79 protein-coding genes and 1 riboswitch (1 of these 80 only partly in view) are annotated in these 83,976 nt (G+C 73.8%); of the genes, 31 read left to right on the plus strand and 48 right to left on the minus strand.

What is annotated here, in order from left to right; translation table 11 throughout:
* The 3 genes in view from deoC to ABZ261_RS15760 are tightly spaced (at most 5 nt apart) and all read left to right on the plus strand, a layout consistent with a single transcriptional unit that may run on beyond the window.
* Positions 1-201, plus strand: partial view of a deoxyribose-phosphate aldolase gene (gene deoC, locus ABZ261_RS15750; protein WP_356859384.1) — the 3' portion only. The gene continues 756 nt to the left of window position 1, outside the view; the window shows 201 of its 957 coding nt (coding positions 757-957); its start codon lies beyond the left edge, outside the window; the stop codon is at positions 199-201.
* 5 nt (positions 202-206) lie between these two features.
* A complete protein-coding gene (locus ABZ261_RS15755; protein ID WP_356859387.1) occupies positions 207-1,658 on the plus strand; it encodes an aldehyde dehydrogenase family protein in 1,452 nt (483 codons plus the stop codon).
* A complete protein-coding gene (locus ABZ261_RS15760; RefSeq protein WP_356859389.1) occupies positions 1,651-2,538 on the plus strand; it encodes an aldehyde dehydrogenase family protein in 888 nt (295 codons plus the stop codon). Before ABZ261_RS15755 ends, ABZ261_RS15760 begins: the two co-directional genes overlap by 8 nt.
* Positions 2,539-2,637: 99 nt before the next feature.
* On the opposite strand, the gene ABZ261_RS15765 is transcribed toward ABZ261_RS15760, so the two are convergent.
* A complete protein-coding gene (locus ABZ261_RS15765; protein WP_356859391.1) occupies positions 2,638-3,042 on the minus strand; it encodes a hypothetical protein in 405 nt (134 codons plus the stop codon).
* Positions 3,043-3,169: 127 nt separating this feature from the next.
* Between ABZ261_RS15765 and ABZ261_RS15770 the strand changes: the two genes are divergently transcribed.
* Positions 3,170-3,799 (plus strand): uridine kinase, encoded by a 630-nt coding sequence (locus tag ABZ261_RS15770; protein ID WP_356859392.1) that lies wholly within the window; start codon positions 3,170-3,172, stop codon positions 3,797-3,799.
* A gap of 143 nt (positions 3,800-3,942) precedes the next feature.
* Here the strand turns inward: ABZ261_RS15770 and ABZ261_RS15775 are convergent, their stop codons facing one another.
* Positions 3,943-4,752, minus strand: a complete 810-nt coding sequence (locus ABZ261_RS15775) for a SigE family RNA polymerase sigma factor (RefSeq protein ID WP_356859394.1) — start codon at positions 4,750-4,752, stop codon at positions 3,943-3,945.
* Positions 4,753-4,994: 242 nt separating this feature from the next.
* Here ABZ261_RS15775 and afsQ1 point away from each other — a divergent pair, with 242 nt between their 5' ends.
* The 5 genes from afsQ1 (at position 4,995) to ABZ261_RS15800 (ending at position 8,938) form a co-directional block, all read left to right on the plus strand.
* The gene (afsQ1, locus tag ABZ261_RS15780; RefSeq protein ID WP_106980762.1) at positions 4,995-5,672 is read left to right on the plus strand and encodes a two-component system response regulator AfsQ1; all 678 of its coding nucleotides are present in this window, start codon (positions 4,995-4,997) and stop codon (positions 5,670-5,672) included.
* Positions 5,669-7,288, plus strand: a complete 1,620-nt coding sequence (locus tag ABZ261_RS15785) for a HAMP domain-containing sensor histidine kinase (protein WP_356859396.1) — start codon at positions 5,669-5,671, stop codon at positions 7,286-7,288. Before afsQ1 ends, ABZ261_RS15785 begins: the two co-directional genes overlap by 4 nt.
* A complete protein-coding gene (locus ABZ261_RS15790; RefSeq protein WP_356859398.1) occupies positions 7,285-7,890 on the plus strand; it encodes a hypothetical protein in 606 nt (201 codons plus the stop codon). Before ABZ261_RS15785 ends, ABZ261_RS15790 begins: the two co-directional genes overlap by 4 nt.
* Positions 7,891-8,055: 165 nt before the next feature.
* On the plus strand, positions 8,056-8,619 hold the full coding sequence (locus tag ABZ261_RS15795) for a VanZ family protein (RefSeq protein WP_356859400.1): 564 nt from the start codon (positions 8,056-8,058) through the stop codon (positions 8,617-8,619).
* A 118-nt stretch (positions 8,620-8,737) separates the two neighbouring features.
* The gene (locus ABZ261_RS15800) at positions 8,738-8,938 is read left to right on the plus strand and encodes a PspC domain-containing protein (RefSeq protein ID WP_356859402.1); all 201 of its coding nucleotides are present in this window, start codon (positions 8,738-8,740) and stop codon (positions 8,936-8,938) included.
* 76 nt (positions 8,939-9,014) lie between these two features.
* Here the strand turns inward: ABZ261_RS15800 and ABZ261_RS15805 are convergent, their stop codons facing one another.
* On the minus strand, positions 9,015-9,395 hold the full coding sequence (locus ABZ261_RS15805; RefSeq protein ID WP_356859404.1) for an ATP-binding protein: 381 nt from the start codon (positions 9,393-9,395) through the stop codon (positions 9,015-9,017).
* Positions 9,396-9,546: 151 nt separating this feature from the next.
* Positions 9,547-10,734 carry an adenosine deaminase gene (locus ABZ261_RS15810; protein ID WP_356859406.1) on the minus strand — a complete coding sequence of 396 codons (1,188 nt, stop codon included), beginning with the start codon at positions 10,732-10,734 and terminating at the stop codon, positions 9,547-9,549.
* Between the two features lie 134 nt (positions 10,735-10,868).
* On the opposite strand from ABZ261_RS15810, the gene ABZ261_RS15815 reads away from it, so the two are divergent.
* Complete coding sequence (locus ABZ261_RS15815; protein WP_356859408.1) at positions 10,869-11,630, plus strand: alpha/beta hydrolase; 762 nt, start codon at positions 10,869-10,871, stop codon at positions 11,628-11,630.
* A 17-nt stretch (positions 11,631-11,647) separates the two neighbouring features.
* Here the strand turns inward: ABZ261_RS15815 and ABZ261_RS15820 are convergent, their stop codons facing one another.
* Positions 11,648-12,610 carry a LysR substrate-binding domain-containing protein gene (locus ABZ261_RS15820; protein ID WP_356859410.1) on the minus strand — a complete coding sequence of 321 codons (963 nt, stop codon included), beginning with the start codon at positions 12,608-12,610 and terminating at the stop codon, positions 11,648-11,650.
* A gap of 63 nt (positions 12,611-12,673) precedes the next feature.
* Here ABZ261_RS15820 and ABZ261_RS15825 point away from each other — a divergent pair, with 63 nt between their 5' ends.
* Positions 12,674-13,957 carry an MFS transporter gene (locus tag ABZ261_RS15825; RefSeq protein WP_356859412.1) on the plus strand — a complete coding sequence of 428 codons (1,284 nt, stop codon included), beginning with the start codon at positions 12,674-12,676 and terminating at the stop codon, positions 13,955-13,957.
* A gap of 142 nt (positions 13,958-14,099) precedes the next feature.
* Entirely contained in the window at positions 14,100-15,113 is a 1,014-nt protein-coding gene (locus ABZ261_RS15830; protein ID WP_356859414.1) for a sigma-70 family RNA polymerase sigma factor, read from the plus strand.
* Here ABZ261_RS15830 and ABZ261_RS15835 read toward each other — a convergent pair.
* The 12 genes from ABZ261_RS15835 to ABZ261_RS15890 form a co-directional block, all read right to left on the minus strand.
* The gene (locus ABZ261_RS15835; RefSeq protein ID WP_356859416.1) at positions 14,997-15,383 is read right to left on the minus strand and encodes an STAS domain-containing protein; all 387 of its coding nucleotides are present in this window, start codon (positions 15,381-15,383) and stop codon (positions 14,997-14,999) included. The two genes, ABZ261_RS15830 and ABZ261_RS15835, sit on opposite strands and share 117 nt — an antisense overlap.
* Before the next feature lie 181 nt (positions 15,384-15,564).
* Complete coding sequence (locus ABZ261_RS15840; protein ID WP_356859418.1) at positions 15,565-16,848, minus strand: thymidine phosphorylase; 1,284 nt, start codon at positions 16,846-16,848, stop codon at positions 15,565-15,567.
* Positions 16,849-16,920: 72 nt separating this feature from the next.
* Positions 16,921-17,325 carry a cytidine deaminase gene (locus tag ABZ261_RS15845; protein ID WP_356859420.1) on the minus strand — a complete coding sequence of 135 codons (405 nt, stop codon included), beginning with the start codon at positions 17,323-17,325 and terminating at the stop codon, positions 16,921-16,923.
* Positions 17,322-18,608, minus strand: a complete 1,287-nt coding sequence (locus ABZ261_RS15850) for an ABC transporter permease (protein ID WP_356859421.1) — start codon at positions 18,606-18,608, stop codon at positions 17,322-17,324. Before ABZ261_RS15850 ends, ABZ261_RS15845 begins: the two co-directional genes overlap by 4 nt.
* Positions 18,608-19,735, minus strand: a complete 1,128-nt coding sequence (locus tag ABZ261_RS15855; protein ID WP_356859423.1) for an ABC transporter permease — start codon at positions 19,733-19,735, stop codon at positions 18,608-18,610. The genes ABZ261_RS15850 and ABZ261_RS15855 overlap by 1 nt, the downstream gene beginning before the upstream one ends.
* Positions 19,732-21,291 carry an ABC transporter ATP-binding protein gene (locus ABZ261_RS15860; protein WP_356859532.1) on the minus strand — a complete coding sequence of 520 codons (1,560 nt, stop codon included), beginning with the start codon at positions 21,289-21,291 and terminating at the stop codon, positions 19,732-19,734. The genes ABZ261_RS15855 and ABZ261_RS15860 overlap by 4 nt, the downstream gene beginning before the upstream one ends.
* 167 nt (positions 21,292-21,458) lie before the next feature.
* Positions 21,459-22,514, minus strand: a complete 1,056-nt coding sequence (locus tag ABZ261_RS15865; RefSeq protein WP_356859425.1) for a BMP family ABC transporter substrate-binding protein — start codon at positions 22,512-22,514, stop codon at positions 21,459-21,461.
* 279 nt (positions 22,515-22,793) lie between these two features.
* Complete coding sequence (locus tag ABZ261_RS15870; RefSeq protein WP_356859427.1) at positions 22,794-24,029, minus strand: amidohydrolase; 1,236 nt, start codon at positions 24,027-24,029, stop codon at positions 22,794-22,796.
* Between the two features lie 305 nt (positions 24,030-24,334).
* Positions 24,335-25,546 (minus strand): hypothetical protein, encoded by a 1,212-nt coding sequence (locus ABZ261_RS15875; RefSeq protein ID WP_356859429.1) that lies wholly within the window; start codon positions 25,544-25,546, stop codon positions 24,335-24,337.
* A gap of 36 nt (positions 25,547-25,582) precedes the next feature.
* Entirely contained in the window at positions 25,583-26,521 is a 939-nt protein-coding gene (locus ABZ261_RS15880) for an N-acetylneuraminate synthase family protein (protein WP_356859431.1), read from the minus strand.
* Between the two features lie 11 nt (positions 26,522-26,532).
* Complete coding sequence (locus tag ABZ261_RS15885; protein WP_356859433.1) at positions 26,533-27,765, minus strand: N-acylneuraminate cytidylyltransferase; 1,233 nt, start codon at positions 27,763-27,765, stop codon at positions 26,533-26,535.
* Between the two features lie 35 nt (positions 27,766-27,800).
* Positions 27,801-29,144, minus strand: a complete 1,344-nt coding sequence (locus tag ABZ261_RS15890; protein WP_356859435.1) for a DUF6716 putative glycosyltransferase — start codon at positions 29,142-29,144, stop codon at positions 27,801-27,803.
* Between the two features lie 199 nt (positions 29,145-29,343).
* Between ABZ261_RS15890 and ABZ261_RS15895 the strand changes: the two genes are divergently transcribed.
* Positions 29,344-30,321 (plus strand): glycosyltransferase family 2 protein, encoded by a 978-nt coding sequence (locus tag ABZ261_RS15895; RefSeq protein ID WP_356859437.1) that lies wholly within the window; start codon positions 29,344-29,346, stop codon positions 30,319-30,321.
* The gene (locus ABZ261_RS15900) at positions 30,318-31,652 is read left to right on the plus strand and encodes a polysialyltransferase family glycosyltransferase (protein ID WP_356859439.1); all 1,335 of its coding nucleotides are present in this window, start codon (positions 30,318-30,320) and stop codon (positions 31,650-31,652) included. The genes ABZ261_RS15895 and ABZ261_RS15900 overlap by 4 nt, the downstream gene beginning before the upstream one ends.
* A 34-nt stretch (positions 31,653-31,686) precedes the next feature.
* Here ABZ261_RS15900 and ABZ261_RS15905 read toward each other — a convergent pair whose 3' ends face one another.
* The gene (locus ABZ261_RS15905) at positions 31,687-32,337 is read right to left on the minus strand and encodes a TetR/AcrR family transcriptional regulator C-terminal domain-containing protein (protein WP_356859441.1); all 651 of its coding nucleotides are present in this window, start codon (positions 32,335-32,337) and stop codon (positions 31,687-31,689) included.
* Positions 32,338-32,416: 79 nt separating this feature from the next.
* Here ABZ261_RS15905 and ABZ261_RS15910 point away from each other — a divergent pair, with 79 nt between their 5' ends.
* Entirely contained in the window at positions 32,417-33,793 is a 1,377-nt protein-coding gene (locus ABZ261_RS15910; protein ID WP_356859443.1) for an FAD-dependent monooxygenase, read from the plus strand.
* 91 nt (positions 33,794-33,884) lie between these two features.
* Here the strand turns inward: ABZ261_RS15910 and leuE are convergent, their stop codons facing one another.
* Together leuE and ABZ261_RS15920 are read right to left on the minus strand one after the other, a co-directional pair.
* Positions 33,885-34,544 (minus strand): leucine efflux protein LeuE, encoded by a 660-nt coding sequence (gene leuE / locus ABZ261_RS15915; protein WP_356859445.1) that lies wholly within the window; start codon positions 34,542-34,544, stop codon positions 33,885-33,887.
* A 93-nt stretch (positions 34,545-34,637) separates the two neighbouring features.
* A complete protein-coding gene (locus ABZ261_RS15920; protein WP_356859447.1) occupies positions 34,638-36,218 on the minus strand; it encodes a methylmalonyl-CoA mutase family protein in 1,581 nt (526 codons plus the stop codon).
* A 78-nt stretch (positions 36,219-36,296) separates the two neighbouring features.
* Here ABZ261_RS15920 and ABZ261_RS15925 point away from each other — a divergent pair, with 78 nt between their 5' ends.
* A complete protein-coding gene (locus tag ABZ261_RS15925; RefSeq protein WP_356859449.1) occupies positions 36,297-37,151 on the plus strand; it encodes a L,D-transpeptidase family protein in 855 nt (284 codons plus the stop codon).
* A 210-nt stretch (positions 37,152-37,361) separates the two neighbouring features.
* Here ABZ261_RS15925 and ABZ261_RS15930 read toward each other — a convergent pair whose 3' ends face one another.
* From ABZ261_RS15930 to ABZ261_RS15960, 7 genes are all read right to left on the minus strand, one after another.
* The gene (locus tag ABZ261_RS15930; RefSeq protein WP_356859451.1) at positions 37,362-38,588 is read right to left on the minus strand and encodes a hypothetical protein; all 1,227 of its coding nucleotides are present in this window, start codon (positions 38,586-38,588) and stop codon (positions 37,362-37,364) included.
* Complete coding sequence (locus tag ABZ261_RS15935) at positions 38,588-39,250, minus strand: RNA polymerase sigma factor (protein WP_356859452.1); 663 nt, start codon at positions 39,248-39,250, stop codon at positions 38,588-38,590. Before ABZ261_RS15935 ends, ABZ261_RS15930 begins: the two co-directional genes overlap by 1 nt.
* Before the next feature lie 490 nt (positions 39,251-39,740).
* Positions 39,741-39,983 carry a hypothetical protein gene (locus tag ABZ261_RS15940; protein ID WP_356859454.1) on the minus strand — a complete coding sequence of 81 codons (243 nt, stop codon included), beginning with the start codon at positions 39,981-39,983 and terminating at the stop codon, positions 39,741-39,743.
* 101 nt (positions 39,984-40,084) lie between these two features.
* A complete protein-coding gene (locus ABZ261_RS15945) occupies positions 40,085-40,690 on the minus strand; it encodes an RNA polymerase sigma factor (protein ID WP_356859456.1) in 606 nt (201 codons plus the stop codon).
* 806 nt (positions 40,691-41,496) lie between these two features.
* The gene (locus tag ABZ261_RS15950; RefSeq protein WP_356859458.1) at positions 41,497-41,925 is read right to left on the minus strand and encodes a hypothetical protein; all 429 of its coding nucleotides are present in this window, start codon (positions 41,923-41,925) and stop codon (positions 41,497-41,499) included.
* A 103-nt stretch (positions 41,926-42,028) separates the two neighbouring features.
* Positions 42,029-42,604 (minus strand): hypothetical protein, encoded by a 576-nt coding sequence (locus ABZ261_RS15955; RefSeq protein WP_356859460.1) that lies wholly within the window; start codon positions 42,602-42,604, stop codon positions 42,029-42,031.
* Between the two features lie 179 nt (positions 42,605-42,783).
* The gene (locus ABZ261_RS15960; protein WP_356859462.1) at positions 42,784-44,442 is read right to left on the minus strand and encodes a glycoside hydrolase family 20 protein; all 1,659 of its coding nucleotides are present in this window, start codon (positions 44,440-44,442) and stop codon (positions 42,784-42,786) included.
* Between the two features lie 154 nt (positions 44,443-44,596).
* Between ABZ261_RS15960 and ABZ261_RS15965 the strand changes: the two genes are divergently transcribed.
* The 10 genes from ABZ261_RS15965 (at position 44,597) to ABZ261_RS16010 (ending at position 52,550) form a co-directional block, all read left to right on the plus strand.
* Positions 44,597-45,145: a 2-oxo-4-hydroxy-4-carboxy-5-ureidoimidazoline decarboxylase gene (locus ABZ261_RS15965; RefSeq protein WP_356859464.1), complete on the plus strand. Its 549-nt coding sequence runs from the start codon at positions 44,597-44,599 to the stop codon at positions 45,143-45,145.
* A gap of 191 nt (positions 45,146-45,336) precedes the next feature.
* Entirely contained in the window at positions 45,337-45,717 is a 381-nt protein-coding gene (gene sdhC / locus ABZ261_RS15970) for a succinate dehydrogenase, cytochrome b556 subunit (RefSeq protein ID WP_225825127.1), read from the plus strand.
* A 5-nt stretch (positions 45,718-45,722) separates the two neighbouring features.
* On the plus strand, positions 45,723-46,205 hold the full coding sequence (locus tag ABZ261_RS15975) for a succinate dehydrogenase hydrophobic membrane anchor subunit (RefSeq protein ID WP_356859466.1): 483 nt from the start codon (positions 45,723-45,725) through the stop codon (positions 46,203-46,205).
* Between the two features lie 19 nt (positions 46,206-46,224).
* A complete protein-coding gene (gene sdhA, locus ABZ261_RS15980) occupies positions 46,225-47,979 on the plus strand; it encodes a succinate dehydrogenase flavoprotein subunit (RefSeq protein ID WP_356859468.1) in 1,755 nt (584 codons plus the stop codon).
* Positions 47,979-48,758, plus strand: a complete 780-nt coding sequence (locus ABZ261_RS15985; protein ID WP_356859470.1) for a succinate dehydrogenase iron-sulfur subunit — start codon at positions 47,979-47,981, stop codon at positions 48,756-48,758. The genes sdhA and ABZ261_RS15985 overlap by 1 nt, the downstream gene beginning before the upstream one ends.
* A 133-nt stretch (positions 48,759-48,891) precedes the next feature.
* Positions 48,892-50,256, plus strand: coding sequence for an FG-GAP and VCBS repeat-containing protein (locus ABZ261_RS15990; protein WP_356859472.1), 1,365 nt, complete (start codon positions 48,892-48,894; stop codon positions 50,254-50,256).
* A gap of 100 nt (positions 50,257-50,356) precedes the next feature.
* Complete coding sequence (locus ABZ261_RS15995) at positions 50,357-50,767, plus strand: VOC family protein (protein ID WP_356859474.1); 411 nt, start codon at positions 50,357-50,359, stop codon at positions 50,765-50,767.
* A gap of 117 nt (positions 50,768-50,884) precedes the next feature.
* On the plus strand, positions 50,885-51,292 hold the full coding sequence (locus ABZ261_RS16000; protein WP_356859476.1) for a hypothetical protein: 408 nt from the start codon (positions 50,885-50,887) through the stop codon (positions 51,290-51,292).
* 5 nt (positions 51,293-51,297) lie between these two features.
* The gene (locus ABZ261_RS16005) at positions 51,298-51,798 is read left to right on the plus strand and encodes a DCC1-like thiol-disulfide oxidoreductase family protein (protein WP_356859478.1); all 501 of its coding nucleotides are present in this window, start codon (positions 51,298-51,300) and stop codon (positions 51,796-51,798) included.
* An 11-nt stretch (positions 51,799-51,809) separates the two neighbouring features.
* Positions 51,810-52,550: a TetR family transcriptional regulator gene (locus ABZ261_RS16010; protein ID WP_356859480.1), complete on the plus strand. Its 741-nt coding sequence runs from the start codon at positions 51,810-51,812 to the stop codon at positions 52,548-52,550.
* Positions 52,551-52,586: 36 nt separating this feature from the next.
* On the opposite strand, the gene ABZ261_RS16015 is transcribed toward ABZ261_RS16010, so the two are convergent.
* Both ABZ261_RS16015 and ABZ261_RS16020 read right to left on the minus strand, forming a co-directional pair.
* The gene (locus ABZ261_RS16015) at positions 52,587-53,942 is read right to left on the minus strand and encodes a metallophosphoesterase (RefSeq protein ID WP_356859482.1); all 1,356 of its coding nucleotides are present in this window, start codon (positions 53,940-53,942) and stop codon (positions 52,587-52,589) included.
* 18 nt (positions 53,943-53,960) lie between these two features.
* Positions 53,961-54,200, minus strand: a complete 240-nt coding sequence (locus ABZ261_RS16020) for a hypothetical protein (protein WP_356859484.1) — start codon at positions 54,198-54,200, stop codon at positions 53,961-53,963.
* Between the two features lie 91 nt (positions 54,201-54,291).
* Between ABZ261_RS16020 and ABZ261_RS16025 the strand changes: the two genes are divergently transcribed.
* Positions 54,292-55,533 carry a D-alanyl-D-alanine carboxypeptidase gene (locus ABZ261_RS16025; protein ID WP_356859486.1) on the plus strand — a complete coding sequence of 414 codons (1,242 nt, stop codon included), beginning with the start codon at positions 54,292-54,294 and terminating at the stop codon, positions 55,531-55,533.
* On the opposite strand, the gene ABZ261_RS16030 is transcribed toward ABZ261_RS16025, so the two are convergent.
* From ABZ261_RS16030 to ABZ261_RS16055, 6 genes are all read right to left on the minus strand, one after another.
* Complete coding sequence (locus ABZ261_RS16030) at positions 55,481-56,389, minus strand: YihY/virulence factor BrkB family protein (RefSeq protein WP_356859488.1); 909 nt, start codon at positions 56,387-56,389, stop codon at positions 55,481-55,483. The genes ABZ261_RS16025 and ABZ261_RS16030 overlap by 53 nt on opposite strands.
* A 174-nt stretch (positions 56,390-56,563) precedes the next feature.
* Positions 56,564-57,148 carry a 2'-5' RNA ligase family protein gene (locus tag ABZ261_RS16035; RefSeq protein ID WP_356859490.1) on the minus strand — a complete coding sequence of 195 codons (585 nt, stop codon included), beginning with the start codon at positions 57,146-57,148 and terminating at the stop codon, positions 56,564-56,566.
* Between the two features lie 149 nt (positions 57,149-57,297).
* On the minus strand, positions 57,298-58,311 hold the full coding sequence (trpS, locus tag ABZ261_RS16040; protein ID WP_356859492.1) for a tryptophan--tRNA ligase: 1,014 nt from the start codon (positions 58,309-58,311) through the stop codon (positions 57,298-57,300).
* A gap of 100 nt (positions 58,312-58,411) precedes the next feature.
* A complete protein-coding gene (locus ABZ261_RS16045; protein WP_356859493.1) occupies positions 58,412-59,866 on the minus strand; it encodes a glycine hydroxymethyltransferase in 1,455 nt (484 codons plus the stop codon).
* Between the two features lie 32 nt (positions 59,867-59,898).
* Positions 59,899-59,987, minus strand: a riboswitch (ZMP/ZTP riboswitch).
* A 116-nt stretch (positions 59,988-60,103) separates the two neighbouring features.
* Positions 60,104-61,288 (minus strand): glutathionylspermidine synthase family protein, encoded by a 1,185-nt coding sequence (locus ABZ261_RS16050; protein ID WP_356859494.1) that lies wholly within the window; start codon positions 61,286-61,288, stop codon positions 60,104-60,106.
* 13 nt (positions 61,289-61,301) lie between these two features.
* The gene (locus ABZ261_RS16055) at positions 61,302-61,694 is read right to left on the minus strand and encodes a hypothetical protein (protein WP_356859496.1); all 393 of its coding nucleotides are present in this window, start codon (positions 61,692-61,694) and stop codon (positions 61,302-61,304) included.
* Positions 61,695-61,812: 118 nt separating this feature from the next.
* Between ABZ261_RS16055 and ABZ261_RS16060 the strand changes: the two genes are divergently transcribed.
* On the plus strand, positions 61,813-62,673 hold the full coding sequence (locus ABZ261_RS16060; protein ID WP_356859534.1) for a hypothetical protein: 861 nt from the start codon (positions 61,813-61,815) through the stop codon (positions 62,671-62,673).
* Between the two features lie 143 nt (positions 62,674-62,816).
* Here ABZ261_RS16060 and ABZ261_RS16065 read toward each other — a convergent pair whose 3' ends face one another.
* Positions 62,817-64,211: a PLP-dependent aminotransferase family protein gene (locus ABZ261_RS16065; protein ID WP_356859498.1), complete on the minus strand. Its 1,395-nt coding sequence runs from the start codon at positions 64,209-64,211 to the stop codon at positions 62,817-62,819.
* Positions 64,212-64,257: 46 nt separating this feature from the next.
* Between ABZ261_RS16065 and ABZ261_RS16070 the strand changes: the two genes are divergently transcribed.
* Positions 64,258-64,797 (plus strand): carboxymuconolactone decarboxylase family protein, encoded by a 540-nt coding sequence (locus ABZ261_RS16070; protein WP_356859500.1) that lies wholly within the window; start codon positions 64,258-64,260, stop codon positions 64,795-64,797.
* 259 nt (positions 64,798-65,056) lie between these two features.
* Here ABZ261_RS16070 and ABZ261_RS16075 read toward each other — a convergent pair whose 3' ends face one another.
* The 6 genes from ABZ261_RS16075 to ABZ261_RS16100 form a co-directional block, all read right to left on the minus strand.
* The gene (locus ABZ261_RS16075) at positions 65,057-66,010 is read right to left on the minus strand and encodes an ABC transporter substrate-binding protein (protein ID WP_356859501.1); all 954 of its coding nucleotides are present in this window, start codon (positions 66,008-66,010) and stop codon (positions 65,057-65,059) included.
* A 1-nt stretch (position 66,011) separates the two neighbouring features.
* Positions 66,012-67,949: an ABC transporter permease subunit gene (locus tag ABZ261_RS16080; RefSeq protein ID WP_356859503.1), complete on the minus strand. Its 1,938-nt coding sequence runs from the start codon at positions 67,947-67,949 to the stop codon at positions 66,012-66,014.
* Positions 67,949-69,064 (minus strand): glycine betaine/L-proline ABC transporter ATP-binding protein, encoded by a 1,116-nt coding sequence (locus ABZ261_RS16085; RefSeq protein ID WP_356859505.1) that lies wholly within the window; start codon positions 69,062-69,064, stop codon positions 67,949-67,951. Before ABZ261_RS16085 ends, ABZ261_RS16080 begins: the two co-directional genes overlap by 1 nt.
* Entirely contained in the window at positions 69,061-70,599 is a 1,539-nt protein-coding gene (locus tag ABZ261_RS16090; protein ID WP_356859507.1) for a GMC oxidoreductase, read from the minus strand. Before ABZ261_RS16090 ends, ABZ261_RS16085 begins: the two co-directional genes overlap by 4 nt.
* 37 nt (positions 70,600-70,636) lie before the next feature.
* Positions 70,637-72,157 (minus strand): aldehyde dehydrogenase family protein, encoded by a 1,521-nt coding sequence (locus ABZ261_RS16095; RefSeq protein WP_356859509.1) that lies wholly within the window; start codon positions 72,155-72,157, stop codon positions 70,637-70,639.
* An 809-nt stretch (positions 72,158-72,966) separates the two neighbouring features.
* Complete coding sequence (locus ABZ261_RS16100; RefSeq protein WP_356859511.1) at positions 72,967-73,944, minus strand: LysR family transcriptional regulator; 978 nt, start codon at positions 73,942-73,944, stop codon at positions 72,967-72,969.
* Between the two features lie 103 nt (positions 73,945-74,047).
* Here ABZ261_RS16100 and ABZ261_RS16105 point away from each other — a divergent pair, with 103 nt between their 5' ends.
* The gene (locus tag ABZ261_RS16105; protein ID WP_356859513.1) at positions 74,048-75,487 is read left to right on the plus strand and encodes an MFS transporter; all 1,440 of its coding nucleotides are present in this window, start codon (positions 74,048-74,050) and stop codon (positions 75,485-75,487) included.
* A 213-nt stretch (positions 75,488-75,700) separates the two neighbouring features.
* Here ABZ261_RS16105 and ABZ261_RS16110 read toward each other — a convergent pair whose 3' ends face one another.
* The 4 genes from ABZ261_RS16110 to ABZ261_RS16125 form a co-directional block, all read right to left on the minus strand.
* Positions 75,701-76,690, minus strand: a complete 990-nt coding sequence (locus ABZ261_RS16110; protein ID WP_356859515.1) for a malate dehydrogenase — start codon at positions 76,688-76,690, stop codon at positions 75,701-75,703.
* Between the two features lie 334 nt (positions 76,691-77,024).
* A complete protein-coding gene (locus ABZ261_RS16115; protein WP_356859517.1) occupies positions 77,025-78,536 on the minus strand; it encodes a DUF2690 domain-containing protein in 1,512 nt (503 codons plus the stop codon).
* Between the two features lie 194 nt (positions 78,537-78,730).
* Positions 78,731-79,204 (minus strand): DUF3017 domain-containing protein, encoded by a 474-nt coding sequence (locus tag ABZ261_RS16120; protein WP_356859519.1) that lies wholly within the window; start codon positions 79,202-79,204, stop codon positions 78,731-78,733.
* The gene (locus ABZ261_RS16125) at positions 79,194-80,048 is read right to left on the minus strand and encodes a bifunctional methylenetetrahydrofolate dehydrogenase/methenyltetrahydrofolate cyclohydrolase (RefSeq protein WP_356859521.1); all 855 of its coding nucleotides are present in this window, start codon (positions 80,046-80,048) and stop codon (positions 79,194-79,196) included. The genes ABZ261_RS16120 and ABZ261_RS16125 overlap by 11 nt, the downstream gene beginning before the upstream one ends.
* A 240-nt stretch (positions 80,049-80,288) precedes the next feature.
* On the opposite strand from ABZ261_RS16125, the gene ABZ261_RS16130 reads away from it, so the two are divergent.
* Positions 80,289-80,897: a hypothetical protein gene (locus tag ABZ261_RS16130; RefSeq protein WP_356859523.1), complete on the plus strand. Its 609-nt coding sequence runs from the start codon at positions 80,289-80,291 to the stop codon at positions 80,895-80,897.
* A 687-nt stretch (positions 80,898-81,584) separates the two neighbouring features.
* Here ABZ261_RS16130 and purH read toward each other — a convergent pair.
* Positions 81,585-83,147 carry a bifunctional phosphoribosylaminoimidazolecarboxamide formyltransferase/IMP cyclohydrolase gene (gene purH, locus ABZ261_RS16135; RefSeq protein WP_356859525.1) on the minus strand — a complete coding sequence of 521 codons (1,563 nt, stop codon included), beginning with the start codon at positions 83,145-83,147 and terminating at the stop codon, positions 81,585-81,587.
* The gene (gene purN / locus ABZ261_RS16140) at positions 83,144-83,782 is read right to left on the minus strand and encodes a phosphoribosylglycinamide formyltransferase (protein WP_356859527.1); all 639 of its coding nucleotides are present in this window, start codon (positions 83,780-83,782) and stop codon (positions 83,144-83,146) included. Before purN ends, purH begins: the two co-directional genes overlap by 4 nt.
* Positions 83,783-83,976: the final 194 nt, after the last annotated feature.

Below are 83,976 nucleotides of genomic sequence, written 5' to 3' on the forward strand. Positions count from 1 at the left end.
GTGAAGCCGGCGGGCGGCATCCGCACCAGCAAGGACGCGATCAAGTTCCTGGTCCTGGTCAACGAGACGGTGGGCGAGGACTGGCTGGACAGCCACTGGTTCCGCTTCGGCGCCTCCTCGCTCCTGAACGACCTGCTGATGCAGCGCCAGAAGCTGGCCACCGGCCGCTACTCCGGCCCCGACTACGTGACGGTGGACTGATCACCATGACCATCGAGAAGCGGTCTTCCGCATTCGAGTACGCACCGGCGCCCGAGTCGCGCTCCGTCGTCGACATCGCCCCCTCCTACGGCCTGTTCATCGACGGCGAGTTCACCGAGGCGGCCGACGGCAGGGTGTTCAAGAGCGTCTCGCCGTCCACGGAGGAGGTGCTGTCCGAGGTCGCCCGGGCCGGCACCGAGGACGTCGACCGCGCGGTCGGAGCCGCCCGCAGGGCCTTCGAGGGGTGGTCGGCGCTGCCCGGCGCCGAGCGGGCCAAGTACCTGTTCCGCATCGCCCGGATCATCCAGGAGCGCAGCCGTGAGCTGGCGGTCCTGGAGACGCTGGACAACGGCAAGCCGATCCGGGAGACCCGCGACACGGACCTGCCCCTGGTCGCCGCGCACTTCTTCTACTACGCGGGCTGGGCCGACAAGCTCGACCACGCCGGGTTCGGCGCGAACCCGCGCCCGCTGGGCGTGGCCGGCCAGGTCATCCCGTGGAACTTCCCGCTGCTGATGCTCGCGTGGAAGATCGCCCCGGCGCTCGCGACCGGCAACACGGTCGTGCTGAAGCCGGCGGAGACCACCCCGCTGTCCGCGCTGTTCTTCGCGGACGTCTGCCGCCAGGCGGGGCTGCCCAGGGGCGTCGTCAACATCCTTCCGGGCTACGGCGACGCGGGCGCCGCGCTCGTCGCGCACCCGGACGTGAACAAGGTCGCCTTCACCGGGTCCACCGCGGTCGGCAAGGAGATCGCGCGGACGGTCGCGGGCACGCGCAAGAAGCTGACCCTCGAACTGGGCGGCAAGGGCGCCAACATCGTCTTCGACGACGCCCCGGTCGACCAGGCCGTCGAGGGCATCGTGAACGGCATCTTCTTCAACCAGGGCCAGGTCTGCTGCGCGGGCTCCCGCCTCCTGGTGCAGGAGTCCGTCCACGACGAGCTGCTGGACTCCCTCAAGCGCCGCCTGTCCACGCTCCGCCTCGGCGACCCGCTGGACAAGAACACCGACATCGGCGCGATCAACTCCGCGGAGCAGCTGGCCCGGATCACCGCGCTGGCCGACCAGGGCGAGGCGGAGGGCGCCGAGCGCTGGTCCCCGGCCTGCGAACTGCCCTCGGCGGGCTACTGGTTCGCGCCGACGCTGTTCACGAACGTCACCCAGGCGCACACCATCGCCCGCGACGAGATCTTCGGCCCGGTGCTGTCGGTGCTGACCTTCCGCACCCCGGACGAGGCGGTCGCCAAGGCGAACAACACGCCGTACGGCCTGAGCGCGGGCGTCTGGACCGAGAAGGGCTCCCGGATCCTGGCCGTCGCGAACAAGCTCCGGGCCGGCGTCGTCTGGTCCAACACGTTCAACAAGTTCGACCCGGCCTCGCCGTTCGGCGGCTACAAGGAGTCGGGCTTCGGCCGCGAGGGCGGCCGCCACGGCCTGGAGGCGTACCTCGATGTCTGACGCGCGACTGAGTGTCTTCAAGACCTACAAGCTGTACGTGGGCGGCAAGTTCCCGCGTTCCGAGAGCGGCCGGGTGTACGAGGTGACCGACTCCAAGGGCAACTGGCTGGCCAACGCGCCGCAGTCCTCGCGCAAGGACGCCCGGGACGCGGTCGTGGCCGCGCGCAAGGCGTTCGGCGGCTGGTCCGGCGCGACCGCCTACAACCGCGGTCAGGTGCTGTACCGGGTCGCGGAGATGCTGGAGGGCCGCCGCGAGCAGTTCGTGCGCGAGGTGGCCGACGCCGAGGGCCTGTCGAAGGCGAAGGCGGCGGCGGTCGTGGACGCGGCCGTCGACCGCTGGGTCTGGTACGCGGGCTGGACCGACAAGATCGCCCAGGTGATCGGCGGCGCCAACCCGGTCGCGGGCCCGTACTTCAACCTCTCCTCCCCGGAGCCGGCGGGCGTGGTCGCCGTCCTGGCCCCGCAGGAGTCGTCGTTCCTCGGCCTGGTCTCGGTCCTGGCCCCCGTGATCGCCACCGGCAACACGGCGGTCGTGGTCGCCTCCGAGAAGGCCCCGCTGCCCGCCCTGTCCCTCGCCGAGGTGCTCGCCACCTCCGACGTCCCGGGCGGTGTGGTGAACATCCTGTCCGGCCGTACGGCGGAGATCGCGGCGCCGCTGGCCGCGCACCAGGACGTCAACGCGATCGACCTCGCGGGCGCGGACGAGGAGCTGGCGAAGGAGCTGGAGATCGCGGCGGCCGACAACCTGAAGCGGGTGGTGCGTCCACAGGCCGTGGACTACTTCGCCACGCCGGGGACCGACCGGATGACGGCGTTCCTGGAGACGAAGACCGTCTGGCACCCGACCGGGTCGCTGGGGGCGTCCGGGTCGTCCTACTGACGCGGTCGGTACGCGGCGCGCGACCGGGGCGCGGCCGGGACGGGGTGTGCCCCGGCCCGGCCGCGTCACCGCGGCCGGGCCGCACGCCCTCGGGGGCTGTCAGCCTCCCACGGACGTCAGGACCTGCCCCGCCACCGGCACGCTGCCGATCGACGGGGCCTGCGCCACCGGGCCCGTCAGCGCCCTGGACGACACCGGCTTGAAGTCGGCCACCTGGGTGCCCACCCCGTTGTCCAGCGGGTCCACCCCCGTGCCCGCGAGGGGGTTGGGCTTGAGGCCCGCGACCGGGCCGGTCACATAGCCCACGGCGCCGGTGAGGGCGCGCGCGCCCGCCTGCGGGTCGGCGTCGCCGAGGTCCACCGGCGCGTGGGCGAGGCCGGCGACGGGGACGGAGTCGTCGGCGGACGCCGTCGCCGCCCCCGCACCCAGGGCCGCCCCGGCGGTCACCAGGGCGATCAGGGCGCGCTGCGCGGTGGAGTGCTGGGGGGAGCTGTGTCGGGCCATCGCTGGTGCCACCTTCTGGTGCGCAGGGTGAGACTGTCGACACGTAGGGTAGTTGAGGTGCGCCTCACGCTCAAAAGCCGACCCACGGGGTCGGCAGGGCGCCCGCCATGCGTCAAACTGGTGTTCCGTGAGCCCTCATCCCCCGTCTCCCGCCCGTGTGGTGCTGCTGTGCGGCCCCTCCGGTTCGGGAAAGTCACTCGTCGCCGCCCGTTCCGGGCTCCCCGTCCTGCGCCTGGACGACTTCTACAAGGAGGGTGACGACCCGACTCTGCCCCTGGTCGCGGGGAGTTCGGACATCGACTGGGACCATCCGGCGTCCTGGGACGCGGACGTCGCGGTCGAGGCCATCGCCCGGCTGTGCGCCACGGGATCGACGCCGGTGCCGGTGTACGACCTCGCGCTGAGCGCCCGCACCGGCGAGGAGACCCTGCACATCGGCGCCGCCCCGCTGTTCATCGCCGAGGGCGTCTTCGCCGCGGAGATCGTCGGCCGCTGCCGCGAGCTGGGGGTGCTGGCGGACGCGCTGTGCCTGACCCGCGGCCCGGTCACCACCTTCCGCCGGCGCTTCCTGCGCGACCTGCGGGAGGGCCGCAAGTCGGTGCCGTTCCTGCTGCGCCGCGGCTGGCGGCTGATGCGCACGGAACGCTCGATCGTCGCCCGCCAGGTGTCGCTGGGCGCGCGTCCCTGCGACCGGGACGAGGCGCTCGGCCGGCTGGCGGCGGCCGCCCGCCAGGTCCCGCAGCGGACGCCGGCCTAGGCCCTCCCGCCCGGCAGCCCCGCACGCACGCGGAGCGGGACCGGTCGGACCCCCGGCCGACCGGTCCCGCTCCCGTGCATCCCCCGTTTCCCCCGTTCCCCCCCCGTGGGCCACCCCCCAGTGGCCCGGTTCCCCCCGTACCTTCAGGCGACCAGTTCGCCGAAGGCGTCCTCCAGGTCACGGCCGAAGCTGAGGACCTCGTCCTCGCGCAGCCGGCGCAGCGACCGCCAGATGCTCGACTTCACCGTGCCGACGCTGATGCCGAGGATGTCCGCGATCTCCGGGTCCGTGCGGCCCTCGTAGTAGCGCAGGACCAGCATGGTGCGCTGGAGTTCGGGCAGCCGGGCCAGCGCCTGCCACAGGACCGCGCGCAGCTCCGTGCCGCGCATCGCGTCCGTCTCGCCGGGCGCCTCCGGCAGTTCCTCGGTCGGGTACTCGTTGAGCTTGCGGCGCCGCCAGGCGCTGATGTGCAGGTTGGTCATCGTGCGGCGCAGGTATCCGCCGACCGCCGCCTTGTCGCTGATCCGGTCCCAGGCGCGGTACGTCGAGAACAGCGCGCTCTGCAGCAGGTCCTCGGCCTCGAAGCGGTCGCCGGTCAGGTGGTAGGCGGTGGCGTACAGGGAGGCGCGGCGCTCCTGGACGTAGGCGGTGAACTCCGCCTCGGTCAGCGAACGACGCTCCCCCGTGTCCTCCCGGTACGCGGCTCCCCCGTGAGCCTCTCCCCGGGCGGCTTCGCCCCGGGCGTCGACCACCGTCATGTAGGGCTGAAGCCCCTGCGCATGGGCGGTGTGCTGGCGTCCGGCGCCGCGGGCGCACCCCCGCCCTCCCCCGTGCTCCCGGTTGCGCTCGGACAGCGAGGCGCCCTGCGCGGCACCGGACTTCTCGGAACCCCGGTGCACGTCGTGCAGACGCGTGACCACTGCGCTGGTGCTGATGCCGTGCAGCGTGTTCATCTCGCGCTCCCCGTCGTGGACTTCCGGTGCTTCTGTCTCGCTCCGGGCTGTCGCCGGCTCCCCGCCGTGCCCGTGCCGAAAAGACTGCCGGGGGCACTTCATCGCCGTGTCCGCCGACTGTCACAGACCTGTCACAGGGGCGGGGCGCACCCGTGTCACGGACGGCACACGGGTGGTGGCGGTGCGCGGGGATCGGTCCCGCAGGTCGTCCCGCGGCCCCTCCATGGGCCAGAATGAGCCCCGTGCCTTCCCTGTTGCTGATCGAGGACGACGACGCCATCCGCACGGCCCTGGAGCTCTCCCTGACGCGCCAGGGACACCGGGTGGCCACCGCTGCCAGCGGTGAGGACGGTCTGAAGCTGCTGCGCGAGCAGCGGCCTGATCTGATCGTGCTGGACGTGATGCTGCCCGGCATCGACGGGTTCGAGGTGTGCCGGCGCATCCGGCGCACCGACCAGCTGCCGATCATTCTGCTGACCGCGCGCAGCGACGACATCGACGTGGTGGTCGGCCTGGAGTCGGGCGCCGACGACTATGTCGTCAAGCCCGTGCAGGGACGGGTGCTGGACGCCCGGATCCGGGCCGTGCTGCGGCGCGGGGAGCGCGAGTCCAGCGACTCGGCCACGTTCGGCAACCTCGTCATCGACCGGTCGGCGATGACCGTCACGAAGAACGGCGAGGACCTCCAGCTCACCCCGACCGAGCTGCGGCTGCTGCTGGAGCTGAGCCGCCGGCCCGGGCAGGCGCTGTCCAGGCAGCAGCTGCTGCGGCTGGTGTGGGAGCACGACTACCTGGGCGACTCCCGCCTGGTGGACGCGTGTGTGCAGCGGCTGCGGGCCAAGGTCGAGGACGTGCCGTCGTCGCCGACGCTGATCCGGACCGTCCGTGGTGTCGGCTACCGCCTGGACGCCCCTCAGTGACCGACACGCGAGGGGGGCTGCGCGGCTGGGCCGCGGGGCGCAGGGGAAGTCTGTCGCGGCTGCGGTTCACCAGCCTCAGGCTGCGGCTGGTGGTGGTGTTCGCGCTCGTCGCGCTCACCGCCGCGGTGTCGGCGTCGGGCATCGCCTACTGGCTCAACCGGGAGGCCGTGCTCACGCGGGCCCAGGACGCGGTGCTGCGCGACTTCCGGCAGGAGATGCAGAACCGCGTGGGCGCGCTGCCGGAGCACCCGACGCAGGATCAGCTCCAGCGGGCCGCCGGCCAGATGGCCGCCAGCAGCCAGCGCTTCAGCGTGCTCCTGGTGGCCGAGGACGCCGACGGCAAGACGGTGTACGGCACCTCGGGCGGCATCAACGGCTTCGCGCTGGAGGACGTGCCGCGGTCGCTGCGCGCGGCCGTCGCCAAGCGGCAGCGGACGACCAAGTCCAACAGGGAGCCCTACCACCTGTACTGGCAGCGGGTCGTGGAGGACGGCACGCCGTACCTCGTGGCCGGGACGCGCGTGCTCGGCGGCGGCCCGACCGGCTACATGGCGAAGTCGCTGGAGCCGGAGGCCAAGGACCTCAACTCGCTGGCCTGGTCGCTGGGCATCGCCACGGGGCTCGCGCTGATCGGCGCCGCGCTGCTCGCGCAGGCCGCCGCCACGACCGTGCTGAAGCCGGTGCAGCGGCTCGGGACGGCCGCCAGGCGACTGGGCGAGGGCAGGCTGGACACCCGGCTGCGGGTGTCCGGCACCGACGAACTCGCCGACCTGTCCCGGACGTTCAACAACGCGGCCGAGGCGCTGGAGAAGCGGGTCGCGGAGATGGCGGCGCGGGACGAGGCGTCCCGCCGGTTCGTCGCCGACATGTCGCACGAGCTGCGGACGCCGCTCACCGCCATCACCGCCGTCACGGAGGTGCTGGAGGAGGAGCTGGAGTCGGAGGCCGGCGGCATCGACCCGATGGTCGAGCCCGCGGTGCGCCTGGTGGTCAGCGAGACCCGGCGGCTGAACGACCTGGTCGAGAACCTCATGGAGGTCACGCGCTTCGACGCGGGCACCGCCCGGCTGGTCCTGGACGACGTGGACGTCGCCGACCAGATCACCGCCTGCATCGACGCCCGCGCCTGGCTGGACGCCGTGGAGCTGGACGCCGAGCGCGGCATCCACGCCCGCCTCGACCCGCGCCGCCTGGACGTCATCCTCGCCAACCTGGTCGGCAACGCGCTCAAGCACGGCGGCTCGCCGGTGCGGGTGTCGGTGCGCGAGGAGCGCGGGGAGGAGGACGAGGTCGTCATCTCCGTCCGCGACCACGGGCCCGGCATCCCGCAGGACGTCCTGCCGCACGTCTTCGACCGCTTCTACAAGGCGAGCGCCTCCCGCCCGCGCTCCGAGGGCAGCGGACTGGGCCTGTCCATCGCCCTGGAGAACGCCCACATCCACGGCGGGGAGATCACCGCCGCCAACTCCCCCGAGGGCGGCGCGGTGTTCACGCTGCGGCTGCCGCGGGACGCCTCGCGGCTGACCGAGCGCGACGGCAAGGGCGACCAGGACGGCGGGGACGGCGGGAACGGCGGCGCCGACCGGCAGAACGGATCAGGAAAGGAGGGGTCATGACCGTACGACGCCTGCTGGCGCTGCCCCTCCTGGGCGCGCTGCTCACGGGCTGCGGCATCCGGGCCACGGAGGTGCCGACCGACTTCGGGCCGGCGCCGTCCCGGGTGCCGTGCTCGCTGGCCGGGCCCGACCTGCCCGCGCAGTCCTCGCGGGGGGTGCCGGTGCAGGTGTTCCTGCTGTGCGGGGCGTCCCTGGTGGCCGTGGACCGGGCCGTGCGGGTCCCCGAGGGCACCGCGGACGCCCGGCGCCGGGTGATCGTGGCGCAGGGGCTGCTGGACCAGCTCGCCGCGTCGCCGTCGGCCGCGGAGAGGGCGGCGGGCTACACGACGTACGTGCCGGGCGGCATGAGCGTGTCCGCGCCCGGCCCGGAGGACCCCGAGGAGAGCCTGCGCCTGAGCACCGCCCCCGGCCGGCTCTCGCCCTACGCCCTCGCCCAGCTGGTCTGCACCCTGTCCGACTCCGCCGCCACCGAGGGGGACGGCTCGGTCATCCTGGGCGGCCCCGGCAGGAGCGGTCTGCGCCGCTACGAGTGCACGGACGACGTACGCGGCCGGCCGGGCTCCGCACGGCCGCCGTCCAGCGCGGTCGCGGGCGCCGAGTAGGCCGCGGGCGGGGCGACGGACGGCCCCGGCCGCCGGTCCGCCGGGGCGGGCGCGGCCGCCGGGCCCGTGGGGCGGGCGGCCGCAGGGCCCGTGGGGCGGGGGCCGGCCGCGCCGGGAAGGCGGCGCGGCGGAACCGATCGGCGCCGCCCCCGCGTCTAGGGGGTCGTGCAGCGTCAAGGCTCCTTCGGCGGCACCGCCGCGTTCCGCATCCGTGTGACAGGAGGCGTGCTCCTCGTCGTACACCTCGCCCTCGTCGCCTGGCTGATGCTGCGCCCCCTGGACGTCCCCTGGGTGCTGCCGCCCAATCTGCGCCCGCTGGCCGGCATCCGCGCCGACCTGGCACTGGGCTGGCCGCAGGCCGCCGAGCCCCTCGGCGAGGGCCTCGCGCTGCTCGCCCCGCTGGGCGTGCTGCTGCCGATGGCGCACGGCAGGCTCGCCGTCTCCGCGCCGGCCTCGCTGGTCCGCACGGCCGCGGCCGGCGCCCTGGTCTCCCTCGGCATCGCCCTGCTGCAGACCGATGTGCCGGGACGGGTCGTGGACGTCGACTCGCTGCTGCTGAACACGGCCGGGGTGGTCGTGGCCCATCTGGTCGCCGTACCGGCGGGCCGGGCCTGGCTGCGGCGGCGGGGCCTGCGGGAACCCGGTGCGGCCGGGCCGCCGGTCGGCGTCCAGGAGGAGCCGGCTCAGGGACGCACCCCGACGATTCCCAGGGTCGGGATCGCCCCGTAGAGCGACGCTTCGCCCCCTTCGTCTCCGTACCGTGGAACACAGCCGGACACAGCGGCCGCCACCCGGGCGGCCCCGGCCACCGGTCCGGAAGCGGGCCGAGAACACGACAGGAGCGACCATGACCCGCCTTGCCCGCCCCACCCACGGCCGCATGATCGGCGGAGTGTGCGCCGCGCTGGCGCGGCGCTTCGGCACCTCCGCGACCACGATGCGGGTGATCTTCCTGCTGTCGTGCCTGCTGCCGGGCCCGCAGTTCCTGCTGTACATAGCGCTGTGGATCCTGCTGCCCTCGGAGGACAAGGTCCGCACCGCCTGGTGAGCCGGCAGCCCGGCAGACCACGGGGGCGCGTCCGGCCCCGCCGGAGCGCCCCGCGCGCGTCGGGCCGAGGCCGGTGTCAGCCGACCGGGATCCCGTTGACGGGCACACCGTGCGTGGGCAGCCCCCGCAGCGGCAGTCCGCCGAGCAGCCGGGCGGCCGGCTTGGTCGGGCTTCCGGCGAGGACGCTCTTGCCGAGGGGCCGCGCGGCGGACGCGCCCTTGCCGCCGGCCGGCTTCACGGCGCCACCGCGCTTGGCCACGGGCGCCGGCGCCTTGGCCGGACCGCTGCCGGGCAGCGCCTCGACGAGCTGCTCGGACGGCAGCGTCCTGGTGACGGTGTCCAGGGTCCGGCCGGCGTCCGGGGCGGCCGGGGCCGCGTGGGCGGCGCCCGCGCCCACGGCGGCGACGGCGGCACCGAGGGCGGCGACGCCCAGGCTCTTGGCAGCAGACTGCTTCATGGTGAATGCGTCCTTGCATTGCGGAGACGGGAGATCAGGAACGATCTGAGCGGTCCACGACCGTAAACACCGCAAGCCGCCCGCCGCAAACCCCGGAATGCGGACGGTGTGCGCGCACGCGTCCGCATTCCGGGGCCGGAATGCCGGGCTTTCATCTCTGGGCGCCGCCGGAACCGCTGGTGGAGGCGGTCTGCTGGAACAGCCATTCGGACTTCAGCGCCGAATATCCCGGCTTGATGACGTCATTGATCATCGCCAATCGTTCATCGAAAGGGATGAACGCTGATTTCATCGCATTGACGGAGAACCACTGCAGGTCGTCGAGGGTGTAACCGAACGCCTCGACGAGGTGCTCGAACTCCCGGCTCATCGTGGTGTGCGACATCAGCCGGTTGTCGGTGTTCACGGTGGCCCGGAAATGCAGCCGGCGCAGCAGTCCGATGGGGTGCTCGGCATAGGAGGGCGCGGCCCCGGTCTGCAGGTTGGAACTGGGGCACAGCTCCAGCGGGATCCGCTTGTCCCGGACGTACGAGGCGAGCCGGCCGAGCCGGACCGAGCCGTCCTCGCGGACCTCGATGTCGTCGATGATCCGCACCCCGTGCCCGAGCCGGTCGGCGCCGCACCACTGCAGCGCCTGCCAGATGGACGGCAGCCCGAAGGCCTCGCCGGCGTGGATGGTGAAATGATTGTTCTCCCGCTTGAGGAATTCGAATGCGTCCAGGTGCCGGGTGGGCGGATAGCCGGCCTCGGCGCCGGCGATGTCGAAGCCGACCACGCCGGAGTCCCGGTGGCGGTTGGCGAGTTCGGCGATCTCCAGGGAGCGGGCCGCGTGCCGCATCGCGGTCAGCAGGGCGCCGACGCGGATCCGCCGGCCGTTGTCCCGAGCGCGCCGCTCGCCCTGCCGGAATCCCTCGTTCACGGCCTCCACCACCTCCTCCAGGGAGAGCCCCCCGTCGAGGTGCTGCTCCGGCGCGTAGCGGACCTCGGCGTAGACGACCCCGTCCTCGGCGAGGTCCTCGGCGCACTCGCGGGCCACCCGGACCAGGGCGTCGCTGGTCTGCATCACGCCGACGGTGTGCCGGAAGGTCTCCAGATAGCGTTCCAGCGAGCCGGAGTCGGCGGCCTCGCGGAACCAGAGCCCCAGCTTGTCCGGGTCGGTCTCGGGCAGATCGCGGTAGCCCGTCTCCCGGGCCAGGTCCACGACGGTCTCCGGGCGGAGTCCGCCGTCGAGATGATCGTGCAGCAGTACCTTGGGCGCACGGCGGATCTGGTCCGGCGTGGGAACGTGCGCCGGGACGGCCGCCGGGCCGTCCCCCGTCGGTGCAGTCTGGCTCGTCATTTCCGCACTCTAACTCCTACGCGCGTAGAGGCGGCGGTGTGCGCGGCGACTGTTCTCCGGCTCTTTTCCGTCGATACGCAACGGTGACCGCACCGACGGGTTTGGTGCACCGCCCCTTCTGACACTGTTCTGTCATGGGACAGCAAGCGACGCCGGCCCGAACGGCCAGGCTCGGAAAGACGGTCGGCCCGCAGCCGGCCTCGGTGAGCGGAGCGGTGCTGCTGCTCCCCGGCGGCGAGGAGGTCTCCGCCCGCCGTCCGTCCCCCGTCCGGGCGATGACCCTCGTCCGCTCCCTGGGCCGCGCGCTCGCCCGCGCGGGCCGGGCCGAGGGGCTGGCCGTCCACCCCGTCCACTACCGCTATCGCGGCTGGAACGGCAGCGAGGCGCATCCGGCGGCGGACGCCGAGTGGGCCACCGAGGAGGTCGTACGACGCTACGGGGACGTGCCGGTCTGCCTGGCCGGGGTGGACATGGGCGCACGCGCGGCGCTGCGGGCCGGCGGGCACGAGGCCGTCGGCTCCGTGGTGGCCCTCGCCCCCTGGCTGCCGGAGGAGGACGTGGCCGCGCCCGCCGAGCCGGTCAAGCAGCTCGCCGGGCGCCGGGTGCTGATCGTGCACGGCACGAACGACGGACGCACCGACCCCGAGCTGTCGTTCCGGTTCGCGGCGCGGGCGAAGAAGGCGAACCGGGAGGTGTGCCGGTTCGAGGTGCACTCCGACGGACACGGCCTGCACGGGCACCGGGAGGAAGTGCTCTGTCTCGCCGTGGACTTCGCCATGGGGGCGCTGTTCGGGCACCCGGTGTCACGGCCGGTGGAGGACGCCCTCGCCGCCCCGCCGCCGATCGGACTGCGGATGCCGCTGGCCGCCGGGTTCGGCAGGTCGCTGCGGCGATAGGGACGCCGCCCGCGCGCCTAGGTGTGCAGCAGGTTGCCCCTTCTGGAGAGCAGGAACTTCTTGAAGGCGGCCACGGGCGGGGTGTCCGGGCGGTCGGCCAGCCAGGCGACGCCGATCTCCCGTACCGCTCTCGGTGCGGTGACCGCCAGTTCCACCACGCCCGGTCTGGGGACCGTCGGAGGGGGCAGCAGGGCCACCCCCAGACCTGCCGCCACCAGGCCCCTCAGCGTCTCCGCCTCCTCGCCCTCGAAGGCGATGCGGGGTGCGAAGCCGGCCTCGCGGCACAGGGCGTCGGTGATGCGCCGCAGGCCGTAGCCGGGCTCCAGGGTGACGAAGGTCTCGTCGGCCGCCTCGGCCAGGCGGATGCGGCGGCGTCCGGCGAGGCGGTGGTCGGCGGGGACGACGAGGCGGAGCTTCTGCTCGTCCAGGCGGCGGGCGACCAGGTCGGGGGCGTCCGGCACGGGCGAGGTGAGGCAGAGGTCGAGTTCGCCGGCGCGCAGCCGCTCCAGCATCGCCTCGCCGTAGTTCTGGACCAGGCTGAAGCGCACGCGCGGGTGATCGGCGCGGAAGGCGTGCAGCAGGGCGGGCACGGTCTCGGCGCCCATGGTGTGCAGGAAGCCGAAGGCGACCTTGCCGGTGGCCGGGTCGGCGTCCGCGCGGACCTCCTCGACGGCGCGCTCGACCTCGGCGAGGGCCCGTTCGACGGCGGCGAGGAAGGTGCGGCCGGCGGTGGTCAGGGACACCGTGCGGCCGTGGCGGGCGAACAGGTCGACGCCGAGGTCCTGCTCCAGGCGGGCCATCGTCCTCGACAGCGTGGACTGCGGGACGTTCATCTCCTGCGCGGCCCGGGTGACGTGCTCGGTGCGGGCCACGCCGGCGAAGTGGGCGAGCCGCGGCGCGAGCAGCCGCACCGTCTTGTGCACGTCTTCTGTGTCACCGGACGGTGACAGCCGCTCCTGTGACCTCTGCTGATGCAGCATGGGAACGATTATGGCGGTTCCGTGCATTGGACGGATGAGCGGGGCCGTCCGTACGGTCGAGGCATGTCTCCCGCCAGTACCGGGGCGTCCACCCGCGTGGGCGCCGCCTCACCCGTTCCCCCTTCCGGCTCCGACTCCCGTACGGCCCCGGGCGGCCCCGGCTACCGCCGGATGAGCCTCGCCCTCTTCCTCGCCGGAGTGGCGACCTTCGCCCTCCTCTACTCCACCCAGGCCCTGCTGCCGCTGATCTCCGGCGAGTTCGGGGTCACGGCGAGCGAGGCGAGCTGGACCGTGGCCGCGGCGACCGGCGGGCTGGCCCTGTTCGTGCTGCCGATGAGCGCCCTGTCGGAGCGCTTCGGCCGCCGTACGGTGATGACGGCCTCGCTGGCCGTCGCCGTCACGGTCGGCCTGCTCGTGCCGTTCGCGCCGTCGCTCGGCGCGCTGGTGGTGCTGCGGGCCGTGCAGGGCGCCGCGCTGGCCGGGCTCCCGGCCTCGGCGCAGGCCTACCTGGCCGAGGAGGTGCAGCCGAAGGCGCTGGTCACGGCCATCGGGCTGTTCGTTGCGGGCAACAGCGTCGGCGGGATGAGCGGCCGGGTGATCACCGGCTGGGTCGCCCAGGAGTGGGGCTGGCGGATCTCCGTCGGCGTCATCGGCGTCCTGGCGGTCGCCTGCGCGGTGGCGTTCCGGCTGCTGCTGCCGGCGCCGCGGCACTTCACGGCGGGCTCACTGCGCCCGCGGGTGCTGCTCGGCACCGTCCGCGGCCACCTCGGCAACCCGCTGCTGCGCCGCCTGTACGCGATCGGCGCGCTGTTCATGACGGTGTTCGGCGGCGTGTACACGGTGATCGGATACCGGCTGACCGCCGAGCCGTTCGGGCTGCCGCAGGGCGTCGTGGGCTCGATCTTCCTGGTGTACCTGGTGGGCACGGTCTCCGCGTCCACCGCGGGCCGGCTGGTGGGCCGGTGCGGCCGCCGGGGCGCGCTGTACCTGGCGGGCGGCACGACGGCGGCGGGCCTGCTGCTGTCCCTGACCGCCTCCCTCCCGCTGGTCCTGCTGGGCCTGGTGCTGATCACGGCGGGCTTCTTCGCCGGGCACGCGGTCGCCTCCTCGGCGGTCAGCAGGACCGCCGCCCGGGGCCGCGCGCAGGCCTCGGCGCTGTACCAGTCCGCGTACTACATCGGCTCCAGCGCCGGCAGCACGGCCGGCGCGCTGGCCTTCCGCTCGGACGGCTGGGCCGGCACGGTCGGCGTCGGCCTCCTCGCGGTCCTCGGCGTCGTCGCGATCACCCTGCTCGGCACGCGGGCGGCCCGTTCGGCGGGCCGGCCCGAACCGGCGGGCGCGCGCTGACCCGGCCGCTCCTGCCGTCGGGACCGACGTCCTGAGCTGCGCCTTCTCCGCTCGCCGGGCCGTTGTCAGTGGGCTGGGGTAGCTTCCTGAGTGCTGGGGCGCGACGACGCGCGGACAGGACGGCCACAGGGGCGGGTGGACGATGGGCGAGACCACGGCGACGGCGGACATCGACGTCGCACTGGAGAAGCACCGGACCGAGCTGACCGGGTACTGCTACCGGATGCTCGGGTCCTCCTTCGAGGCCGAGGACGCGGTGCAGGACACCCTGGTGCGGGCATGGCGCGGCTACGGCTCGTTCGAGGGCCGGTCCTCCCTGCGCTCGTGGCTGTACCGGATCGCGACGAACGTGTGCCTGGACATGCTGGCGGCGGGCAACAGGCGGGCCAGACCCATGGACCTGACGGAGTCCACCCCGCTCGCGCAGGCGGCGCTGTCGCCCCGCCCGGACCACACCTGGCTGGAGCCGGTGCCGGACGCCCGGGTGCTGCCGGCCGTGACCGACCCGGCCGAGGCCGCCGTCGCCAAGGAGTCCGTCCGGCTGGCCTTCATGGCGGCCCTGCAGCAACTGCCGCCCAAGCAGCGGGCGGTGCTGATCCTGCGCGAGGTGCTGGCCTGGAGGGCGAGCGAGGTCGCCGAGCTGCTGGGCACCACGGTCGCCTCGGTGAACAGCGCGTTGCAGCGGGCCCGGGCCACGCTGGCCGCTCGCGGGGACGCGGGGGCCGAGGGGGCGGTGTCCGACCCGCTGGACGAGGAGCAGCGCAGGCTCCTGGAGCGCTACGTCAAGGCATTCGAGGGGTACGACATGACGGCGCTGACGGCGCTGCTGCACGAGGACGCCGTGATGACGATGCCGCCGTTCGACCTGTGGCTGCGCGGCACGGCGGACATCACCGGCTTCATGACCACGCTCGGCGCCTCCTGCGCCGGCTCCCGTCTGCTGCCGGTCGAGGCGAACGGCCTGCCGGGCTTCGCCCAGTACAAGCCGGACCCGGACAGCGGCGGGTTCACTCCGTGGGCGGTGCAGGTGCTGGAGGTCTCAGACGGCCGGATCACCGGTTTCCACTGCTTCCTCGACACCGGGCGCTGGTTCCCCCTCTTCGGCCTGCCCCTCCACCTGGAGGCGGAGCCCGACCAGGTCCAGCAGGGCGCATAGCGCGGGATCGGGGTTCCGCAGCCGGATCCGCCCGCCGGCCCTGCGGGCGGTGAGCTGGAGCCGGGCGAGCAGCTCGACGGCCGCCAGCCCCGGCGGCCCGAGCCCGCCCACGTCGCACACCACCACCCCGGCGCCGCCGCCCTCCAGCAGCGCCCGCAGGCCGGCACAGAGCCGTGCCGCCTCCGCACGGCCGACGGGACCGGGCAGCACGAGCACGGCGGGCTTCTCGGCATCCACGTGCGGTAGACCGGCGGCCCGGCCGGAACTCATCGCGACCGGCCCGTCACCGCCCCGCCCGCACGGCCGTGGCCGCCCGGTCCGGGCCGCGTGGGCGGGCTGTGCGCCCGGGCGGCGCCGGGCCGGCCGGCAGGGCTCCCCAGCCGTCGGGGAGCACGAAGGGGACCGGTGCGCAGACACCGGTCCCCTTCGCCCCGAGCGGGAGTCGCGCAGGTCAGGCGATGCGCTCCAGCACGACCGGCGTGGCCTGGAAGGCGGTGCCCGGCGCCGCGATGTCGTAGGAGCCCTCCACCGCCTGCAGCGCGTAGTCGAAGCGCTCGGGGGTGTCCGTGTGCAGCGTGAGCAGGGGCTGGCCCGCGGTCACGGTGTCGCCCGGCTTGGCGTGCATCTCGACGCCCGCCGCCGCCTGCACCGGGTCCTCCTTGCGGGCGCGGCCCGCGCCCAGGCGCCAGGCGGCGATGCCGATGTCGTAGGCGTCCAGGCGGGTGAGCACGCCCGAGGCCGGGGCCTTGACCACGTGCTGTTCCTTCGAGGTGGGCAGCGGGGCGTCGGGGTCGCCGCCCTGCGCCGCGATCATCCGGCGCCACACGTCCATCGCCGAGCCGTCGGCCAGGGCCTTCGCGGGGTCGGCGTCCTCGACGCCGGCCGCGTCGAGCATCTCGCGGGCCAGGGCGATCGTCAGCTCGACGACGTCCGCCGGGCCGCCGCCCGCCAGGACCTCCACCGACTCGCGGACCTCCAGGGCGTTGCCCGCGGTCAGGCCGAGGGGGGTGGACATGTCCGTGAGGAGCGCGACCGTCCGCACACCGTGGTCGGTGCCCAGGCCCACCATCGTGGACGCCAGCTCGCGGGCGTCCTCGATCGTCTTCATGAAGGCGCCGGTGCCGACCTTCACGTCCAGGACCAGCGAGCCCGTGCCCTCGGCGATCTTCTTCGACATGATCGACGAGGCGATCAGCGGGATCGCCTCGACCGTGCCGGTGACGTCGCGGAGCGCGTACAGCTTCTTGTCCGCGGGGGCCAGGCCGTCGCCCGCCGCGCAGATCACCGCGCCGGTGGTGTCGAGGACGTGCAGCATCTCCTCGTTCGAGAGCAGGGCGCGCCAGCCCGGGATCGACTCCAGCTTGTCCAGGGTGCCGCCGGTGTGGCCGAGGCCCCGGCCGGAGAGCTGGGGCACGGCCGCGCCGCAGGCCGCGACGAGCGGGGCCAGCGGCAGGGTGATCTTGTCGCCGACGCCGCCCGTCGAGTGCTTGTCGGCGGTCGGGCGGGACAGCGAGGAGAAGTCCATGCGCTCACCGGAGGCGATCATGGCCGCGGTCCAGCGGGCGATCTCGCGGCGGTTCATGCCGTTCAGCAGGATCGCCATGGCGAGCGCGGACATCTGCTCGTCGGCGACCTCGCCGCGGGTGTAGGCGTCGATGACCCAGTCGATCTGCTCGTCGGTCAGCTCGCCGCGGTCCCGCTTGGTGCGGATGACGGAGATGGCGTCCATGGCCATGGCTGAGGGCTTCCTTCCGGGAGGTGCGAAGTGCACGGCCCCCCTGGGCGGGTCAGGGGGGCCGTACGGGAGTTACTTGGTGAGATGGTCCGGGCCGAAGGCCTGGGGCAGCATCTCGGACAGCGGGAGGATCCCCGCCGGTGTGTCCAGCAGCAGGCCGGGGCCGCCGAACTCGTGGAGCAGCTGGCGGCAGCGGCCGCACGGGACCAGCAGGGCGCCGTCGCCGTCCACGCAGGTGAAGTGGGTGAGCCGGCCGCCGCCCGTGCGCTGCAGCTCCGAGACCAGACCGCACTCGGCGCACAGGGAGAGGCCGTAGGAGGCGTTCTCCACGTTGCAGCCGGTGACGGTGCGGCCGTCGTCGACCAGGGCGGCGACGCCGACCGGATATCCGGAGTAGGGGACGTAGGCGTGGGACATGGCCTCCCGCGCCGCGGCGCGCAGCGCGTCCCAGTCGAACGCGGCCGTGTTCTGCGTCACTTGCCCTGACCCTTCCGGTAGCGCATGCCGTCCGCCTTCGGCATCCGCAGGCGCTGCGCGGACAGCGACAGCACGAGCAGCGTGACGACGTACGGCGTGGCGCCCACGAAGTCGCTCGGGACCTCGTCGGTGAGCAGGTACCAGACCAGGACCAGCGCGGCCGTGACGGCGCTGACCACGCCCGGCACGAGGGCCTTCTTGTACAGCTTCCAGCCGGCCAGCAGCGCCAGCAGGACGACGAGCAGCAGGAGCAGCGCGTGGACGGTGACACCGCCGTTGCGCAGCTGCAGCGCGTCGGAGTAGCCGAACAGGCCGGCGCCCATCGCGAGGCCGCCCGGACGCCAGTTGCCGAAGATCATGGCCGCGAGTCCGATGTAGCCGCGGCCTCCGGTCTGGCCCTCCAGGTAGGTGTGCGAGGTGACCAGCGCGAGGAAGGCGCCGCCGAGGCCGGCCAGACCGCCGGAGACGGCCACGGCGGCGTACTTGTAGCGGTAGACGTCGACGCCGAGCGACTCCGCGGCGACCGGGTTCTCACCGCAGGACCGCAGCCGCAGCCCGAACGGGGTGCGCCACAGCAGCCACCAGCTCCCGGCGAACAGCAGCACGGCGAGGACGGTGATCACGGAGAGGTTGGTGACCAGGCCGCCGATGATGCCGGCGAGGTCGGAGACCAGCAACCAGTGGTGCTTCTCGATCGACGCGAGGCCGTCCGACAGGCCGGGGACGGTGACGTGCGGCAGCGACTCCACGGGCGGGGACTGCTTGGGGTTGCCGCCCTCCTCGGCCGCGTGGCCGTCCGCGAAGAACAGCTTGGCGAGGTACTGGGTGGTGCCGAGCGCGAGGAGGTTGACGGCGACGCCGGAGACGATGTGGTCGACGCCGAAGGTGATGGTGGCGACGGCGTGCACCAGGCCGCCGAGGACACCGAAGCCGATCCCGCACACCAGGCCGAGCCAGGGGCTGGACTGCCAGCCGATCCAGCCGGCGCCGAAGGTGCCGAGGATCATCATGCCCTCGAGGCCGATGTTGACCACGCCGGCCCGCTCCGACCACAGGCCGGCGAGACCGGCGAGGCCGATCGGCACGGCGAGGCCGAGGGCGGCGCCGACCTGTCCGGCGGAGTCGAGCTGGTCGGCGCCGGTGATCACGCGGACCGCGGCCAGGAGCAGCAGCGCACCGGCGACGATCATGAGGACCATGCCGGTGGAGCGGCCGGGACGCGGGGCGGCGCCGGCCGTCTTGGGGGCCGCGGGCGGCGGCGCGTCGGTCATCGTGGCAGTCATCACGCCACCTCCTGCTTCTTCGTCGGAGCGGCGGCCCGGGCGGCGAGTTCGGCGCCGACCCGCTGCTGCTGGCGCTTCATCCCGAAGCGGCGTACGACCTCGTAGGCGATGACGACGCACAGGACGATGACGCCCTGGATGACGCCGAGGATCTCCTTGTCGTACCCCTGGAACTCCAGGTGGTTGGTGGTGCGCTCGAGGAAGCCCCAGAGCAGGGCGCCGAGCGCTATGCCGACCGGGTGGTTGCGGCCGAGCAGCGCGATGGCGATGCCGGTGAAGCCGACGCCGGCCGGGAAGTCGTTGCTGAACTGGTGGCTGTCGTTGAGCAGGGTCGGCATGCCGATCAGGCCGGCCACCGCACCCGAGATGATCATGCTGGTGGCGACCATCTTCTTCACCCCGACACCGCTCGCGGCGGCGGCGGTCTCGGACTGGCCGACGGTGCGCAGGTCGAAGCCGAACCGGGTGCGGCCCAGCACGAACCAGTAGGCGATGCCGACGAGCACGGCGACGACGACGAAGCCCCACAGCTCGCCGGCCGGGCCGGTGTCGAAGCTGAAGAAGTAGGAGGACGACGGCAGCGGCTCGGTGGAGACGAGGGTGCCCGCCTGGTCGAGCCGGCCCAGTTTCCCGGGCTGCAGCAGGTAGGCGATGATCGCGGTGGCGATCGAGTTCAGCATGATCGTCGCGATGACCTCGCTGACGCCGCGGGTCACCTTCAGGACGCCGGCGATGGCCGCCCACAGGGCGCCGGTCGCCATGGCGCACAGGATGATCAGCGGGATGGCGAGCCAGCCGGGCAGGCTGAGCGCCCCGCCGAGGACGGCGGCGATGAACGCGGCGAGCCGGTACTGGCCGTCGACGCCGATGTTGAACAGGTTCATGCGGAAGCCGACGGCCACCGCGACACCGGCGAGGTAGTACGTCGTCGCCTTGTTCAGGATGTAGACCTGGCTGTCGCTGGCGAAGCCGTACGTCACCATGTCGCTGAAGGCGTCGCCGGGGTTCTTGCCGGTCGCGAGGATCACCAGGGTGGTGACGACGAGCGCGGCGACCACCGCCAGCAGCGGCGCGGCGATGCCGAGGGCCAGCCGCTCCTTGTCGATCCGTGAGGTCAGCTTGTTCATCGCGCGTCGTCCTCTGCGTGCTCCAGGTGGCCGGTGGCCGCACCCGTCATGGCGGAGCCCAGCTCCTCGGGGGTGATCGTGGCGGGGTCGGCGTCGGCGACCAGGCGGCCGCGGTACATCACCCGCAGGGTGTCGGAGAGCCCGATCAGCTCGTCCAGGTCGGCGGAGATCAGCAGCACGGCCAGACCCTCGCGGCGGGCCTCGCGGATGTGGTCCCAGATCGCGGCCTGCGCGCCGACGTCCACACCGCGGGTGGGGTGGGCGGCTATGAGCAGCTTGGGATTGTGGCTCATCTCACGGCCGACGATCAGCTTCTGCTGGTTGCCGCCGGACAGGGAGGCGGCGGTGACGTCGATGCCGGGGGTGCGCACGTCGTACGCCTCGACGATGCGCTGGGTGTCGGCGCGGGCCGCCTTGGGGTCGAGCAGTCCGCCGCGCGAGTTGGGCTTCTCGGTGACGTGGCCGAGGATGCGGTTCTCCCACAGCGGCGCTTCCAGCAGCAGGCCGTGGCGGTGGCGGTCCTCGGGGACGTAGCCGATGCCGGACTCGCGGCGGTCGCGGGTGGGGGCGTGGGAGATGTCGGCGCCGTCGAGGGTGACGACACCGGCGTCGGGCCGGCGCATGCCCATGATCGCCTCGACCAGTTCGGACTGGCCGTTGCCCTCCACACCGGCGATGCCGAGGACCTCGCCCTTGTGGATGGTGAAGGAGATCTCGTCCAGGATGACGCGCTCGACGCCGTCGAGGTCGGTCTGCGTCAGGTGCAGGCCGTCCACCGTGAGCATCGGCACGTCCGTGACCGTGGACTCCTCGGTCTCCGGGGTGGGCAGTTCGCTGCCGACCATCAGCTCGGCGAGCTGCCGGGGGGTGGTGCCGCGCGGCTCGACCGTGCCGACGGTGGTGCCGCGCCGGATGACGGTGATCTCGTCGGCGACGGAGAGCACCTCGCCCAGCTTGTGGGAGATGAAGATGACGGTGAGGCCCTCGGCCTTCAGCTCGCGCAGGTTGTCGAAGAGGGCGTCGACCTCCTGCGGCACCAGGACGGCCGTGGGCTCGTCCAGGATGAGGGTCTTGGCGCCGCGGTAGAGGACCTTGAGGATCTCCACGCGCTGGCGGTCGGCGACGCCGAGTTCCTCCACGAGGGCGTCGGGCCGCACGCCGAGGCCGTAGGCGTCGGAGATCTCCATGATCTTCGCCCGTGCCCTGCCCCCGATGCCGTGCAGCTTCTCCGCGCCGAGGACGACGTTCTCCAGCACGGTGAGGTTGTCGGCGAGCATGAAGTGCTGGTGCACCATGCCGATGCCGCGGGCGATGGCGTCGCCGGGGTTGTGCAGGACGACCTGTTCCCCGTTGACGGTGATGGTGCCCTCGTCCGGCTGCTGCATGCCGTAGAGGATCTTCATCAGGGTGGACTTGCCGGCGCCGTTCTCGCCGCACAGGGCGTGGACGGTGCCCGTGCGGACCGTGATGTCGATGTCGCGGTTGGCGACGACGCCGGGGAAACGCTTGGTGATGCCGCGCAGTTCGACGGCAGCGGGAGGGCTGGACGCGTTGATGGCGCACTCTCCTCGGGGAAGGGGGCTGCGGGGAGGGGGCAGGGCGTCGGCGACGCTAGCGCGGCAACTCCACGCTACACGCGTAGAGTTGACACATTGTTATGGCTCGGCGGGGGGCTCCGTCAGGCGCCCCCGCGCCGAGCCTGGGTCGGACGGGACCCGTCAGGTCACGGGGTGGTCTTGACCTTGATCGAGCCGTCGACGATCTTCTTCTTCGCCGCGTCCAGCTTGGCCTGGATGTCGTCGATGAAGCCGCCGCTGGTGGCCAGCGAGACGCCGTTCTTGGCGAGCGAGTAGCTGTTGGTGCCGGTCAGCGGCTTGCCCTCGTGGACGGACTTCGCGAAGTCGTAGACACCGACGTCCACGTTCTTGACCATCGAGGTCAGGATCGCGTTCTTGTACTTGGCCAGACCCGGGATGTTGTACTGATCCGAGTCCACGCCGATGGCCCAGGCGCCCTTCTTGCCGCTGACGGCCTCGATCGCGCCGTTGCCGGAGGAGCCGGCCGCCGAGTAGATCACGTCGGCGCCGTTGTCCAGCATGCCCTGCGCGGCCTCCTTGCCCTTGTCGGGGCTGGCGAAGCCGGAGGTGTCCGAGCCGTGGGACAGGTACTGGGTGTCGACCTTGATCTTCGGGTCGGTGTCCTTGACGCCCTGCGCGAAGCCCGCCTCGAACTTCTTGATCAGCGGGACGTCGACACCGCCGATGAAGCCGACGTGCTTCGACTTGGTCTTCAGCGCGGCGGCGACGCCGGCCAGGTAGGAGCCCTGCTCCTCGGTGAAGGTGATGCTGTCGACGTTCTTGGCGTTTACGACCGAGTCGACGATGCCGAAGCTGGTCTTCGGGTACTTGGCCGCGACCTTGGTCATGGAGGCGGCGTAGGCGTAGCCGACACCGATGATCGGGTTGTAACCGGCCTCCGCCAGGTCCGACAGGCGCTGCTCGCGGTCGGCCTCGGTGTCGGAGGTCTTGGCGGTCAGTTCCTTGATCTCGCCGCCGAACTCCTTCTTCGCCTTGTCGGCGCCGCGCGCGGCGGAGTCGTTGAACGAGCGGTCGCCGCGGCCGCCGACGTCGAAGGCGAGACCGATTCTGACGCCCTTGCCGTCACCCGAGGAGGACGAGCCGGACTCGTTGTCGGAGGAGGTGCTGCCACAGGCAGTGGCAGTCAGTGCGAGAGCTGCGGACGCGATACACGCAGCGGAAAGCTTGGCTACCCGGCGCACGGGAAGGCTCCTTCACCTGACCTGAGCGCCTTGGAGGCGCTTGATGGGAGCACCGTGACGGCGCTCCGGCCGAGACGCCCCTTCGGCGTCGGCTTCGCGGCATCGTAACGCGCGTAGATGTCGCAAAAAACCCTCTCGGGAAGCCGTTATCGATTCGAGGCAAACACTGTCTGAACTCGAATTGTGACGCTCCTCGCGGCACGGTTGCGGACAGTGCACGATTGGCTTGTATCCGTGTTGCGCCGGAAAGGGGGACGGCCCCCAGGGGGGGCCGCCCGGTCAGCCGCGGGGACCGTCGGCGTCCAGGAAGGCCGCCGCGGTGAGCAACTCCACACCGACGGTGATCGCGTGCTCGTCGGCGTCGAAGTCGCCCTGGTGGAGGTCGCGGACGGTGCGGTCGCCCGGCCGGCGCACGCCGAGGCGTGCCATCGCGCCGGGCACCTCCTCCAGATACCAGGAGAAGTCCTCGCCGCCCAGGCTCTGCTCGGTGCTCTCGACGGACTTCATGCCCCGCCGGGCGACCATGGCCCGGCGCAGCAGTTCGGTGGACTCCCGGTCGTTGACGACCGGCGGCACCCCCCGCATGTAGGTGATCTCCGACTTGGCGCGGTGCAGGGTGGCGACCTCGTCGATGGCCGCGTGCACGATGTCGGGCGCCTCCCGCCAGGCGTCGATGTCCAGGCAGCGGATGGTCCCGGACAGCTCGGCGTGCTGCGGGATCACGTTCGGGGCGTGGCCGGACTCGATGCGGCCCCAGGTCAGCGCGAGTCCGGCGCGGGTGTCGACGCGCCGGGCGACGAGCGCGGGGACGTCCAGGGCGACGCGGGCGGCGGCGGTGACCAGGTCGGTGGTCAGATGGGGACGGGCGGTGTGCCCGCCGGGTCCGTCCAGGGTGATCTCCAGCCGGTCGCAGGCGCTGGTGATGGGGCCGTGCCGCAGACCGATCCGGCCCGCTTCGACCTTGGGGTCGCAGTGCAGGGCGAGCATCCGGCCGACCCCGTCGAGCGCGCCGTCCGCGATGGCGCCGAGGGCGCCGCCGGGCAGCACCTCCTCGGCGGGCTGGAAGAGCAGCCGCACCGGACGGGAGAGCAGCCCCTTGGCGTGCAGGTCGGCGAGGACCAGCCCGGCGCCGAGGACGACGGTGGTGTGCACGTCGTGGCCGCAGGCGTGGGCGCGGTCGGGCACGGTCGACCGGTACGGGCAGTCGGTCTTGGTGTCCGGGATGGGCAGGGCGTCGATGTCCGCGCGGAGCGCCAGGAGCGGCACGGCCGGGCGCTCGCCCTCCGTGGCCCCGATGTCGCACAGGAGTCCCGTCCCGGTGGCGAGGACGCGGGGGCGGAGCCCTGCCTGCTCCAGCCGCTCCTTGATCGCGGCGGTCGTACGGAACTCCTGGTTGCCCAGCTCGGGGTGCATGTGCAAGTCGCGACGGAAGGCGATGAGTTCGGCGCGCAGGGACTCGCTCAGCACTCCGGGGAGCGCATCCCCCGCGAGGCCGGCCTCGGACTCTAGGGACATCAATTGCTTCACCCTCTGAAGGGTAGGACGCCCGGCTGGTCGACTACCCCTCGTTCAACGAATCTTCAGCCCGTTAGGGGAAGAAAAAGTGACCGGCGGACGCATGGCGGTGGACTCTGGTGGGTAAGACCTCTGTTTTCTCCCTCCACGCATACCACGCCTGACCGCGATCACGCGCGCGATGTCCAGGAACCGGGACCGCGGCCCCTCGCTTCCGGTAGAGTCCGCCGGCCTCGCCGGGCGCGGAGGGGTCCGCCGGGCTGGCCGCGGGCGGAGGGGTCCGCCGGCCTCGCCGCGCGCGGGGGTCAGGCCGGGCGGACCGTCGCCGTGAGCCGGTGGACGTCCCGGGCCGTGCCCGTCACCCCCGACAGGAACCCCTGGGCCCGGGGCGAGGCCGTGCGGGTGAGCCAGGCCGGGTCGATGTCGCAGACCGCGACCCGGACGCCGGTGCCGGCCAGGGCCAGCGGGAGGGTGTGCACGACCGTGCTGGGGAAGCTGAGGATCGTACGGCCGATCGGGCCGCGGCGGGCGATGAGCTCCAGGGGCAGATCCGGGCGGACGATCTCCAGACCGGTCTCGGCGGCCAGGCGGTGGAGCTTCTCGGCGCTCTCCCGGCGGTGGGCGAAGTAGCGGGTGGCGCCGTGCGTCCCGGCCAGGGCGCGGACGGCCTGCAGGTAGCGGTCGCCGTCCACGACGCCGGTCTCCACCAGGGAGGTGCCGACCAGGTCCGCGCCGCCGGTGATGCGCGGCGGGCCGAAGCGGGCCCGGGTCCACGTGAAGTCGTTGGCGGTGACGGTGACGCCGTCCGGGACCTCGGTCACCGGCATCGAGGAGAAGACCTCGACCCGCCGGTGCGCGCTGGGCGTCAGCCGGCGGCGGGCGGAGGCGGACACCGGCGCGAAGAGCAGGTCGCGGGCGCCGGGGCGGCCGCCCTTGCGGTGCCAGCGCACCAGGCGTTCGCCGCGGGCCAGCTGGGCAACGAACTCCATCGTCGCGGTGCCGTCGTCCACGACCACCAGGTCGCGGGCGCGGGTGATGGTCAGCAGGAGCTGGACGTAGCGGGAGAACGGGTCGCCCATGACGATGCGGTCGGCGCGGCGCAGCGGGCCAGCCAGGCCGCCGACGGTGTGGAAGGGCGCGGTCGTGCCGCCCCGCGCCTCCTCCCAGCGCACCCGGTGTCCCTCGTCCCGGGCCAGGTCCGCCATGCGGCGCAGCTGGCCCCGGGTCATGGGGTCGGTCGGGGACAGGACGACGACGGTGAGCTCCGCGCCGGCCTGCGGCGGCCCGGCCGGCGCCGCCGCGGGCGACGGCGGCCCGGCGGGCTGCGCCGGCGGGACGGGCGGCGCCCCGGCCGGTGACCGCCGCGCCTGCGGCGGCACGGCCGGCCGGGTCCGGCCGGCGGCGCCGCGCAGGCCGCGGACGTGCGCCCACTCCAGTACGTTCAGCAGCTGTACCGGGCTCTCCACGAAGGCGAGCGTGCGGGCGGGGTGGCCGGCGTGACCGGCGCGGGGGCTCATCGGCGTTACGACCGTCCCGTCGTCAGTGACCTGGATTCACACCGCGACCGGTTCGCCCGCCGCCGCGGCGATCTCCGCGTCGGCGACGACGCCGGCGACGCGGCGCAGCTTCTTCATCGGGCCCAGCTCGGAGTCGTAGACCTTCTTGACGCCGTCGCCGAGGGAGGCCTCGATGGTGCGGATGTCGCGGACGAGGCGGGTGAGGCCCTGCGGCTCGACGGAGGCGGCCTGGTCGGAGCCCCACATGGCGCGGTCGAGGGTGATGTGGCGCTCGACGAACACGGCGCCGAGGGCGACGGCGGCCAGGGTGGTCTGCAGGCCGGTCTCGTGGCCGGAGTAGCCGATCGGGACGTTCGGGTACTCCTTCTCCAGCGTGTTGATCATGCGCAGGTTCAGCTCCTCGGCCTTGGCCGGGTAGGTGGAGGTGGCGTGGCACAGGAGGATGTTCTCGCTGCCCAGGACCTCGACCGCGTGCCGGATCTGCTTCGGCGTGGACATGCCGGTGGAGAGGATGACGGTGCGGCCGGTCGCGCGCAGGGCGCGCAGCAGTTCGTCGTCCGTGAGCGAGGCGCTGGCCACCTTGTGGGCGGGGACGTCGAACTTCTCCAGGAAGGCGACGGCCTCGGTGTCCCACGGGGAGGCGAACCAGTCGATGCCCTTGCGGCGGCAGTAGTCGTCGATGGCGCGGTACTCGTCCTCGCCGAACTCCACCCGGTGGCGGTAGTCGATGTAGGTCATCCGGCCCCAGGGGGTGTCGCGCTCGATGTCCCACTGGTCGCGCGGGGTGCAGATCTCCGGGGTGCGCTTCTGGAACTTCACGGCGTCGCAGCCGGCCTCGGCGGCCGCGTCGATCAGCTTGAAGGCGTTCTCCAGCTCACCGTTGTGGTTGATGCCGATCTCGCCGCAGATGTAGACGGGACGGCCGGGGCCGACCTCGCGCGAACCGAACGTGCGCAGACGGGAGTGGGTGCTCATCAGGGTCGTCCTTACTTGGGGAGGGATTCGAGAGAGGGGCCGAGGATCCAGCTGGCGATCTCTCGGATCGCGCCGTCACCGCCGGGAACGGTGGTGACCGCGCGTGCGGCGCCGCGCACGACGTCATGGGCGTTCGCGACCGCCACGGGCCAGCCGACGAGGGCGAAGCACGGCAGGTCGTTGACGTCGTTGCCGACGTAGAGCACGCGCTCCGGCGCGATGCCCTGCTCCTCGCACCACTGCTTCAGCGCGAGGTCTTTCCGGTCGATGCCGTGCAGCACGGGAATTCGTAGCTTCCGTGCGCGGGCGGCGACGACCGGGTTCTGTTCCGTGGACAGGATCAGCATCCGCAGGCCGCTCCGGCGGAGGGCCGCGATGCCGAGTCCGTCGCCGCGGTGCACGGCGACGAGCTCCCGTCCGTCGGAGTCGATCAGCACCCGGTCGTCGGTCTGGGTGCCGTCGAAGTCGAGGACCACGGCGTCGATGTCGTCGTGGGCGGGCAGCGCGCCGGGGCGGGCCGCGTCGAAGAGCGGGGCGAGGGCCCGGGCGCGGGCCAGGTCGTGCGGATCGTCGATCTCCAGCACCCGGGCCGGGTCGGTGCGCACCAGCTCGGTGCGGCCGAAGAAGCGGTGGCGGTGCTCGCGGAAGCCGGCGGCGTCCATCGCGTACGCGGCGCCGGTCTCCAGCAGGTCCTGGGGGCGGTCCTGGCGGCGGGGCCGGAACGACGCGTCGTGGTTGACGCCGTACGCGCCGTCGCCGCCGGCGTCCTCGCCGTCCCGCCAGAGGAAGCCGTGGAAGGGGGCCACGGTGACGGCGGTGTCCGCGCCCTTCTCGGCGACGGCCGCGGCCACCGCGTCGACGTCCTCGCGGACCAGGAACGGGCTGGTGCACTGCACCAGCAGCACCACGTCCACGGCGGCGCCGTGCAGCGCCTCGTGGGTGTCCACGGCGTGCAGGACCGCGGCCTCGGAGGTGGCGGTGTCCCCGGCTATGGCGGCCGGGCGCAGCACGACCTCGGCGCCGGCCTCCCGGGCGGCGGCGGCGATGGCCTGGTCGTCGGTGGACACCACCACGTCGGTCACCAGCCGGGCCGCCCGGCACTCGCGCACCGCGCGGGCCACCAGCGGGACGCCGCCCACGGGGGCGAGGTTCTTCGCGGGGACGCCCTTGGAGCCGCCGCGCGCGGGGATCACCGCGAGCACCCGGCGGACCGGGGCGCCGCCGCCCGCTTCCGAGTCGGTCATGGGGTCTACTCCTGGGGGGAAGCGTCGGGATGAGGTCACAGCTCGCCCATCCGCCGGATCACCGGGGCGACCCGCTGGACGCCGTGGCGGTAGGCGCCGCGCGCGGCCCGGCGCACGATCTGGCGGACGGGGCCGGGGGCCTTGTCGGCGGCGGGCGCGCCGGGCAGCGGGGCGCCGTCGGGGCCGAGGTGGTGGCGGGCGAGGATGCCGGGCAGGTAGCCGGGCGCGGTCTCGGGGGTGTAGTAGGGGGCCAGGGGCGGCAGTCCGCCGGGCCGCTGGAGCAGCTCGGCGATGCGCTCGCGGGCCGCGTCGAAGGCGGCGGCGTACGAGTCCGTCCCGGACGGGTCGCCTCCCGGCCCGCCCGCCGCGGCCACGCCCTGCCGGGCCATCCACTCCTCGTCCGGCACCGGACGGTGCCCGGCGTCGAGCTGGTCCCAGGAGGCGAGGCAGCCGGAGCCGATGAAGTGGTGGTTGCCGAGCGCTTCGCGCACCCCGAGGTCGGTGAGGACCGCGGTGGGGACACGCCGGTGCAGGGCCTCCAGCGCGGCGGTGGAGCTGACCGTGACCAGCAGGTCGGTGCGGTCCAGCACCTCGCCCATGTGGCCGTACACCAGCCGGAAGTTGGCCGGCGGCCGCATGCCCTGGACCAGCTTCTGGTACGGCAGTTCCTCGATGTGGGTGGTGTGTTCGCCGGGCCGGGAGCGCAGCTTCAGCAGCACCTCCGTGCCGGGGTGCCGGCGGGCGTGCCCGACGAGCCGCTCCAGCAGGTAGGCGCGGTCCCGGCGGTTGTCCGGCACGGACGGCTGGGCCGCGAACACCACGGTGCGGGGCTCGTGGCCGCCGGTGTAGGGCGCCCCGCCGAGGAAGGGCAGCGCGACCTCGGTGACCGCGGAGGCGTCGGCGCCCACCCCTTCGTACACGGCCCGGAACCGGTCCGCGTCGTGGCGGGAGTTGGCGAGGACGAGGTCCGCGCCGTGCCGCAGCAGCAGTCCGTCGGCGAGCTTCTCGTAGACGACGCCGACGTACCCGGTGACGACGACGGGGCGCCGCGGGGAGCCGGCCCAGGCGTTCCGCAGCCCGTGCAGCATCGCCTGCACTCCGCCGCCGACCAGGGCGAGGACGAGCACGTCGTACGGGTCCTGCGTCATCGCGCGCAGGAACTCGACGCCGGTGACCTCGCGGAGGCTGTCCGCCCGGGCGCCGACTTCCCGCAGCTGGCGGGGGGTCGGGGTGGCGCGCCCCCGCAGGAGGTAGCCGTCGAGCCGGGCCTCGGCAGCCGCGGGGGTGAGGCGCTGCGCGGTGAGCGCGCCCCATTTCCACCGGGTGTCGGAGTCCGCGAGAACGGCGATCCGCAGGGATTTCTTCGCACTTGCTGGCACGCCGATGACGCTAGGAAGCCATGGAGAGGTTCCGCCCAACCGGAATGCAACAAACGGTTAACAGCACATCGCCGGACGGCGAATCGGGCCGGGATCGCCCTGGGAAAAAGCCTGGTTCACGGCTTCGCCACGTGCCGTTCACCCGTCATCAAACGGGGCGTCAAGACGAATGACGGGCTGCCCGCTTAACGTCCCTGACGTGGTCAAGCTCTCCGTCATCGTGCCGTTCTACAACGTGCAGCAATATGCGCCCGACACACTCAGGAGCCTGAAGGCGAACGCGCGTGAGGACTTCGAATTCATTCTCGTCGACGACTGTTCCCGCGACGGGACGCCAGAGATCCTCGCGCGCGCGGAGCGCGAGCTGCCGGGCGCGGTCCTGGTCCGGCACGAGCAGAACGGAGGGCTGGCCACCGCGCGCAACACGGGCATCGACCGGGCGCGCGGCGCGTACCTGACGTTCCTGGACGGCGACGACTGGCTGGCCCCCGGCCACCTCGCGCGGCTGGTCGCGGCCATCGAGGAGCTGGGCTGCGACTTCCTGCGCACCGACCATGTGCAGTGCACCGCCCGGTCGCGCAGCGTGCACCGGGTGCCGGTGGGGCGGCGCGGCACGGTGCTGAACCCGCGGGAGGCGATCCTGCCCGCCGACCGGTCCACGTCCGTGGACTACGCGTACGCGTGGGCCGGCGTCTACCACCGCCGGCTGCTGGACAGGGGGCTGCTGCACTTCACCGACGGGCTGCGCACGGCCGAGGACCGGCCGTGGATCTGGAAGCTGCACCGGGAGGCGGAGTCCTTCGCCGTGGTGAACCTGCTCGGGGTGTTCTACCGGCGCGGGGTCGCCTCGTCCCTCACCCAGATCGGCGACGTCCGGCAGCTCGACTTCATCCGCGCCTTCGACCAGGTCGTCGCGGAGACCGCGGCCGACCGCGACGCCGCGGCGCTGCTGCCGAAGGCCGTCCGCACCTATTGCGCGATCATCTCCCATCACCTGGGATCCATCGAGAGGTTCGAGCCGGCGGTGGCGAAGAAACTGAAGTCGCTGAGCGCCGCCGCCCTGCGGCGCATGCCGCAGGACGTGCTGGACGCGGCTCTGGACTCCATGGACGTCCAGCGCGCCACCCGGCTGCGCCGGCTGCGCCGCCGTCCCGTCCCCGCGGGAGCCGCCGCGTGACCACCCAGATCTTCCAGGCGTCGACGCTGTACGGCACGGCCACGCTGGCCGCCGCCCTCGACTCCGGCTGCTTCCGCCCGGCCGACCGGCGGATCCTGCTGGTCTGCAACAACGCGGCCGCCCCCGAGACCACCCCCGCGCTGGACGGCATGCCGGGCTTCGACCGGCTGCGGGACCGGTTCGACGACGTGGTGTCGTACAACGAGGCGATCTTCCCGTTCCACCCGGGGGGCTGGTCGCCGCGGGGGGACGATCTGCCGCTGTGGGAGCGGTACCTGCGCCACGAGTGGCGGCTCGGCGCCGACGACGTGGAGCTGGCCGTCGAGTCGATCCAGGTCAACCCCTCGCTCGCGCTGGCGCAGATCTTCACCGGCGCGCCGGTCACCGTCTACGCCGACGGCCTGATGAGCTACGGCCCCACCCGCAACAAGATCGACCCGCTGGTCGGCACCCGCGTGGACCGGGTGCTGCACCTGGACCTGGTGCCGGGTCTGGAGCCGCTGCTGCTCACCGAGTTCGCGGTGCCGGGCGAGACGGTGCCGACGCCCGCCTTCACCAAGGTCCTCGCCGAACTCGCCGCCGCGGCGGACGGGTTGCCGGCGGTCGAGGAGCCGGCGCTGCTGCTCGGCCAGTACCTGTCCGCGCTGGACATCCTCACCGCCGAGCAGGAGGAGGACCTGCACGTGCGGATGCTGGAGGGCGCGGCCCGGCTCGGGCACGGCACGGTGGTGTTCAAGCCGCACCCGTCCGCCCCGGCCCGGTTCACCCGCTCCCTGGAGGGGGCGGCCGAGCGGCTCGGGGTGGAGCTGACCGTGCTGGACACGCCGGTGCTGGCGGAGGTGCTGTACCAGCGGATGCGTCCCGCGCTGGTCGTCGGCTGCTTCTCCACCGCGCTGCTCACCGCCTCCGCCCTGTACGGCCTGCCCGTCGCCCGGGTGGGCACCGAGCTGCTGCTGGAGCGGGTGACGCCGTACGAGAACAGCAACCGCGTCCCGGTCACCCTGGTGGACGCGCTGCTGCCGGACCTGTCCGACCGGGCGGCCGTCGTCGAGCAGCGCCGGGGCATGGACGTGCAGACGCTGGGCGCGCTGGTGCGCGCGGTGGGCTTCGCGATGCAGCCGAGGATCCTGCCGGGGCTGCGCGCGGAGACGGAGCGGTGGCTCGCGGCGAACCTGGACGAGCGGACCGTCAAGTACTTCAAGCGCAGGCGGCTGACCTCGCTGGCGCTGCCCGGCGGGGTGCCGGCCCAGCTGTCGTTCATCCCGCGCAACGCCACCGTCCGCCGGGTGGCGCGCACCGCGCGGAACCTGCGCCGGTCCGTGCGCCGGTGAGCGCGCGGGCCGGCGGCGGCCCGCGGACACGGGCTCAGCCGAGCCCGTAGCGCGCCGCGATGCCGGCGACGACCAGCGCCAGCCCCTCCTCGAACTGCTGGTCGTAGTCGTCGAAGAGCAGGCTCCCGGCCTCGGCGGCGAGCGGGTAGCCGGCCAGGCGCCGGGCGCGGTCCTCGATGCCGTACCCCTCCCGGCGCTCGTCCGGGAGGGGCCGCACGCCCTGTTCCTCGGTGACGAAGCCGATGGTGTAGGCGTGCGCCGTCCGGCCGGCGTGCACCGCCTGGGCGAGGGTGAGTCCGGCCTCCGTCAGCAGCCGCAGGTTCGCCTCCAGGGCGGGAGCGTGCTCCGTGCCCGTGAAGCGTGAGCCGCTGAAGACCCGGGCGCCGTCGCGGTAGCCGAGCAGCGCGGACCGCAGTCCCCGGTTCATGCCGAGCAGCCTCTCCCGCCAGGTGTCGGCGGGATCGAGGGCGACCCCGGCGGCCATCCGCCGGTACATCTCCGTGGCCATCTCGTCCAGCAGCGCCTGCTTGTCCTTGAAGTGCCAGTACAGGGCGGGCGCCTTGACGTCCAGCTCCTTGGCGATGGCGCGCAGTGTCAGTCCGTCCAGACCGACCTCGTTCAGCAGCCGCAGCGCCGTGTCGGCGACCCGTCGGCGGTCGAGGGGCGGGCGTTTCTCCGTACTCACGTCGGACAGCTTGACAGCTTAACAACGTTAAGGGCAGGCTCGTCGGCGGCAGCACTTAACGACGTTAAGGAGATAGGTCATGGATGTCCTGATCGTGGGCGCGGGCCCGACCGGACTCACCCTCGGCATCGACCTCGCCCGGCGCGGGGTGGAAGCGCTGGTGGTGGAGCGGGCGGAGGGCCTGTTCCCCGGGTCGCGCGGCAAGGGGATCCAGCCGCGCACCCAGGAGGTCTTCGACGACCTTGGCGTGCTGGACGCGATACGGGCGGCGGGCGGCCCGTACCCGCACCGGATGATCTGGAAGAACGGCGAGCGCCTCGGCGAGCAGTCGCTGTTCGAGGCGGTGGACGCGGACGAGGGCACGCCGTACACCGAACCGCTGATGATCCCGCAGTGGCGCACCCAGGAGGTGCTGTACGCGCGGCTGACACAGCTGGGCGGGAAGGTCGCCTTCGGGCGCGAGGTGACGGGCCTGACCCAGGACGCCGACGGGGTGACCGCGCGGTGCGCCGACGGCACGGCGCTCCGCGCCCGGTACGCGGTCGCGGCCGACGGCGGACGCTCGGCGGTCCGGCGCGCGCTGGGCGTCGGCATGACCGGGGAGACCGTCGACCCGGCGCCGTTCGTGGTGGCGGACCTGCGGCTGAGGGGCCTGGACCGCGACCACTGGCACGCCTTCCCCGCGGACGGCGGCGGCTTCCTCGGGCTGTGCCCGCTGGCCGGCACGGAGGACTTCCAGCTCGCGGCGCGCCTGCCGGAGGGAACGGAACCGGACCTGTCCCCCGACGGCGTCCGCGCGCTGGTCGCCCGGTACACGCACCTGGACGCCGAGGACGTGACCCAGGTGCGCTGGGCGTCCGACTTCCGGCCCCGGGCCGCCCTGGCCGACCGGTTCCGGGTGGGCCGGGTCCTGCTCGCGGGCGACGCCGCGCACGTGCACTCGCCGGCCGGCGCGCAGGGCCTGAACACCAGCGTGCAGGACGCCTACAACCTGGGCTGGAAGCTGGGCGCGGTGCTGCGCGGCGGGGCCCCGCGGACGCTCCTCGACACCTACGAGGAGGAGCGGCGGGCGAACGCCGCGGCGGTGCTGGAGCTGTCGACCGGTGTCCACCGCGGGCAGGTGCGGCGCGGCGCGGCGACGGTGCAGCTCGGGGTGGGCTACCGGGAGTCGTCGCTCAGCGTCGACACGCGCGGCGGGACCGAGGGGCTGCGGGCGGGCGACCGCGCCCCCGACGGCACGGTGGCGGGCGTGCGGCTCTTCGACGCGTTCCGCGGGCCGCACTGGACCCTGCTGGGCGCGGCGCTTCCCGGGCTGCGCTCGCTCCCCGCGGCCCCGGAGTCCTACGGCCCGGGCGTCTTCCTGGTCCGCCCGGACGGATACGTGGGCTGGGCGGGCGGCACGACCGAGGGCCTGCGGGAGTACGCGACCCGGACGGGAGCCCTCCCGGCAGCGTGAGCGCGGCGCCGCACGGGGCGCGGGCGACGGCGCGGCCGGCCCCGCCCACCCGCGCCGCGCAGCACCCCCGCCGGCCGCGTCGGGCCCAGCGTCACGCGCCGGCCAGCGACAGCTTCACCGCGAACCCGAGGAACAGCGCGCCGGCCGCCGAGGTGGCCGTCGCCGACAGCACCCTGCGGCGCCGGAACGCGGCCGCGAGACGGGTGCCGCCGAAGATCAGCGCGCTGAGGTAGAGGACGCTGGCCAGCTGGGCGAGGACGCCGAGCACGACGAAGGAGAGGGCCGGGTAGGCGTAGTCCGGGTCCACGAACTGCACGAAGAAGGCGACGAAGAAGAGGATCGCCTTGGGGTTGAACAGGCTGACGACCAGAGCGCGCCGGAACGGCCGCTCGGCGCCGGCCGCCGCGGCCGGCGCGGGCGCGGCGTCCTGCGCCGCCTCCTCCCGCCGGTCCCGCCACATCCGCCACGCCGCCCGCAGCATGCCGACCGCCAGCCAGGTCAGGTACCCGGCTCCGGCGTACTTCACGATCCCGAACAGCAGGGCGTTCGCCTGGAGCAGGGAGGCGACCCCGGCGGCGGACAGCGTCATCAGCACGGTGTCCCCGCACCACACGCCCGCGGCGGCGGTGTAGCCCGCCCGCACCCCGCGGCGGGCGGCCACGGACAGGACGTACAGGGAGTTGGGACCGGGCAGCAGGACGATCAGGATCAGGCCCGCGAGGTAGGTGGGGAGGTCGATCACACCGAACATGACAAGGAGTGTGACACGCCCCCGGTCATCCTTTCGGATGTGACGATCACCCTGACCGGAGGGTGGCCGGTCCGGCGAGGGTCCGGAAGGGGCTCAGAAGGCGTCCGCGGGCTCGTAGGTCCCCCACACCTCGCGCAGCGCCCCGCACACCTCGCCGACCGTCGCGCGCAGCCGCAGCGCCTCCTTCATCGGGTACAGGACGTTGTCCTCCCCCTGCGCCGCCTTCTTCAGGGCGTCCAGGGCGGCGTCCACCGCGCCCCGGTCCCGGCCGGCGCGCAGCCGCTGAAGCCGTTCCGCCTGCCGGGCCTCGATCGCCGGGTCCACGCGGAGCGGCTCGTACGGCTCCTCCTCGTCCAGGCGGAAGCGGTTGACGCCCACGACGACCCGCTCCCCGGAGTCGGTCTCCTGCGCGATGCGGTACGCGTTCCGCTCGATCTCGGCCTTCTGGAAGCCGCGTTCGATCGCCGCGACCGCCCCGCCGAGGTCCTCGACCCTCCGCATCAGGCCGACGGCCGCCTCCTCCACGTCGTCGGTCATCCGCTCGACCGCGTAGGAACCGGCGAACGGGTCCACCGTCGCCGGCACGTCGGTCTCGTGGGCCAGCACCTGCTGCGTGCGCAGGGCCAGCCGCGCGCTCCTGTCGGTCGGCAGCGCGATCGCCTCGTCGAAGGAGTTGGTGTGCAGCGACTGGGTGCCGCCCAGCACCGCCGCCAGCGCCTGGACCGTCACCCGGACCAGGTTCACCTCCGGCTGCTGGGCCGTCAGCTGGACCCCCGCCGTCTGGGTGTGGAAGCGCAGCATCAGCGACCTGGGGTTCTCCGCCCCGAACTCCTCCTTCATCACCCGCGCCCAGATCCGGCGTGCGGCACGGAACTTGGCGACCTCCTCCAGCAGGGTCGTCCGGGCCACGAAGAAGAACGACAGCCGGGGTGCGAAGTCGTCCACGTCCATGCCCGCCGCCACCGCGGTGCGCACGTACTCGATGCCGTCGGCGAGGGTGAACGCGATCTCCTGGACGGGGCTCGCACCCGCCTCGGCCATGTGGTAGCCGGAGATCGAGATCGTGTTCCACTTCGGCATCTCGGCGGCGCAGTACTTGAAGATGTCGGCGGTCAGCCGCAGGGAGGGCTTGGGCGGGAAGATGTACGTGCCCCGTGCGATGTACTCCTTCAGGACGTCGTTCTGGACGGTGCCGGTCAGCCGGTCCGCGGGAACGCCCTGTTCCTCCGCCACCAGCTGATAGAGGAGGAGGAGCAGGGCGGCCGGCGCGTTGATCGTCATGGACGTCGAGACCTGATCCAGCGGGATGCCGTCGAACAGCACCCGCATGTCCTCGACCGAGTCGACGGCCACGCCGACCTTGCCGACCTCGCCGTGCGCAAGGGGAGCGTCGGAGTCGTGGCCCATCTGGGTGGGCAGGTCGAAGGCGACCGAGAGCCCGGTGGTGCCGTGGGCGATCAGCCGGCGGTAGCGCGCGTTGGACTCCGCCGCCGTGCCGAAACCGGCGTACTGGCGCACGGTCCAGGGGCGGCCGGTGTACATGGTCGGGTGGATGCCGCGGGTGAACGGGTACGCGCCCGGCGCGCCCAGCTTCCCGTCCGGGTCCCAGCCGGTCAGGTCGGCCGGCCCGTACACCGGCTGGATCGGCAGGCCCGACTCCGACTCACGTGCCATGGATGCCTCCGCAGGACGACCGGTACTCCCACCATGCCCTGTAGTTCGGCGCCGGTCACGCGGGGAAGCATTCCCGGCATGAGGATCCCGGGGAGACCTGCCGTCCTGCTCGCCTCGGTCGCCGCGCTCGCCGTGCTCGTCCCGCTCGGCGGATGCACCGTGCAGCCGGCGGACGCCGGCGGGGGACGTGGCCTGCCGGTCCGCGTCCAGGTGCCGGGCAGCCGCACTCCCGCACCCGCGGGGCACGCCCCCGCGCCCGCGCCCGCGCCCGCCCGTACGGCACCGGGCGCCGCCCAGCCGCCGCGCGTGCTGTGGGCGCGCGGGGACAGCGGGGCGGGGGTGCGGGAGCTGCAGGCGCGCCTGCGGCAGGTGGACTGGCTGGCGGACGGTCCGACGGGTTCGTACGACGATCTGACCGAGCAGGCGGTGCGGGGCTTCCAGGGCAGGCGCGGGCTGCCGCCGACCGGCGCGACGGACACCGTGACCTGGCAGCGGCTGGTGGCGATGACCCGTCCGCCCGGCACGTGGGAGCTGTACCGGATGGGCGGCCAGCCGGCCGCCGCGCCGGATCCGCGCTGTCTGACCGGACGGGTGCTGTGCGTCAGCAAGACCAGCCGGACCCTGCGCTGGATGATCGACGGGCGGACCCTGTCCGTCCTGGCCGTGCGCTTCGGCTCGCAGTACAGCCCCACCCGCGAGGGTGTGTTCCGCATCTACTGGAAGTCACGGCACCATGTGTCGACCCTCTACGACTCGCCGATGCCGTACGCGATGTTCTTCAGCGGCGGCCAAGCGGTGCACTACTCGTACGACTTCGCGGCCCGCGGTTACGCGGGCGGCTCCCACGGATGCGTGAACGTCCGGGACGAGACGGCGATCGCCCGGATCTTCGCGCAGGCGCGGGTGGGCGACAAGGTCGTCGTCTCCTGGTGACAGTGGTGGAGAGCAGGGCGCGGGCGGGACCGGGGGAACGTGTCCCGCCCGCGCCGGGTGCACGAGCCGTGGGTACGGGGGGAACCCCGGCTCCGTGCGACGGCCGATGACCAGTCGGCTCACTCAGTACTGCGTCACGGGCCCCAGAAACGTCACACCTCTCGCCTGAAAACTTTCGCAGCCTACGAAACCGCAGGTCACAGGGCTTCTCTAGGCGGAGGGCCCGGGAGAGGCGGCGGAGGGCGCGGGGGCGGTGGCGGCGGCGCCCCGGTGCCGGCCGCCCGCGCCGGAGGAACGGCCGCCGCCCTTGCCGGTCCCGTCCTTCTCGGCCTTGCCCTTGCTCTCGGCCTTGGCCTTGCTCTCGGCCTTGGCCTTGCTCTTGGGCTTGCCCTGGTTCTGTGTCCCGGTCCCGTCCTCGGCCTTGGTGTTGGCCTTGGCCTTGTCCTTGTCCTTGCCCCGGGACTTGGGCTCGTCCTTGGCCTTGTCCTTGCCCTGGCCTCCGGGCTCGTCCTTGACCTTGTCGTCCGTGCCCTTGTCCTCGGCCTTGTCCTTGGCCTTGGCCTTGTCTTTGCCCTTGTCCTTGTCCTTGTCCTGTCCCTGGCCCTGGCCCTGGCCGTGACCCTGGCCGGCACCGCCGCCGCCCGCGGTCTTCCCGCCGTCCGTGCCGCCGTCCCCGGCGCCGGAGGGGTTCCCGGCCAGCACGACCTTGCAGTACGTGGTCACGCGGGCGGAGCCGCCCGCCATGTGCTCCAGCGCGCGCCTGCGGCCGGCCTCCAGGGTCCGGCCGTCCCGGAGGGCGCGGCAGGCCTCCGCGGCGCCGGTCCATCCGCTGCCGGAGGTCGCCGACGGCGCCACGGCGCCGGGAGCCGTGCCCGGGCCGGCGGCGTCGCCGGAGGGGTCGTTCGCTGTGGGGTGCGGGGACGCCGGGCCGGACGGCCGCCCGGCGGTCTCGTCGGCGGAGACGGACGCGGAGGGACCGGGGCGCTCGTCGTCGAACAGCGTGGGCAGCACCCCGCTGCCGGCGGCCACGGCGACCCCGCCGAGGGTGCCCGCGGCCACCACCGCGGCGAGCGCCAGCCGCGCCGGGCGGGCCCAGCGGGGGCGCCGGAGCGCGATTCCGGTACGGGCCGCGGCGCCGATGCGGACCAGGCGGGAGTCGGCGCCGGGCGCCGGGGTCCGGGCGCTGCCGGAGCCGTGCGCGGCGGCGGTGCGGTCGGCCTCGGCGGCCTCGCGAGCCTTGCGGAACGCGGCCAGGGCGGCCTGCTCACCGGGCAGTTCACCGGTCGCGGGGGCCGCCTGCGCATGCAGTTCGCCAAGGGCCCGGGAGAGGCGTTCGGCCTGGTCACGAGCGGAGGCGTCGACGGCTTCCAGCGGCTCGCCGCGCAGCAGACGTTCCGCCGTCTCGCGGTCCAGCCACCTGTACTGCTCGTCGGCCATCACATGTCCTTCTGCGTCCGCGTACGCGTATGCGTCACACTTGCGGACGTCACCGCGCCGCGGCCAGGTTCTCGCTGGGGCGGAAGCGCGTCGAGCCCGCCCGTCGATTCCGGATCAGCGCCGATCAGCTCCGCGAGCCGTTTCAGACCGCGGTGCGCGGCGGTGCGGACGGCGCCCGCGCGCTTGCCCAGCGTCTCCGCGGCGGACTTGGCGTCCAGGCCGACGACCACGCGCAGCACGACCGCCTCGGCCTGGTCCTGCGGCAGCCGGGCGATCAGCGAGAGGGTGCGGTCGGTGGTCAGGGCCTCGATGGCCTCGCCGGCGGTGTCCGACTCGGCGGGCCGGCCGGTCAGCTCCGTCTCATCACCGCCGATGGCCGGACGCCGGCCGCGCATCCGGATGTGGTCCAGCGCGCGGTTGCGGGCGATCCGGGCGGCCCAGCCGCGGAACCGGTCGGCGTCGCCGCTGAACCGGTCCAGGTCCCGGGCGATCTGCAGCCAGGCCTCGGACGCGACGTCCTCGGCGTCCGGATCGCCGACCAGTGTGCGCACATATCCGAGCAGCCGCGGATGCACCGCGCGGTACACCGTACGGAACGCGGTCTCATCACCGGCCTGCGCCGCACGCACCGCGGCGGTCAGCTCCGCGTCGTCCCCCAGCACCGCACTCCCTTTACGCCTGTCTTCGGTCGGCGCGAATGGCACGTTACGGCGTGAAACCCCTCCTCGTCCACGTCCGTAGAAGATGCAACTGACTCGTGACCGCGTGGGGATGTGCGCAGCGTGAGGACCTGCGTGGCGGGGTGTGACAGAAACCGCGTGCACAACGCTGAAGAGAGTACGGGCCGCACGCGGTCCGCCAGCGCGACGGCCGGGGCCTCTCCTGTGGGGGGTGGCGGCCCCGGTCGTCGCCTCCGACGTCGCCACTCGGACCGGCGGCGCACGCGGGATCGGTGACCGACGCGGCCGGGCCGTCGGTTCTCGGGGCCGTTCGGCCCGGCGCTCGCCGTGCTGCGGGTACGCCCAGGCCAGGATCGCCCACATCCGGCGCGTCGAGGACGGGACCGGGGCCCCGCCGTCCACGTCCACGAGCTCGACACCATGACCAGCGCCCACGTACCCACCGGCATCCACGTGCGGGCCCGTGGGCGGATCACGGCCTTCCGGGCCGCCAGTCGTCGCGGGCGCGCGTCCGCGCGCCGCCCGGGCCCGTCTCACGGGCGGCCCGGAAGGCGGTCACGGCACGGCGCTCGGCCTCCGGGTCGGGGCCGCCGGCGCGCAGGGCGGCGCCCAGCCGCGCCTCCCACCCGGGGGTCCGCTCGGGCGCGACTGCGGCGCCGCGTCGGCGCGCGCGCCGGCGGCCGGGCGGCTCCTCACCGCCGTGCGGTTCACCCATGTCGGTTCCCGTCCTCGTCAGGCCCTCACGGCGGTCCGTACCCGTCGTCGTACGCGCCCACGGCACCGCGGCCCCGGCCCGCGCCCCGCGTGCCGGGCCGCTCACCCCGAGTCCCACCGCGCCGGCGGCTCGCCGTGCGCGCCGAGCCGGCGGGCCAGGCGGCGCAGCCCCCGGTACGCGGCGGTGCGGACCGCGCCGGGGCGCTTGCCGAGGACCCGTGCGGCGGCCGGGCCGTCGAGGCCGACGACCACGCGCAGCAGCACCGCCTCGGCCTGCTCCCGGGGCAGCGCGCGCACCAGCTCCAGCGCGCGTGCCGTGGACAGGGACTCCAGGGCCTGGTCGGGGGTGCTGTGCCGGCCGGGCAGTTCCAGGGCGTCCTGTTCGAGCCCCGCCGCCCGGGGCCGTACCCGCTGCCGGCGCAGATGGTCCAGGGCGCGGTGCCGGGCGATGGTCGCGGTCCAGCCGCGGAAGCCGGCGCCGTCGCCGCGGAAGCGGCCGAGGTCGCGGGCGATCTCCAGCCAGGCGTCGGAGGCGATGTCCTCCGCGTCCTCGCCGACCAGGCCCCGCAGATAGCCGAGCAGGCCGGGCTGCACGATCCGGTAGGCCAGCGCGAAGGCGCTCTCGTCGCCGTCCTGGGCCCGCGCGACGGCCGCGCCCAGCTCCGCGTCCCGCGACTGCGGGCGGCGGGGATTCCCTCCCTGGCCCAAGACCGTCCTCGTTCGTGCCGAGTTCCTGGCCACTGCGTGGCGCCTGCCGCACGGCCCGGCGTGCTCCGGCCGTGTCACCGCCCCCTCACGATCATCAGCGTCGGCCCGGACAAAAGTGTCACTGCCGGACGCGGCGACCGGGACGAGCCCGACCGCCCCGCGCCCCTAGGCGTCCGCCCCGGTAGGCGCGGGAACCTAGTCAGCACCGCCGGCCCGGTCGGCACGGGAGCCCCCGGGCGATGTCGCGACACCGGGCGACACGGGCCCCAAGTCGGCACGGGCGGCCCCGGTCGGCACCGTGACACCCCTCGGCACGGCGACTTCGGTCGGCACCGCAACACCGGTCGACGAGGACCCGGTCGGCACCGCGAGCCCGCTCGGCACCGCGACACCGGGCGGCACAGGGCACCCGTCGGCACGTGCGACCCCAGTCGCCACTGCAAGCAGGTCAGCACGGCGGCGCTGGTCGGCACCCAGGCCCCCTCGGCGTGCGCTCCGGTGGGCACCATGAGTCCACTCGGCGTGCGCCCCCGCTCGGTATCCCCCGGCCGGCACGGGGCACCCCGGTCGGCACGTGCGCCCCCGCTCGGCACGGCACCCCCGTCGGCACGGCACCCCCCCATCGCCACCGCGGGCCCAGTCGGCACCGTGACACCGGTCGACGGGGACCCGGTCGGCACCATGAGCCCCCTCGGCGTGCGACCCCGGTCGGTGTCGCGACACCGGGCGGCACGGGGGGGAACCCGGGCGGCGGGGAGCGGGTGGTCGCGGGCAGGACAGCGGCCCCGGCGGCACAGGAGCCCGGTTCAGTCGCGGGTCGTCGCGTCGCGGCACAGGAGCCGGAGCGAGCCGTGGCCGCGGAAGCAGCGGCGGGCCTCGTCGATGGGGTCCCACAGCCGGCCGTCGGGCGTGCGCACCCAGTGCTCGCCGCCGGTCGCCCACCACTCCGCGCCGGTCTGGCGGACGATCACCTCGCCGGCGTAGGCGCCGAGGCCGCGCAGCACGCTCTCGACGGCGGCGTACGGCGGTCCCTCACGGCGTATCTCTTCGATCATCCGGTCCACCCGCCACAGGCTCTGCGCCGAGTAGTCGAGCCGGACGCGGGCGCCTTCGCGCATCGTCGCCACGGCGTCCGCCGCCCACCGCACGGGCCTGGCCGCCGCCTGCGGCCTGGTCTCCTGCGGGGTGGTCTCCTGCGGGGTGGTCACGTCCGGGCCTGTCGCATGGGCTGTCATATGGGTCACGTAGGGAAAAGCGTGCCGGGCCGGGCTTCCGTCACCCGGATGCGAAACGTTTCTCCAATGGTCGCAGGACCACCCCACTCCCACCCCAGGACGGTCACAGGCCCTCCTCGCTCCCCGGCTCCGCGGCCCGCGCCCGGCGGGAGACCACCGCGCGCAGCACCCGGCGGCCCTCGACCGACACCTCCAGCGCGCCGCGCAGCCCGTTCGCGCCGTGCCCGGCGAGCAGTTCCAGCACCGCGGCCTGGCGGCGCAGCTCGGCGGCGACCAGCGGGGGCAGGTCCGCCGTGTCGCCCGCGCGCCCGGCGTCGAGGCCGTCCGGGTCGGCGCCGTCCGCCGCGGGGTCGAGCAGCCCGTGGACGCGCAGCGAGGCGACCGAGCAGGCGTCGGCCCAGGGCCGCAGGGCCTCGGCGGTGCGCTCGGCCGGGGCGGCGTCCAGCATGCGGCGGGCGAGCTGTGCGGCCTCCTCGGCGGCGGGCTCGGCGGCGTGGAGCGCGGCGCGGGCCCGCTCCAGGCTCCCGCCCCAGTCGGCGCCCTCGGCGAGGCTCGCCCAGAGCGGGCGCAGCAGCTCGTCGTCGACGCCGAGCAGCGGCAGACACCGATCCGAACAAGCCAACCCGCTGGCGGCCAGTCCGCGTTCGTCGGCCTGCGCGATCAGGTCCACCAGGCTCATGCATGCCTCCCTCGCCAGGGCGCCGACCGGTACGGAGCCCGCACTTCCCCTTACTGCGTGCGACGGCGCGGGAGTGTCACAGCCACCGGGTTTCGGCCAACGCCGGGGGCGGCGGCCCCACGCGACGGGACTGCGCGCTCCCGCATCCGGGCCGGCGCCCCGTGCGTCCGCCGGACGGCTCAGTCCAGCCGGTCCGCCAGCTTCCTGAAGTCCGCCCAGGACAGCGCGGGCCGGCGCGGGTCCCACAGCTTCTGCACGGTGGCCCGCAGCGGCATCCGGATCCCGGCGGCGACCTGCCCCTGCGTCTGGGCGCCCGCGAGGTCGCACCACACCGCGAAGGACCCGCCGAGGATCTGCCCGTCGTACCGCGCCGGGACGGCGGCGGTGCCGCGCAGCACCCGCGGGTTCCACTGCTCGTAGATGCGCCGGCCGGTGGGGTAGACGAAGGTCTGCGGCTGGCCGAGCACGTAGTACAGGAACTCGTCGTTGTAGTTGAGCACCTTGCGGCCCGCGGCCAGGTACTCCGCCGGCTGCCGGGCGCCGATCTCCTTGCCGGTCCAGTAGGCGACCTGCAGGTCCTGGGCGGGACGCACGGAGGTGGTGCGGAAGAAGCCGTCGTTCCAGGCGCGGGCGGTCCGGCCGTGGGCGCGCACGGTGTCGGCGCGGTCGTCGAGCCAGCCGGTGGCGAGGTCGGCGACGGTGCCGCCGGAGCCGTAGGCCCGCCGGGCGGCGGCGGCCAGCTGCGGGTAGGACGCCTGCGGGTCCTTCACGGTCAGCGCCTGGTACTCGTCGCCGCCGAGGTGCCAGCGGCTGCCGGGGAAGAGGCCGGCGTACTCGTCCAGCAGGTCGTCGACGAGCTCGGCGGAGGCGTCCTCGGAGATGTCGACGGCGCCCCGCGTCGGGGCCCCGCTCGCGTTGCGCAGCTGCAGGTCGGGGTGGGCGGCGATGACGGCGCCCAGGTGCCCCGGCGAGTCGATCTCGGGGACGACGGTGATGTGCCGGCTGCCCGCCAGGTCCACGATCCGCTTGACCTGCGCCTTGGTCAGGTGGTCCCGGGCGACGATCTCCGGGTGGCTGGCGGACTCGATCCGGAAGGCCTGGTCGTCGGAGAAGTGCAGACCCAGCTCGTTGAACTTCAGGTCCCCCAGCTCGCGTATCCGGTCCTCTATCCAGGACGCGCTGAACGGCTTGCGCGCGATGTCCAGCATGAACCCGCGCACCGGCTTGGCCGGCTGGTCCCGGACCACCCCCTCCGGCGCCGTGCCGCCGCCGCGGACCTCCTGCTTCAGGGTGCGGGTGCCGTAGAAGACGCCCGCCTCGCCGGGCCCGCTGATGTCGACCCGTCCGCCGCGGACGGTGATCGTGTACGACTCCGGGTTCCCGGACCCGCCGACGGTGAGCCGGACGTCGCCCGCGCGCACGTCGTCCTTCTCCCCCGCGTACGTCAGCCCGAGCTCCCCGGCGGTCAGCCGTCCCTCGTCGGCCAGCCCGGGGTCGCTCACCACCAGCCGCGCGCCGGGCCGCGGCTTCCAGCCGGGGCCGCGCGCCGGGGTGTGGGAGCGCACCGCGGGTATGGTGCGCGGGGCCTGCGACAGCGGGTAGGAGCGGCTGGACGACGGAGCCGCCGGCGTGGTGGCCGCCCTGCCGGCGTCGGCGCCGGGCGCCCGCCCGGACGCCGTCCGGCCCGCCGCCCCGTCCGTCGTGCCGGCGCCCCCGTCGGAGGAGGCCCACACACCGACGCCGGTGCCGAGCGCCACCGTCCCCAGGAAGGCGGCGGCCACCACCGCCCGCTTCCGTCCCACCTGCTGTGCCGTTTCCCGGCGCCTGTGCTGGCTCACTCTGCCAACGTACGACCGTTCCCCCGCTCGGCCGTCATCGAGGCGTTCCCAAACTCTCCCGTCCGAGTGAAATTCGGGCATCACGCGGACACAGAGTGACCACACTCGATAACCTGACGACACACCTTTCACAGCATCCCCTGCCACGCCACATGTGACGCGAGGACCCACGCTGCCCGCCCACCGCCTGCCGCATCTCCCCCAGCCTCTCGACGCGTTCAACACCGCTTCCGCCGACGAGGCCCGCACCCTGCTGCTGCGCTGCCTGCACAGCGTGTGCTGGGCGCACCGGATCGCGGACCACCGCCCCTTCCCCGACCTCGACGCCCTGCTCGCGGCGGCGGACGAGGCGGCGTACGACCTCGCCCCCGGCGACCTGGCCGAGGCCCTGGCGGGCGAGTCCCTGCCGCAGCTGCCCGAGGGCGCCTACTCGGCGGCCCACACGGCCCTGAGCGCGGCGCACGCGGCCTACGAGGCCCGCTTCGGCCACGCCTTCGTCATCTACCTGGGCGACGTCCCGGCGGACGAGGTCATCGACCGCGTCCTCGAAGCGATCCGATCACGATTGACGAACGATCCGGAAGAGGAACGGGTGGTGACGGCGGAGGAGCTCCGCCGCCTGGCGCGGGGCAGGCTGGCCGCGTTCCTGGGGGGCGCGGGGAGGTGCGCGACCAGCCCGAACGCGCCCGTGCACGGCCCCTGACCGGGTTCTCGGGCCCGGGAGCCGGCCCGCTAGCCCAACCGCGTGCCAAATAGATCACACAAGGTAGGCCCCCTGTAAGCGCCGCCGCGGCACGTGGATACCATGCAGAGGGCCGGTGGACCGTACCCGGCCGGGCCCGACCGACAGTGAAGCCGGCGCGGCCCTAGTCCCCGCTCCCGGAGGGTTCTTCCGTGCCGGCTGGAACGCTGTACCGCGGCCGGGAAGGAATGTGGTCCTGGGTGGCTCACCGAGTCACCGGCGTCCTCATTTTCTTCTTCCTGTTCGTTCACGTGCTGGACACCGCTCTCGTGCGTGTCTCCCCCGAGGACTACGACAAGGTCGTAGCCACGTACAAGACGCCGATCGTCGCGCTGCTGGAGTACGGCCTCGTCGCCGCCATCCTCTTCCACGCGCTCAACGGTCTGCGCGTCATCGCCGTCGACTTCTGGTCGAAGGGCCCGCGCTACCAGAAGCAGATGTTCTGGGCCGTGATGGGTGTCTGGATCGTCCTGATGGCGGGGGCGATCTACCCCGTCCTCGGCCACGCCGCTCGTGTCCTGTTCGGGAGCTGACCCCCATGTCCACGACTGAAACCACCGCGTCCGGAGTCGGCCCCGTCGAGGGCGCCCCCGTCTACACCGTCGACAACCCGGCCCCGCTCATCGAGGCGCCGCGCAAGCGCACCAAGAAGTCCCCGAAGTCGACCCGGGGCAACTTCGAGCTCGCGGCCTGGCTGTTCATGCGCCTGTCCGGCATCGTGCTGGTCGTCCTCGTCCTCGGCCACCTGCTGATCCAGCTCGTGCTGGACGGCGGTGTCTCCAAGATCGGCTTCGCCTTCGTGGCCGGCCGCTGGGCGTCGCCGTTCTGGCAGGTCTGGGACCTGCTGATGCTGTGGCTGGCGATGCTGCACGGCGCCAACGGCCTGCGCACGATCATCAACGACTACGCGGAGCGCCCGAACACCCGCCTGTGGCTGAAGGCTCTGCTCTACACCGCCACGGTGTTCACCATCCTGCTGGGCACGCTGGTGATCTTCACCTTCGACCCGAACATCCGCTAGGCACGGGGCTGCGAGAATCATGAAGATCCACAAGTACGACACCGTCATCGTCGGCGCCGGCGGCGCGGGCATGCGCGCCGCCATCGAGGCCACCAAGCGCAGCCGCACCGCGGTCCTGACCAAGCTCTATCCCACCCGCTCCCACACGGGCGCCGCGCAGGGCGGCATGGCCGCCGCGCTCGCCAACGTGGAGGAGGACAACTGGGAGTGGCACACCTTCGACACGGTCAAGGGCGGTGACTACCTGGTCGACCAGGACGCCGCCGAGATCCTGGCGAAGGAGGCCATCGACGCCGTCCTCGACCTGGAGAAGATGGGCCTGCCGTTCAACCGGACGCCCGACGGGACGATCGACCAGCGCCGCTTCGGCGGTCACTCCCGCAACCACGGCGAGGCCCCGGTCCGCCGGTCCTGCTACGCCGCGGACCGCACCGGCCACATGATCCTCCAGACGCTGTACCAGAACTGCGTCAAGGAGGGCGTGGAGTTCTTCAACGAGTTCTACGTCCTGGACCAGCTGATCACCGAGGTGGACGGCGTCAAGCGCTCCGCCGGCGTGGTCGCCTACGAGCTGGCGACCGGCGAGATCCACATCTTCCAGGCGAAGGCCGTGATCTACGCCTCCGGCGGGTGCGGCAAGTTCTTCAAGGTGACGTCCAACGCGCACACCCTGACCGGCGACGGCCAGGCCGCGGTGTACCGGCGGGGCATCCCGCTGGAGGACATGGAGTTCTTCCAGTTCCACCCGACCGGCATCTGGCGCATGGGCATCCTGCTCACCGAGGGCGCCCGCGGTGAGGGCGGCATCCTGCGCAACAAGGACGGCGAGCGCTTCATGGAGAAGTACGCGCCGGTCATGAAGGACCTCGCCTCCCGCGACGTCGTCTCCCGCTCCATCTACACGGAGATCCGCGAGGGCCGCGGCTGCGGTCCCGAGGGCGACCACGTCTACCTGGACCTGACGCACCTGCCGCCGGAGCAGCTGGACGCCAAGCTCCCGGACATCACCGAGTTCGCGCGGACCTACCTCGGCATCGAGCCGTACACGGACCCCATCCCGATCCAGCCCACCGCCCACTACGCGATGGGCGGCATCCCGACCAACGTCATGGGCGAGGTCCTGGCGGACAACACCACGGTCGTCCCGGGTCTGTACGCGGCCGGCGAGGTGGCCTGCGTCTCCGTGCACGGCGCCAACCGCCTGGGCACCAACTCGCTGCTGGACATCAACGTCTTCGGCCGCCGCGCGGGCATCGCCGCCGCCGAGTACGCGGCGAAGGCCGACCACGTCGAGCTGCCGGAGAACCCGGAGTCCTTCGTGGTCGAGCAGATCGAGCGGCTGCGCTCCTCCACCGGCGGCGAGCGGGTGGCGCAGCTGCGCCGCGAGCTGCAGGAGACCATGGACGCCAACGTCATGGTGTTCCGCACCGAGCAGACGATCAAGACGGCGGTCGAGAAGATCGCCGAGCTCAAGGAGCGCTACCGCAACGTGGCGATCCAGGACAAGGGCAAGCGCTTCAACACGGACCTCCTCGAGGCGATCGAGCTGGGCAACCTGCTCGACCTGGCCGAGGTCATGGCGGTGTCGGCCCTCGCCCGCAAGGAGTCCCGCGGCGGTCACTACCGCGAGGACTACCCGAACCGCGACGACGTCAACTTCATGCGCCACACCATGGCGTACCGCGAGGTCGGCGCCGACGGCTCGGAAACCGTCCGTCTCGACTACAAGCCGGTCGTCCAGACCCGCTACCAGCCGATGGAGCGTAAGTACTGATGGCTACCCCTGTTCTGGACAAGGCGGACGCGGCCGGCCGGCCCGAGCCCGGCTTCGCCGACTCCCCCTACATCACGGTCACCTTCCGCATCCGCCGGTTCAACCCGGAGGTCGCGGCCGAGGCGGTCTGGGAAGACTTCCAGCTGGAGATCGACCCCAAGGAGCGGGTCCTCGACGGCCTCCACAAGATCAAGTGGGACATCGACGGCACCCTCACCTTCCGCCGCTCGTGCGCGCACGGCATCTGCGGCTCGGACGCGATGCGGATCAACGGCAAGAACCGCCTCGCGTGCAAGACGCTGATCAAGGACATCAACCCCGAGAAGCCGATCACGATCGAGCCCATCAAGGGCCTGACGGTCCTGAAGGACCTGGTCGTGGACATGGAGCCGTTCTTCCAGGCGTACCGGGACGTCATGCCGTTCCTGGTCGTCAAGGAGACGAACGAGCCGACCCGTGAGCGCTTCCAGTCGCCGGAGGACCGCGAGCGCTTCGACGACACGACGAAGTGCATCCTGTGCGCGGCCTGCACCTCCTCCTGCCCGGTGTTCTGGAACGACGGCCAGTACTTCGGCCCGGCCGCGATCGTGAACGCCCACCGCTTCATCTTCGACAGCCGGGACGAGGCGGGCGAGCAGCGCCTGGAGATCCTCAACGACCGCGACGGCGTGTGGCGCTGCCGCACGACCTTCAACTGCACGGACGCCTGCCCGCGCGGCATCGAGGTCACGAAGGCGATCCAGGAGGTCAAGCGGGCGCTGATCACGCGTCGCTACTGAGGCCGCCGCCGAGCCGCCGTGCGGCTCCGGCCCGTCGGGCCCCGTCCCCGGTCGCACACCGGGGGCGGGGCCCTCGCCGTACAACCGTCCCGCCGCGCCGCGGGTCTCCCAGTGCACGCGATCAAGGAGACACATGCGCACCCACGGAAAGCTCGCCGCGGCGGCGGCCACCGCCCTGGCGCTCGCCGGCACACTGCCCGCCCTCGCCGCCGGCCCCGCCGCCGCGGCGCCCGCGAAGTACGCCGACGACTTCGACGGCGACGGCTACCGGGACTACGCCTCCGGCTGGGGCGGCGAGGTCACCGTCACCTACGGCACGGCGACCGGGCCGGGCCCGAGGACGGTCAGGTTCACCCAGGACAGCCCGAACGTCCCCGGCAGGGCGGGCGACGCCGGAGGGTACGCCGACACCTTCGGCGACCAGGTGGCCGACGCCGACCTCGACGGCGACGGCTACGCCGACCTCGCCGTCGCCGACCGCAGCGAGAAGGCGGGCACGACGGCCGGCGCAGGAGCGGTCACCGTCCTGTGGGGCGCCAGGTCCGGCCTGGGCACGAAGGCCACGCGCATCCCGGCCAGGTCCACGGCCGGGTTCGGCACGGCCCTCGCCTCCGGCGACTTCACCGGCGACGGGAAGCCGGATTTGGCCGTCGCCGACGCCACCGGCACCCTCTTCGTCTACCGGGGCGGCTTCTCCCCGTCCGGTACGACGGGCGCCGTGACCAGGCTGGAGGTCAGCCCGAGCGGCGCCGAGGTGCTGGAGCCGACCGCGATCGTCGCCGGCAGGGTGAACAAGGACAAGGCCGCCGACCTGTACGTGCTCGGCCAGGGCTACCGGAACGGCAGGATGACGCAGGCCGCCTGGTTCGTGCAGGGCGGCGCCACCGTCAAGCGCGGCGCGTACACGACGTACAACGCCACGCAGGCGGACTTCTCCTCGAACGGGGTCATAGCCGACTTCGACAGGAACGGCTACGGCGACCTGGCCGTCAGCGACAGGCCGTACGACCACGGCGCCGGCGCCGTGGTGGTGCTGCGCGGCGGGGCGAGCGGTCCGACCACCTCCTACCGCCTCTCCCAGTCCACCTCCGGGGTGGCGACCGCGGCCTCGAAGGACGACCGCTTCGGCTCCTCCCTCACCGCCGGCGACACCGACCGCGACGGCTATCCGGATCTCGCGGTCGGCGTGACCGAGGAGGAGGCCGGCTCGGCCGGCGACGCGGGGGGCGTGCACGTCCTGCGGGGCGGCCGGAGCGGTCTGACCGGCACCGGCTCGCAGTGGTTCACCCGCGCCACGGCGGGCGTACCCGGCAGCCCCGCCGACGGCGAGATGCTCGGCCTGCACGTCCGCCTGCGCGACTTCGACCGCGACGGGGACGCGGACCTGCTGATGTCGGGCGACTACTACCGCACGGGCGTCCTGCTCCGCGGATCCGGTTCGGGCGTCACCGCCGACCGGGCCGCGGAGTCCGGCCTGGACCCCGGCTTCCCGCAGTAGCCCGCCGGCGCCCGCGCCTCGGAGCCCCGTCGGAGCCCCACCGGAGTCCCTTCCGGTGGGGCTCCTCGCATCGGGGGGCGGCCCCTCTTAATGTGACGACATGTCAGACGAAGAGTCGTACGAACTGCTCGGTTTCGACAACGTGCTGCTCCCCGTCGGCGACCTCGGCGAGGCCGTCGCCTTCTACCGGCGGGCCGGGTTCGCCGTGGGATTCCGGTTCGACGAGGCCGGGATCGCGCTGCTGAAGGTCGGCGGGGAGACGCCCGGCATCCTGCTGCGCGCGGAGGAGGGGCTGGGGCACCGGTCGCCGCCCTGGCCCTCGCCGCGCATCTGGCTGGAGGTGCCGGACGCGCGGGCGGCGGCGCGGGAGCTGGCCGCCGCCGGGATCGCGCCGCTGGACGAGGTGGTCCAGGCGGCCACCGGCTGGACCGTGGAGTTCGCCGACCCCTGGGGCAACGTCCTGGGCCTGACGGACTACACCAAGCGCCCCGCGCTGGGCCGCAGGAGCTGAACACACCGGTCCGCAGGGGCGGACCCCGGCTCGCCCCCCTGTGTTGAACGCGTTCAGAAACAGGTCTACAGTCATCCCCGTCAGCGTTTTTTGAACGCGTTCAAGAAGGGGTGGGGTATGGACCGCACCGTCATCGCCTACGTCATCTACCTGGCCGTCAGCATCGCGCTGACGGTCTGGGTGGCCCGCACGCTCAGCCGCAACGGCCGGATCTTCCTGGCCGACGTCCTGCACGGCGACGAGAAGCTCGCGGACGCCGTCAACCACCTCCTGGTGGTCGGTTTCTACCTGGTCAACCTCGGCTTCGTGGCGCTGTACCTGAGCGGCGACGAGACGGTCCGGGACACCCGCGGCGTCTTCGAGGCCCTGTCGGCCAAGCTGGGCGTGGTCCTGCTGGTGCTCGGCGCGATGCACCTGGCCAACGTGTACGTCCTCAACAGGATCCGCCGGCGCGGGATCATGGAGCGGGAGCAGGTGCCCCCGGTCGCCCCGCAGGGGTGGGCCGCGCCGGCCACCGGGGCGTGACCGGCGTGACCGGCACGCAGGACCGGGGCGCCGCGCGCGTCCCGGTCCGCGCCCTGACCGTCCTGTACGACGCCGAGTGCGGCCTGTGCACGCACCTGCGCCGGTGGCTGGCGCGGCAGCCGCAGCTGGTGCCGCTGGAGCCGGTGCCGGCGGGCTCCGCCGCGGCCCGCGCCCGCTTCCCCCGGCTGGACCACGCCGGCACGCTGGAGGAGATCACCGTCGTCGGCGACTCGGGGCAGGTCTACCGTGGCCCGCACGCCTGGATCGTCGTCCTGTGGGCCCTGCGGGAGCACCGCCCGCTCGCCCACCGGCTCGCCACCCCGGCCGGCCTGAAGCTGGCCCGGGGCGCGGTGCTCGCGGCGGCCAGGTGGCGGGCCGGTCCGCGGCGGGGCACGCGGTGGGGCGGCCGGGCGTACCACCGGGCCGACGGCTGGTCGTACCACCCGGCCACCGGCTGGGTCCACGACCCGCCGTCCTGCTCCGGGGCCGGCCGCGGGACTCGTTAGGCTCTTCTACCGTGCCCGCGAAGAACGACGGCCCCGAGGCGGCCGGCCCCCAGAGCAGCAAGTCCGAGCAGACCCGTGCGCTGATCCTCCAGACCGCGATGCGGCTGTTCCAGGAGCGCGGGTACGACAAGACGACCATGCGGGCCATCGCCAAGGAGGCCGGGGTCTCCGTCGGCAACGCCTACTACTACTTCGAGGGCAAGGAGCACCTGATCCAGGGCTTCTACGACCGGATCGCCGCCGAGCACCAGGCGGCGGTCCGGGAGGTCCTGGACCGGGAGACCGACCTGGAGGCGCGGCTCGCGGGCGTGCTGACCGCGTGGCTGGACATCGCCCGGCCGTACCACGAGTTCGCGGTCCAGTTCTTCAAGAACGCCGCCGACCCCGACAGCCCGCTCAGTCCCTTCTCCCCGGAGAGCGAGCACGCGCGCGAACAGGCCATCAGCGTGCACCGGGAGGTCCTGGCCGGCTCCAAGTCCAAGGTGGCGCCCGAACTGCGGGACGTGCTGCCCGAGTTGATGTGGCTGGCCCAGATGGGCCTGGTGCTGTACTGGATCTTCGACCGCACGGAGAACCGCGAACGCAGCTACCGGCTGGCCCGCCGCGGCGCCCGCCTCACCGCCCGCGGCGTCTCCCTGGCCCGCTTCCGCGTGCTGCGTCCCCTGGTCCTGGAGGTCCACGAGCTGTTCACGGACTTCCTGCCCGGCATGACGAAGGCCCTGCCCGATCCGGGGCGCGAGCGGGGCGCGTGACCGGGCCGCGGCTCACCTGAGCACGCGCCCCTCCCGTCAGGCGCGCGTCGCGGCCAGTTCGATCACCGTCACGTCCGAGGGCGCCCCGACGCGGGTGGGCGGCCCCCAGGCGCCCGCGCCCCGGCTGACGTACAGCTGGGTGTCGCCGTAGCGCTCCAGACCGGCGACGGTCGGGTTGGCCGCGGCGGCGACGAGGCTGCCCGGCCAGAGCTGTCCGCCGTGGGTGTGGCCGGACAGCTGCAGGTCGACGCCGTGCCGGACGGCCTCGTGGATCTGCACCGGCTGGTGGGCGAGCAGCACGCAGGCCCGTGCCGGGTCCCGGCCGCCGAGGGCCCGGCCGAAGTCCGGGCCCTGGCCCTCGCTCTCGCCCTGCAGGTCGTTCACCCCGGCCAGGTCGAAGGCCGGCAGCTCGGTCCGGGCGTTCTCCAGCGGGTGCAGGCCGAGGCTGCGGACCTCCTCGACCCACTGCTCGGCGCCGGAGAAGTACTCGTGGTTGCCGGTGACGAAGTACGCGCCGTGCCGGGCGTCGAGGCCGGCGAGCGGCGCGGCGGCGGGACCGAGGTCCTTGACGCTGCCGTCCACCAGGTCGCCGACGACCGCGATCAGGTCCGGCTGGGTCGCGTTGACGGTGTCCACGACCCGCTGGGCGAAGTCGCGGCCGAGCACCGGGCCGAGGTGGATGTCGCTGACGACCGCGATGCGGAAGCCGTGTGCGGCGCGCGGGAGCCGGGTGAGCGGAACGGTGACGCGCCGCACGCGGGGGCCGCGCAGGACGCCGTAGGTGCCGTGGCCGACGGTGGCGACGGCGGCGGTGGCGGCCGCGCCGGCGACGACGCGGGAGACGAAGAGACGGCGGGACGGCCCGGCGGGGGTCCGCCGGGCCGGGGCGGGTCGTTCGGGGGCCGGCGCCGCGGTCGCCGTGCCGGCGGGCTCCGCCCCCCGGACCGCCGCTTCCGCCCCGCCCGGCGCCCCGCCCGCCGCCCGGCCCTGCGGGCCGGAGGGCGACCCGACGGGGGTCTCGCCCGGGTGGGCGGCGGGCGGTGCGGAGCGGGCGGCACGGGGCTCGCCCGGCCGGCCCGGCGGCAGGCGCCGCAGGAGCGGGCGCACCGCCTCACCCGCCAGCACCCCCAGCAGCAGGTAGAGGGAGAGGGCCATCCACAGGAAACCGGGCCAGGCCAGGATGCGCTGGAGCCCGAAGGGCGCGCCCGCCCGCTCGGCGACCAGGGCCGCGGTCATCAGCACCGGGCCGGCGACGAACACGGCGGTGCCGGCGCGGCGGGCCGGACCCGGGCCGCGCGTGGTGTCGCGGACCAGGCGCCGCCACACGTAGAGGTGCAGACCCGCCACGGCGGCCAGGACGGCCAGGGCGACGAGAGCGAGGACGATGACCACCCCGACCGTTCCCCCCGCCTATGACGTCCGGCGCAGTGCGCGCAGCCCGCGCAACCCGATGACCCCGATGACCGTCCCCCATACGAAGGAGACGACCGCCAGCGCCAGATGCACCCAGAAGTACGCGGTCGGGCGGCCGTCGTCGAAGGCGAGCCCGCTGCTGTCCTTGACGAGATTCTTGACGAAAGTGACCCAGATGACCCAACTCCACACCCCGAAGGCGAGCAGGAACCAGGAGACGGGACGGCTGAGCTTCATGACATCAGTATCGCCGTCCCGTGTCCGGTTCCGTGTCGGGGGTCGGGTGGGAGGCGGGACTTCGCGGTCCGGTGCAGGTACGTTCACGACCGTGCCCGCACCGAAGAAGACCGGCCGGCGAGCCCTCATGGTCGCCTCCGCCACCGTGCTCTCCCTGTCCGTCACCGCGCCGGCCGCCCTCGCCGTGCCCGCCCCGCCGGCGAGCCCGACGGCCACGCCCCCGGCCCGGATGTCCACCGTGGGCGGCGCCCGGCTCGGGCTGCCCGGCACACAGGTCGCCCTCGCCCCCGGCGTGCCCGTGCTGCCCGAGGGCCTCACCGCCCGCTCCTGGATCGTCGCGGACGCCGAGTCGGGGCAGGTGCTGGCCGCGCGCAACGCGCACTGGCGGCTGCCGCCGGCGAGCACGCTCAAGATGCTGTTCGCGGACACCGTGCTGCCCCGCTTCCCCCGGGGCACCCGGCACACGGTGGTGCCGTCGGACCTGGCGGGCGTGGGCGCCGGCTCCAGCATGGTCGGGATAGAGCAGGGGCACAGCTACACCGTCCACGACCTGTGGCTCGGGGTGTTCCTGCGCTCGGGCAACGACGCCGTGCACGTGCTGTCCGCGATGAACGGCGGGGTCGAGCAGACCGTCCGGGACATGCAGGAGCACGCCGGGGAACTGCAGGCGCTGGACACGCAGGTGGTCTCGCCCGACGGCTACGACGCGCCGGGGCAGGTGTCGTCGGCGTACGACCTGACGCTGATCGCCCGGTCCGGGCTGCAGAAGAAGGACTTCCGGGACTACTGCTCCACGGTCAGCGCCCGGTTCGGGCCCAGGGAGATCCGGAACACCAACCGGCTGCTGAGCGGCGACGCCGACGTCCCCGTCTACCAGGGCATCGCGGGGGTGAAGAACGGCAACACCTCGCACGCGGGCGCCACCTTCACCGGCGTCGCCGAGCGGGGCGGCAAGGTGCTGCTGGTGACGGTGATGAACCCGGCGAAGCACGAGCACAACGAGGTCTACAAGGAGACCGCGAAGCTGTTCGACTGGGGCTTCCGGGCGGCCGGCAAGGTCGCTCCGGTGGGCGAGCTGGTGCCGCCGAGGAGCGCCGCGACCGCGCGGCCGGATCCGGGCGTGTCCGCCGAGCCGGTGGCGGGGTCCGCGACCGGCGGGGCCGGGGCCGGGGCCGAGCCGGTGGCCGGCGCCCCCGCCGCGTCCGGCTCCAGGGGCGTCGGGACCGCCCTGGCCGTGGCGGGCGGGCTGCTGGCGCTGCTCGGGGCCGGGGTCTTCCTGGTCAACCGCCGGTGGCCGGTGCCGGAGCTGATGCGCCGTCGGACACGGCCCTGAGTTCCACCCGCTTGCTCCGCGTCGCCGTCCAGGAGGCGCAGAACAGCACGAGCTTGGCGGTGAAGTTGATCCACAGCAGCAGCGCCACCGGGACGCCGAACGCGCCGTACACGCTCTTCGCCGCGACCCCCTGGATGTAGCCGCTGAGGAGCAGTTTCAGCAGCTCGAAGCCGACGGCGCCGAGCAGGGCGGCCACCAGCAGGCGGCGGCGCGGCGGCTCCACCCCGGGCAGCAGGGTCAGGACGTAGAGCAGGACCGTGAAGTCGGCGAGCACGGCGAGGGCGAACGCGGCGACCTGCAGCAGCACGGCGCCCCAGCCGTGCTCGTCCAGGCCGATCTGCCGGGACAGCCGGCCGACGGCGGCCGACGCCAGGACCGAGGCGGCCAGCGTGACGAGCAGGGCGCCGCCGAAGCCGAGCAGGATGCCGGCGTCCTTGGCCTTGGTGACGACCGGGTTCTCCTCGCGGTCGTCGAGCTCCCAGACCGCGCGCAGGCAGTCCCGGACCTGGCCGACCCAGCCGACGCCCGTGAACAGCAGCACGGCGCCCGCGATGACGCCGACCGTGCCCGCATTGTCCACCAGGGAGGTCAGGTCGAGCTGGTCCGCGAGGCCGGGGAACTGGTCGGCGATCAGGTCCTCGACGGCCCGCTGGCGGGCGGGGCTGAGCGTGGCGGCGGTGATCGCGGCGGCCACGGTCAGCAGCGGGAACAGGGCGACGAAGCTGACGAACGTCATCGCGGCGGCCAGCCGCGTCCACTTCACCCGGTCCAGCCGCTCGTAGGACCGCCATGCGTGCGTGGCCGTCAGCCGGGTGACCATCGGCCCGACGCCGGGGAGGTTGCTCAGCCAGTCCATGATCCGTCTCTGCCCGCTCCGCGGGGCCGTCAACACCGCGTTTCTCCACCGAATCGGTCATATGCGGGCCATGCGGCCGGCTGCCCCGAAGGATCCACGGCACTGTCCCCGGTCCGTGGCCGTCCTCGGCGGCACGCCCCGCGGGCGCTGGGCCGCCGGCCGGGGTTCCGCGGCCTACCGGCTCGCGATGGTGCCGCGGCCGAGGTCCGCGTGGCCGGCCTGCGGCGGTACGACGGGCCCTCCGAAGGCGTACTCGCGCAGCTTGCGCCACACGCCGTCGGCGCCCTGCTCGTACAGCGCGAAGCCGGTGCACGACCACTCGGCCTCAAAGCCCGCGAGCTCCTCGAAGGCGCGGTCCATGGCCGCGTCGTCGATGCCGTGCGCGACGGTGACGTGCGGGTGGTACGGGAACTGCAGCTCACGCGGCACCGGCCCCGAGGGCTCCCGGATCCCCTGCTGGAGCCGGGTGCACGCCTCGGCGCCCTGGACGACGCGGACGTAGACCACCGGGGACAGCGGCCGGAAGGTGCCGGTGCCGGACAGCCGCATGGGGAACGGCCGGCCGGCCGCGGCCACCCGGGTGAGGTGCGCGTCGACGGCCGGCAGGCCGGTCTCGTCCACCTCGGTCGGCGGCAGCAGCGTGACGTGCGTGGGGATGCCGTGGGCCGCGACGTCGCCGAAGCCCGTGCGCCGCTCCTGGAGCAGGCTGCCGTGAGGCTCCGGGACCGCGATCGACACGCCGATCGTTACGGTCCCCACGTCGTCTCCTGTCGTCGCGTCTGTCGTCTGCTCGGCCGTTCGCCCCGGCCGTCGGCTATCGACTGTACGGCCACCGGTGTCCTGTCGGCAGGCGCAACGGAAGTGATGTGCAGCGCTTCGCCCGTCGCGGCCGTCTGCGGTCGTACGCCTCAGTGCTTGGCCGGGAGGAAGCCCACGCGGTCGTACGCCTGCGCGAGCGTCTCGGCGGCGACGGCGCGCGCCTTCTCGGCGCCCTTGGCCAGGACCGAGTCGAGGGTCTCGGGGTCGTCCAGGTACTGCCGGGTGCGCTCCCGGAACGGCGTCACGAACTCGACCATGATCTCGGCGAGGTCCGTCTTGAGCGCGCCGTACATCTTGCCCTCGTACGCCCGCTCCAGGTCGGCGACGGAGGTGCCGGTGAGCGTGGAGTAGATGGTGAGCAGGTTCGACACGCCCGGCTTGTTCTCGCGGTCGAAGCGGATCACCGTGTCGGTGTCGGTGACCGCGCTCTTGACCTTCTTCGCCGTCGACTTCGGCTCGTCGAGGAGGTTGACGAGGCCCTTCGGCGTGGACGCCGACTTGCTCATCTTGACCGTCGGGTCCTGGAGGTCGTAGATCTTCGCCGTCTCCTTGAGGATGTACGGCTTCGGGATCGTGAACGTGTCGCCGAAGCGGCTGTTGAACCGCTCCGCCAGGTCGCGGGTCAGCTCGATGTGCTGGCGCTGGTCCTCGCCGACCGGCACCTCGTGGGCCTGGTACAGCAGGATGTCGGCGACCTGCAGGATCGGGTAGGTGAACAGGCCGACGGAGGCGCGGTCGGCGCCCTGCTTGGCGGACTTGTCCTTGAACTGGGTCATGCGGCCGGCCTCGCCGAAGCCGGTGAGGCAGTTCATGACCCAGGCCAGCTGGGCGTGCTCGGGGACGTGGCTCTGCACGAAGAGGGTGCAGCGGTCCGGGTCCAGGCCGGCGGCCAGCAGCTGGGCCGCGGCCAGGCGGGTGTTGGCGCGCAGATCCGCCGGGTCCTGCGGGACCGTGATCGCGTGCAGATCGACGACCATGTAGAACGCGTCGTGGGACTCCTGCAGGGCCACCCACTGGCGGACGGCGCCGAGGTAGTTGCCCAGGTGGAACGAGCCTGCGGTGGGCTGGATGCCGGAGAGCACACGAGGTCGGTCTGAAGCCATGTTTTTCATTGTCGCAGAGAGCCGGGGCGGGTTCGGCGCGCGGGGAACCGCGGACCGTGGTGAGCCGGCCGCGCGGTTCCCGGCGCCCCTGCGGGGCGCTTCAGCCCAGGTCGACCTCCGGGTAGAGGGGGAAGCCCGCGACCAGGTCCGTGGCCCGCTGCGCGATCTCCCGCGCGACCTTCTCGTCCAGCACGTGCGCCGCCTTCGACGGGGCGCCCGACTTGGTGACACCCGGCTCCGTCGCCGTCAGGACGCGGTCGATGAGGCCGGCCACCTCGTCCATCTCCGCCGTGCCGAGGCCGCGCGTGGTGAGCGCGGGGGTGCCCACGCGGATGCCGGAGGTGTACCAGGCGCCGTTCGGGTCGGCCGGGACGGCGTTGCGGTTGGTGACGATGCCCGAGTCCAGCAGGGCGGCCTCGGCCTGGCGGCCGGTGAGGCCGTAGGAGGCGGCGACGTCGATCAGGTTGAGGTGGTTGTCGGTGCCGCCGGTGACGAGGGTGGCGCCGCGGCGCATCAGGCCCTCGGCGAGGGCGCGGGAGTTGTCGACGATGCGCCGGGCGTAGTCCTGAAAGGCGGGCTGCCGGGCCTCGGCCAGGGCGACGGCCTTGGCGGCCATGACGTGCGGGAGCGGGCCGCCGAGGACCATCGGGCAGCCGCGGTCCACCTGGTCCTTGAGGGAGTCGTCGCACAGCACCATGCCGCCGCGCGGGCCGCGCAGGGACTTGTGGGTGGTGGTGGTGACGATCTGGGCGTGCGGGACCGGGTCGAAGTCGCCGGTGAGGACCTTGCCGGCCACCAGGCCCGCGAAGTGGGCCATGTCGACCATGAGGGTCGCGCCGACCTCGTCGGCGATCTCCCGCATGATCCGGAAGTTCACCAGGCGGGGGTACGCGGAGTAGCCGGCGACGATGATCAGCGGCTTGAACTCGCGGGCCTGGGCGCGCAGGGCGTCGTAGTCGATGAGGCCGGTCGCCGGGTCGGTGCCGTAGGAGCGCTGGTCGAACATCTTGCCGGAGATGTTCGGGCGGAAGCCGTGGGTGAGGTGGCCGCCGGCGTCCAGGGACATGCCGAGCATGCGCTGGTTGCCGAAGGCCTGGCGCAGTTCCGCCCAGTCGGCGTCGGTGAGGTCGTTGATCTGGCGGACGCCGGTCTTCTCCAGGAAGGGCGCCTCGACGCGGTCGGCGAGCACCGCCCAGAAGGCGACGAGGTTGGCATCGATGCCGGAGTGCGGCTGGACGTAGGCGTGGCGGGCGCCGAAGAGCTCGCGGGCGTGCTCGGCGGCGAGGGACTCGACCGTGTCGACGTTGCGGCAGCCGGCGTAGAAGCGGCGGCCGACGGTGCCCTCGGCGTACTTGTCGCTGAACCAGTTGCCCATCGCCAGCAGGGTGGCCGGGGACGCGTAGTTCTCCGAGGCGATCAGTTTGAGCATCTCGCGCTGGTCGGCGACCTCCTGGCCGATGGCGTCGGCGACGCGCGGCTCGACGGCGCGGATGACGTCGAGGGCGGCGCGGAAGGCCGTGGACTCGGTGGAGAGGGGGGCGGAATTCTCGGGCATCGGGACCTCCGGACGGCGTGCGTACAGCGTTCACGTTCGGCCCAGGCGCACGGCACTCTTTCCGCTCGGGCCGCTCCCCGATGGTCCGTCCCATCCCAGCGCGCCAGTCACGGCCCGCTCGTCAGCCTACCGGGAGCGCCGCAGGGCGCAGGTCCCGCGTCCACCATCCGGGCGGCGCCCGCCGGCCGCAGGAAGCCTGCGGCCGGCGGGCCGGGGCGGTCCCGGCGCCGGGGACGGCTAGAGGATCACGTGCGGCAGGAAGCGGGCGTACTCGTCGGTGATCAGGCCCGCGGACTCGCGGATGCCGAGGCCGGCGGACTCGTCGCCGACGACCCAGGCGCCGAGGACCACGTGGTTGCCGTCGAAGGCGGGGAGCGGGGCCAGCCGCTGGTAGCAGCAGGGCTCGTCGCGCACGCCGGCCGGCGCTCCGGGCCGGTGCACGGTGACTCCCTCGCCCTCCCGGCCGAGCAGGGGCTTGGCCACGTAGCCGGACGATCCGGCCAGTTCGCGGGGGCCGTCCAGGTAGGCGGGGAGGAGGTTGGGATGCCCGGGGTACAGCTCCCAGAGGATCGCCAGCAGCGCCTTGTTGCTGAGCAGCATCTTCCAGGCGGGTTCGATCCACAGGGTGCTGCCGGTGCCGCCGCCGTTGTCGAGGGTGTCGAGGACGTGGCCGCCGAAGGCGTCGGTGGTGAGCCACTCCCAGGGGTAGAGCTTGAACACGGCGCGGATGAAGCGGAGCTGGTTGTCGACGAAGCGGCCGGAGAGGGAGTCCCAGCCGATCTCCTCCATGGCGAGCCAGTCGGTGGCGAGGCCGGCCTGTTCGGCGGTCTCCTTCAGGTAGGCGACCGTCATCAGGTCCTCGCCGAGTTCGTCGGCGGCGGAGTGCGCGAAGTGCAGGGGACTGCCGGGCGGGAGGAGGGCGGCCTGCGCCCGCCAGGCGTCGACCAGGCGCTCGTGCAGGGAGTTCCACTGGTCGGCGCCGGGGAAGCGGTCCTCCATCCAGAACCACTGCGCGGAAGCGGCCTCGACCAGCGAGGTGGGGGTGTCGGCGTTGTACTCCAGGAGCTTCGCCGGTCCCGTGCCGTCGTAGCGCAGGTCGAACCGGCCGTAGACGGACGGGAGTTCGGCGCGGCGGTGCCAGGCCTCGGCGACCGCGGCGGCCACCCGCGGATCGGTGATGCCGAGGTCCGCGAACCGGTCCCGCGCCACGATGTGCCCGGCGGCCGCGAGGCACATGCGGTGCAGTTCCTCGACGGTCTCCTCCAGCGCCTCGACCTCGTCCAGGGTGAAGACGTAGCAGGCGCTCTCGTCCCAGTAGGGGCGCAGGGACCCGTCGGGGTGGCGGGTGAGCGGGTAGATCAGGCCCTGGGCCTCGACGGTCTGCTGCCAGCCGGGGCGGGGGGTGAGGGTACGGCGTTCCATGCGCGGGGTCCGGTCAGCCGCCGGAGCTGCCCTTGCCGCCGCCGAAGCCGCCGCGGTGGACGCCTCCGCCGCCGTGGTGGTCGTCGTCGTCGTCCGAGCCGCCGCCCGAGCCGCCGCCCTTGGTGAAGGAGCCGCCGCGGACCCAGCCGTCCTTCTCCTTGCCCTTGTAGTACCAGGCGGCGTCGCCCGGCTTCCCGGCGCTCTTCTTCCTGGTCTTCCCCGGGGGCGCGGCGGTCCTGCAGTTCTTGTCGGAGACGACCTTGTAGCCCTTGGCCATGTCGTAGCTGTCGCGGTCCACGCACCGCTTGTCCGGCTCGGACGAACAGGCCGTCAGGGCGGCTGCCAGCAGGCCCATGCCGCCGAGGACGACCGTGCCGGAGCGCAGTGGCCGGCGTGTGTCCGCCATGGTGGTGCCTCCCCCGTCCGCTGTGGTGTTCGGCAGTCAGCCTAAGGTGCGGAACGCCTGCCCGTGCAGGGGGCCCCGCCATCTTCGCCTCCCCTAGAGTCGGTTCGTGCTCTTTGGAATGGTGTGCGCCCTCGGCGCGGCGGTCTGCTTCGGTACGGCGACGGTGTTGCAGGCGGTGGCCGCGCGGGCGGCGGGGGCGCCTGCGGGAGCGGGCGGGGGCGGGGCGGACGCGGGCGCCGGCGGGGACGCGGCGCTGCTGCTGCGGGCTTTGCGGCAGTGGCGGTACCTGGCCGGGCTGGCGCTGGACGGGCTGGGTTTCCTGCTCCAGGTGGTGGCGCTGCGGTCCGTGCCGATCTACGCGGTGGGCGCGGCGCTGGCGGCGAGCCTCGCGGTGACGGCGGTGGTGGCGGCGCGGCTGCTGCGGGTCCGGCTGAGCGGGCGGGAGTGGGCCGCCGTGGGGGTGGTGTGCGCGGGCCTCGCCCTGCTGGGGCTGGCCTCGGGTGCGGAGGGCGACCGGCACGGGCCCCCCTGGCTGCGGTACGCGATGGTGGCGGCGGCGGTGGGGGTGCTGCTGCTCGGCGGGCTCGGCGGGCGCCTGTCCGGGCGGGGCCGGGCGCTGCTCCTGGGGCTCGGCGCGGGGTGCGGGTTCGGGGTGGTGGAGGTGACGGTGCGGCTGATCGACTCGCTGCGCCCGGCCGCCGCGCTGGCCGACCCGGCGGTGTACGCCCTGGCCGTGGGCGGAGCCGCCGCGTTCGTGCTGCTCACGTCGGCCCTGCAGCGGGGCTCGGTGACGACCGCGACCGCCGGCATGGTGATCGGCGAGACGCTCGGCCCGGCCGCGGTGGGCGTGGTGTGGCTGGGCGACCGGACCAGACCGGGCATGGCCTGGCCGGCGGTCCTGGGTTTCGCGGTGGCGGTGGCGGGGGCGCTGGCGCTGGCGCGGTTCGGGGAGGCGCCGGTGGAGGAGCGGTCCGCCTAGGACGGCGGCCCGGCCGGCGGGCACGGGCGGCGCGCGGGCGCTCCCTGCGTCCCGAGGCCGGGCGCTCCCTGCGTCCCGGGGCCGGGCGCTCCCCTGCGCCTGGGGCCGGGCCCGCCGCGCGCCGCGGTGCGCCCGAGGTCCCGCTACGGCAGCACCCGGCACAGCGCCTCCAGCGCCCGCGCCCACGCGCTGTCCGGCGGGGTGGCGTAGCCGACGACCAGGGCGTCCAGCGGCTCGGTGACCGCCCGCTCGTGCCGGTAGAAGGCGAGCCCGTGCAGCGCCAGCCCCTGCCACACCGCCGCCTGGACCACCGGCCGCTCGGCGCCGGGCGGCAGCCGCAGCACCGCGTGCAGGCCGGCGGCGATCCCGGTGACGTGCACGTCGGGCGCCCGGTCGGCGACGGCCGCGGCGAGGGCGTCGCGGCGGCGCCGGTAGCGCAGGCGCGCGGAGCGGACGTGACGGTCGTACGCTCCCGAGGTCAGGAACTCCGCCAGGGTGAGCTGGTCGAGCACGCCCACGGTGTCGATGTGCCCCTTGGCCGCGACCGCCTCCTCCGCCAGGGCCGGCGGCAGCACCATCCAGCCCAGCCGCAGTCCCGGCGCGAGGGACTTGCTGGCGGTGCCGAGGTGGACGACCCGGTCGGGGTCGAGGCCCTGCAGCGCGCCGACGGGCTGACGGTCGTAGCGGAACTCCCCGTCGTAGTCGTCCTCCAGCACCAGTCCGCCGGTGCGCCGGGCCCAGTCCACGACGGCCGTCCGCCGGTCGGGGTGCAGGGCCGTGCCCATGGGGAACTGGTGGGCGGGGGTGAGCAGGACAGCGCCGGCACGGCCCAGCGGGCCGGTGTCCGTGCCGAGTTCGTCGTACGGCAGTGCCGGGGTCGCCAGGCCCGCCTCCCGCAGCAGCCGCCGGTGCTCGTCCAGTCCGTACGACTCGACCGCCACCGTGCGCACCCCGCGTGCCCGCAGCACCTTCCCGAGCAGGCGCAGCGCGTGCGAGAAGCCGGCGGTGACCAGCACCGCGTCCGGGTGGGCGCGGACGCCGCGGGCCCGCGCCAGGTATCCGGCGAGCGCTTCGCGCAGCTCGGGCCGGCCGCGGGGGTCGCCGTAGCCGAATGCGTGGTGCGGCGCGGTGGCCAGGGCGCGCCGGGCGGCCTTGAGCCACTCGGTGCGCGGGAAGGCGGCGAGGTCCGGCGTGCCGGGGACGAGGCTGACGGCGCTGGGCGCGGTCGTCCGGCGGCGGGGTGCGGCGCCCGCGCCGGACTGCGGGACGACGGCCCGGTCCGCCACCCTGGTGCCGGAGCCCTGCCGGGCGGTGAGCCAGCCCTCCGCCACCAGGTCGGCGTACGCCTCGGCGACGGTGTTGCGGGCGATGCCGAGGTCGGCGGCGAGGGAGCGGGAGGACGGCAGCCGGGTGCCGGGGGCGAGCCGGCCGGAGCGGACCGCGTCCCGCAGCGCGCCGGTCAGGCCGCGGCGCAGACCGCCCGCGCGGGAGGGTTCGAGGTGCAGGTCGACGCCGGGAATGGCCCACGATTCCGCCATGGGAATGGACCATACTCCTGGGCTGCCTCGCTCCTAGGGTCGAGGCATGAGCACTGCACAGGAAACCACCGCCCAGGAAACCACCGCACAGGAAACCGTCGAGTACGCCACCGAACACCCCCCGCGGATGCGCTGGGCCGAGCACGCGCCCGAGGTGTACAAGGCGATGGTCCGGCTGGACGCGGCCGCGCGGCGGGGACTGGACCCGAAGCTGTGCGAGCTGGTGAAGATCCGTGCCTCGCAGCTCAACCACTGCGCGTTCTGCCTGGACATGCACACCAAGGACGCCCTCGCCGCCGGTGAGAGCGTGGAGCGGATCGTGCAGCTCGGCGCGTGGGAGGAGTCCCGGCACTTCTACACGGAGAAGGAGCTGGCGGCGATCGAGCTGACCGAGGCGATCACCCTGCTGCCCGAGCCCGGCAGGGGCTTCGTGCCGGACGAGGTCTGGGACCGGGCGGCCCAGCACTTCGAGGAGGCGGAGCTTGCCCAGCTCATCGCCGCGATCACGGTGATCAACGCCTGGAACCGGTTCGGCGTGGCCACCCGGATGACGCCGGGCCACTACCGGCCCGGGCAGCACGGGTGAGCCGCGCGCTCCCGCGCAGTGGCCCGGCCGGCCCGCGGGGTCACGGGCCGTGAGCGGGGCGGAGGGTGTCCGCGCGCCGCGCCCGGGCCGCGTCCCGGGCGGTCCGCCGGTCCTGCCCGGGCCCCGGGACGCGGCGAGCGCGCGGCTGGGCGCGGACGGCCCCCGGCCCGCCGGACTCGGCGGGCGAGGGGCCGCCCGGGTCGGCTTCGGGCCCGGCCTGCGGCCTCACGGCACCGGCGAGCCGGCGCCGTGAGGCCGTTCAGGGCAGCCACTTCTTCCACACGGCGGGGTGGCTGTCCACCCACCTCTTCGCCGCCTCCCGCGGGTCCAGCTTCTGCTCGGCGATCATCAGCGAGACCTCGTTCTGGTCCTCGGTGGTCCACCGGAACCTCTTCAGGAAGGCCGCGGCCCTGCCGCCGGACCTCGCGAAGCCGGCGTTGAGGTACTTCTGCAGCGGGGTGCGCGGGTAGGCGCAGGCCACCTTCGCCGCGTCCGCGTCGCAGCCCTTCTTGTACGGGGGCAGCTTCACCTCCGTCATGGGGACCCTGCGGAACAGCCACTGCGGCGAGTACCAGTACGACAGGAACGGCTTCTTCTCCTTGGCGAACTGCTTGATCTGCGTGATCTGCGCCGCCTCGGAACCGGCGAAGACGACCTTGAAGTCCAGCTTCAGGTTCTTCACCAGCGCCTTGTCATGGGTCACGTAGGCGGGGGAGCCGTCCATCAGCTGGCCCTTGCCGCCGCTCTCCGGGGTGCGGAAGAGCGCGGCGTACTTGTTCAGGTTCCGCCAGTCGGTGATGTCCGGGTGCTGCTTCACCAGGTACGTCGGCACGAACCAGCCGATGTGGCCGGTGACCCCGAGGTCGCCGCCGCGGGTGATCGTCCCCTTGTCCCGGACGTACCGCTCCTCCTGCTCCGGGTGCCCCCAGTCCTCCAGCAGGGCGTCCACCCGGCCCTGGCTGAGCGCGTCCCAGGCCGGCACCTCGTCGATCTGGACGGTGTCGACGCGGTAGCCGAGCTTGTGCTCCAGCAGGTACTCGGCGACGGCCACGTTGGCCTGGGCGCCCACCCAGGAGGGCACGGACAGGGTGACCGTCCTCGAACCCCGGGCGTTGGCGAACGGCGAGGCCTGTTTCGTCATGTCGGCGGCGCCGCAGCCGGTCGCGGCCAGCAGCACCAGCGAGCCCACCAGGGCGGTCGTACGACGTCGCACGTCAGGCTCCCTTCTCCGGACGCCGCCGGGCCGGCTGGGTCACCCGGTCCAGCATCAGGCCGAGGCAGACGATCGCGGCGCCGGCGACCAGACCGGTGGCCAGGTCGCCCTGCGCGAGGCCGAAGGCGACGTCGTAGCCGAGGGCGCCGCCGCCGACCAGTCCGCCGATGATGACCACGGCGAGGACCAGGACCACGCCCTGGTTGACCGCGAGCAGCAGGGAGCGCCGGGCCAGCGGGAGCTGGACCTGCCACAGCTGCTGGCGGCCGGTCGCGCCGAGGGAGCGCGCGGACTCCAGCGCGGCCTGGTCGACCTGGCGCAGGCCCTGCGCGGTGATGCGGACGACGGCCGGGAGGGCGTAGACGACGGCCGCGGCGACCGCCGGGGCCCGGCCGACGCCGAACAGCGCGACGACCGGGATCAGGTACACGAACTGGGGCATCGTCTGGCACACGTCCAGCACCGGCCGCAGGGCACGCTCGACGCGGTCGCTGCGGGCCGCGGCGATGCCGGTGGCGAAGCCCAGGACGAGGGTCACGGCCACGGCGGCGAGAACCTGCGAGAGCGTGTCCAGCGCCGGGTCCCACACGCCGAGCACACCGATCGCGGTCATGGCGAGGACGGCGGTCAGCGCGGTCCGCCAGGTGCCGATCAGCCAGGCCGGAGCGGCCACCAGCAGCAGCACCGACCACCAGGGCAGCCCCTGCAGGCCCGTGCGGACGGGGTCCAGCACCCAGGTGGTGAAGTGGCCGGCCCAGTCGGCGGTGCCGCCGACGACCGGGACGCCCGAGTAGAGGTGGGCGGTCATCCAGTCGACCGCCCGGTTGACCGGTGCGGCGATGTCCAGCGTCCAGCCGGAGGGCCACTCCTGCGCACCGAGCGCACGGACCGCGAGGGCGGCGGCCGCGGCGACGGCCAGGGCGTACGGCAGGCCGATGACCCGGCTGCGCGCCGTGCCGTCGCCGGCCGCTCCGGTGACCCGGTCCAGGACCACCGCCAGCAGCACGATCGGGATGCCGGCCGCGAGGGCCGCGCCGACGTCGACCGAGGCCAGGGCCTGGTAGACGCGGTCGCCGAGGCCGCCGGCGCCGATGACGGAGGCGATGACGGCCATCGACAGCGCCATCATGATCGTCTGGTTGAGGCCGAGGAGCAGTTCCTTCCGGGCCAGCGGCAGGCGGGCGGTCAGCAGCCGCTGCCGGGCGGTGGCGCCGAGTGACTCCACGGCCTCCAGGACCTCGGGGTCGGCGCCGCGCAGGCCGAGCGCGGTGAGGCGGGCCATCGGCGGGGCGGCGTAGACGACGGTGGCGAGGACGGCCGCGGGGACGCCGATGCCGAAGACCAGGACGACGGGGAGGAGGTACGCGAAGGCCGGGAGCACCTGCATGGTGTCCAGGACCGGGCGCAGGGCGCGGTCGAGCCGGTCGGACAGGCCGGCGGCGAGACCGAGCAGGGCGCCCACGGCGACGGAGGCGAGGACGGCCACGGCCATCAGCGCGAGGGTCTGCATCGTCGGCACCCACATGCCGAGGGCCCCGCAGGCCACAAAGGCCGCCGCGGTGCCCGCGGCGAGGCGCGCGCCGCCCAGGCGCCAGGCCGTGAGCGCGCCGAACACGGTGACTCCGGCCCAGCCGGCGGCGAGCAGGGTCAGGTACACGGCGCGGACGGCCAGGACGACGGCGTTGCTGATGTAGCCGAAGAAGTACAGGAACAGCGGGTGGCTGTCCCGGTGGTCCATGACCCAGTCGCTGGCGGCGGTCAGCGGCGCGGAGAGGTGGACCGTCAGTTCCCGGGGCCAGGTCCCGTCGCCGCCGTGGCGGGTGAGGAACGGCGTCAGCCCGGCGGTGACCAGCGCCAGGAGCAGGAGCTTGGCCGCGGCCCGGTTCCTGAGCAGGCGGGGTGCGCCGGTGCGGAGGGCGGGGACGGTGAGCGTTGCCATCAGACGGCCTCCGGGCTGGTGAGCGGCGCGGGCGGGCTCACCGTCGACGCGGCGTCGACGCCGGCGACGACGCCGAGCAGGTGCTCGTGGTCGACCACGCCCATGCACCGTCCGTCGTCCATGACGCGCGCCGGGGCGCCCGCCCTGGCCACCGCCTCGATCGCCTCCGCGACCGTGGCGTCCGGGCGGACCGCGGGGCCGCTGCCCGCTTCGTCCACGGACGCCGGGCGCATGGCCGTGCGGACCGTCAGCACCTGCTCGCGCGGCACGTCCTGGACGAACGCGCGGACGTAGTCGTCGGCGGGGGCGGAGACGATCTCCTCCGGCGTGCCCAGCTGGACCACGCGGCCGTCGCGCATCAGGGCGATGCGGTCGCCGAGTTTCAGCGCCTCGCTCAGGTCGTGGGTGATGAAGACCATCGTGCGGCCCTCCTCGCGGTGCAGGCGGGCCACCTCGTCCTGCATGTCGCGCCGGATGAGCGGGTCGAGGGCGCTGAACGGCTCGTCGAACAGGAGGACCTCGGGGTCCACGGCGAGCGCGCGGGCCAGGCCCACGCGCTGGCGCTGGCCGCCGGAGAGCTGGCCGGGGCGGCGCTTCTCCATGCCTTCGAGTCCGACCTTGGCGATGAACTCGGCGGCCCGCTCGCGGCGTTCGGACTTGCCGACGCCCTGGATCTCCAGGCCGTAGGCGACGTTGTCGAGGACCGTGCGGTGCGGGAGCAGACCGAAGTGCTGGAAGACCATCGCGGCGCGGTGGCGGCGCAGTTCGCGCAGCCGGGTCCGGTCCATCGCCCGGACGTCCTCGCCGTCGATGGCGATCGTGCCGGCGGTCGGCTCGATGAGCCGGGTCAGACAGCGGACCAGGGTGGACTTGCCGGAACCGGACAGGCCCATCACCACGAACACCTCGCCCCTGCGGACGTCGAAGGAGACGTCGCGCACGGCGGCGGTGCAGCCGGTGCGGGCGCGGAGGTCCGCCGGGCTCAGGCCGGCGAGTTCGGGGTCGGCCGGGACGCGCTCGGGCCGCGGCCCGAAGACCTTCCACAGGCCGTCCACCGAGAAGACGGGCGCCGATGTGGTGGTGGGGGGCTTGCGGGTGGGGACGGTGAGGGTCATCGGGGGTCACCTCCGATCAGGTCGACGGCCTTCTCCCCGACCATGAGGACGCCGATCATCGGGTTCACGGCGGTCATGGTCGGGAAGACGGACGCGTCGGCGATGCGAATGCCGGCCAGGCCGCGGATCCTCAGCTCCGGGTCGACCACGGCGAGTTCGTCGTCGGCGGCGCCCATCCTGCAGGTGCCGGCCGGGTGGTAGACGGTGTGCGCGGCCTTGCGGGCGTACTCGCTGAGCTCCTCGTCGCCCGTCACGTCCGGGCCGGGGCAGACCTCGCGCTTGAGCCAGCCGGCCAGCGGCTCGGTCCTGGCGATCTCCCGGGCGATGCGGATGCCGTCGACGAGGGTGCGGGCGTCGTAGTCGTCCTCGTCGGTGAAGTACCGGAAGTCCAGCGCGGGCTTCACGGACGGATCGGCGCTGGTCAGGTAGAGCCGGCCGCGGCTCCTGGGCTTGGGGATGTTAGGGGTCATCGAGACGCCGTGCGGCGGCCGTTCGTAGCCCAGGCGCTCGGGGTTGTCGGTGAACGGGATCTGGTAGAAGTGGAACATCAGGTCCGGGCCGGGGCTCGTGGGGTCGCGCCGGACGAACAGACCCGCGTCGGAGTCCATCGCGGAGTTCTCCGGGATCGGTCCGTGCGTCTCCCAGACGATCACCGACTCGGGGTGGTCGAGCAGGTTCTCGCCGACGCCCGGGAGGTCGTGGACGACGGGGATGCCCAGCGCCTCCAGGTCCCTGGCGGGGCCGATGCCCGAGTGCAGCAGCAGCCGGGGGGTGTCGATGGCGCCCGCGCACAGGACGACCTCGCGCCGGGCCCGGACCAGCAGTTCCCGGCCGTCCTTGGTGCGCACGTGCACGCCCTCGGCGCGGGTGCCGTCCAGCTCCAGCCGGTACGCCCAGGTCTCCAGCATGATGCGGAGGTTGGGGCGCTCGTCCATCACCGGGTGCAGGTAGGCCACGGAGGCGGAGGAGCGCTTGTTGTCCTCGGGGTGGTAGGCGAGGTCGAAGAAGCCGACGCCCTCGGTGAACGGCTTGCGGTTGAAGCCCTCGACCAGGGGTACCCCGAGTGCCGACCGGGCGGCGTCGACGAAGTCCCGGGCGATGGCGTTCCGGTCCTTCTCGTCGACGGTGACGATGTTGTTCTTCAGGCGGGCGAAGTACGCCTCCATGGGGACGGCGCCCCAGCCCTTGGCGCCGGCCTCCTCCCACTCGTCCCAGTCGGAGGGCAGCGGCTTGAACGAGATGAGGGTGTTGTGCGAGGAGCAGCCGCCGAGGACGCGGGCCCGGCTGTGCCGGATGTGGGAGTTGCCGCGGGGCTGCTCCACCGTCGGGTAGTCGTAGTCGAGTTCGCCGCCGAGGAGGCCCATCCAGCGGCGCAGGGTGAGGACGTCGTCGCGGCCCACGTCGCTCGGGCCGCCCTCGATGACGGCGACGGTGACGTCCGGGTTCTCGGTGAGGCGGGAGGCGATGACGGAACCCGCGGTGCCGCCGCCGACGACGACGTAGTCGTAGACGTGCTCGGGGGAGGTGTCGGGCATGGGGGTGCTACTCCAGGGTGTCGGACGAGGTGGGGGCTCAGCCGGCGAACCAGCGCACCGGCTTCGGCGCGAGGTTCTGGTAGACGTGCTTCGTCTCGCGGTACTCGGCGAGTCCGGCCGGGCCCAGCTCGCGGCCGGTGCCGCTCCTGCCGAAGCCGCCCCACTCCGCCTGCGGCAGGTAGGGGTGGAAGTCGTTGATCCAGACGGTGCCGTGGCGCAGCCGGGCGGCGACCCGCCGGGCCCGGCCGGGGTCGGCGGTCCACACGGCGCCGGCGAGGCCGTACTCGGTGTCGTTGGCGAGGAGGACGGCCTCCTCCTCGGTGCGGAACGTCTCGACGGTGAGGACCGGGCCGAAGACCTCCTCGCGGACGACCCGCATGCCGCGGTGGCAGGCGTCGAGGACGGTCGGCTCGTAGAAGTAGCCGGTCTCCGGCCGGACCGCGGACGGTTCGGGCCGCTTGCCGCCGCAGCGCAGCACCGCTCCCTCCTGGAGCGCGGAGGCGACGTACGCCTCGACCTTGGCGCGCTGCTGCTCGGAGACGAGCGGGCCGCACTCGACGCCGTCCTCCGTGCCGCGGCCCAGGCGGATCAGGGCGGCGCGGCGGGCGAGTTCGGCGACGAAGCGTTCGCGGACGGACTCCTCGACGATCAGGCGGGAGCCCGCCGAGCAGACCTGGCCGCTGTGGATGAAGGCCGCGTTGAGGGCCTGGTCGACGGCGGTGTCGAAGCCCTCCTCGGTGGCGCAGGCGTCGGCGAAGACGATGTTGGGGTTCTTGCCGCCGAGTTCCAGGGCGACCTTCTTGACGGTGGGCGCGGCGGCCTGGGCGACCTTGACGCCGCTGGTCAGGCCGCCGGTGAAGGAGACGAGGTCCACGTCGGGGTGCTCGGCGAGCCGCGCGCCGACGGTGTGGCCGGGACCGGTGACGAGGTTGGCGACGCCCGCGGGCAGGCCGGCCTCCGTCAGCAGCTCGATCAGCGCGACGGTGGTCATCGGGGTGATCTCGCTGGGCTTGACGACGAAGGTGTTGCCGGCGGCGAGCGCCGGGGCGATCTTCCAACTGGCCTGCAGCAGCGGGTAGTTCCAGGGGGTGATCAGCGCGCAGACACCGACCGGCTCGTGCACGACCACGCTGTGGACGTCCGGTGAGCCCGCGTCCACCACCCGGCCGGGGGCCTCGGCGGCGACCAGGTCGGCGAAGTAGCGGAAGGCGTCGGCGACGCAGTCGATGTCGATGCGGCCCTCCTCGACGGTCTTGCCCGTGTCCCGGCTCTCCAGCAGGCCGAGTTCCTCGCGGTCGCGCCGCAGGAGGTCGGCGGCACGGCGCAGCAGGGCGGCGCGTTCGGCGGCCGGGGTGCGGGGCCAGGGGCCGTGGTCGAAGGCGCGCCGGGCGGCGGCCACCGCGCGGTCGGCGTCCTTCTCGTCGCCCTCCGCGACCACGGCGAACGGGCGGGCGTCCGCCGGGTCGAGGATCTCGCGGGTCGCGCCGGAGACCGCGGTCAGCCACGCGCCGTCCGCGTGGATGGTCGCCCGGTCCTGTCGTTCCGTTCTGTCCGCCATGATCGGTGTTGCCTTCCGTTCCTGTTCCGTGCCCCTGTGTCGCACGCGGGTCACGCTCGGGGACCGCGGACACCTGCCCCGGCCCACCCGTCGCATGCGCAATCGATGGCCGAAAGTGCGCGGCGTCACTGAAAACATGGCTGAAAAGGGACGTAGGCAGACGTATGGGGGGTGTCGGGAGGCGGCGTCATGGCCGGATATTCGCGGCACTGTGCGGCGGCAAGCTTCACTGCGGCCCTGCCGGCCGCTCCCGCCCCGATCTCCGCTGTCCCCGCCGTCCCCGCCGGCGGCGACGGCCCGGGCGCCGGCGCCCGCGGGGACGAGGCCCGCAGCGATCCGGCCCGGCCCGCTCGCGCGGCCCGGCGGCCGGACCCGTCGGACCTTCCGCTACGCGCCGTCCGGCTTTCGGCCGCACCCGGCCGGGTCTGCCGTCCCGTGAGCCCGTCCACCCGGTCCCCCCCCCCCCGGCGCGACCGGGCTGCGGGCGCGATGCGCGGCGGCCGCACGCTCTCGGGCACCCGCCGCCTGCGCGGTCCCGGCACGCCGTCAGCGGGGCGTTCCCCCGGCCGGGCGCGACGCGAGGGTCCGAGGAGGCCCGGGGAACGTCCTCCGCGCCACCTCGGCCGGCCCCGCCGCCCGGCCGGCCCCACCGCCCCGCCGGCCCCGCCGCCCGGCCGGGCCCGCCCTGCGGGACCGCGGCGCCGCCCGGGCCCCGCGGAGGGCTCGGCCCCAGCCGCGTCGCGAGGGCCGGGCCCGGCCGCGTCACGGGGGCCGCCGGCCCCGACCGGAGGCGGGTCCGGGGTTCCGCGTCAGCGATCCGCCGCGTCGGCACACCCGGCGGCGGGCGTCTCCCGGCCGTCGGAGGGCGCCCGGCCGCCGTCCGGCCCCTGGAGCAGGGCCTCCCGCACGCAGGCGCGCAGCCACGCGTGGGCCGGGTCGGCGTCGTGCCGGGGGTGCCAGGCGTACCCGATCGTCACGGCCGGCAGCGCGAGCGGGATCTCGAAGGTGACCAGGCCCAGCGCGTCGGCCAGGGAGCGGCCCCACCGGCTGATCAGGCCGACCAGGTCGGTCTCGCGCAGCACGAACAGCGAGGCGGGGTAGGTGCCGACGCTGCCCACCACGCGGCGGCGCAGACCGAGCCGGCCGAGCGCGTCGTCCACCGGCCCGTGCAGCCGCCCGCGGCGGGAGACGATGAGGTGCCCGGCCTCGCCGGCGAACCGCTCCGGCGTCAACTCGCCCGTCAGCAGCGGGTGCCCGGCCCGTACGACGCCCAGCATGCGGTCCTCGTGCACGGTCTCCACCCGAACCTCGGGCGCGGTCGTGTCGATCACCCCGACCTCCAGGTCGGCGGTGCCCTGGCGCAGGAACGGGGCGTCCACATGGCTCTCGGACAGGAAGCGCAGGCGGATGCCGGGCGCCTCGCGGGCGGCGCGGGCGAGGAGGGCCGCGCCGTGGGCGGCGGCGATCGCGTCGTGGCCGAGGACGGTGAAGGTGCGGGTGACCGTGCGCAGGTCGGTGTCCCGGCCGGGCGTGAAGAGGGCGCGGGCCCGCTCCACCACCGCGCTGACCTCGGCGCGTACCGCGAGCGCGTGCGGGGTCGGCACCATCCGGCGTCCGGCGCGCACCAGCACGGGATCGCCGAGTGCCTTGCGGATGCGGCCGAGGGTGCGGCTCATGGCCGGTTCGGACAGGTGCAGCCGGCGGGCCGCGCCCTGCACGCTCTCCTCCTCCAGCAGCACGTCCAGCGCGACCAGCAGGTTCAGGTCCAGGCCCGTGGATTGCGTCATGTGCAGGTGTTCCTTGCGAAGGTTGCACTGGAAAGCAGGTCAAGGGCGAGCCTACGGTGGCAGCGCCGTCCCCCACCACCACCTCGAGCTCCCGGGAGGAGCCGTGCCCCCGCACGCCCTGAAACGCCCGACCCTGCTGGCCCTGTGCGCCTGCGTCCTGGTGGCGCAGAGCATGGTCGCCGCCGTCAACCTGCTGATCCCCCAGCTGCGTTCGTCCGCCCTGCACCCCTCGCACACCGAGCTGCTGTGGACGGTGGACGCCTACGTCATCGTCTTCGCGGGCCTGCTGATCCCGGCCGGCGCGCTCGGCGACCGGTACGGCCGCAAGGGCGCCCTGCTCACCGGCCTCGCCCTGTTCGCCGCGGGCGCCACGGCCAGCGCGCTCGCCCCCGCCCCGGCGCTGCTGATCGCCGGCCGCGGCCTGTCCGGGGCGGGGGCCGCGCTGATCACCCCGGCGACGATGTCGATCCTGGTGCACCTGGCCGGGCCCGAGCGCCGCGCCCAGGCGATGGCGTCCTGGACGCTGGCCATCGGCCTGGGCGGCCTGGCCGGCAACGTGGGCGGCGGTCTGGCCGGCCAGTTCCTGTCCTGGCGGGCGCTGTTCGCGGCGATGGCGCCGCTGGCGGCCGTCCTCGCCGCCGCGGTGGCGGTGACCACCCCGCGCACGGCCCGCTCCGCGCGCAGCAGCCCCGATCCGGTGGGCACGCTGCTGCTCACCGCGGGCCTGGTCGCCGTGCTCTTCGGCATCATCGAGGGCCCCGGCCACGGCTGGACCTCGGCGCGCATCCTGGCCGCGTTCGCGGCGGGCGCCCTGCTGGTCGCCGCCTTCACCGCGCACGCCCTGCGCTCCCGCGCCCCGCTGTTCGATCCCCGCGTCTTCCGCTCCCGCGAGCTGCGCGCGACGACGCTGGGCCTGGCCACGGGCTTCTTCGGCCTGTTCGCGCTGTTCTTCGTCAACTCGCAGTACCTGCAGGAGGTCAAGGGCTTCGCCCCGGCGGTGACGGGCGTCGCGATCGTGCCGCTGATCGTCGGCATGAGCCTGGTCCCGAAGTTCGCGGCGCGCTGGTCGGCGCATCCGCGTCCGGTCGTCGGCACCGGGCTCGCGCTGATCGGCCTGGGCCTGCTGGCCGCGTCCACGGCGGACGCCAGCACGCCGTACGCGCTGTACGCCCTCTGGCTGCTGGTCATCTCCACGGGCACCGGCCTGGCCATGCCGGCGCTCACCCTCGGCGTGGTGGTGTCCCTGCCGCCGCACCAGGCGGGGCTGGGTTCGGGGCTCGGCACCTCGGCCCGCGAGATCGGGGCGGCCCTCGGCGTCGCCGTCGCCGGCACGGTCCTCGCGGGCCACGGCGACCTGGCGAGCGGGATGGGGCCGGCCCTGCGCACGGTCGCCGTGGTGGTCCTGCTCGCGACGGCGGCCGTCGTGACCGGCTACCGGAACAACGGCCGCACCTCCCGGACGCCTTCGGGCGCCTCGGAGGCCGGGCGGCCGGGCGTGCCCGCGTCCGCGGGCCCGGACGAGCGGCGGGCGTCCGTGCGGTGACACCCGCGGACACGACGAAGTCCCCTCCCGCGTGCTGCGGAAGGGGACTTCGAAAAGCGGAGCGCCGAGCAGGCCTTGCACCTGCATCTCCCCGCAGGAAGCGGGGCGTCTTTCCTTGGACCATCGACGCATCACCTGGTGCCGGTTCCCCGGCGGCCGGTGCGTGATCAACTATAGCGCACGGCCGCCGGGGTCACACCACGTCAGGCCGGATCAGATGAGGCCGAGGCCGCGGACCGCCTCGCGCTCCTCCTCCAGCTCCTTGACGGAGGCGTCGATGCGGGCGCGGGAGAACTCGTTGACGTCCAGGCCCTGGACGATCTCGTACGAGCCGTCCTTGCAGACGACCGGGAAGGAGGAGATCAGGCCCTCCGGGACGCCGTAGGAGCCGTCCGACGGGACGCCCATGGAGGTCCAGTCGCCCTCGGCGGTGCCGTTGACCCAGGTGTGGATGTGGTCGACGGCGGCGTTGGCGGCCGACGCGGCGGAGGACGCGCCGCGGGCCTCGATGATCGCGGCGCCGCGCTTGGCGACGGTCGGGATGAAGTCCTCGGCCAGCCACTTCTCGTCGTTGACGACCTCGGCGGCGTTCTTGCCGGCGACCGTGGCGTGGAAGATGTCCGGGTACTGGGTCGCGGAGTGGTTGCCCCAGATGGTGAGGCGCTTGATCTCGGAGACCGGGGTGCCCGTCTTCTTCGCGAGCTGGGTCAGCGCGCGGTTGTGGTCCAGGCGGGTCATCGCGGTGAAGCGCTCGGCCGGGACGTCCGGCGCGGCGGCCTGCGCGATGAGCGCGTTGGTGTTGGCCGGGTTGCCGACGACGAGCACCTTGACGTCGTCCGCGGCGTGGTCGTTGATGGCCTTGCCCTGCGGCTTGAAGATGCCGCCGTTGGCCTCCAGGAGGTCACCGCGCTCCATGCCCTTGGTGCGCGGGCGGGCGCCGACCAGCAGGGCCACGTTGGCGCCGTCGAAGGCGACGTTCGGGTCGTCGGTGATGTCGATGCCCTGGAGCAGCGGGAACGCGCAGTCGTCCAGCTCCATGGCCGTGCCCTCGGCGGCCTTCAGCGCGGGGGTGATCTCCAGGAGGCGCAGCTTGACCGGCACGTCCGCGCCGAGCAGCTGGCCGGAGGCGATGCGGAAGAGCAGGGCGTAACCGATCTGGCCGGCCGCGCCGGTGACGGTGACGTTCACGGGAGTGCGGGTCATGGCGTTCTCCGTATGACAGCTGGCGGTGGGGCGTCCCTGCCCCGGGCGGATGATCGATCTCTTGGCGTCAAGAGAGATCCAGCGGTCAGGCTATCGCGCATCCGGCATGTGGGACGTACGGGCCGGTGTGGCTCACCCCACAAGCGGAAGGGGGCGGCGGGACGGCCCCGCGGGGGGCGCGAAGCGGCGGCCGTCCGTCCGGGAGAGGAGGGACGCAGACGGCCGCCGGTGGGGGTGCCGGCTCACCGGACTCCCGTGGGGGTACTCCTCACGTGCCCCGGATCCCGGCCGGCCATGCACCCCCGACGGAATGTCCCCCTCCGTGCTCGCCCGTCTACGGCGTGCAGCCCGTCCGCCCCGAGGCGAGCGTGGCGCAGGCCCTGGCCTCCGCGGGGTCCTTCACGGCGACCATCGGGGTGTAGGCGATGGTGTCCCCTGCCACGGTGATGTCGTCCGACTGGCGGACCCGGCCCGCCGTGACCCGCACGGTGTCGCCGGGCGCGCCGCTGGTGATCCGGCCCCAGGCCGCCCCGCAGGTCCTGCTGTAGCGGACCTCCAGGACGGTGGCGCCGAGGGTGACGCTCCTGGCGGTGGTCACCAGCTCGCCGCTGCACCCCATCGCCTCGGCGTCCTTGCCGGTGCAGGCGGATCCGGTGCACTCGACCCCCGGCGGCAGGCTCGCCCGGGGCCGGGCCGACGGGGACGGCTCGGCGGCCGCGCCCCCGGTCCCGCCGTCGCCGTCGCGGTGGGTGAGGAAGAAGACGCCGGCGATGAGGGCGAGCACGCTGAACAGACCCGCGAGGAACATGGTCACCTGCTGCCGGCGCGGCGGCGCGTCGGCCGGGACCGGCCGCGGCGGCACGGGCCCGCCGCCGTGCGGGGCGGCGGCGCCCGGTGTCGGGGCGGAGGCGGTCCGGGCCGGGGCGGAGGCGCCGGTGGCAGGGGCGGACGCGCCCGTGCGCAGCACGGGGGCATGGGCGGTGACGCCCGGGGCCGCGGCGGGGCCGGGTGCCCCGGCCAGGGGCCGGCTGCCCGGCCGGGCGCCCGCCTTCGACGGGCCCCGGTACCCGGCCAGGCCCCAGGAGTTGCCGCCGGACGAGGACGTGCTGCCACCGGTCGCGCTGCCGGCCGCGGTGCGGGCGCCGCCGCCGGGCGTCGCCGGGGAGTCGTCGCGGGCCGCGGGGGAACCGCCGCCGACCTCCGTACGGGAGTGCTCGGCGGCCGTGCGGGAGCCGTCGCCGGACGGTGCGGCGCCGCCTGCCACCGCCGCGCCGGAACCGCCGCCGGGCCGGGTGCCGGGGCCGTGGGACGCCGGCGGGGCGGGGGTGTCGCCGTCGTGGGCGCCGGTGTCCGGGGTCGGCGTGCGGGCGGGGAGCGTGGGCGAGACCCCGGCGGGTCCGGCGATCCCGGTGACCGCGGTCATGCCGCCGCCCTTGCGCGCGGCCGTCACCGGCGGCCGGCCGGCACCGCCGCGGCTCGCGCCGCCGGTCCCCGCGGCAGCCGTGCCGAGGTCCCCGAGCGCGGCGCGCGCCCGGGCGATGCGGAGCGCCTCCGCGGTGCTGTCGTTCCCCTCCTCGGCCCGGCTCCAGGCGCGTTCGGCCAGCTCCCACAGGGTGGTCAGGGGGACGGGCTGGGTGCCGGTGGCCTCGGCGAGCGCGATGACCGCGCCCTTGGGCGCGAGGAGCCGCCCGCCCAGGTACCGCTCCCAGGACGTCCGGCTGTAGCCCGTGCGGTCGGCCAGCACCGGCAGGCTCAGGCCGCTGCGGTCCACGAGCCGCCGCATCCGCTCGATGAACTCCTTGATCTGCGGGTCGAGATCCTCCGGCAGTGCTTTCCAGCGAGGCATCGCTCCCCCTCTCCCCTCTTCCCCCGTGTTCCTTGCTCGCGCGTTCCGCCGCCCGTGGCGCCCGTCGGCGCCCACAGGGATGCGCCGTCCAAGGATCCCAGTTCCCGGGCGGACGGCGTACCTGAGCAGGGGCGGAAGCGGCGGTGGCCCGCGTCCTCCCGGAGGGACGCGGGCCACCGGCCGTACGGGCGGCGCTACTTGGTGAGCGTGAAGTGCAGGATGTCCTTCAGGAACGGCATCTTGAGCAGCGGGTCGGGCTGGATCATCAGCGCCAGCAGGCAGATCACCACGCCCAGCACGCCGTAGGTGGCGATGTCCGTGAAGCGGGAGCGCACGGCGAGCATGCCGACGTCCGGCAGCAGCCAGCGCAGCGCCGCGCCGCCCAGCAGCGCGAGCCCGATGAGCAGCGTCCCCGGGCGCAGCACGTCCAGCGCGGTCAGCAGCAGGCCGAGCGCCACCAGGCCGACGACGAGGAGGATCGGCCACTGCCGGGCGGGGGCCGGGGCGTCGCGGGGCGCGGCCCGGCCGCCGCCCTCCGGCCGTGCGGTGTCCCTGGTGAACAGCGGGAAGCGGCGGGTGACGCGGCGCGGGCGGCCCTCGGCGTCGGGGGCGCTGATCGCGTCCCGCACGGTCGGTTCCGCGGGTTCGCGGGTGTCCTCAGCCGGCACTGCGCTCCGCCGCCTCGACCACGTTGACGAGCAGCTGCGCCCGGGTCATCGGCCCCACGCCGCCGGGGTTCGGGGAGATCCAGCCGGCCACCTCCAGCACGTCCGGGTGGACGTCGCCCATGATCTTGCCCTCGGCGTTGCGGGAGACGCCGACGTCCAGGACGGCCGCGCCCGGCTTGACGTCCTCGGCGCGGATCAGGTGCGGGGAGCCGGCCGCGGCGATGATGATGTCGGCCCGCTTCAGGTGGGCGGACAGGTCCCGGGTGCCGGTGTGGCACTGGGTCACGGTGGCGTTCTCGCTGCGCCGGGTGAGCAGCAGCGGCATCGGGCGGCCGATGGTGACGCCGCGGCCGACGACGACGACCTCGGCGCCCTTGATCTCCACGCCGTGGGCCCGCAGCAGGGTGAGGATGCCGTTGGGGGTGCAGGGCAGCGGGGCCGGCTCGTTGAGGACCAGACGGCCGAGGTTCATCGGGTGCAGGCCGTCGGCGTCCTTGGCCGGGTCCATCAGCTCCAGGATGCGGTTCTCGTCGATGCCCCTGGGCAGCGGCAGCTGGACGATGTAACCGGTGCAGGCCGGGTCCTCGTTCAGCTCGCGGACGACCGCCTCGATCTCCTCCTGGGTGGCCGTGGCCGGCAGCTCCCGCTGGATGGAGGCGATGCCCACCTGGGCGCAGTCCCGGTGCTTGCCGGCGACGTACTTCTGGCTGCCGGGGTCGTCCCCGACCAGGATCGTGCCGAGGCCGGGCGTGACGCCCTTCTCCTTCAGCGCCGCCACGCGGGCGGTCAGATCGGACTTGATCGCGGCTGCGGTGGCCTTGCCATCGAGAATCTGGGCGGTCATGTCCCCATCCTCGCGGATGACCGGCCCCCGGTTCCAATCCGGGTGGTGTCCGTCATGATCGGTGATGTTGCACTTGCACAACACCTCACGAATGCGGCTGGACAAGTAAGAGTCCGCTAAAGAACGATGAGCACACAGTGCCGCGGGCAGTGCCGGGGGGACGGACCGCATCTGTGAAACATTCCTCCGAACCGTGCTGCGCGTCGTCCCCGCACTTCAGCAAACGGAGGAAAGACCGCCATGAGCTTCGGCGACCCGAACAACCCCTACGGCCCCCCGCAGGGCCAGCAGCCCGGTTACCCGCCCCATCCGCCGCAGGACCAGCCCGGTTACGGCTACCCCGGCGCCCCGCAGGGCCAGCCCGGCTACGGCTACCCGGCCGCCCCGCCGATGGCGCAGCCGTTCGGCTACGGCGCGCCGATGGAGATGCCGGGCCTGATCAAGACGGCCCGGGTGCTGCTGTTCATCCTCGCCGGCTTCCAGTTCATCGCGGGCCTGTTCCTCGGGATCGCCGCCGGCGCCGCGCAGGACGTCTCCAACGGCATCGGGTCCGGCGACGACACCAGCGTGGCCACCGGCGCGCTGATCGCGTTCGCCCTGCTGATGCTGGCGCTGGGCACCCTGTCCATCTTCCTGGGCGTGAAGTTCAAGAACGGCGGCAGCGGCATCCGCATCACGACGATCGTGTACGCGTCGCTGATGCTGCTCGGCAGCCTGGTCAACATCGTGAACGGCGGCGGCGGTTCGTCGACCTTCGGCGGCATAGTCTCCCTGGCCATCGCCGGCGTCATCCTGGCCTCGATGGTCAACGGCGCGGCCTCCGCCTGGTTCAACCGGCCGAGGTACTGAGCCGGCATCACACCGGAGACTGAAGGGCCGCGTTCCGTGCGTCCGGACGGAGTGCGGCCCTCCGTGCTGTCCGGACGGCGCCGGCGGGGCCTTCGCGCGGGGCGCGGGGGCCGTGTCCGTCCCGGGGCACCACCCGTCCCGGGGCACCGCCGTGGCTCGGCCTCCGACCAGGACGCGACCGGTGTCGCGGGCCGCCGCTTCGCCGGACGGCGGAACCCCGAAGGAGGCGGGCGACCCGCTCCGGACGGCCGTGAGCGGCCCGTCGGCATCCCGCGCGGCGACCGGCAGGCGGTGCCGGCCGCGGTCGCCTCTGAGGCGCTCGGAGCCACGACCGACACGGCTTCGACTCCGCGCACCCGGCTGGTTGGCAGCGGCGCACGGGCGGTGGGCCGGCCGGGCCGGTGGGCGGAAACTCCCCTTACCGGCGCGGCGGGACGGCCCGCACTCGGGCGCGACGACGCGTGGTCCCGTCCGTCGGCCGACGGACGGGACCACGCGGACGGCGGCGGGGCCGCCCGGCCCGGTGGCGGGGCGGCGCGCCCCGGCGAACCGCTCGGCACGGACACCGACCGGCACGGACACCGGCCCGGTGCGGAGCGCCACTCGGTGCGGAGGGGCGCTCGGTGCGGAGGGGCGCTCGGTGCGGGGCGCCGCTCGGCGCGAGGCGCGCTCAGTGCTGGGCGCGGCTCAGTGGAAGAAGTGGCGGGTGCCCGTGAAGTACATCGTCACGCCAGCCTCCTTGGCGGCCTCCACGACCTGCTCGTCCCGGATCGAGCCGCCCGGCTGGACGATCGCCCGGACGCCGGCGTCGATGAGGATCTGCGGGCCGTCGGGGAAGGGGAAGAAGGCGTCCGAGGCGGCGTAGGAGCCCCGGGCCCGCTCCTCGCCGGCCCGCTCGACGGCCAGCTTGCAGGAGTCGACGCGGTTGACCTGTCCCATGCCGACGCCCACCGAGGCGCCGTCCTTGGCGAGCAGGATCGCGTTGGACTTCACGGCACGGCACGCCTTCCAGGCGAAGGCCAGCTCCTTCAGCTCCTCGGCGGACAGGGCCTCGCCGCTGGCGAGCGTCCAGGTGGCCGGGTCGTCGCCCTCGGCGTGGAGCCGGTCGGCCGCCTGCAGCAGCGCACCGCCGTCGATGGGCTTGACCTCGACGGACTGAACGGGGCCTTCGGGGCAGCGCAGCACGCGGATGTTCTTCTTCCGGGTGAGGACCTCCAGCGCGCCCTCCTCGTAGTCCGGCGCCACGATGACCTCGGTGAAGATCTCCGCGACCTGCTCGGCCATCTCCTTGCTGACCGGCCGGTTGACGGCGATCACACCGCCGTAAGCGGACACCGGGTCGCAGGCGTGCGCCTTGCGGTGCGCCTCGGCGACGTCCGCGCCGATCGCGATGCCGCAGGGGTTGGCGTGCTTGATGATCGCGACGCAGGGCTCGTCGTGGTCGTACGCGGCACGGCGGGCGGCGTCCGTGTCCGTGTAGTTGTTGTACGACATCTCCTTGCCGTGCAGCTGCTCGGCGGCCGCGAGCCCGCCCTCGCCGGTGGTGTAGAGGGCGGCGGGCTGGTGCGGGTTCTCGCCGTAGCGCAGGGTGTGCGCGCGCTCCAGGGTGGTGCCGAGGAAGTCGGGGAACGCCGAGTCGTCGGCGGGCGCGTAGGCGGAGGCGAACCAGGACGCGACGGCGATGTCGTACTCGGCGGTGTGCCGGAACGCCTCGGCGGCCAGACGCTTGCGGGCGGCGAGGTCGAAACCGCCGTCCTGCACGGCGGCCAGCACGTCGGCGTACCGCTGCGGGCTGGTGACCACGGCCACGGAGGGGTGGTTCTTCGCGGCGGCGCGGACCATCGACGGGCCGCCGATGTCGATCTGCTCCACGCACTCGTCGGGCGAGGCGCCGGAGGCGACGGTCTCGCGGAACGGGTAGAGGTTCACGACGACCAGGTCGAACGGCTCCACGCCCAGCTCGGCGAGCTGCTCGCGGTGGCTGTCCAGGCGCAGGTCGGCGAGGATGCCCGCGTGCACCTTCGGGTGCAGGGTCTTCACCCGGCCGTCCAGGCACTCGGGGAAGCCGGTCAGCTCCTCCACCCTGGTCACGGGGACGCCGGCGGCGGCGATCCGGCCGGCCGTGGAGCCGGTGGAGACGAGCTCCACCCCGGCCTCGTGCAGCCCGCGGGCCAGCTCCTCCAGTCCGGTCTTGTCGTAGACGCTGACGAGCGCGCGACGGATGGCCCGCTTGTTGCTCTCGGCGGTCACTGGATAACTACCTTTCGTCCCTCGATGCGATAGCCGTTGCGGGCGAGCCGCCCCACGACCTCGACGAGCAGCCTTCGCTCGACTTCCTTGATGCGCTCGTGCAGCGCGCTCTCGTCGTCCTCGTCCCGGACCTCGACCACGCCCTGGGCGATGATCGGCCCGGTGTCGACGCCGTCGTCGACGAAGTGGACGGTGCAGCCGGTGACCTTGGCGCCGTACGCGAGCGCGTCACGGACGCCGTGGGCCCCCGGAAAACTGGGCAGCAGGGCCGGGTGCGTGTTCACGAACCGCCCGCCGAACCGCGTGAGGAACTCCTTCCCCACGATCTTCATGAACCCGGCGGAGACGACGAGGTCGGGCTCGTACGCCGCCACCTCCGCGGCGAGGGCGGCGTCCCACTCCTCGCGGGTGCCGAAGTCCTTCACCCGGCACACGAACGTCGGCAGCCCGGCCCGCTCGGCCCGGGCGAGCCCCTCGATGCCGGTGCGGTCGGCCCCCACGGCGACGATCCGCGCGCCGTACGCCTCGGCGCCGGTGCGCTCGATCTCGTGCAGGAGCGCCTGCAGGTTCGTGCCGGAGCCGGAGACCAGCACGACGAGGCGCTTGACCGCTGGGCCAGGGGTGGTGGCGGCCACGGTGGGGCCCTTTCTCGGGAAAACGATGGGTCCGGCCGTCGGCGGCCGGACGGTTTGTACGGTCGTACGAATGCTTCGCGCCCCCGGATACGGGGAAGTCTACGAAGCGGCCGACCGTCAGCAACGATACCGGCACTCCGGACGGGCCCCCGGGGACGGGGGGCGGGGCGGAAGGTAGCGTTCGCAGGGAATCA

Source organism: Streptomyces sp. NPDC006193 (assembly GCF_040613915.1).
In the GTDB taxonomy this organism is placed as follows: Bacteria; Actinomycetota; Actinomycetes; order Streptomycetales; family Streptomycetaceae; genus Streptomyces.

Bases quoted from the DNA above. Each gene is read 5' to 3' on its own strand.
- ABZ261_RS15755 (WP_356859387.1), top strand. From the start codon at position 207: ATGACCATCGAGAAGCGGTCTTCCGCATTCGAGTACGCACCGGCGCCC.
- ABZ261_RS15760 (WP_356859389.1), top strand. From the start codon at position 1,651: ATGTCTGACGCGCGACTGAGTGTCTTCAAGACCTACAAGCTGTACGTG.
- ABZ261_RS15765 (WP_356859391.1), bottom strand. From the start codon at position 3,042: ATGGCCCGACACAGCTCCCCCCAGCACTCCACCGCGCAGCGCGCCCTG.
- ABZ261_RS15775 (WP_356859394.1), bottom strand. From the start codon at position 4,752: ATGAACACGCTGCACGGCATCAGCACCAGCGCAGTGGTCACGCGTCTG.
- ABZ261_RS15790 (WP_356859398.1), top strand. From the start codon at position 7,285: ATGACCGTACGACGCCTGCTGGCGCTGCCCCTCCTGGGCGCGCTGCTC.
- ABZ261_RS15800 (WP_356859402.1), top strand. From the start codon at position 8,738: ATGACCCGCCTTGCCCGCCCCACCCACGGCCGCATGATCGGCGGAGTG.
- ABZ261_RS15805 (WP_356859404.1), bottom strand. From the start codon at position 9,395: ATGAAGCAGTCTGCTGCCAAGAGCCTGGGCGTCGCCGCCCTCGGTGCC.
- ABZ261_RS15810 (WP_356859406.1), bottom strand. From the start codon at position 10,734: ATGACGAGCCAGACTGCACCGACGGGGGACGGCCCGGCGGCCGTCCCG.
- ABZ261_RS15815 (WP_356859408.1), top strand. From the start codon at position 10,869: ATGGGACAGCAAGCGACGCCGGCCCGAACGGCCAGGCTCGGAAAGACG.
- ABZ261_RS15820 (WP_356859410.1), bottom strand. From the start codon at position 12,610: ATGCTGCATCAGCAGAGGTCACAGGAGCGGCTGTCACCGTCCGGTGAC.
- ABZ261_RS15825 (WP_356859412.1), top strand. From the start codon at position 12,674: ATGTCTCCCGCCAGTACCGGGGCGTCCACCCGCGTGGGCGCCGCCTCA.
- ABZ261_RS15830 (WP_356859414.1), top strand. From the start codon at position 14,100: ATGGGCGAGACCACGGCGACGGCGGACATCGACGTCGCACTGGAGAAG.
- ABZ261_RS15835 (WP_356859416.1), bottom strand. From the start codon at position 15,383: ATGAGTTCCGGCCGGGCCGCCGGTCTACCGCACGTGGATGCCGAGAAG.
- ABZ261_RS15840 (WP_356859418.1), bottom strand. From the start codon at position 16,848: ATGGCCATGGACGCCATCTCCGTCATCCGCACCAAGCGGGACCGCGGC.
- ABZ261_RS15850 (WP_356859421.1), bottom strand. From the start codon at position 18,608: ATGACTGCCACGATGACCGACGCGCCGCCGCCCGCGGCCCCCAAGACG.
- ABZ261_RS15855 (WP_356859423.1), bottom strand. From the start codon at position 19,735: ATGAACAAGCTGACCTCACGGATCGACAAGGAGCGGCTGGCCCTCGGC.
- ABZ261_RS15870 (WP_356859427.1), bottom strand. From the start codon at position 24,029: ATGTCCCTAGAGTCCGAGGCCGGCCTCGCGGGGGATGCGCTCCCCGGA.
- ABZ261_RS15875 (WP_356859429.1), bottom strand. From the start codon at position 25,546: ATGAGCCCCCGCGCCGGTCACGCCGGCCACCCCGCCCGCACGCTCGCC.
- ABZ261_RS15880 (WP_356859431.1), bottom strand. From the start codon at position 26,521: ATGAGCACCCACTCCCGTCTGCGCACGTTCGGTTCGCGCGAGGTCGGC.
- ABZ261_RS15885 (WP_356859433.1), bottom strand. From the start codon at position 27,765: ATGACCGACTCGGAAGCGGGCGGCGGCGCCCCGGTCCGCCGGGTGCTC.
- ABZ261_RS15910 (WP_356859443.1), top strand. From the start codon at position 32,417: ATGGATGTCCTGATCGTGGGCGCGGGCCCGACCGGACTCACCCTCGGC.
- leuE (WP_356859445.1), bottom strand. From the start codon at position 34,544: ATGTTCGGTGTGATCGACCTCCCCACCTACCTCGCGGGCCTGATCCTG.
- ABZ261_RS15920 (WP_356859447.1), bottom strand. From the start codon at position 36,218: ATGGCACGTGAGTCGGAGTCGGGCCTGCCGATCCAGCCGGTGTACGGG.
- ABZ261_RS15925 (WP_356859449.1), top strand. From the start codon at position 36,297: ATGAGGATCCCGGGGAGACCTGCCGTCCTGCTCGCCTCGGTCGCCGCG.
- ABZ261_RS15930 (WP_356859451.1), bottom strand. From the start codon at position 38,588: ATGGCCGACGAGCAGTACAGGTGGCTGGACCGCGAGACGGCGGAACGT.
- ABZ261_RS15940 (WP_356859454.1), bottom strand. From the start codon at position 39,983: ATGGGTGAACCGCACGGCGGTGAGGAGCCGCCCGGCCGCCGGCGCGCG.
- ABZ261_RS15950 (WP_356859458.1), bottom strand. From the start codon at position 41,925: ATGACAGCCCATGCGACAGGCCCGGACGTGACCACCCCGCAGGAGACC.
- ABZ261_RS15955 (WP_356859460.1), bottom strand. From the start codon at position 42,604: ATGAGCCTGGTGGACCTGATCGCGCAGGCCGACGAACGCGGACTGGCC.
- ABZ261_RS15975 (WP_356859466.1), top strand. From the start codon at position 45,723: ATGTCCACGACTGAAACCACCGCGTCCGGAGTCGGCCCCGTCGAGGGC.
- sdhA (WP_356859468.1), top strand. From the start codon at position 46,225: ATGAAGATCCACAAGTACGACACCGTCATCGTCGGCGCCGGCGGCGCG.
- ABZ261_RS15985 (WP_356859470.1), top strand. From the start codon at position 47,979: ATGGCTACCCCTGTTCTGGACAAGGCGGACGCGGCCGGCCGGCCCGAG.
- ABZ261_RS15990 (WP_356859472.1), top strand. From the start codon at position 48,892: ATGCGCACCCACGGAAAGCTCGCCGCGGCGGCGGCCACCGCCCTGGCG.
- ABZ261_RS15995 (WP_356859474.1), top strand. From the start codon at position 50,357: ATGTCAGACGAAGAGTCGTACGAACTGCTCGGTTTCGACAACGTGCTG.
- ABZ261_RS16000 (WP_356859476.1), top strand. From the start codon at position 50,885: ATGGACCGCACCGTCATCGCCTACGTCATCTACCTGGCCGTCAGCATC.
- ABZ261_RS16020 (WP_356859484.1), bottom strand. From the start codon at position 54,200: ATGAAGCTCAGCCGTCCCGTCTCCTGGTTCCTGCTCGCCTTCGGGGTG.
- ABZ261_RS16030 (WP_356859488.1), bottom strand. From the start codon at position 56,389: ATGGACTGGCTGAGCAACCTCCCCGGCGTCGGGCCGATGGTCACCCGG.
- trpS (WP_356859492.1), bottom strand. From the start codon at position 58,311: ATGGCTTCAGACCGACCTCGTGTGCTCTCCGGCATCCAGCCCACCGCA.
- ABZ261_RS16045 (WP_356859493.1), bottom strand. From the start codon at position 59,866: ATGCCCGAGAATTCCGCCCCCCTCTCCACCGAGTCCACGGCCTTCCGC.
- ABZ261_RS16050 (WP_356859494.1), bottom strand. From the start codon at position 61,288: ATGGAACGCCGTACCCTCACCCCCCGCCCCGGCTGGCAGCAGACCGTC.
- ABZ261_RS16055 (WP_356859496.1), bottom strand. From the start codon at position 61,694: ATGGCGGACACACGCCGGCCACTGCGCTCCGGCACGGTCGTCCTCGGC.
- ABZ261_RS16060 (WP_356859534.1), top strand. From the start codon at position 61,813: ATGGTGTGCGCCCTCGGCGCGGCGGTCTGCTTCGGTACGGCGACGGTG.
- ABZ261_RS16065 (WP_356859498.1), bottom strand. From the start codon at position 64,211: ATGGCGGAATCGTGGGCCATTCCCGGCGTCGACCTGCACCTCGAACCC.
- ABZ261_RS16070 (WP_356859500.1), top strand. From the start codon at position 64,258: ATGAGCACTGCACAGGAAACCACCGCCCAGGAAACCACCGCACAGGAA.
- ABZ261_RS16080 (WP_356859503.1), bottom strand. From the start codon at position 67,949: ATGGCAACGCTCACCGTCCCCGCCCTCCGCACCGGCGCACCCCGCCTG.
- ABZ261_RS16085 (WP_356859505.1), bottom strand. From the start codon at position 69,064: ATGACCCTCACCGTCCCCACCCGCAAGCCCCCCACCACCACATCGGCG.
- ABZ261_RS16090 (WP_356859507.1), bottom strand. From the start codon at position 70,599: ATGCCCGACACCTCCCCCGAGCACGTCTACGACTACGTCGTCGTCGGC.
- ABZ261_RS16095 (WP_356859509.1), bottom strand. From the start codon at position 72,157: ATGGCGGACAGAACGGAACGACAGGACCGGGCGACCATCCACGCGGAC.
- ABZ261_RS16100 (WP_356859511.1), bottom strand. From the start codon at position 73,944: ATGACGCAATCCACGGGCCTGGACCTGAACCTGCTGGTCGCGCTGGAC.
- ABZ261_RS16110 (WP_356859515.1), bottom strand. From the start codon at position 76,690: ATGACCCGCACTCCCGTGAACGTCACCGTCACCGGCGCGGCCGGCCAG.
- ABZ261_RS16115 (WP_356859517.1), bottom strand. From the start codon at position 78,536: ATGCCTCGCTGGAAAGCACTGCCGGAGGATCTCGACCCGCAGATCAAG.
- ABZ261_RS16125 (WP_356859521.1), bottom strand. From the start codon at position 80,048: ATGACCGCCCAGATTCTCGATGGCAAGGCCACCGCAGCCGCGATCAAG.
- ABZ261_RS16130 (WP_356859523.1), top strand. From the start codon at position 80,289: ATGAGCTTCGGCGACCCGAACAACCCCTACGGCCCCCCGCAGGGCCAG.